106 protein-coding genes and 6 pseudogenes (1 of these 112 only partly in view) are annotated in these 114615 nt (G+C 56.7%); 50 read left to right on the top strand and 62 right to left on the bottom strand.

Going from position 1 to position 114615, the window contains the following annotated elements:
• The 5 genes from VI25_RS07990 to VI25_RS07970 all read left to right on the top strand — a co-directional run.
• Nucleotides 1–2170: the 3' portion of a valine--tRNA ligase gene (locus VI25_RS07990; RefSeq protein ID WP_045687518.1), read on the top strand. 464 nt of this gene lie to the left of the window's left edge; only the last 2170 of its 2634 coding nucleotides appear in the window; its start codon lies beyond the left edge, outside the window; the stop codon is at nt 2168–2170.
• A 211-nt stretch (nt 2171–2381) separates the two neighbouring features.
• Nucleotides 2382–4511 (top strand): S9 family peptidase, encoded by a 2130-nt coding sequence (locus tag VI25_RS07985; protein ID WP_045687517.1) that lies wholly within the window; start codon nt 2382–2384, stop codon nt 4509–4511.
• A 317-nt stretch (nt 4512–4828) separates the two neighbouring features.
• Nucleotides 4829–7519, top strand: coding sequence for a TonB-dependent receptor domain-containing protein (locus tag VI25_RS07980; protein ID WP_082455447.1), 2691 nt, complete (start codon nt 4829–4831; stop codon nt 7517–7519).
• Nucleotides 7503–8093, top strand: coding sequence for a nitroreductase family protein (locus VI25_RS07975; protein WP_236704969.1), 591 nt, complete (start codon nt 7503–7505; stop codon nt 8091–8093). The genes VI25_RS07980 and VI25_RS07975 overlap by 17 nt, the downstream gene beginning before the upstream one ends.
• A 99-nt stretch (nt 8094–8192) precedes the next feature.
• On the top strand, nt 8193–8600 hold the full coding sequence (locus tag VI25_RS07970) for a DoxX family protein (protein ID WP_045687560.1): 408 nt from the start codon (nt 8193–8195) through the stop codon (nt 8598–8600).
• 101 nt (nt 8601–8701) lie between these two features.
• Here the strand turns inward: VI25_RS07970 and VI25_RS07965 are convergent, their stop codons facing one another.
• From VI25_RS07965 to VI25_RS28395, 4 genes and pseudogenes are all read right to left on the bottom strand, one after another.
• Nucleotides 8702–8908: a hypothetical protein gene (locus VI25_RS07965; RefSeq protein WP_045687516.1), complete on the bottom strand. Its 207-nt coding sequence runs from the start codon at nt 8906–8908 to the stop codon at nt 8702–8704.
• Nucleotides 8909–9000: 92 nt separating this feature from the next.
• Nucleotides 9001–10428 carry a dihydrolipoamide acetyltransferase family protein gene (locus VI25_RS07960; RefSeq protein ID WP_045687559.1) on the bottom strand — a complete coding sequence of 476 codons (1428 nt, stop codon included), beginning with the start codon at nt 10426–10428 and terminating at the stop codon, nt 9001–9003.
• A gap of 191 nt (nt 10429–10619) precedes the next feature.
• On the bottom strand, nt 10620–11153 hold the full coding sequence (locus VI25_RS28400) for a CinA family protein (protein WP_316934289.1): 534 nt from the start codon (nt 11151–11153) through the stop codon (nt 10620–10622).
• Nucleotides 11154–11159: 6 nt separating this feature from the next.
• A pseudogene (locus tag VI25_RS28395) lies at nt 11160–11842 on the bottom strand (competence/damage-inducible protein A); the annotation flags it as partial.
• 126 nt (nt 11843–11968) lie between these two features.
• Between VI25_RS28395 and VI25_RS07950 the strand changes: the two are divergent.
• A pseudogene (locus VI25_RS07950) lies at nt 11969–12804 on the top strand (DUF4197 domain-containing protein).
• A 252-nt stretch (nt 12805–13056) separates the two neighbouring features.
• A complete protein-coding gene (locus VI25_RS07945; protein ID WP_052695017.1) occupies nt 13057–13812 on the top strand; it encodes a DUF4197 domain-containing protein in 756 nt (251 codons plus the stop codon).
• 110 nt (nt 13813–13922) lie between these two features.
• Here VI25_RS07945 and VI25_RS07940 read toward each other — a convergent pair whose 3' ends face one another.
• From VI25_RS07940 to VI25_RS07915, 6 genes are all read right to left on the bottom strand, one after another.
• Nucleotides 13923–14288 (bottom strand): hypothetical protein, encoded by a 366-nt coding sequence (locus tag VI25_RS07940; protein WP_045688103.1) that lies wholly within the window; start codon nt 14286–14288, stop codon nt 13923–13925.
• A 302-nt stretch (nt 14289–14590) separates the two neighbouring features.
• Nucleotides 14591–15223: an ABC transporter ATP-binding protein gene (locus tag VI25_RS07935; protein ID WP_045688102.1), complete on the bottom strand. Its 633-nt coding sequence runs from the start codon at nt 15221–15223 to the stop codon at nt 14591–14593.
• Nucleotides 15224–15333: 110 nt separating this feature from the next.
• A complete protein-coding gene (lpxA, locus tag VI25_RS07930; RefSeq protein WP_045688101.1) occupies nt 15334–16134 on the bottom strand; it encodes an acyl-ACP--UDP-N-acetylglucosamine O-acyltransferase in 801 nt (266 codons plus the stop codon).
• A 97-nt stretch (nt 16135–16231) separates the two neighbouring features.
• Entirely contained in the window at nt 16232–17626 is a 1395-nt protein-coding gene (locus VI25_RS07925; protein WP_045688100.1) for a bifunctional UDP-3-O-[3-hydroxymyristoyl] N-acetylglucosamine deacetylase/3-hydroxyacyl-ACP dehydratase, read from the bottom strand.
• A 137-nt stretch (nt 17627–17763) separates the two neighbouring features.
• Entirely contained in the window at nt 17764–18804 is a 1041-nt protein-coding gene (gene lpxD / locus VI25_RS07920; RefSeq protein ID WP_045688099.1) for a UDP-3-O-(3-hydroxymyristoyl)glucosamine N-acyltransferase, read from the bottom strand.
• Between the two features lie 112 nt (nt 18805–18916).
• A complete protein-coding gene (locus tag VI25_RS07915; RefSeq protein ID WP_045688098.1) occupies nt 18917–20146 on the bottom strand; it encodes an HD domain-containing protein in 1230 nt (409 codons plus the stop codon).
• A 336-nt stretch (nt 20147–20482) separates the two neighbouring features.
• Here VI25_RS07915 and VI25_RS07910 point away from each other — a divergent pair, with 336 nt between their 5' ends.
• On the top strand, nt 20483–22048 hold the full coding sequence (locus VI25_RS07910; RefSeq protein ID WP_055562424.1) for a PglZ domain-containing protein: 1566 nt from the start codon (nt 20483–20485) through the stop codon (nt 22046–22048).
• Between the two features lie 173 nt (nt 22049–22221).
• Here VI25_RS07910 and VI25_RS07905 read toward each other — a convergent pair whose 3' ends face one another.
• The 7 genes from VI25_RS07905 to VI25_RS07880 all read right to left on the bottom strand — a co-directional run bounded on the left by VI25_RS07905 (nt 22222) and on the right by VI25_RS07880 (nt 31647).
• Complete coding sequence (locus tag VI25_RS07905; RefSeq protein WP_236704968.1) at nt 22222–23238, bottom strand: YeiH family protein; 1017 nt, start codon at nt 23236–23238, stop codon at nt 22222–22224.
• 178 nt (nt 23239–23416) lie between these two features.
• On the bottom strand, nt 23417–24316 hold the full coding sequence (locus VI25_RS07900; protein WP_045688097.1) for a LysR substrate-binding domain-containing protein: 900 nt from the start codon (nt 24314–24316) through the stop codon (nt 23417–23419).
• Nucleotides 24317–24463: 147 nt separating this feature from the next.
• Nucleotides 24464–26911 (bottom strand): outer membrane beta-barrel protein, encoded by a 2448-nt coding sequence (locus VI25_RS07895; protein WP_236704967.1) that lies wholly within the window; start codon nt 26909–26911, stop codon nt 24464–24466.
• 180 nt (nt 26912–27091) lie between these two features.
• A complete protein-coding gene (locus VI25_RS26665) occupies nt 27092–27331 on the bottom strand; it encodes a hypothetical protein (RefSeq protein ID WP_236704960.1) in 240 nt (79 codons plus the stop codon).
• Nucleotides 27319–27522, bottom strand: coding sequence for a MarR family transcriptional regulator (locus VI25_RS26660; protein WP_236704959.1), 204 nt, complete (start codon nt 27520–27522; stop codon nt 27319–27321). The genes VI25_RS26665 and VI25_RS26660 overlap by 13 nt, the downstream gene beginning before the upstream one ends.
• Before the next feature lie 176 nt (nt 27523–27698).
• Nucleotides 27699–30149, bottom strand: coding sequence for an outer membrane beta-barrel protein (locus VI25_RS07885; protein WP_045688096.1), 2451 nt, complete (start codon nt 30147–30149; stop codon nt 27699–27701).
• Nucleotides 30150–30390: 241 nt separating this feature from the next.
• Nucleotides 30391–31647: a pyridoxal phosphate-dependent aminotransferase gene (locus tag VI25_RS07880; protein WP_045688095.1), complete on the bottom strand. Its 1257-nt coding sequence runs from the start codon at nt 31645–31647 to the stop codon at nt 30391–30393.
• Between the two features lie 276 nt (nt 31648–31923).
• Here VI25_RS07880 and tsaE point away from each other — a divergent pair, with 276 nt between their 5' ends.
• Nucleotides 31924–32349 carry a tRNA (adenosine(37)-N6)-threonylcarbamoyltransferase complex ATPase subunit type 1 TsaE gene (gene tsaE / locus VI25_RS07875; RefSeq protein ID WP_045688094.1) on the top strand — a complete coding sequence of 142 codons (426 nt, stop codon included), beginning with the start codon at nt 31924–31926 and terminating at the stop codon, nt 32347–32349.
• Between the two features lie 91 nt (nt 32350–32440).
• Nucleotides 32441–33670, top strand: a complete 1230-nt coding sequence (locus VI25_RS07870; RefSeq protein ID WP_045688093.1) for an alanine dehydrogenase — start codon at nt 32441–32443, stop codon at nt 33668–33670.
• A gap of 170 nt (nt 33671–33840) precedes the next feature.
• Here the strand turns inward: VI25_RS07870 and VI25_RS07865 are convergent, their stop codons facing one another.
• Together VI25_RS07865 and VI25_RS28390 are read right to left on the bottom strand one after the other, a co-directional pair.
• Nucleotides 33841–34581: a flavin reductase family protein gene (locus tag VI25_RS07865; RefSeq protein WP_316934288.1), complete on the bottom strand. Its 741-nt coding sequence runs from the start codon at nt 34579–34581 to the stop codon at nt 33841–33843.
• 47 nt (nt 34582–34628) lie between these two features.
• Nucleotides 34629–34763, bottom strand: coding sequence for a hypothetical protein (locus VI25_RS28390; protein WP_316934285.1), 135 nt, complete (start codon nt 34761–34763; stop codon nt 34629–34631).
• 97 nt (nt 34764–34860) lie between these two features.
• On the opposite strand from VI25_RS28390, the gene VI25_RS07860 reads away from it, so the two are divergent.
• The 10 genes from VI25_RS07860 (at nt 34861) to acs (ending at nt 46239) form a co-directional block, all read left to right on the top strand.
• A complete protein-coding gene (locus tag VI25_RS07860) occupies nt 34861–35769 on the top strand; it encodes a M28 family peptidase (RefSeq protein WP_045688091.1) in 909 nt (302 codons plus the stop codon).
• 79 nt (nt 35770–35848) lie between these two features.
• Nucleotides 35849–36631, top strand: a complete 783-nt coding sequence (locus VI25_RS07855) for a DUF2490 domain-containing protein (RefSeq protein WP_045688090.1) — start codon at nt 35849–35851, stop codon at nt 36629–36631.
• 308 nt (nt 36632–36939) lie between these two features.
• Nucleotides 36940–37362 carry a transposase gene (locus VI25_RS07850; protein WP_045688089.1) on the top strand — a complete coding sequence of 141 codons (423 nt, stop codon included), beginning with the start codon at nt 36940–36942 and terminating at the stop codon, nt 37360–37362.
• Between the two features lie 137 nt (nt 37363–37499).
• Entirely contained in the window at nt 37500–38972 is a 1473-nt protein-coding gene (locus VI25_RS07845; RefSeq protein ID WP_236704958.1) for a hypothetical protein, read from the top strand.
• Nucleotides 38973–39168: 196 nt separating this feature from the next.
• Nucleotides 39169–40623, top strand: coding sequence for an MFS transporter (locus VI25_RS07840; protein ID WP_045688104.1), 1455 nt, complete (start codon nt 39169–39171; stop codon nt 40621–40623).
• 137 nt (nt 40624–40760) lie between these two features.
• Nucleotides 40761–40985, top strand: a complete 225-nt coding sequence (locus VI25_RS07835; RefSeq protein ID WP_045688087.1) for a hypothetical protein — start codon at nt 40761–40763, stop codon at nt 40983–40985.
• 165 nt (nt 40986–41150) lie between these two features.
• A complete protein-coding gene (locus tag VI25_RS26655; protein WP_236704956.1) occupies nt 41151–42305 on the top strand; it encodes a hypothetical protein in 1155 nt (384 codons plus the stop codon).
• Nucleotides 42242–43810: a sensor histidine kinase gene (locus VI25_RS26650; RefSeq protein ID WP_236704955.1), complete on the top strand. Its 1569-nt coding sequence runs from the start codon at nt 42242–42244 to the stop codon at nt 43808–43810. The genes VI25_RS26655 and VI25_RS26650 overlap by 64 nt, the downstream gene beginning before the upstream one ends.
• Before the next feature lie 82 nt (nt 43811–43892).
• Entirely contained in the window at nt 43893–44273 is a 381-nt protein-coding gene (locus VI25_RS07825; protein ID WP_045688086.1) for a response regulator transcription factor, read from the top strand.
• A 52-nt stretch (nt 44274–44325) separates the two neighbouring features.
• Nucleotides 44326–46239: an acetate--CoA ligase gene (gene acs, locus VI25_RS07820; protein ID WP_055562414.1), complete on the top strand. Its 1914-nt coding sequence runs from the start codon at nt 44326–44328 to the stop codon at nt 46237–46239.
• A 117-nt stretch (nt 46240–46356) separates the two neighbouring features.
• Here acs and VI25_RS07815 read toward each other — a convergent pair whose 3' ends face one another.
• Entirely contained in the window at nt 46357–46887 is a 531-nt protein-coding gene (locus tag VI25_RS07815) for a hypothetical protein (protein ID WP_045688085.1), read from the bottom strand.
• 12 nt (nt 46888–46899) lie between these two features.
• Nucleotides 46900–48054 carry a zinc-dependent alcohol dehydrogenase gene (locus VI25_RS07810; protein WP_045688084.1) on the bottom strand — a complete coding sequence of 385 codons (1155 nt, stop codon included), beginning with the start codon at nt 48052–48054 and terminating at the stop codon, nt 46900–46902.
• Between the two features lie 361 nt (nt 48055–48415).
• On the opposite strand from VI25_RS07810, the gene cobC reads away from it, so the two are divergent.
• Nucleotides 48416–48994 carry an alpha-ribazole phosphatase family protein gene (cobC, locus tag VI25_RS07805; protein ID WP_045688083.1) on the top strand — a complete coding sequence of 193 codons (579 nt, stop codon included), beginning with the start codon at nt 48416–48418 and terminating at the stop codon, nt 48992–48994.
• 122 nt (nt 48995–49116) lie between these two features.
• Here cobC and fahA read toward each other — a convergent pair.
• From fahA to VI25_RS07775, 7 genes and pseudogenes are all read right to left on the bottom strand, one after another.
• Nucleotides 49117–50399, bottom strand: a pseudogene (gene fahA / locus VI25_RS07800) (fumarylacetoacetase).
• 758 nt (nt 50400–51157) lie between these two features.
• Nucleotides 51158–51493: a NifU family protein gene (locus VI25_RS07795; protein WP_045689291.1), complete on the bottom strand. Its 336-nt coding sequence runs from the start codon at nt 51491–51493 to the stop codon at nt 51158–51160.
• Nucleotides 51494–51671: 178 nt separating this feature from the next.
• Nucleotides 51672–52771, bottom strand: a pseudogene (locus tag VI25_RS07790) (Mrp/NBP35 family ATP-binding protein).
• Nucleotides 52772–52932: 161 nt separating this feature from the next.
• Entirely contained in the window at nt 52933–53634 is a 702-nt protein-coding gene (locus tag VI25_RS07785; RefSeq protein WP_052695339.1) for a LytR/AlgR family response regulator transcription factor, read from the bottom strand.
• Entirely contained in the window at nt 53631–53804 is a 174-nt protein-coding gene (locus tag VI25_RS25085) for a hypothetical protein (RefSeq protein WP_161806896.1), read from the bottom strand. Before VI25_RS25085 ends, VI25_RS07785 begins: the two co-directional genes overlap by 4 nt.
• Nucleotides 53805–53935: 131 nt before the next feature.
• Entirely contained in the window at nt 53936–54796 is an 861-nt protein-coding gene (locus VI25_RS07780; protein ID WP_055562413.1) for a sensor histidine kinase, read from the bottom strand.
• 9 nt (nt 54797–54805) lie between these two features.
• Entirely contained in the window at nt 54806–55909 is a 1104-nt protein-coding gene (locus tag VI25_RS07775; protein WP_052695342.1) for a sensor histidine kinase, read from the bottom strand.
• A 130-nt stretch (nt 55910–56039) separates the two neighbouring features.
• Here VI25_RS07775 and VI25_RS07770 point away from each other — a divergent pair, with 130 nt between their 5' ends.
• The 10 genes from VI25_RS07770 to VI25_RS07725 all read left to right on the top strand — a co-directional run bounded on the left by VI25_RS07770 (nt 56040) and on the right by VI25_RS07725 (nt 66985).
• On the top strand, nt 56040–57320 hold the full coding sequence (locus VI25_RS07770; protein ID WP_045689292.1) for a hypothetical protein: 1281 nt from the start codon (nt 56040–56042) through the stop codon (nt 57318–57320).
• A gap of 206 nt (nt 57321–57526) precedes the next feature.
• Complete coding sequence (gene dnaG / locus VI25_RS07765; protein ID WP_045689293.1) at nt 57527–59584, top strand: DNA primase; 2058 nt, start codon at nt 57527–57529, stop codon at nt 59582–59584.
• 133 nt (nt 59585–59717) lie between these two features.
• The gene (locus VI25_RS07760; protein WP_052695343.1) at nt 59718–60830 is read left to right on the top strand and encodes a potassium channel family protein; all 1113 of its coding nucleotides are present in this window, start codon (nt 59718–59720) and stop codon (nt 60828–60830) included.
• Nucleotides 60831–60970: 140 nt separating this feature from the next.
• Nucleotides 60971–62185, top strand: a complete 1215-nt coding sequence (locus tag VI25_RS07755; RefSeq protein WP_072144777.1) for a glycosyltransferase family 4 protein — start codon at nt 60971–60973, stop codon at nt 62183–62185.
• Nucleotides 62182–62697: a glycosyltransferase gene (locus VI25_RS07750; protein WP_052695344.1), complete on the top strand. Its 516-nt coding sequence runs from the start codon at nt 62182–62184 to the stop codon at nt 62695–62697. Before VI25_RS07755 ends, VI25_RS07750 begins: the two co-directional genes overlap by 4 nt.
• Nucleotides 62698–62794: 97 nt before the next feature.
• The gene (locus VI25_RS07745) at nt 62795–63457 is read left to right on the top strand and encodes a glycosyltransferase family 2 protein (RefSeq protein ID WP_055562412.1); all 663 of its coding nucleotides are present in this window, start codon (nt 62795–62797) and stop codon (nt 63455–63457) included.
• 140 nt (nt 63458–63597) lie between these two features.
• On the top strand, nt 63598–64401 hold the full coding sequence (proC, locus tag VI25_RS07740) for a pyrroline-5-carboxylate reductase (RefSeq protein WP_045689311.1): 804 nt from the start codon (nt 63598–63600) through the stop codon (nt 64399–64401).
• A 178-nt stretch (nt 64402–64579) separates the two neighbouring features.
• A complete protein-coding gene (locus VI25_RS07735; protein ID WP_045689295.1) occupies nt 64580–65827 on the top strand; it encodes a bifunctional 3,4-dihydroxy-2-butanone-4-phosphate synthase/GTP cyclohydrolase II in 1248 nt (415 codons plus the stop codon).
• Between the two features lie 224 nt (nt 65828–66051).
• Nucleotides 66052–66246, top strand: coding sequence for a hypothetical protein (locus VI25_RS07730; RefSeq protein ID WP_236704954.1), 195 nt, complete (start codon nt 66052–66054; stop codon nt 66244–66246).
• Between the two features lie 37 nt (nt 66247–66283).
• Nucleotides 66284–66985, top strand: a complete 702-nt coding sequence (locus VI25_RS07725; RefSeq protein WP_045689297.1) for a hypothetical protein — start codon at nt 66284–66286, stop codon at nt 66983–66985.
• A 95-nt stretch (nt 66986–67080) separates the two neighbouring features.
• On the opposite strand, the gene VI25_RS07720 is transcribed toward VI25_RS07725, so the two are convergent.
• The 4 genes from VI25_RS07720 to VI25_RS07710 form a co-directional block, all read right to left on the bottom strand.
• On the bottom strand, nt 67081–68841 hold the full coding sequence (locus VI25_RS07720; protein WP_045689298.1) for a M14 family zinc carboxypeptidase: 1761 nt from the start codon (nt 68839–68841) through the stop codon (nt 67081–67083).
• Nucleotides 68842–68962: 121 nt separating this feature from the next.
• Complete coding sequence (locus VI25_RS07715) at nt 68963–69397, bottom strand: DoxX family protein (RefSeq protein ID WP_045689299.1); 435 nt, start codon at nt 69395–69397, stop codon at nt 68963–68965.
• Nucleotides 69398–69512: 115 nt separating this feature from the next.
• Entirely contained in the window at nt 69513–69671 is a 159-nt protein-coding gene (locus VI25_RS25080; RefSeq protein ID WP_161806895.1) for a hypothetical protein, read from the bottom strand.
• 44 nt (nt 69672–69715) lie between these two features.
• Nucleotides 69716–70216 carry a hypothetical protein gene (locus VI25_RS07710; protein WP_161806894.1) on the bottom strand — a complete coding sequence of 167 codons (501 nt, stop codon included), beginning with the start codon at nt 70214–70216 and terminating at the stop codon, nt 69716–69718.
• A 129-nt stretch (nt 70217–70345) separates the two neighbouring features.
• On the opposite strand from VI25_RS07710, the gene surE reads away from it, so the two are divergent.
• Entirely contained in the window at nt 70346–71227 is an 882-nt protein-coding gene (gene surE, locus VI25_RS07705) for a 5'/3'-nucleotidase SurE (protein WP_045689301.1), read from the top strand.
• 70 nt (nt 71228–71297) lie between these two features.
• Here the strand turns inward: surE and VI25_RS07700 are convergent, their stop codons facing one another.
• The 4 genes from VI25_RS07700 to VI25_RS07685 form a co-directional block, all read right to left on the bottom strand.
• A complete protein-coding gene (locus VI25_RS07700) occupies nt 71298–71504 on the bottom strand; it encodes a hypothetical protein (RefSeq protein WP_045689302.1) in 207 nt (68 codons plus the stop codon).
• Nucleotides 71505–71568: 64 nt separating this feature from the next.
• Nucleotides 71569–71832, bottom strand: a complete 264-nt coding sequence (locus VI25_RS07695) for a hypothetical protein (RefSeq protein WP_045689303.1) — start codon at nt 71830–71832, stop codon at nt 71569–71571.
• 80 nt (nt 71833–71912) lie between these two features.
• Nucleotides 71913–73232: a sensor histidine kinase gene (locus VI25_RS07690; RefSeq protein WP_045689304.1), complete on the bottom strand. Its 1320-nt coding sequence runs from the start codon at nt 73230–73232 to the stop codon at nt 71913–71915.
• 5 nt (nt 73233–73237) lie between these two features.
• Nucleotides 73238–73924 carry a response regulator transcription factor gene (locus VI25_RS07685; RefSeq protein ID WP_045689305.1) on the bottom strand — a complete coding sequence of 229 codons (687 nt, stop codon included), beginning with the start codon at nt 73922–73924 and terminating at the stop codon, nt 73238–73240.
• 56 nt (nt 73925–73980) lie between these two features.
• On the opposite strand from VI25_RS07685, the gene VI25_RS07680 reads away from it, so the two are divergent.
• On the top strand, nt 73981–74838 hold the full coding sequence (locus tag VI25_RS07680; RefSeq protein ID WP_236704952.1) for a TIGR04283 family arsenosugar biosynthesis glycosyltransferase: 858 nt from the start codon (nt 73981–73983) through the stop codon (nt 74836–74838).
• A 1-nt stretch (nt 74839) separates the two neighbouring features.
• On the opposite strand, the gene VI25_RS26645 is transcribed toward VI25_RS07680, so the two are convergent.
• Genes VI25_RS26645 through VI25_RS23980 form a run of 4 tightly spaced genes read right to left on the bottom strand, consistent with a single transcriptional unit; the run spans nt 74840 to nt 77440 of the window.
• The gene (locus VI25_RS26645; protein ID WP_236704950.1) at nt 74840–75601 is read right to left on the bottom strand and encodes a glycine betaine ABC transporter substrate-binding protein; all 762 of its coding nucleotides are present in this window, start codon (nt 75599–75601) and stop codon (nt 74840–74842) included.
• Nucleotides 75550–75738, bottom strand: coding sequence for a hypothetical protein (locus VI25_RS26640; RefSeq protein ID WP_236704948.1), 189 nt, complete (start codon nt 75736–75738; stop codon nt 75550–75552). The genes VI25_RS26645 and VI25_RS26640 overlap by 52 nt, the downstream gene beginning before the upstream one ends.
• The gene (locus VI25_RS26635) at nt 75738–76394 is read right to left on the bottom strand and encodes an ABC transporter permease (protein WP_236704947.1); all 657 of its coding nucleotides are present in this window, start codon (nt 76392–76394) and stop codon (nt 75738–75740) included. Before VI25_RS26635 ends, VI25_RS26640 begins: the two co-directional genes overlap by 1 nt.
• Nucleotides 76395–76441: 47 nt before the next feature.
• Complete coding sequence (locus tag VI25_RS23980) at nt 76442–77440, bottom strand: ABC transporter ATP-binding protein (RefSeq protein WP_082455444.1); 999 nt, start codon at nt 77438–77440, stop codon at nt 76442–76444.
• Nucleotides 77441–77574: 134 nt separating this feature from the next.
• Between VI25_RS23980 and VI25_RS07665 the strand changes: the two genes are divergently transcribed.
• The 4 genes from VI25_RS07665 to VI25_RS28380 all read left to right on the top strand — a co-directional run bounded on the left by VI25_RS07665 (nt 77575) and on the right by VI25_RS28380 (nt 80636).
• Complete coding sequence (locus VI25_RS07665; protein WP_316934284.1) at nt 77575–78579, top strand: DUF1028 domain-containing protein; 1005 nt, start codon at nt 77575–77577, stop codon at nt 78577–78579.
• A gap of 70 nt (nt 78580–78649) precedes the next feature.
• Nucleotides 78650–79213 carry a histidine phosphatase family protein gene (locus VI25_RS07660; RefSeq protein WP_082455443.1) on the top strand — a complete coding sequence of 188 codons (564 nt, stop codon included), beginning with the start codon at nt 78650–78652 and terminating at the stop codon, nt 79211–79213.
• Nucleotides 79214–79317: 104 nt separating this feature from the next.
• Nucleotides 79318–79986, top strand: a complete 669-nt coding sequence (locus VI25_RS28385) for a hypothetical protein (protein WP_316934283.1) — start codon at nt 79318–79320, stop codon at nt 79984–79986.
• Nucleotides 79965–80636: a M20/M25/M40 family metallo-hydrolase gene (locus VI25_RS28380; RefSeq protein ID WP_316934282.1), complete on the top strand. Its 672-nt coding sequence runs from the start codon at nt 79965–79967 to the stop codon at nt 80634–80636. Before VI25_RS28385 ends, VI25_RS28380 begins: the two co-directional genes overlap by 22 nt.
• A gap of 149 nt (nt 80637–80785) precedes the next feature.
• Here the strand turns inward: VI25_RS28380 and VI25_RS07650 are convergent, their stop codons facing one another.
• Nucleotides 80786–81019, bottom strand: coding sequence for a hypothetical protein (locus VI25_RS07650; protein ID WP_055562410.1), 234 nt, complete (start codon nt 81017–81019; stop codon nt 80786–80788).
• Nucleotides 81020–82283: 1264 nt separating this feature from the next.
• Between VI25_RS07650 and VI25_RS07645 the strand changes: the two genes are divergently transcribed.
• The 3 genes from VI25_RS07645 to VI25_RS07635 all read left to right on the top strand — a co-directional run bounded on the left by VI25_RS07645 (nt 82284) and on the right by VI25_RS07635 (nt 85685).
• Nucleotides 82284–84026, top strand: coding sequence for a S8 family serine peptidase (locus tag VI25_RS07645; protein ID WP_045688014.1), 1743 nt, complete (start codon nt 82284–82286; stop codon nt 84024–84026).
• A gap of 2 nt (nt 84027–84028) precedes the next feature.
• On the top strand, nt 84029–84754 hold the full coding sequence (locus VI25_RS07640) for a hypothetical protein (protein ID WP_045688013.1): 726 nt from the start codon (nt 84029–84031) through the stop codon (nt 84752–84754).
• Nucleotides 84755–85082: 328 nt separating this feature from the next.
• Nucleotides 85083–85685, top strand: coding sequence for a hypothetical protein (locus VI25_RS07635; protein ID WP_045688012.1), 603 nt, complete (start codon nt 85083–85085; stop codon nt 85683–85685).
• Nucleotides 85686–86010: 325 nt separating this feature from the next.
• On the opposite strand, the gene VI25_RS07630 is transcribed toward VI25_RS07635, so the two are convergent.
• Nucleotides 86011–87327 (bottom strand): M23 family metallopeptidase, encoded by a 1317-nt coding sequence (locus VI25_RS07630; protein ID WP_045688011.1) that lies wholly within the window; start codon nt 87325–87327, stop codon nt 86011–86013.
• Between the two features lie 240 nt (nt 87328–87567).
• On the opposite strand from VI25_RS07630, the gene VI25_RS07625 reads away from it, so the two are divergent.
• Entirely contained in the window at nt 87568–88404 is an 837-nt protein-coding gene (locus VI25_RS07625; protein ID WP_045688010.1) for a hydroxymethylglutaryl-CoA lyase, read from the top strand.
• Between the two features lie 102 nt (nt 88405–88506).
• Nucleotides 88507–89238, top strand: coding sequence for a (Fe-S)-binding protein (locus VI25_RS07620; RefSeq protein WP_055562409.1), 732 nt, complete (start codon nt 88507–88509; stop codon nt 89236–89238).
• On the opposite strand, the gene VI25_RS25075 is transcribed toward VI25_RS07620, so the two are convergent.
• Both VI25_RS25075 and dapA read right to left on the bottom strand, forming a co-directional pair.
• On the bottom strand, nt 89239–89376 hold the full coding sequence (locus tag VI25_RS25075) for a hypothetical protein (protein WP_161806893.1): 138 nt from the start codon (nt 89374–89376) through the stop codon (nt 89239–89241).
• Between the two features lie 511 nt (nt 89377–89887).
• On the bottom strand, nt 89888–90757 hold the full coding sequence (gene dapA, locus VI25_RS07610; RefSeq protein ID WP_045688009.1) for a 4-hydroxy-tetrahydrodipicolinate synthase: 870 nt from the start codon (nt 90755–90757) through the stop codon (nt 89888–89890).
• A 125-nt stretch (nt 90758–90882) separates the two neighbouring features.
• On the opposite strand from dapA, the gene VI25_RS07605 reads away from it, so the two are divergent.
• The gene (locus tag VI25_RS07605) at nt 90883–91812 is read left to right on the top strand and encodes a polysaccharide deacetylase family protein (protein WP_045688008.1); all 930 of its coding nucleotides are present in this window, start codon (nt 90883–90885) and stop codon (nt 91810–91812) included.
• 111 nt (nt 91813–91923) lie between these two features.
• Here the strand turns inward: VI25_RS07605 and VI25_RS07600 are convergent, their stop codons facing one another.
• From VI25_RS07600 to VI25_RS07580, 5 genes and pseudogenes are all read right to left on the bottom strand, one after another.
• On the bottom strand, nt 91924–92355 hold the full coding sequence (locus tag VI25_RS07600) for a rhodanese-like domain-containing protein (RefSeq protein ID WP_089331451.1): 432 nt from the start codon (nt 92353–92355) through the stop codon (nt 91924–91926).
• Nucleotides 92356–92407: 52 nt separating this feature from the next.
• A pseudogene (gene ligA / locus VI25_RS23975) lies at nt 92408–94544 on the bottom strand (NAD-dependent DNA ligase LigA).
• 186 nt (nt 94545–94730) lie between these two features.
• Nucleotides 94731–95237, bottom strand: coding sequence for a DUF4920 domain-containing protein (locus tag VI25_RS07590; protein ID WP_055562407.1), 507 nt, complete (start codon nt 95235–95237; stop codon nt 94731–94733).
• 24 nt (nt 95238–95261) lie between these two features.
• Nucleotides 95262–95609: a hypothetical protein gene (locus tag VI25_RS07585; RefSeq protein WP_055562406.1), complete on the bottom strand. Its 348-nt coding sequence runs from the start codon at nt 95607–95609 to the stop codon at nt 95262–95264.
• On the bottom strand, nt 95600–96076 hold the full coding sequence (locus VI25_RS07580) for a hypothetical protein (protein WP_045688004.1): 477 nt from the start codon (nt 96074–96076) through the stop codon (nt 95600–95602). The genes VI25_RS07585 and VI25_RS07580 overlap by 10 nt, the downstream gene beginning before the upstream one ends.
• Nucleotides 96077–96303: 227 nt before the next feature.
• Between VI25_RS07580 and VI25_RS07575 the strand changes: the two genes are divergently transcribed.
• From VI25_RS07575 to VI25_RS07565, 3 genes are all read left to right on the top strand, one after another.
• Nucleotides 96304–96543, top strand: a complete 240-nt coding sequence (locus tag VI25_RS07575) for a hypothetical protein (RefSeq protein ID WP_045688003.1) — start codon at nt 96304–96306, stop codon at nt 96541–96543.
• Complete coding sequence (locus VI25_RS07570) at nt 96536–96883, top strand: hypothetical protein (protein WP_045688002.1); 348 nt, start codon at nt 96536–96538, stop codon at nt 96881–96883. The genes VI25_RS07575 and VI25_RS07570 overlap by 8 nt, the downstream gene beginning before the upstream one ends.
• 172 nt (nt 96884–97055) lie before the next feature.
• A complete protein-coding gene (locus tag VI25_RS07565) occupies nt 97056–97700 on the top strand; it encodes a heme-copper oxidase subunit III (protein WP_045688001.1) in 645 nt (214 codons plus the stop codon).
• 93 nt (nt 97701–97793) lie between these two features.
• Here the strand turns inward: VI25_RS07565 and VI25_RS07560 are convergent, their stop codons facing one another.
• Together VI25_RS07560 and VI25_RS07555 are read right to left on the bottom strand one after the other, a co-directional pair.
• A complete protein-coding gene (locus VI25_RS07560) occupies nt 97794–98090 on the bottom strand; it encodes an energy transducer TonB (protein ID WP_179225425.1) in 297 nt (98 codons plus the stop codon).
• Between the two features lie 274 nt (nt 98091–98364).
• Nucleotides 98365–100611, bottom strand: a complete 2247-nt coding sequence (locus tag VI25_RS07555) for a gliding motility-associated C-terminal domain-containing protein (protein WP_082455441.1) — start codon at nt 100609–100611, stop codon at nt 98365–98367.
• Nucleotides 100612–100769: 158 nt separating this feature from the next.
• Between VI25_RS07555 and VI25_RS07550 the strand changes: the two genes are divergently transcribed.
• Nucleotides 100770–102827, top strand: coding sequence for a M1 family metallopeptidase (locus VI25_RS07550; RefSeq protein ID WP_082455440.1), 2058 nt, complete (start codon nt 100770–100772; stop codon nt 102825–102827).
• A 93-nt stretch (nt 102828–102920) separates the two neighbouring features.
• Here the strand turns inward: VI25_RS07550 and VI25_RS07545 are convergent, their stop codons facing one another.
• The 3 genes from VI25_RS07545 to VI25_RS07535 form a co-directional block, all read right to left on the bottom strand.
• Nucleotides 102921–103556: a hypothetical protein gene (locus tag VI25_RS07545; RefSeq protein WP_152981538.1), complete on the bottom strand. Its 636-nt coding sequence runs from the start codon at nt 103554–103556 to the stop codon at nt 102921–102923.
• Nucleotides 103557–103755: 199 nt separating this feature from the next.
• The gene (locus tag VI25_RS07540) at nt 103756–104196 is read right to left on the bottom strand and encodes a DUF2147 domain-containing protein (RefSeq protein ID WP_045687997.1); all 441 of its coding nucleotides are present in this window, start codon (nt 104194–104196) and stop codon (nt 103756–103758) included.
• 655 nt (nt 104197–104851) lie between these two features.
• Nucleotides 104852–105370, bottom strand: a complete 519-nt coding sequence (locus VI25_RS07535) for a C40 family peptidase (protein ID WP_055562404.1) — start codon at nt 105368–105370, stop codon at nt 104852–104854.
• 258 nt (nt 105371–105628) lie between these two features.
• Between VI25_RS07535 and VI25_RS07530 the strand changes: the two genes are divergently transcribed.
• Both VI25_RS07530 and VI25_RS26630 read left to right on the top strand, forming a co-directional pair.
• The gene (locus VI25_RS07530) at nt 105629–107155 is read left to right on the top strand and encodes a M61 family metallopeptidase (RefSeq protein WP_236704944.1); all 1527 of its coding nucleotides are present in this window, start codon (nt 105629–105631) and stop codon (nt 107153–107155) included.
• A 1-nt stretch (nt 107156) separates the two neighbouring features.
• Nucleotides 107157–107435: a PDZ domain-containing protein gene (locus VI25_RS26630; RefSeq protein ID WP_236704943.1), complete on the top strand. Its 279-nt coding sequence runs from the start codon at nt 107157–107159 to the stop codon at nt 107433–107435.
• An 80-nt stretch (nt 107436–107515) separates the two neighbouring features.
• Here VI25_RS26630 and VI25_RS07525 read toward each other — a convergent pair whose 3' ends face one another.
• The 6 genes and pseudogenes from VI25_RS07525 to VI25_RS07505 form a co-directional block, all read right to left on the bottom strand.
• The gene (locus VI25_RS07525; protein WP_055562403.1) at nt 107516–109450 is read right to left on the bottom strand and encodes a KUP/HAK/KT family potassium transporter; all 1935 of its coding nucleotides are present in this window, start codon (nt 109448–109450) and stop codon (nt 107516–107518) included.
• A 113-nt stretch (nt 109451–109563) separates the two neighbouring features.
• Nucleotides 109564–110337 (bottom strand): hypothetical protein, encoded by a 774-nt coding sequence (locus tag VI25_RS07520; protein ID WP_152981537.1) that lies wholly within the window; start codon nt 110335–110337, stop codon nt 109564–109566.
• Nucleotides 110338–110373: 36 nt separating this feature from the next.
• Nucleotides 110374–110580 (bottom strand): FKBP-type peptidyl-prolyl cis-trans isomerase, encoded by a 207-nt coding sequence (locus VI25_RS26625; RefSeq protein WP_236704974.1) that lies wholly within the window; start codon nt 110578–110580, stop codon nt 110374–110376.
• Between the two features lie 129 nt (nt 110581–110709).
• Nucleotides 110710–110927 (bottom strand): annotated as a pseudogene (locus tag VI25_RS26620) (FKBP-type peptidyl-prolyl cis-trans isomerase N-terminal domain-containing protein); the annotation flags it as partial.
• A 306-nt stretch (nt 110928–111233) separates the two neighbouring features.
• Nucleotides 111234–111371 (bottom strand): hypothetical protein, encoded by a 138-nt coding sequence (locus VI25_RS25070; RefSeq protein ID WP_161806891.1) that lies wholly within the window; start codon nt 111369–111371, stop codon nt 111234–111236.
• Nucleotides 111372–111563: 192 nt separating this feature from the next.
• On the bottom strand, nt 111564–112562 hold the full coding sequence (locus tag VI25_RS07505; protein WP_052695731.1) for an alpha/beta hydrolase: 999 nt from the start codon (nt 112560–112562) through the stop codon (nt 111564–111566).
• A 204-nt stretch (nt 112563–112766) separates the two neighbouring features.
• On the opposite strand from VI25_RS07505, the gene VI25_RS07500 reads away from it, so the two are divergent.
• Nucleotides 112767–113069: a hypothetical protein gene (locus VI25_RS07500; protein WP_045690543.1), complete on the top strand. Its 303-nt coding sequence runs from the start codon at nt 112767–112769 to the stop codon at nt 113067–113069.
• 119 nt (nt 113070–113188) lie between these two features.
• Here the strand turns inward: VI25_RS07500 and VI25_RS07495 are convergent, their stop codons facing one another.
• Complete coding sequence (locus tag VI25_RS07495; RefSeq protein WP_045690542.1) at nt 113189–114013, bottom strand: polysaccharide deacetylase family protein; 825 nt, start codon at nt 114011–114013, stop codon at nt 113189–113191.
• Between the two features lie 172 nt (nt 114014–114185).
• The coding region (locus VI25_RS07490) for an OmpA family protein (protein ID WP_152981535.1) at nt 114186–114615 on the bottom strand (430 nt) is incomplete at its 5' end.

Below are 114615 nucleotides of genomic sequence, written 5' to 3'. Positions count from 1 at the left end.
GCGCGTATTCGTGGACCTGTACCAGAAAGGGCTAATCTATCGGGGCATCCGCATGGTAAACTGGGACCCCAAGGGTGGCACGGCACTGTCCGACGAGGAGGTAATCCCGAAGGATACCATGGCCAAAATGTACCACCTCACTTATGAGGTAGTAGGGCAGGAGGGCCAGTTCCTGACGGTAGCCACCTCGCGCCCCGAAACCATCATGGCCGACGTGGCCGTGGCCGTGAACCCCAACGACCCGCGCTACACCCACCTGCACAACGGAGCCCGCGTACGCATTCCGCTACTGGGCCGCGACATTCCAGTAATTCTGGATGAGTACGTGAGCATCGACTTTGGTACGGGTGCGCTCAAGGTTACACCCGCCCACGACCTGAATGACTACGAGCTAGGCCTCAAGCACAACCTGCCCGTTATCGACATCCTTAATAACGATGGCACGCTCAATGAAAAAGCGCAGCTGTACGTGGGCCAGGATCGATTTGCGGCACGCCGTAACATTGTGAAGGACTTGGAGGAAGCCGGTTTGCTGGCCAAGATTGAGGAGTACGCCAGCGTGCTGCAAACCTCAGAGCGTACGGGCGCTGTTATTGAGCCACGCCTGAGCCTGCAATGGTTCCTGAAAATGGAGCACTTGGCTAAGCCAGCACTGGCCGTAGTAGAAAACGACGAGATTAAGCTGCACCCGCCCAAATTCAAGAACATGTACCGGGTGTGGATGGAGAACGTACGCGACTGGTGCATTTCGCGGCAGCTGTGGTGGGGGCAGCGCATTCCGGCCTACTACCTGCCCGACGGCACGTTTGTAGTAGCCCTCAATGTGGAGGAGGCCCTGAAACTGGCCCGCGAGCAAAGCGGCGACTACAACCTCCAAGCCACCGATTTGCGCCAAGACGAAGACGTGCTGGATACGTGGTTTTCGTCGTGGCTGTGGCCGATTTCAGTGTTCGACGGGTTTAAGGACCCCGACAACGCAGATGTTAACTATTTCTACCCAACCGATGACCTCGTAACGGCTCCCGAAATCCTGTTTTTCTGGGTGGCCCGCATGATTATGGCTGGGTTGGAGTACCGCAAGGAAGTGCCCTTCCGCAATGTGTACCTCACCGGCATCGTGCGCGACGACCAGGGTAGGAAGATGAGCAAGCAGCTCGGCAACTCGCCCGATCCGCTGGACCTCATTGCGCAATACGGTGCCGACGGCGTGCGTACTGGCATGCTGTTCTCATCCCCGGCGGGCAACGACTTGCTCTTCGATATCAAGCTAGTAGAGCAGGGCCGCAACTTCACTAACAAGCTCTGGAATGCCTTCCGTCTCATCAAAGGATGGGAGGTGAATGCCGAACTACCCTTTGTGAACGAGAAGGCCGTGGAGTGGTTCTCCGCTAAACTGCACACAACACTGGCAGAGCTGGACGAGCACTTCGATAAGTTTCGGATGAGTGACGCCCTGATGACGGTGTACAAGTTGGTGTGGGACGATTTCTGCTCAGTGTATCTGGAAATGATCAAACCAGCCTACCAGGCACCTATCGACCCGGAAACCCTGCGCCACACCACGGGCTTCCTGGAAACGCTGCTGAAGCTGCTACACCCCTTCATGCCCTTCATCACCGAAGAAATTTGGCATGAACTGGCTGAGCGCAGCCCCAAGGACTACGTGTGCGTAGCCGCCTGGCCCAAGAAGCAAATCATAGCCGGAGCTCCGGAGCTGATTGCCCGCATGGAAAAGGCCCTCGACATTGTAGCCGGGGTACGCAACATCCGCAACCAAAAAGGCCTGGGCCCTAACAAGCCTCTGACGCTGGCCGCCAAAACGGACGACGCGGCGCTGCTCCAAGACTACGATGGCATTATCCGGAAACTGGCTTCGCTCACCGAAATCAGTGCGGTAGATGCTGCGCCAGCGGCCGCCATTGGATTCGTGTCGGGTGGTGCGGAGTTCTTCGTGCCTTTGGAAGGTCAGATTGACTTGGGCGCTGAAAAGGAACGCCTGAGTAAGGAGCTGGAGTACGCCCAAGGCTTCCGCGACTCGGTGCTGAAGAAGTTGAGCAACGAGAAATTCGTGCAGAACGCCAAGCCCGACCTCGTGGAGCGTGAGCGCCAAAAGCTTGCCGATGCCGAGTCGAAGATTACGGCCCTGGAACAGAGCTTAGCTGCCTTATAAGCTGCCGAGCCAACCTATAATCTGCCAAAAAGGCCGCCGCGCTAGCGTGGCGGCCTTTTTGTTGGTACGCTAGTAACCAGGCAACCCTGTCGTACGCATTGCCGCCCGCCGAAGTGCCTCACCTTGATGGTATTGGCGGCCCCATACGGCTGTGCGTGTTACATGATATTCCTTTTCTTTAGAGCAGACAATCACCTTGACTACCTGCTCTATGAATCACTTATACACTTTGCTGACGGGCGTGGGCGTGCTGCTAAGCAGCGCGGTCGTCGCCCAATCTCCAGCGTCACGCACCATGAGCAAGCCTCCCGTAGCGGCTATTAAGCCCAAGCAACTTACTTCGCCATTCGGTACCCGCACCGACAACTACTACTGGCTCAACGAGCCCGAAAATCCTGAGGTGATTAGCTACCTCAACGCTGAGAATGCCTACGTAGATCAGCAGATGGCTCCGGTGAAAGGGTTGCAGGAAACGTTATTTAAGGAAATCAAGGGCCGCATTAAAGAGCAGGATGAGTCGGTGCCCTACCGCGAAAATGGCTACTACTACTACACCCGCTACGAAGCGGGAGGGGAGTACCCCATTTATTGCCGTAAGAAGGACAGCCTGAGCGCCCCGGAGGAAGTGCTGCTCGACGCCAACGAAATGGGTAAGGGCAAGGCGTACTTCCAAATTGGCGGTTTTGAGGTCAGCGACAACAACCACGTGCTGGCGTATTCGACCGACACGGTAAGCCGCCGCCTGTACACGCTACGCTTCCGCGACCTGAAGACCGGTAAGCTTTACCCCGAAAAAATTATCAACACCAGCGGAAACGCCGTGTGGGCAACCGATAACCAGACCGTCTTCTACACCAAGAAAGACGTGAAAACCTTGCTGCCCTGCCAGGTATACCGCCATACCCTGGGCACCGACCCCAAGCAGGATGTGCTGGTGTACGAAGAGAAGGATAATACCTTTTACACAGGGGTGGGCCGCTCCAAGTCGCGCAAGTACATCTTCCTGCAAATGGGCAGCACAATGTCGTCGGAGATGCGCTTTTTGGAGGCTGCCAAGCCCACGCAAGAGCCCAAGGTGTTTTTGCCCCGTGAGGCAGAGCACCTCTACGAAATTGAGCACTTCGGCGACCAGTTCTATGTGCTTTCCAATGCCGGCGCCCCCAACTTTCATTTGCTGAAAACGCCGGTGACGAACACCGCCAAATCGGCGTGGCAGGAGGTGATTCCGCACCGTAAGGACGTGTTTTTGGAAAACATGGAGCTATTCAAGGAGTACTTGGTGCTGGGGGAGCGAAAGGAGGGGCTACTACAGCTGCGTGTGATTCGCTGGAAGGATAAGCAGGAACACTACCTCAACTTTGGTGAGCCTACATACACTGCCGCCATCAGCATCAATCCCGAGTTTGATACCCCCATCCTGCGCTACGGCTACTCCTCGCTCACGACGCCCAACTCCACGTACGACTATGACATGAACAGCCACACCAAAAAGCTCTTGAAGGAGCAAGCGGTGCTGGGCGGCTTCAATAAGGAGGACTACGTGACGGAGCGGGTGTACGCGCCAGCCACCGACGGGACCAAAATTCCCATGTCCATTGTGTACAAGAAGGGCTTTAAGAAGGACGGCAGTGCACCCCTACTCCAGTATGCCTACGGCTCCTATGGCCTCTCCATGGATGCCACCTTTAGTGCCGGTCGTTTGAGCTTACTCAATCGGGGCTTTGCCTACGTCATTTGCCACATCCGGGGTGGGCAGGAAATGGGGCGGCAGTGGTACGAAGACGGCAAGAAACTCAAGAAGAAAAACACCTTCACCGACTTTACCGATTGCTCCAAATTCCTGATTGACCAGCAGTATACCTCGGCTCAGAAGCTGTTTGCCATGGGCGGCTCGGCAGGCGGGTTGCTAATGGGTGCTATTGTGAATATGCATCCTGAGTACTACAAGGGGGTAGTAGCCGCCGTGCCGTTTGTAGATGTGGTAACCACCATGCTCGACGAAAGCATTCCCCTGACCACCGGCGAGTACGATGAGTGGGGCAACCCCAGCCAGAAGGAGTACTACGACTACATGCTGTCGTATTCGCCCTATGATCAGGTAAGGGCTCAGGCCTACCCCAATATGCTCGTTACTACCGGCTTGCACGACTCGCAGGTGCAGTACTTCGAGCCGGCTAAGTGGGTAGCCAAACTGCGGACCGTAAAGACCGACAACAATCTGCTGCTGCTGCACACCGATATGGAGGCGGGCCACGGAGGGGCCTCGGGCCGCTTCAAGTCCATTCAGGACACAGCCCGGCAGTTTGCTTTCATGCTGCTGTTGCTGGGTATGAAGGCCTAGGCCCACGCGGGGGGCATTTTCCTGCCGCCTTAAGACCCTAGTTGAAGGCTGCTCCGGCTAACTGGAGCAGCCTTTTTTGGGTTGTAGAGGCAGCATTTCTATAAATAATAGGCGGTGCGTGCCACCTCAGGAGTAAAGTTGTGTCAGTAGCCGGTCAACAGTGGTTCGGCCGGACATTCCGTGGTCTTCGGGGCTGAAACAGCGGCGTTAGTCGGGTTATTTTCCGGCAGGCTCTGACGCGACGGTACCTTTGACCACTAGTAAACTACAGCTAACGGCTCGTCTGCCTCGTTCTGGCGACTTCCCTTCCCGCCCTCATGAAAAAACTTTTCCTTCTTCTCGCCATTACTAGCAGCGGCCACGTGGTGTTTGGCCAGGCGCCTACCGGGGAGCGGCCTGCCGGTGCAGCCCGGCCAGCGGGTGCCATGCCTGGCGGAGTGCCCGCTCCCCAGGAAGGCATTGGCCGCGTTACGGGCACTATTGTGGATGCCGATACCAAGCAGCCCGTGCCCTACGCCACCGTGGCACTGCTGAATCCCGCTACTGGCAAGCCCGTGGATGGCACTGCCGCCGACGACAACGGCAAATTCACTATCCCGCGGGTAGCGGCTGGTACGTATACCGTGCAAATCAGCTTTATTGGCTACAAAACCGTGGAAAAGCCTGGTATTGTTATCACCGATGCCGGCAATACGGTGGCGCTGGGCAATGTGGTACTAGGTTCTTCGGCCCAGAAGCTGGGCGAGGTAGTAGTGGAAGGCCAGCGCAGCCTAGTGGAGGAGAAGGTAGACCGTACCGTTTACAATGCCGAGAAAGACGAGACAACGCGCGGCGGCGATGCTACCGATGTGCTCAAGCGCGTGCCCATGCTTTCCGTGGACCTCGACGGCAACGTGAGCCTGCGGGGTAGCTCAAACATTCGGGTCCTGATCAACAACCGCCCTTCCACCATTTCGGCCAACAGCATTGCGGATGCGCTCAAGCAGATTCCGGCCGATCAGATTAAAACGGTGGAAGTAATTACCTCGCCCTCGGCTAAGTACGATGCCGAAGGTTCCGGTGGTATTATTAACATCGTTACCAAGCAAAACAACTTGCAGGGCTTTACCCTGGATTTGCGCTCTAGCGCCGGCCTACGCGGCTCCGACTTGGGCCTTAATGCCTCGTACCGGGTAGGGAAGATGGGCTTCTCGCTAGGTGGCGGTGGCCGGGCTCAGTACAACACGCCTGGCAGCTTCACGAACGACCAGCGCTCTTACTCCGTGCAGGGTAGCGACCTAAGTACCCGCTCGTTGCTGAGCCAGACGACCCAAACCGCCGATACGCGCAACCAGAACCTATTTGGTCGTTATTCCTTTGGGTGGGACTACGACATCAACAAGTATAATTTCTTGTCGGCCTCGGTGCAGCTGGGTGTGCGCAATGGCACCAACTACCAAGACGATTTGGCTACCAACACCATCTTCTACGATGGGCGGCTGAACCCAACTAACAGCAGCCTGCGCGATGTGAAAGTGCTTGACAACTCGCACACGCTGGACGCGACCATCAACTACACCCACACGTATGAAACGCCCCAGCGCGAATTTAGCTTGCTGGGCCAGTACAGCCGTAACACGCGCAATAACAACTTCACCAACTACATTTTAGAAGGCGAGGGCGCTGGCGACAACATCCGTAACCAAAACGACAGCTACAATCAGGAAATTACCCTGCAGGCTGACTACCAGACGCCTCTAAGCAAAACTCAGCTGTTGGAGTTTGGCGCCAAGGACATTATGCGCCGGGTAAACAGCGACTATACTACGTTGCTAAACGGGGAAGTACGGCCTGGTGCCAACTTGTCGAACGTGTTCGACTACAACCAGAACGTTGCCTCGGCCTATGCTTCGTACACGCTGAGTTTCCTGAAAAGCTACACCCTGAAAGCTGGTACCCGCTACGAATACACTAACATCGACGCGGATTTTCGCACGGAAAATGCGCCCTCCATTCCATCGTATGGGGTGCTGGTGCCGAGCGTAAACGTATCCCGCAAGCTGACGAACGGCAACGTATTGAAAGCCGCTTATAACCGCCGGATTCAGCGGCCTTCTTTGCAGTTCTTGAACCCGAACCGCCAAGCGGCCAACCCTCTCAACGTAACTGTGGGTAACCCCCAACTGCGGCCAGAGTACACGAACAACTTTGAAATCGGCTACAATACTTTTATCAAGCAGACTTCGCTGAACTTCTCGGCCTTTGTACGCAACACCGACGGCTCTATTCAACCGGTACGCACCGCCAACTTCGATACTATTCGTACTTCCTACGACAACATAGGTACGGAAAACGCCTACGGAGGCAGCGTGAATGCCAACGTCAATATCAACAACAAGCTGACGCTGGGAGGCGGGGTAGATGTGTACTACGCTACTCTCGACAACAACCTTTCGGATCCGCTGTACGCGGCTAGCAACCAAGGCTGGGTAGCCAGCGGCCGCCTCATGGGAGGTTACAATTTCACCAAAGGCTGGGGGCTGCAAGCGTTTAGCTTCTACCGCGGCCGGCAGGTACAGCTGCAAGGCTACCAGGGTGGCTTTGGCGTATACAGCCTGAGCGTGAAGAAGGACTTCGATGAGAAGAAAGGCACGATTGGTTTCGGTGCCGATAACTTCTTCACACCCACGAACCGCATTCGTAATGAAATCAGCACGGCTACGCTCGACCAGAATAGTGTGAACATATTTCACCGCACTAGCCTGCGCGTGAATCTGAGCTACCGCATTGGTAAGATGAGCATGGCCCAGCCAAAACGCCGCCGTTCCGTCAGCAACGATGACTTGAAGGACGGTAGCGACGGGGGCAATGGTGCCGGCGCTACCCCCGCGCAGGTACTAGCGGAGGCCGTCCCTAACGCCGCCGAACAAAACCAAAAGCCAGCCTTAGAGCTGGCTTTTGGTTTTTATGCATGCAGGCAAACATTCAACTACTCTTCTGCTTTTTATGCCTATGATAACTCACGTTGAAACCCAAGCTAGCGTAGACCCAGCCGCGGTAACGCAGCTTATCCGGGGGCGCCGGAGTATGCAGCCCGTACAGTTTGAGCCTGGCCGCGTGGTACCTGCGGCCTTATTGCGGGAGCTACTCGAAAATGCTACTTGGGCCCCTACCCATAAGCGCACGGAGCCCTGGCATTTCGTAGTATTCGGGGGTGAGGGCCGGCAAAAGCTGGCCACGTTTCAGTCGGAACTATACCGGGAGAAAGCAGGGGAGAAGTTTCAGCAGAACAAGTTTGAGAAGCTAGCGGCCAGCCCTTTGCTGAGCTCCCACGTCATCGCCATTGGTTTGAAGCGCAACCTTGAGGTGCCCGTAGTAGAAGAAGTAGCGGCCGTAGCATGCGCCGTACAAAATCTGCACCTTTCGGCCGTAGCTTATGGGCTGGCGGGGTTCTGGAGCAGTGGTGGCGTTACATACCTAGAAGAGGCCAAGCCATTTTTTGGCTTGGGGCCCAGGACCAGCTGTTGGGATTTTTCTTTCTGGGCTACCCTAAGCCGGACGCTACTGCCCGCAGCATTCGTAAGCCGCTGGATGAAAAAGTAACCTGGGTATTGGAATAGGCGGGCAAAGCAGGCCTTGGTGCATCCTGCCCAAGGAGTTTTGCGTTTGCAAACCCACACCATCACTTTCTACCATTTCACCATGGCTACTTTCTTCCTTTCTCCTTGGTCTGCCCGCCTGCTGAGCGTGCTCCGCATTGTGGTTGGGCTGCTGTTTACCTTTCACGGTTCGCAAAAGCTTTTTGGCTGGCCTCCTTCCGACCATGCCGGTAGTGCCACGGGCCTTATGCTGGTGGCAGGTATTCTAGAGTTTGGAGGAGGCTTGCTAATTCTTATTGGCTTGTTCACGCGGCCCGTAGCCTTTATCCTCTCGGGCCTGATGGCGGTGGCTTACTTTATGGCACATGCTCCCCAGCACGCCTTGCCCATCGTCAACCAAGGAGAACTGGCAGTGCTATACTGTTTCGTGTTTCTCTACCTAGCCGCGGCTGGCCCTGGCCCCTGGAGCGTAGATGCCGCCCGCACCCGCACACTAAACCGTACTGTGTAAGCTAACTCCCTTACTACCTCAGAAACAAGCAAGCCTCTACTACGACGCCAAGTGGCGCCGTAGTAGAGGCTTGCTCTCTTTAGTGTTGTTGACGCCGCCGACTAGTCTACTATTTTCAGGCTGTCGGGGACTGGACCTCGAGTAGCTTGTACCAGCTGATTTTGAAGCTGGAAGTTGACCTGCTCGCAGTCATTGAAGCGCTTCTGCGCCATCTCCAGCTCTGATTCGGCTGTGCGCAGGCGCTGGTACAGAAATAAAATGAGGCCCAACGCAATGATGAGCGCTACAAGTGGTACAAGCTTATTCATGAAGAAAAGTGAAGCTAGCAAAAGTGGGAGGTTGATTATTGAAGGGAAGTGCCGCCTCAACAATCAACCTCCAACAAGTGAGTAGCGCCCAATTAAATGGTGGTATTCGGGTCGAATTGCTCGAGGTAGTCGGCTACGCGGCGTACGAACATGCCCCCCAAGGAGCCGTCCACCACGCGGTGGTCATAGCTGTGCGAGAGGAACATGAAGTGACGCACTCCAATTAGGTCGCCTTGCGGTGTTTCAATAACAGCGGGCTTCTTCTTGATGGCACCCACGGCCATAATAGCTACCTGGGGCTGCATGATGATGGGGGTGCCCATCACGTTGCCAAAGGAGCCTACGTTGGATACCGTGTACGTGCCGCCTTCCAAGTCCTCAGGCTTAAGCTTATTGGCTCGGGCCCGATTGGCCAGGTCGTTTACGCGCTTGCTCAGGCCATTGAGGTTAAGCTGGTCGGCATTATGGATTACCGGAACAATCAGGTTGCCGGAGGGCAGGGCCACGGCAACTCCCACATTGATGTCGCGCTTCTTGATGATGTAATCACCTTCTACCGACACGTTGATGTTGGGGAAATCCTGAATGGCCCGGGCAATAGCCTGAATAAAAATGGGCGTGAAGGTTAGGTTTTCGCCCTCCCGCTTCTTGTAAGCATCCTTGTGTTTGTTGCGCCAGAGCACCAACTCGGTCACGTCGGCCTCCACAAAGCTGGTCACGTGGGGCGAAATGCGCTTGGAGTCTACCATGCGCTGGGCAATCATCTTGCGCATGCGGTCCATCTCCAGCAGCTCCTGGTTGCCACTGATGGAAGGAACAGCTTTGGTAGCAGCGGCCGGAGCGGCCGGCTGCGGTGCGGTGGGAGCAGGCTGGGCCGTGGCCGCCGGAGTAGCAGCTGGTGCTATAGGAGCAGGCGTAGGCTCAGCAGCGGCGGCAGGGGCCGGAGTAGCCTGCGGTGCGGGTGTTGACGCAGGTGCGGGTGCTGCTTGTGCCAAGGGCTGCTTACCAGCAGCTACGTAGTCTAGGATGTCTTTCTTCGTCACGCGGCCCTCACTACCTGTGCCGGGCAAGTGCTCTAGGTCACTCATGCTAATGCCTTCCTCCCGGGCAATGCTAAGCACTAAGGGGGAGTAGAAGCGGCCAGGCTGGGGCTGTGCAAGGCTAGTTGCGGCCTGTGGGTCGTGTGGCTCGGGCAGGTAAGGAACAGCAGGCTTCTCGGCGCCGTTTTCTGAAGGTGGTGCCAGTTGGGTGGTAGGTGCTGGGGCAGCGGCACTGGCCACGTCCGTTTCGATGATGGCAATAGGAGCACCCACGGCTACTACTTGGCCTTCCTGCACTAGTATTTCCTGTAATACACCGGCGTGGAGGGCGGGCACCTCCGTATCTACTTTGTCAGTTGCCACTTCCAGCACCGATTCGTCCTGCTCAATCGTCTCACCGACTTGTTTGAGCCATTTTAGAACGGTGCCTTCCATAATGGATTCGCCCATTTTGGGCATCGTCATTTCCACTCGTGCCATGCGGTTGGGATAGTTTGGGGAAAAGGGGTGGGGTGGGAGTTTCGCGGTTTGTGGCGCAAAGGTAGTAGAAAGCATCACGCCTGCACTGTGCTGGCAAGCTAGGATATTACCCAACTATACCGGCCAGGTGATTTCGCTCTTGGGCAGTGATAGAGCTCGGCGGTAGAATAAGGCCGCCGGCCCGGTATGGGTTACTGTGGCAAGCTCAGGCGCAGTAGATTTAGGGCGAGAGTAGTGGTGTACTCCACATTGAGCTGCCGGCCCCGGTCAAAGCTAAACTGCCGGCTAACGGTCTGGAACGCATCGGCGTAGGCAATGCAGATGGTACCCACAGGCTTTTCTGGCGTGCCGCCATCGGGCCCGGCAATGCCGCTGGTAGCCAGGGCCACGTCTACCCCCAAGTGATGACGCAAGCCTTCCGCCATTTCGCGCACGGTAGCTTCACTCACGGCCCCATAGGCTTCCAAGGTAGAAGCCTGCACGCCAAGCTCCCGCATCTTTATGTCGTTGCTGTAGGCTATGATGCTGCCCTGAAAGTAGCGGGAGCTGCCGGGTACTGACGTGAGGCGATGTGCCAGCAAGCCGCCGGTGCAGCTTTCGGCAGTACCTACCGTCAGTCCGCGCGCCGTCAACAACCGGCCCACGGCATCTTCCAGCTTCACCTCGCCCTCGGCAAAAATATGGTCGCCGAGCAAGGTGTACAGCTCTGGTAGCAGGGCTTGCATGCGGGCGCGCAGGTTCGGCTGCCCATCATCGTGGCCCGTAAGGCGCAGGCGTACCCCTCCCAAATAGGGTAAGTAAGCCAGCTTTACCGTGGCGGGCAGCGCACTTTCCCAGGCTGCTATTCGCTCGGCTAAGAAGGACTCGCCCAGGCCTACCGTTTGCACAACTACGTGCTCAATGGCAGGCGTCTGGAAGTGGTGCTGAAGCTTGGGCAGCACTTCATCAGTCATCAGTCCTTTCATCTCGAAAGGTACCCCCGGCATGCTCACGAATACGGTTCCTTTGTCCTCGAACCACATGCCGGGGGCCGTACCCAGGGCATTGTGCAGCACAGTGCAGTTGGCTGGTACCAGGGCCTGCTGGCGGTTTACCTCAAGCATGGGCCGGTTGTAGCGGGCGAAAATGCCCTCCACGTGGTGCAAAGTGGGTTCATGCAGCACCAGCTCGGTGCCGAAGTAGCGGGCCAACACGTGCTTGGTAAGGTCGTCCTTGGTTGGACCAGGCCACCAGTCATCAGTACTACGTCGGCGCGCTGCCGCGCCAGGTCCAGGGCAGTTACAATTTCATCGGCCCGGTCTGACACGCTGGTAATTTGGCGCACGCGTAAGCCTAGCTTCGCCAGCTCCTGACCCAGGAAGGCAGAGTTGGTGTCCACGACCTGCCCATAGAGCAGCTCATCGCCAATGGTCATGATTTCAACGACGGGAAGAGTGGGCATGCAAGCAAGGGTTAGGATGGGTGGTGGAATTGGCGCAATATTGGCACCTCGTGCCGTAACAACGCCACAACGGCTTTCTGGTTTACCCTATTTTTTGTCATGACTCCCCTCCGCACCGTTGCCCTCGGTTTCTCACTCCTGCTAGCCGCCACCCAAGTAAGCCTAGCTCAGACTAAAACGACGACCAAGAAGACCACCACGACCACTAAAAAGACGACCACCGCCAAGAAAACCACAGCGGCTAAAAAGACGACTACGCCCGTCAAGAAGACGACCACTACTACCAAAGCTACTACCCCCGTAGTGCCCGCCGCCCCCGTGAAAGCGCCCCTCACCGCCGACGAGGCTACCACGGGCTTGCGCGAGGCCCTCACCCAGGGCGTGACGCGGGCCGTAGCACAAGCTGGCCAAACGGATGGTTTCAATGCCAATGCCGATATCCGCATACCCTTTCCCCCGGAGGCTCAACTAATAGCTGCCACGCTACGCAAGGTGCGCGCCGGTGCCTTGGTCGATAACTTCGAGGTAGCGCTAAACCATGCCGCGGAAACGGCAGCGGCTCAGGCCAAGCCTATTTTCTTGAACGCAGTACAAAACCTGAGCCTGCAAGATGCGCTGACACTGGCCACTAGTAAGGAAGAAGATGCAGCTACCACACTGCTCTACGAAAAAACAGCGGCCGACTTGCGGACGTCTTTCCAACCAACGGTGCAGCAGTCTTTGGAGCAAACCGGTGCTACCAGGCTCTACGCTGAAATGGTGGCCCGCTACAATAAGATTCCGCTGGTGACGCCACTTAATCCTCAGCTGGTGCCTTATGCCACCGAGAAAACAGTGGATGGCTTGTTCGCCTCATCTCAGCCGAGGAAGGCCGCATCCGGGCCAACCCGGCGGCTCAGGGTAGTGCGTTGCTGAAGCGAGTATTCGGCAAGTAGCCGCTGCCTTCTCTATGGTCTACGGAGTGTCCACTACGTGCTGGGCACTCCGTAGTCATTTTAGGGGTTGACTGGGCTGCCTGCTAGCCCGATCAGAATGCCAGAGCGGTCGACCTTTCTAGGGGATCCATCGATAATGATGTAGCTGGCGCACGTCTGCCCGAAACAGGAGCTGATTTGGTCCGGTTTGTGCATTTAGCAGTCCTCGTAGGCACTAGCTACTGTTATTCTTTGCTGCTTTTGCCTGCTTCCATGAACAAACGCCTCCTCCTTCTGCTCCCGATGGCCGTGCTGGGCCTGCACCTTCAGGCTGCCGCCCAATTTAGCCTCCCCAAGATTGGCAACATCAAGCTGCCCATGCCTACCAAGACTACTACCACCGGCGTAAGCTCGGGCAGTGTGTCGAACACAGAAGCGGCCAACGGCTTGAAGGAGGCTTTGGTGCAGGGCATCAGCAAAGGAGCCGATCAAGCGTCGAAAACAGATGGGTTTTACTTGAATAAGTTTATCCGTATTCCTTTCCCGGCTGATGCTCAGCGCGTAGCTACTACCATGCGCTCCATTGGGCTAGGTAGCCAAGTAGATAAGTTTGAGCTTACGCTGAACCGCGGCGCCGAGGATGCCGCCAAAAGCGCCAAGCCCATCTTCCTGGCGGCCATCAAAAGCCTCACCTTTAAAGATGTGTGGGGTATTCTGACGGGTGAGAAAGACGCGGCTACCAATTACCTCAAACGAACCACCACCGAACAGCTCACGGTTGCCTTCAAGCCCATTATCCAGCAGAGCCTCGACAAAGTAGGGGCCACGCGCTACTACACCGACCTCACCACGCGCTACAACCGCATTCCAATGGTAAAGCCCGTGCAAACCGACCTAAACCAGTATGCTACTGGCAAAGCTATTGATGGCTTGTTCACGCTCATTGCTCAGGAAGAAGCCAACATTCGCGAAAATCCCGTAGCGCGCACCACGGATTTGCTCAAGAAAGTATTCGGCCGCAAGAGCTAGGCTGTCAATTATTCGAACGTGGACCTACTCATCTAACAAGAGAAAGGCCCCTGGTTGGAGAACCAGGGGCCTTTCTCTTGTATAGCTACCCTAAAAGGCAGCTAGAAATCTTACAAATCATCGTCGTCGAAGCTGGAACCACGGCGGCCGCTGCCGGTGCGGTGGCTGCCAAAGTCGTCGTCATCGTCATCATCCGCGAAGTCGTCGTCCTCATCATCGAGGCTGCCGTAGCCACGGCTGCCATCAGGATCTTCGGCGGCTTCAGCGGTAGTGAATTCTTCTTCGGTCATGCTGGCGAGGTCCAGCGCTTCGTCGTGGGAAGAACCCGTATCGCGCCACATCAGGTAGTCGGCGTACTTGGCGGAGAGCTGGTCTTCGGAATTGCCGCGGGTTTTGCTGCCGCCGGTCTTGGCGAAGTTGTCCAGCTCGTCGTCATCGTCGAGGAAGTCGTCGTCGAGGTCGTCGTATTGTCTCATGGCCTTGCTAGGGGCGGTAAGGGTGAATAAATTCGGAGGAAAAAAGCCGCACTTCGGCTGCGAAGATACGTGCCGCAGCCTTCAGAAGGTTACGCTGCTGCTTCGCAATAGGGCGAAAAAAGTGCTTCTGCTGCGAAATCAGGCAGTTCCGGTGCGTAGTAATTTTAAGAAACCGGATTCTATTTCTCTACTCTTCGGCCTGGCTACACCACTCTGCTGTTTGGATAGGCAAGGTGCGCCTACCCCTTGCACCGTGCTATTTCACAGGTGCCACTTCGCTGTGCTACCCTTCCCTAAACACGCTACCGTGCGGCCTTAGCGCCGAAGTCAGTGATTAACAACTGCTCCTGGCAAAAGTCGTACTCCTCGGGCACATTGCTTGACACCAGCACCGTGCGGCCAGCTAAGGTAGCCCGCACGTGCTCTAAATACCAGTCTACACCCGTGCGGTCGAGGTTGGTAGTTGGTTCGTCGAGCAGGAGTAAGGGAGCCTCGGCATAGAGAGCCAGAGCAAGCTTAAGGCGCTGCTTCATACCCGATGAAAAATCGCGCACTAGCTTATGGCGGGACTTTTCCAGGTACATCAGTTCAATTAGAGCCGCTGGGGTAAGACCGGGCCGGAGGGGCTTGAATCGAGTATGAAACTGAATCAATTCTGTCAAGGTCAGCTCTTCGATAAGCTCCAGATACGGCGCAGCGTAGGCCAAATACGTCGGCACTTCTTCCACCGCCACGGGCTTTCCCTGGTACGCATACGTCAGCGTGCCTTCGCTGGGCAGCAACTGCCCCGATAAGGTATTGAGCAGTGTGCTCTTGCCCGAGCCGTTTGGCCCCAAGATGGCCGTAGCCGTGCCCGCATGAAATGCGTGCGTGAGGTTGCGGAAAATCCATTCGCGGGCAAAGCGTTTGCTAAGTCCGGTTGCGGTTAGCAGCATAGGGTGCGCGTAAAAGAAAGAAAAGCAAAGGGTGAGCAGCAGAACCTGGTCCGGACGACTACGGTCCTACCCCAATCCTGCTGCTCACCCCCGGGTACGTACTCCCCGGTTTACTCGGCGCCGCCGTTGCCGTTGCGGGAGTAGCCCTTGATAACGCCCCGGCCTGAGTTGCGAATAAAATTCACTACTTCGTCACGCTCTGGAGAGGGGGAAAGCTCTAACTCAATTTGGTCGAGCGCAGCGGCGTTGTTCAGGCCACTGAGGAATAGGAGGCGGTAGAGCTGTTGGATTTCGGCAATTTTCTGGTCCGAGAAACCCCGGCGGCGTAGTCCAATGCTATTTATGCCCGAGTAAGTCAGCGGCTCACGGCCGGCCTTCACGAAGGGCGGCACGTCTTTACGAATCAGGGAGCCACCCGAAATCATGGCGTGCGGCCCGATGCGTACAAACTGGTGCACGGCCGATGAGCCCCCGACAATAGCAAAATCACCAATTTCTACATGACCTGCTACTTGCACGGTGTTAGCCAGAATGCAATTATTGCCAATTACGCAGTCGTGGGCAATGTGCACGTAAGCCATGAGCAGGCAGTTATTGCCTACTACCGTTTTTAGCTTATCTACGGTGCCCCGGTTCACCGTCACGCACTCGCGAATCACGGTGTTGTCGCCAATGTGCACAGTAGTTTTCTCGCCGGCGAACTTGAGGTCCTGGGGTTGAGCCGCAATAACGGCCCCCGGGAAGATTTTACAGTTCTTGCCAATCCGGGCCCCGGCCATGATAGTGACGTTGGGTCCAATCCAGGTGCCTTCCCCGATTTCCACGTCCTTATCAATAGTCGTGAAGGGCTCTACTACTACGTTTTGCGCAATTTTAGCCTCGGGGTGGATGTAGGCGAGTGGTTGGTTCATTCCTTTCAATTGAAAATGGGGAATCAAAAACTAAAAAGTGAAGCAGATGGCTCCGTAAAAACGGCGTAAGCCATCCGGAAGTCTTCAGCCTTAATTTTTAATTATCCTTTCGAACAATGCTAGCGGACATTTCGGCCTCCATTACCACTTTGCCGTTGACATAGGCTTTGCCGCCCATTTTGGCAATGCCACGCTTAATAGGAGCCAGCAGTTCGCACTTGAAGATGATCGTGTCGCCGGGTTTTACCATGCGACGGAAGCGGCAGTTTTCAATTCCCATGAAGTACGTCCAGTAGTTCTCGGGATCGGGCACGGTGTTCAGTACAAGAATGCCGCCAGTTTGCGCCATGGCTTCAATTTGCAGCACGCCCGGCATCACGGGGTTGCCGGGGAAGTGGCCCTGAAAAAACGGCTCGTTCATCGTTACGTTCTTCACCCCCGACACCGTATTGGCATCTAAGTGAATAATTTTGTCGATGAGCAGGAAGGGGTAGCGGTGAGGCAGCGTGGCCGCAATCTGGTTGATGTCCATTACCGGCGGCCGCGAGGGGTCGTAGGTAGGAATGGGGCTGCTATCGGCCTCCTGCATCTTTTTCTTGATGCGCTTGGCAAAGGCAACGTTGGCGGCGTGGCCCGGCCGGGCGGCCAGAATCTGCCCTTTCAAGGGGCGGCCTACCAGCGCCAAATCACCCACCAGGTCTAGGAGTTTGTGGCGCGCGGGCTCGTTCTTGTGGCGTAGGTCCACGTTGTTGAGGATGCCCTCTTTCTTAACCGCCACTTTCGGCTTGCCCAGCATTTCGGCCAGGTCGCTTAGCTCTTCCTCGCTTACCACACGGTCTACTACCACAATGGCATTGCTAAGGTCGCCACCTTTGATGAGGTTTTGTTTGTAGAGCGCTTCGAGTTCGTGCAAAAAGCAAAACGTGCGCGACGAGGCAATTTCGCTTTCAAACTGAGAAATATCGGTGAGTGAAGCGTGCTGGGAGCCCAGAACGGGGGAATTATAGTCCACCATGACCGTGAGGCGGTAGTTATTCAGCGGCAGGCCGGCAATTTCTACCGCCCGGGCGTTGTCCACGTACCGAATTTCGTCGGGAATCTCGAAGTAGTTGCGCAGGGCATTCTGCTCCTCAAGGCCTACCTCGTGCAGGGGTTTGATGAACTCGTAGCTGCTGCCATCCATAATGGGCGGCTCGGGGCCATCCAACTGAATCAGCACGTTATCGATCTGCAAGCCTACTAAAGCAGCCAGCGTGTGCTCCACCGTGTTGACACGGGCTCCGTTCTGCTCAATGGTGGTGCCACGGGATAGGTCTACCACATTATCCACGTCGGCATCCACAATGGGCTGGCCGGGCAAATCCACGCGCTGGAACTTGTAGCCGTGGTTGATGGGGGCCGGGCAGAACGTCATGGTAGCCTGTGCGCCCGTGTGAAGACCAATGCCACTCACGGTGACGGGGGCCTTGATGGTGTGTTGCTTATCGTTCATCTAAAGAAGCTAGAAGCCAGAAGCTAGGAGCTAGAAGTTGCGGCGAAGAGAAGTAAAAAAGCAGAAGCTGGAAGCCAGAAGTTATACGGTTGCCTTCTAGCTTCCAGCTTCTGCCTTCAAACGTCTTGGTCACAAAGCTAGGACTTTTCTGGCGTCTGCGAGGTGCGTTCTAGTTGAGTTAGGCGGCGCTCCAGGTCGGGAAGGTGACGAAAAATGGCGTTGGACCGTAAACTGTCGCGCAGGTTGAAGGCGGGCGAGCCTTGCAGCAGTACGCCTTCGTGCTTAATGGACTTGCCCACGCCCGACTGGGCCGTGACTGTGGTGCGGTTGGCCAGGTTTAAGTGGCCCGCAATACCGGTTTGACCAGCCAGCACGCAGAAATCACCAATTTTGGTGGAGCCAGAAATGCCGCTCTGGGACGCTACTACGGTGTGTCGGCCAATCTCCACATTATGAGCTATCTGCACGAGGTTATCCACCTTGGCACCCTCCCGAATAATAGTGGAGCCCATGGTAGCGCAGTCGATGGTCGCGTTGGCCCCGACGCTCACATTATCTTCCAGCACCACGTTGCCAATTTGCGGAATAGTGCGGTAAGAGCCATCGGGCTGGGGCGCAAAACCAAAGCCATCGGAACCAATTACGGCCCCGGCGTGAATAGTGCAGCGGCTCCCAATAACGGTCTCGGCATAGATTTTTGCGCCGGCGTATAAAATGGTGCCATCCCCAATCTTCACTCGGTCGCCGATGAACACGTGGGGAAAAATGACGACGTCTTGCCCTATTTCGCAGTTCTCGCCAATGTAGGAAAAGGCCCCGCGGTAGTGGTTTTCGCCAATGCGGGAGGTAGTGCCCATATAAGCGGGTTCCTCTACGCCGCGCTTGCCGGTACGCGTGGCCTGCTGGTAGAATTCCAGTAGCGTGGTGAAGCTGGAGTAGGGGTCATCGACCCGGATGAGAGCCGTGGCAACGGGCTGCTTCAGCTCTAGCGTGCGGCTTACAATGACGGCCGAGGCGCCCGTACTGTACAAATGGTGTTCGTATTTCAGGTTTGCCAAAAAGGAGAGGGAGCCTGCTTGGGCCTCTTCAATTTTCGCCAGCCGGTCGATGCGCTGGGTGGCGTCTCCTTCTACTGCTCCGTGCAGTACTTCTGCTATCTGGCCTACGGTAAATTCCATCGGGCAAAAGTAGAGAAAATTAGGGGTTGGTACTTGGTGCTGGGTAGGCGGCATGCAGCGCCCTGAGTAGAAAAATCAGGCTAGTGTCTAGCTGTCAGCTATTAACAACGGTTTAGAGGATCTCCTTTGGGTAGCAGATGTAATGCTTTTCAACGCGTTGGCTTAGGGCTTTTATGTTGGGCAGGTCGGATGCCTCAGCCACATTTACCACCCGGCCCCGCTTGGTCAGCACATCAATAGAGTCTTGCCCGCCCGCGTCGTAGGCGTTGTTGCTGATGCGGCCGGTGAGCATGAGCTGAGCCGCATCTTCTGACGACAAACGAAAATGGTCGGCAATCAGCTCCACAATGCCCAGCTTAAACTCTTCATCGAAAGGCTCCGTTTGCAACGTGATTTTGAACAGGTGGCGGTCTAATAGGCTTTGTGCTAGGTAGTTTAGTACCTTGTCGGGGTGGTCGGCCCAGAGCTTCACGGCGCTCCACACATCCGTATCGTCGAGGCGAGTGAAGCGGCGCAGGATTTGGTCGTCCTGCTCAAACTCTTTCTGCGTGACGGTGCGGGAAAGAAAGAAGTGCAGGGCCGGGGAAGCTGGTACGTGGTGCCCCGCCCGCACCAAGTCGCGGGCCCGCTGCATTATCCGGATAACCATCTGCTCGGCGCTAGTTACGGTTTTGTGCAGGTACACCTGCCAGTACATCAGGCGGCGGCTTACCAGGAAATTCTCGATGCTGTATACGGCCTTTTCCTCTAGCACCAGCCTCTCGTCCACTACCGTCAGCATCTTAATAAGGCGGTCGGCGCCGGGGCGGCCTTCCTGCACGCCGGTGTAAAACGAGTCGCGGTTGAGGTAGTCGAGGCGGTCCATGTCCAGCTGGCTGCTGACCAGTTGGTGGAAAAAAGGCCGCGTATAGGTTCCCTCAAAAATCTGAATGGCCAGATCAAGGGCGCCATGGTGCTCGGCATTGAGCTTGCGCATCAGGTGCAAACTTAGTTCTTCGTGGTGCACCTCGTGGAAGATGCTGCGCTCTAGGGCGTGGGAGAGGGGGCCATGGCCAATATCGTGCAGGAGAATGGCGGCCATAGCGGCCTCGCCTTCCTTTGCCGAAATTTTGATGCCCTTGTCTTTGAGCGTGCGCAGGGCCAGGGTCATCAGGTGCATGGCGCCCAGGGCGTGGTGGAAGCGCGTATGCAGGGCCCCAGGGTACACAAATAAGGTGAGTCCAAGCTGCTGAATACGGCGTAGGCGCTGAAAATAGGAGTGCTCAATCAGGTCGAACAACAGCTCGGTGGGAATCGTGACGAAGCCGTACACCGGGTCGTTGAAGATTTTCTTTTTGTTCATAGGAGGGTAGCGCCGAGCTTACGCTCTGCGCATCGGTGAACGTATTCGGAGGAGCGTGGTTTATCTTCTTGCGTAGGAGCCCAAAACCTGCGCTCCACGCAACACTCAACAATTTTCGGCTACTTTACCGCCGAGTTGCTGCCCCGAGTATAGGGGAACAAGAATTTTTAAACCAAAAACCTGGGATTGGGAGTAAAGCTACTTACGAAACTTTAGTTGCAACCTGTTTAAGCTGTTTGGGCTCTCTGGAGTCTATCAGCGGCGGGCACAACTGATAAAGCTCGTTTCATGACGCCCAGCGCCCATGTGCCGGGTACCATCTCACATTCCCCATCCATGCAACAATACAGCATCCTCTGGGCCGACGACGAAATCGACCTCCTGAAACCACACATTCTCTTCCTCAAAGACAAAGGCTACGACGTGACGGGCGTTAACTCCGGCGCCGATGCTATTGAGCAGATTCAGGAGCAGACGTACGACATCGTGTTTCTGGATGAAAATATGCCCGGCCTTACGGGCCTCGAAACCCTCACCGAAATCAAAACCATCCGGCCTACCGTGCCTGTGGTCATGATTACCAAGAGCGAGGAAGAGCACATCATGGAGGAAGCCATCGGCTCTAAAATTGCCGACTACCTCATCAAGCCCGTTAACCCCAACCAGATTTTGTTGGCGGTGAAGAAGGTGCTGGACAACAAGCGCCTCGTGTCCGAAAAAACCAATTCCGGCTACCAGCGCGACTTCCGCCAACTGGGCATGCAACTCTCCGACCGCCTTACGGCTTCGGAGTGGGCTGAAGTGTATAAAAAGCTGGTGTACTGGGAGCTGGAAATCAACGAGACGGAAGGCAAGAGCATGGCCGACGTCTTCAACATGCAGAAAGACGAAGCCAATACCTACTTCGGCCGCTTCATTACGGAAAACTACGAGGACTGGGTAAACGGCGACGAAGAGGCCCCGCTAATGTCGCACCAGCTGTTTAAGGAGCGAGTGTTTCCGATGCTGAAAGACACCGGCGACACGCCCGTTTACTTCGTGCTCATCGACAACCTGCGCTACGACCAGTGGAAGGTACTGGAGCCTATCATTGCTGAGTTGTTTACTGTAGACTCCGAGGAGACTTACTACAGTATTCTGCCGACTACTACTGCCTACGCCCGCAACGCCATCTTCTCGGGTATGATGCCCGGCGACATTCAGAAAAAGTACCCCAACCTGTGGGTATGGGATGACGACGATGAAGGCAAAAACCTGCACGAGGCCGAGTTCATGGAAATCATGTTCCAGAAAGCCGGGCAGAAAGCCAAGTACAGCTACAATAAGGTAACCAACCTGCAAGCGGGTAAAGACCTGCTGGGCAAAATGGCCAACTTGCACAATAACTTCAAGTTGAACGTCATTGTCTACAACTTTGTGGACATGCTCTCCCACGCCCGCACCGACATGGCCATGATTCGGGAACTGGCCGCCGATGAGTCGGCGTACCGTAGCATCACCCGTTCCTGGTTCCTGCACTCCCCGCTGTATGAAATGTTGCAGCAGATTGCCGAGCGCAAGGGCAAGCTTATCATCACCACCGACCACGGCACAATTCGGGTGAAGCGCCCGTACAAAATTGTGGGCGACCGGAATACGAACACGAACCTGCGCTATAAGCACGGCAAAAACTTGGGCTTCGACGATTCGCGCGACGTGTTTACGGTGCGTAAGCCGGAGCGGGTATTCTTACCCCGCGAGAACGTGAGCACCGCTTACGTCTTTACTGTGGGCGACTACTTCTTCGCCTACCCCAACAATTACAACTACTACGTGAACTACTACAAGGACACGTTCCAGCACGGCGGCATTTCGCTGGAGGAATGCATTATTCCTTACGTAGTGCTGAGCCCGAAAGGGTAGTAGCCAAAACCTAGCTTCGCACGAAAAAGGCTGGTCAACTGACCAGCCTTTTTTGTTGTGGTTGACGTAAAGAACCGCGCACGCAACTCATGGATACCTATTCTGTTAGAGGCCGAGTGAATGCCCTCAAGGGCCCAGGAAACACACAAACTTGGCTGTTAGAAAGACAAACGTCATACAACGTGCCGAATCATATACAGTGAGGCCGCAGCAACGGCCGCCCAGAGCAGCATACCTAGTAGGTAGGGGCGGATTCCCACCGCTTTTATCACTGTGGCTGATAAGCCTGTTCCTATGCAGAAAAGCGTTACGGTAAGCCCTTCCTTGGCTAGAGCAACGAGTAGGGGCCCGAACGAGTGAACTTCCCGTACAAACGTATTGAGTAGCATAGCTCCCACGAATCCAACGATGAAGTAGGGAACCTGTATCTTCACTCCCCGTTGCCGAAAAAGTACGGCGGTACCCAGCGCTACTGGTACAATCCAGAGGGCGCGGGCTAGCTTCACGGTGGTGGCTACTTCGAGGGCCTGGTGGCCGTAGGCCGTAGCGGCACCCACCACCGAGGAGGTATCATGAATGGCAATGGCGCACCACAAGCCAAATTGTGTTTGTGTTAGTTGCAGGGCGTAGCCAATAGGCGGGAAAATGAACAAGGCAATGGCATTGAGCACGAACACCGTGCCTAGCGCCGCCGACATTTCCGTGTCCTGGGCGCGCAAAACTGGCCCCACGGCCGCAATAGCCGAACCGCCGCAGATGGCAGTGCCGCAGGAAATTAAGTGCACGACAGTGCGTCCCAGACCCAGCCACTTACCTACACCATAGCCCAGCACCAGCGTGCCGAATATGGAGGCAAGCGTGAAGAGCAGCCCTTCTTTACCGGCCGCTACCGCCGAATGCGCGTTCATACCGAAGCCCAGTCCCACCACTGAAAACTGCAACAGCCGCTGCGTAAGACGGCGGGTGTAGTTGCTGAACGGGTTGCCTACCGTTTGAGCCAATACCAACCCAAGGGCCAGGGCCAGGGGCGGCGAAACCCACGGGGTAAGGCAGAAGCCCAGCAAGATAAAGAACACAGCCTGCCGGAGCGTAATGTGGTAACCAAATACAGAATGAGCAGTGTAAAAACACTGTAGAAAACCGTTAGCAGGCAGTTTTTCCTGAGAAGCTTGAAGCTTGGTAGAACTCACGATGGGCGAATGAAATAGGGTGCCCAAAAGTACACCTGCGTCCATTGCCCAGATAACCAATAATTGTTATCTGCTATTACCAGAAGTTATGCGGTTAGGGTGATTACCCGGCCTGTCAGTTCGTTGGGCCAGGATTTTTGACTCATCTATTCAATAGCACCTAGACCAGCCAGCAGTTTTACCTAAGTGTGCGGTATTGATGCTTGGCGTACTGTAAGAAACGGTCGGCCGCTCCCGATAAAGGCTCGCCTTGCAGCCAAACTGCCTCAAACTGCCGAGTCAGAATTAGCTCCGGAACGGGCACGATTTCCAGCAGACCCGCCGCTACTTCTTTTTGCAAGGCTTGCCGCGACACAAATCCTACGGCTTCGGGTGCTACCTCCAGGTAGGTTTTAATAGCCTCCGTACTGTTAAAGTAAAACGATACCTCTAGGTCGCTTAGTTTGAGCTGGTGGGCGCGCAGAGCATGCTCAAGAACTTCTAGCGTGCCCGAGCCTCGCTCGCGCAACACCAGTGGTTGGCGCAGCACGTCAGCTAGTGGCATGGGCGCGGGGGTACCTGTCCGGGCTTGGCGCACTACTACTAGCTCATCCTCTAGTAGTAACTCGTAGTGTAAGTCGCGGCTTTTGCTGCGCCCTTCCACAAAACCCAGGTCCAACTGTCCGCGCAGCAGCGCTTCTGCCACCTGTTCGGAGTTGCCGTTGAGTAAGGTCAACGTAACGTGGGAGTAGCGGGCCTGAAAGCCAGGAAGCAGCCGCGGAATGATGTACTGGGCTAGGGTCGTGCTGGCTCCCAGGCGTAGGCGTCCACCACCATCGTTGCGTAAGCCGTGCAGGGTTTCGCTTAATTGCTGGTCTAGAGTTGCTACTGCGTCGGCGTGGGTGAGAAGAGCTTGGCCGGCGGGGGTAAGGCTGATGCGGTTACCACGGCGCTCAAACAGGCGTTGCTCATAGGTGCGCTCCAACTCCCGGACGTGTTTGGTAACGGCAGGCTGCGTGATAAAAAGCTCCTGGGCCGCCTTGGTAAAGCTCGAGTGCCGGGCTACAGACTGAAACACGCGTAAACGATAATCGGGCATGGGTGCAAGGTACACTACCGCCCGAATAAGAAGTTGGTGGCGCGAAGGATGCTTTGGGTGGTAACCGCAGCAAGCTATGCCTGTGCTTAACTATGCAGCCGGGTTGATAGTGGTACAGTTGCCCGCAGGGTTTTAGTAGCGGGTAGGCTAATTTGCGCGGCGTTTCTCTTCCTCGGCGCCCCCGGTTCGGCGGGCAGGAGCTACTTTGTCGTTGCCGAAGCGGTAGGAAAACGCCAGCGTAACAATGCGTACGTCGCCGCGCTGATAGAAGCGTTCCACATAGTTATTGTACGAGGAAATTGCCCGAACCTTGTTGGTATACAGAATATCGGTAGCGTTGAGCTTGAGCGTGCCCTTTTGATTCCACACCAGTTTCTGAATTCCTAAGGCAAGCTGTCCGTTGGGCCGCACATCCAAGAAGCCGTATTGCTCCCGCGACTGATAACTGCCGTTTAGCTCGGCGCTCCAGCCTTTCCCAAATGTGAAAGTGCTGTTACTAGTCAGTGTGAAGGCCAAGCGCCCCCGGTTCAGGGCCGTACCGGCTAGGTTGCCGGTGAAGCGGTTGTAGTAAAATACGCCATTGTTGTACACCGTCCACCACTTTGCAAGCTCCACGGGAGCTGTCAGCGTAAGGGCGTAGTAGTGCTGCTGGCCTAGGTTTACGGTGGTGGCCACAACAGTGCTATCTGTTTCGGGCTGCACCACACCAATGAGTGGGTTGCGAGTAATGCTATAGCTTACGCCAGTGGAAAACTTCTGCTTGAAAGTGTGGGTCAGCTCTACGTTGTAGCTGGTTTGTGGGCGTAAACCGGGGTTGCCCGCTTCAAACGTGGTAGGATCTACGATGATGCGAAAAGGGTTTAGCTGCTGATACGAAGGCCGGTCGATGCGCCGACTCAACGATACTGCTACCTCGTGCTGATCATTGAAGGTTTGCTTTAGGGCGGCGCTGGGGAATAGCTGGGCGTAACGACGGATAAAGCGTGCATCGCCTACTACCTGATGGCCCGTAGCACGGGTTTGTTCACCTCGCAGGCCAGCTTGCAGGTTTAGCTTGCCTAGAGTCTGGTTGAAATTCACGTAAGCCGCCGTAATCCGCTCGTCGTACATAAATCGGTTCGACTGGTTGACATCTACAGTGCGCACGCCGTTTTCGGTGTTCTCAAACTGCACATCGTTGTCGGAATTCACACGGCTGGCCTTGGCCCCAACTTCCAGGCGCGCCTGTCTTGCCAGTGGCTGCACGTAGTCCGCCTTCACCGATTGAATGGCAAGGTCGCCGTTCTGGTTGCTGTAAAGCAACGTAGTAGGCCGTCCCGATAATAGGTACGTAGTCGTGAGGTCCTGGAGGCGCTGCGTGCCGTAATGGGCGTAGTCGACGTCGGCCGTTAGCTCGCGGGTGCCGTTGGAGTCGGGGGCAAATGTATGACGCAGGTTGAGGTTAGCAGTGGCGTTGGGCGAGCGGAAACTGCGGTTTACCTGGGCCGTGTACTGGTCATCCAATGCTCCGGTCGTGTCGTACAGGGTAGTCCTATTCGTGCCAGGTAGCCGAGGGTTTCGCGCCGCCAAACCGCTCACTACGGCTCCTACCACCGTGTGGTCGGTAAGAGTATAATCCACTCCGGCCTTCCAACCGTGCGAGCGAGTAGTGGGATAGAGGCGGTTCACTTGGTCGCTGCTACCCACAAATACTCGCTCAGTACCCTCTGTTCGGTAAAAGTCCCGGTGGATATCCAGCTTGCCTAAGCCACCGCGGTTGGCATAGGAATAGCTGCCAAATAAGTTAAGCTTGTCGTGGCGATGATTCATCGACAGGCTTCCATTGAACTTGTTGTAATAGCCGCGGCCGTAGCTGGCATTGACGGTGCCGTTGGTGCCCTGGCGCTGGTCCTTCTTAAGGTTGATGGCAATGATGCCAGCCCCGCCCTGGGCGTCGTACTTGGCAGGCGGGTTAGTGATCAGCTCAATGTTCTTAACCTGATCGGCAGGTAGGGCGCGCAGATAGTCGGCTAGTTCGGTACCCGTCATGGGCTGGCGCTTACCATCAATCAGTACCAACAGGCCCTGTTTACCACGGAGAGCTACGTTATCGTTGCCATCTACCGTTACCCCAGGGGCGCGGCTGAGCACGTCTAGCGTGGTGTTGCCAGCCGCTAGCGTGCTATTTTCCACGTTCACTATGGTGCGGTCAGCTTCACGTTGGTAAATGGGCTTCTGCCCCATTACTGTCACTTCTTTCAGGGCCGTAGCACCGCTAGGAGCTAGCTTTAGAGCGGGGAGCGACGTGCTGCTGCTAATTTCCAGTGGCCCGGCCCAAGTCCGCGCAAATCCCAGTTGAGAGGCTGAAACCAGGTAGCGCCCGGCGGGTAGCGCCTCAAACCTAAAGGCGCCAGTTGCGTCGCTAAACTCAGTTTTAACTACTGCAGAATCGGCGGCCCGGTGCACGATGATGGTAGCGAATTCAATGGGTTTGCCAGTGCTTTCCTGCACGGCTCCGGTTAGGCTAGCAGTGCTTTGGGCCCAGGCAGGAGCTATAAAAAGCAGGCATAAGAACATAGCGGGCCACCGGAATAGCCCATTGATGAGGGTTTCCATACGCAAGAGCAAGTAAGAAGTGGGGAATACGATGCCGTCGGAGGCGGGTGGCCAGCCCGCTCCCAATAGAGAGAGTAAGTACGAATATGTTCGTAGACGAACATACGAAGAGTTTCGTATATTCAAAATCTACTACGTAGAAACTTTACTAACTCTAGTTTTCTCGTGCTCCTGCGTAATTCAGGCAGGTGGGAGGCAGTTCTGGTAAATGCGTTCAAGCAGGTCGCGTACCAAGCGTATATCCGCCTCCGAGAGGCCTTCCAAGGCAATGCTGCGGTTTTGAAGTACGACGGGTTGCACGGCATCCAGCGTCTGCTGCCCCAGCAACGACACCCGCAGGCGGGTGCGCCGCCCATCGTGGGGTAGAGGCTCTGCCGTTAGCAGCCTTTGATCCAGCAGCAACCGGATTATGCGGGCCACCGAGCTTGATCCTTAAAGACACGGTCGCCAATGTCGCTTTGGGTTAGGTCATCGTTTTCCTGAATTACCCGCAGCACCAGCCACTGGTCAATGGTAATGGCAATACCCGCCCGGTCAATGTTGGCCTGCGCCAGCTTGCGGTACTGGCGAATGGCCTTGTCCAGAGAATAGAAGATAATGCTGGAAAGCATGAAAGATGATATAGCACAGAGGTGTATGATGTATCATTGAAGTTGCCGGGGCAGTAAAAGAGCGGTTACTTCAAGAATACTCTACTATTACCTTCCATAGTGGAAGACACTCTTCAAAGCGTTTTTAGGCAAAACGCATCTGCTGACTTGCCTACCAGCAGGGCAGTACTATGGCACTACTGCACTGAGGAAGCCCGGCGTTTCTCGTCCTCGGCAGCACCAGAGCGTTTGCGAGCCGCCGCAACTTTGTCGTTGCCGAAGCGGTAGGTGTACGCCACCGTAGCAAAGCGTGAATCCTGTGCAGTGCGGAAGGTTTCCCGCAGAGATGCGTAGGTAGACGTTGCCCGCAGCGGAGTGGTATAGAAGATATCTGCTACGTTGAGGCGAAGCGTAGCATGGGAGCCCACTGCTTTCTGTACGCCCGCACTAGCCTGCCCAAACGACCGAACCCGCTGGAAGGCATACAACTCGGGGGTGTGGTAGTTGCCGTTCAGGTCGGCGCTCCAGCCCTTACCCAGCGTAAAGCTGGCGTTGGAGGTAAAGATGGCGCCGGGGCGTCCTTGCGGCGGAGTGCTACCATCAGCTAAAGTGCCCTCGAAGTAGATGTAAAATACCTCGGCATTGGTGTACAGCTTGCACCACTTGGCGAGTTCAAACGGGGCCGTGAGGGTAGCCGCGTAGTAATGCTGCGTGCGAAGATTGACGTCCGTAGCTGCTACAATACCCTCCATGTCCAGCAGAGATACGTTCAGAATAGGCCGGTTGGTGCGGGTGTAGCTCACGCCAGTCACGAACTTCTGCTTTAAGGTATGCGTCAGCTCCGCTACGTAGCTGGTTTGGGGGTATAAGGTAGGGTTGCCGGTGCGGTAGGAGGTAGCGTCTATGTAGGAGCGGAAGGGGTTCAGCTGGTTATACGTGGGGCGGTCGAGGCGGCGGCTGAACGAGAAGGCCAATGCCTGCTGCTCGCTTAAGGTCCGGGTGAGGCTTATGTTCGGGAAAAGCTGGAAATACTGCCGTTTGAAGCGCTGGTTGCCTACTTGCTGCTGCCCGGTAGTAGTGGTATTTTCTCCCCGTAGACCCGCTGTGATAGTAAGGTTCGGGCGGGTGCGCGTTAGGCTGAAATAGCCGGCCGCAATAGTTTCCTTGTAATGAAACTGGTTGGTTTTGTTGACGTCGATAGTGGTTTCCCCGTCCACCGTATTCTCAAATAGCACGTCATTATCCGACGTCACCTGGCTCGCCTTAAGGCCAGCATCCAATCGCAAACTGTGGGGGAGGGGGCGCACAAAGTCTGCGCGCGCCGACCCAATAGTCAAGCGGCCGTCCTGGTCTCCCGTCAGCAAGATGGGCGTGCGCGCCGGCAGCTCGAAAATGCTTAGCAACTGTAGGGTCCGGGTGGTGGGGTAGCGGGCATAGTCAACATCGGCCGATAGCTCGGGCGTGCCGCTAGAGTCGGCCCGGAGCGAATGGCGCACCGATATGCTGGCGGTCTGGTTGGGAGTGCGCAGCACCCGGTAGTTTTGAGACGCAAAACGAGTGCTAAGAATGCCTTGGGCATCAAATACCTGTGTGGTACTTGGGCCATTAAACGGGTAGCGGCTATCTAACCCGCTAACGACTAGACCTACCTGCGTGCGCGCCGATACGTTATAATCCAGGCCGGCCCGCCAGGTGTGGGACTGCAAGTGGGTGCGGCTGTCGTTGTTTTGGATGCTGGTTCTCGCTACCGCATTGTCTTGGTAGAATGTGCGGTAAAAATCAAGCTCCTGAAAGCCTTGCCGGTCGGCGTAGGCATAGGTTCCAAACACGTTGAGGCCCTTGTGGCGATGGTTGAGGCTTAGGCCCGAGGTAAACTTGCCATATCGTCCGCGGCCGTAGCTGGCATTGACGGTGCCGTTGGTGCCCTGGCGCTGGTCCTTCTTAAGGTTGATGGCAATGATGCCGGCCCCGCCCTGGGCGTCGTACTTGGCAGGCGGGTTAGTGATCAGCTCGATATTGTGGACTTGCTCGGCGGGTAAGGAACGTAGGTAGTTGACCAATTCGGTACCCGTCATGGGCTGGCGCTTGCCATCAATCAGCACCAGCAGGCCCGACTTTCCCCGCAGGCTCAGGTTATCGTTGGCGTCTATAGTGAGCCCAGGGGCCCGGTTCAAAACATCCAAAGTGGTGTTGCCCGCACTAAGCGGGGTATCTTCCACATTCACCACGGTGCGGTCGGCGAGGCGCTCGAACTGGGCTTTTGTCCCGGTTACTGTTACGCCGCCCAGAGCGGTAGCGGCGCTGGGCATTAGTTGAAGAACGGGGAGTACTAGTCCTGCCGCCGATAAATCAAAGGGCCCTGACCACGCCCGGCCATATCCCAACTGCGCGCCTGATAACAGGTAGCGGCCTGGCGCTGCCATGATCTGGTACGCGCCCGAGGCATCACTAAATTCCGTTTTGACCGCCACCGAATCGGTGGCCCGGTGTAGCGTAATGGTGACGTATTCCAAGGCCGGGCCCGTCCCTGCGCGCACACTTCCCTGTACAGCCGCGGGCTGGGTTTGAGCATAAACCACGAAGGAAATCAGCGTGGCACTAACTGTTAGTAAAAACCGACTTGCAGGGCCGGGCACTGGTAAAGACATATTCACGATGAGTTAGAAGACAGCAACATCGTGCAGTAGGCGGTTGTGGAGCAAACGGCCTCGTAGAGCGCGTCAGTGAGCAGTTCGGTAGCCCGAAAGATAAAAAGATTAGCGTAGGGCCTAATATATTTTCTGAAATGATTGGGGGGTACTATTACAGCAAAGGCCCTGAGCTCGAAACAGAACCAATATTTCTGCTTCGAGCCCAGGGCCTTTGTTAAACCCCGACGGTAAGAAGGGACTATACTAGTGCGCTTAGTGCAGCACGTAGGCGTGGTAGAGCAGCCTCAATAGACTCCAGCGACGCCCCGCCTACCGACATGCGGAACCACGGTGCGGTACCGTCTGTGCCGAATGCGCTGAACGGAACCAGCGCCAAACGGGCCTCGCTAATGAGGTAGGAGGTCAGCTCTTTGGTGGTGCTCAGGACCTGACCCGCTGGAGTGGTTTTGCCCAGCACATCCAGTTTGGCCGTGAGGTAGATGGCGCCCATTGGAATCATAGAATCCACAGGGAGGCCATCGGCTCTCATGGTTTGCAGGCCTTCATGCAAGGTTTGCAGGCTGGCTTGTACCTTCTCCTTGAACGCCCCTAGAAAACTGTCAACCTCAGTCGTCTCGGGCAGGTACTTGGCCGTGGCCACTTGCTCGGCCTTGGGTGCCCAGGCACCTACGTGGCCCAAAATGGCCTTCATCTTGTCGATGACGGTAGCCGGCCCGAACGCATAGCCTACCCGGACGCCGGTAGCGGCCAAGCACTTGGAAATGCCATCAATGTAAATGGTGTACTCGCGTAGCTCGGGCCGTAGGTTCACCGGGTCGTAGTGCTCGGTAGCGCCGAAGGTGAGCAGCCAGTAAATCTGGTCGTATAGGAGGTAGAGGGGCTTTTCGCCCGGCTGCCGACGCCTGTTCTCCGCCAGTACCAAGTCGCAGATGGCCTCTAGGCCTTCTTTGCTGAAAACAGTGCCTGTAGGATTGAGCGGGGAGCACAAAGCCAGCAGCGTAGCGCCCGCCAAGTGGGGAGCTACCTCCTCAGCAGTAGGCATGAAGTTGTTTTCCGGCCGCGTTTCCACCATCACAGCCTCGGCCGAGGAAAGGTGGCAGTAGTGGTTGTTGTTCCAGCTTGGCACCGGAAATACCACTTTGTCGCCGGGGTCTACCAGCGCGAGGTAGGTAGCGTAGATGAGCGGGCGCGAGCCACCAGCTACCAAGTAGTCGTTGGCCGAATACTCCAGGCCCAGCCGTTCTTTGGTAAAAGCCGCCGCAGCATCGCGCAACGCAGCCATACCGTTAGCGGGTGGGTAGTTGGTATGCCCGGCCTCGTAGGCCCGGGTGATTTCCGTTTGCAACCCGGCGGGAATGGGGAAAATAGACGGGTCAAAGTCGCCAATGGTGAGGTTGCAGATCTGCTCCCCCTTGCGAATCATATCGTTGACTTCGTTGCCGATTTTGATGATTTCGGAGCCAATGAGGCTACCGGCCATTCGGGAAACTTGCATGGTTGGTGTTGATTAGCGTCGGTCAAAGATAGAGGACTCGCGCAAGTGTGAGTTCAGGCCTACGTTAGAACTCGCCAAAACAGCTAACCGGCTGGTAGGTGGTTTGTGCGCCGGAACTTGGCTAGAAGTGGGATAGTAGACGCAGCAGGCGTTGCGTTACAGTAGGGAACCAAGGCTATTTGCGCTTGAAAGCAGGCAACTCGCGTATATCTGGCGCAGAATAGCCAAATTTGTAGTTCTGGAGCCAACCAGTGAAGTCCGGCTCTGGGTTATCACATGGCTGTTCAAACTGTTCTCATACCTGCGCTGGCGGCCTTGCCAGAAGCCGCTGTCCAAGTTCGCGCCGCTATTCAGGGGCACTCCATCATTTGCTTTGAAGGCGAAATGGGGGCTGGCAAAACCACGTTCATCAAAGCGCTATGCCAGAGCCTGGGTGTCGCGGATGAGGTGAGCAGCCCCACCTTTAGCCTCGTCAACGAATACCGCGACGCCCAGAACCAGCCAATCTACCATTTCGACTTCTACCGCCTCAATGACCCGCGTGAAGCAGAAGGCATTGGCGCGTTGGAGTACTTCGATTCTGGCTATCTTTGCCTAATAGAGTGGCCCAGCCGCATTGAAACCCTGCTCCCGCCAGAGCGGCTGCTCATCACTCTCCACGCCACCGGACCCTCATCGAGGGAGCTAACAATTAGTAATTAATGCTGAACAATTTGACGGCCAGAAGCTTACCAATGCAGCCGGCCGTGGTTCATGCTTGATTCCGACGTGTTACGTAATAATTGACAATAGAATGCCCGAAGCAGTACCCCCCGGATTCGAGTCGCTGGCTACGAGCCGCGCCTACTTCACCCAGGAATCCATGCTGGCCGTGGAAACGCGCAAGCGCAAGCTGTACATCGGGCTGCCCCGCGAAACTTCCTTGCAGGAAAACCGGCTCTGCCTAACACCGGAGGCCGTAAAGCACCTAGTAGAAGGCGGGCACGAAATTCTTATGGAAAGCGGCGCCGGTGAGCCCAGCAAGTACTCCGACCACAATTACTCGGAGGCTGGCGCTACCATTGCCTACTCGCAGAAGGAGGTGTACCAAGCCGATATCATCCTGAAAGTAGCGCCGCCTACCTACGATGAGATTGAGTTTATGCGGGCCGGGCAGACCCTGATTTCGGCCCTGCAGTTTGGCTCCCTCACGAGTGAGTACATCACGGCGCTAACACGCAAAAAAATCAATGCCATCAGCTTTGAGCTGATTAAAGACCCGTCGGGTGCGCGGCCGGTGGTGCGGGCCATGTCGGAAATTGCTGGCTCTACCGTTATGCTGATTGCGGCCGAGTATTTAGCCCGCTCTAACGAGGGTAAAGGCATTATCCTGGGAGGAATTACGGGCGTGCCGCCGTCGCAAGTGGTTATTTTGGGTGCGGGCACCGTGGCCGAGTATGCTGCCCGCGCCGCTACGGGCCTCGGGGCCGAAGTAAAGGTGTTTGACAACCACCTCTACAAGCTGCGCCGTCTCAAGATGAACCTGTGCACCCCGCAACTCTATACCAGCACCCTCGATACCTATGCGCTCAGCCAGCAAATTCGACGCGCAGACGTGGTAATTGGGGCCCTGAATGCCGAGGAAGGCCGGATTCCCTTTATGGTTTCGGAGGAGGTGGTGTCGCAGATGGCGCCTGGCTCCGTAATTATCGACGTCAGTATTGACCAGGGTGGCTGCTTTGAAACCAGCGAAATGACCAGCCATAGCAAGCCGGTATTCCGCAAGTACGACGTGATTCACTACTGCGTGCCCAATATTGCGTCGCGGGTGCCCCGTACTGCCACCAATGCGCTGAGCAACATTTTTACACCCATTTTGCAGGAAATCAGCCAGCACGGCGGTATCAATGAAGTGCTGTTTACTAATGAGCATTTCCGCTCGGGCGTGTACGTATACAAAGGGTCTCTCACTAACGCCAGCATTGCCAAGAAATTCAACATGCGCTACAAAGAACTAGCGCTGATGATTGCCGTGCGGAATTAGTCGTGGTTTCCCGACAAACAGGTTGCCCTGCCGAATCTCTACCGATAGACAGCTCTCCGGTGAGATATGGCAGGGCAATTGTGTGATGTAGCCGTTAGAGCTACGAGCAGATTCAAGAACAGGAAAAAGGTAGCGCAGGTGGCTATAGCTGCTTGCGCACTTAGTAGGGGCTATAGCGCATCGGCCAGCAGTAGCACCTTCCAAGAATCTAGCAGCCGGCCTTCCTCCAGCAACTGCTTGCCCAGCCACATTAGCGCCCGGTGCTGCTCCGGAGTGCCAGCGGTTTTGTTGAGCGTGTAGGCTATCAAGGGCTCCTTCCTGAAAGCTTGCGCTTCTTCGGGAGTGGGTATAGCGTGCTGCTCAATATTGGCTAGCCGGCCCAGGTTGTTACCCGTCAGAATATCAGAGGTGCGGATATGTTCGGGCAGCTGGTCAATACCAATACCCAGGTTGCGGTTGGGCTTGGGTACCTCAAACAGGCTGGCGCCCGAGGCCCGGGTGTACCAGTCGCCGCCGAGGCGCGCAATGGCATCAAGCTGCTGCGGGTCGATGCCCACGCCCGAGGGAAGGATGATGTCTTCGCGGAAGTGAGCCAGCACTACCCGGCAAATCACTAGGTTGCCGGCCCCGTTGTTGGTGCCCAACTCAAGTACTTGCTCCACCACGCACTCAAAGGCAGCCGGGGCTTCCAGCACGCGCGGCGGGCGTACTTGCTCACTAGCCACCGCCGTGAAGCCCGCCTTCGTAAACTCGTTGATGCCCTTGGCGTACTCCGTGCTGGCCAGTGACATCTGCTCTACCATGGCGTAGTCGCAGATATGGATAACACATTCTGCCACCTCGCGCACGTTGTCCAGGGTATGCTTGCGGGAGTTGTCGCGCACGCGGTTGGCGGGCGAGAACACCAGTATGGGTGGGTTGGACCCAAAGCAGTTAAAGAAGCTGAAGGGGCTGAGGTTTACGCTGCCTTCGGCATCCTGGTACTTACAAAAGCCACGGGCCGGGGAGCCACGGCCCCCACCATGAAGGCGTGCCAGTCACTGGCTTTCAAGTCGGAAGGAACGACGCGGCGGAATGGGGTAGGGACGGACATGCAGGGGTGGGATAGGCGAAGAGAAAGAAAGTGGATGCCGAGGCAACCAAAAGTAGTGCTCTACTATCTTGGGACCATATATCCCTATTGTTTTCCGATGGTGCGTCTCCTCTTCCTAGCGCTACTACTACCTTTATTCAGTTCAGCACAAACGGCCGATACCGTCCGCTTACGTCGCGACCTGCTAGCTCTTACTACCACCCCCGAGCCGCGCAATTACCTTCACGAAGCTAGCCTTAACCAGGCAGCTGCCTATATCAAGGCGCAGTTAGGGGCTGCCGGCGCCCAACCTACAGAGCAGCCTTATACAGTCAATGGCCGCACGTACCGCAATATCCTTGGTAGCTTCGGTCCCGCAGGTGGCCCGCGCGTTGTTGTGGGAGCGCACTACGATGTATGCGGGGAGCAGCCTGGCGCCGATGATAATGGTAGCGGAGTGGCGGCCCTGCTGGAGCTGGCGCGCCTGCTGGGCCAGCAAAAACAATTGCCTTGTCGTATTGATGTAGTAGCCTACACCCTGGAGGAACCGCCCTTTTTTCGCACTCAGCAGATGGGCAGCTACGTGCACGCCCAGTCCCTGCACGCGGCCGCAGTGCCCGTGCGCGGTATGATAGCCTTGGAAATGCTGGGCTACTACGATGACCGAAAGGGCACCCAAGACTACCCCTTGGGGCCGTTGAAATTGCTGTTCGGCAGCCGCGGCAACTACGTGACGGTAGCGCAGAAATTGGGCAATGGCCGCTTTGGGCGCCAGTTTGCCCGGCGCTACCAAGCCGCGGCTACCCTGCCCGTAAAGCGGTTTAAAGCGCCGGCTTGGCTGCCAGGCATCGACTTCTCGGATCATCTCAACTACTGGCATTTTGGCTACCCCGCCCTGCTGCTCACCGATACGGCTTTCTACCGCAATAAAAGCTACCACGAGCCTACTGACACCCTAGCCCGGTTGGATATGCGCCGGTTGGGGCTGGCGGTTGATGCCGTTCTGACTACTCTCTGCGCCCTGTAATTGCCGCGCTTTGCCAACTCAACGGGCTGAGGGGCGTACATTCAGGGGAGTGCCTTTGCATGCATTCAAGGCATTCCTGATGAAGAAAAAACTCCTGCTACTCTGTTGCTGCGCGCTGACGTCTAGCGCGTACAGTCAAACCCCTCGCCTCACTGACCGCAATACTCTTGGCTGGTTTGTGTATTCCGGAGACCACCGAGTAACGGAAAAATGGGCCGTGCACACAGAGTACCAGTGGCGGCGCATGAACTGGGTGCGGGCTCCCCAGCAGCAGTTGGCCCGCCTAGGCGTAGTGCACACCCTGTCGCAACGGGTGGAGGCTTCAGGTGGCTACACGTACTTCCAAACCCACCGCTACGGCGAATACCCCACCGTACCCAACCGGCCCGAGCCTGAGCACCGCCTGTACGAAGACATTTCCTTGGCCGATAAACTTGGCCGGGTAAGTCTTACCCACCGCATTCGGCTGGAGCAGCGCTGGCTAGGTACCCGGGCGCGAGAAGGGCAGGGCCGCGTGCAAGAGTGGGCCTACCAGAACCGCATCCGCTACCAGTTGTCGGGGCAGTATCCATTGAAGGGCGCGGCAGTTGATGATGGGGAGTGGTATGTAAATGCCTTCGATGAGCTATTTATGGGGTTTGGCCGCAATGTGGGCAACAATGTCTTTAACCAGAACCGCCTATCGGGAGGGCTCGGCTACCAGTTCACCAGCAACGCAAAAGTGGAGTTGAACTACCTCTTCCAAATCAGCCAGCACGCTACCCCCGAACCGGCTTCCCAGCGGCCCGTGTTTGAAATCAACAATGGATTTCGGCTGAACGTACTCTACGATCTAGACCTTACCCATGGCAAAGCTCTGTAGCGTACTTGCGCAGTAAGCAAGCGTGCAAGGGGAGAGCATGACGCTCAGATGACGGGGCTTTTCGGCAGGGTAGGCGCTGGGTATTGGGTGCAAACTATAGCCTTAGCAACATAACTGTCCGTAGGTGCAATCCAAGGCAGTGGGGTAGTCGTATATACAGGCTTAAGCAAAAAGCGCGAGGTGAAGATGTTGCTTTGGCAGCCAGTGCAAAGTCCGTAGCGGAATCCAAATTGGGAGTAATACTTGCTAAAATAATATATCTTTACTAAATAGCTATAGCTTCATAAGTAACCACTCACTCACATACTATGTCTCAACTTCACTGCCCCAAATGCGAATCGACAGAAGCTACCAAAAGCGGCATTGTGGGCGGTAGGCAGCGGTACAAGTGCAAGAACTGTGGGTACCACTTCTCCGTTGCTAAGGCTGGGAAGGAAATTAACTCCTACTACGTGATAAAAGCTCTGCAACTATTTGTGGAGGGAGTAAGCTACCGTGAGATTGAGCGCCTACTCGGTGTCAGCCATGTCTCAGTGATGAACTGGGTAAAGAAATATGGCGTGAAGGCGCCCCGGCAGACGGAATATCATCCTACGTATAAAATACTGAACCAGAAGGAGCTTACTGATTTTTTTCTAAAGCCGGAAAATCTAAAAGAAGCTGGTCTCATCGTCACGGAGTTGGGCGACAAGTACATGATGATACGCTGGGAACGGTTCCGGCAAGGGTAAAACTATAGTAGTTAGCGAAACTATAGCGTTTGTGCGGCTTCTGCGTTGGGATTTTCCTACTTGGGATCAGCAGTTCGGTACTCTTCAGTACCAACTAGCAGACCCGACCCACCCCAACCCAACCCTCACCAAACTCTATGCGAACAACTCGCTATGCATTGGCAATGAGCGCGCTGCTGACAGCAGCCGGTGCTACGGCCCAGGTGCAACCTCCACCCGCTGGCCAACAGCCTGCTCCGCCGCCTGCCGCACCTGCTCCGCCACCCGCTCCACCTGCGCCCGCCAAGTCGGCGCCCTACGGTGCGGGGATGAAGGTGAACCTCTCGCCCGATGGCTCCAAGTATCTGCGTTTCATGACCTGGCACCAGGTATATACGCGCTACACTGAAAACAATACGGGGACGCTACGGGCCCCCAATAAACCGCAGAAAGGACAGATTGACTTTGGGTTGCGCCGCTCGCGCATGGTTTTGCTGGCCCAACTAAATCCGCGCTTTCTGATTTATACCCACTTAGGTATCAACAACCAGAATGCTGTGAGTGGGGGGGTAGCGCCCACCACGGACGGCAAGAAGCCACAGTTCTTCATTCACGAGGCTGTGACGGAGTATAAAGTAAACAAGTACCTGAGCTTAGGCGGGGGCTTGCACTATTTCAATGGCATTTCGCGCCTCACTAGTGCTAGTACGACCAGCATCCTAACCATGGACTTGCCGCTGACCAACTTCCCTACCATTGAGCAGAGCGACCAGTTTGCGCGCTGGCTGGGGGTGTATGCGAAGGGCCGTGTAGGTAAGTTGGATTACCGCTTTTCCGTGAGCGACGCATTCCTGACCAACCAGACCAGCACGCCGCTCAGCCTGGGCGTAAATAGCGGCGCAGGTAGTAGCACCATCAACACGGGCACTGGTATAGCAGCGTATAATCCGCAGAACACTAGCCACGTGTACCAAGGTTATGTGAGCTACAACTTCTTGGAGCCCGAAGCCAACCTGCTACCGTACTATACGGGTACCTACTTGGGTACCAAGCGGGTATTTGCAGTAGGCGCCGGCTTCCTTTACAACAAGGACGCTATGTATTCGCGGCCTACGTCTAGCGTGGTGTCGGTTAGTGCGTTTCCCACTACCGCCGACCAGTTTGCGGGTATTGCTACCCAGAAGCACAGCATGAAGATGTTTGGCGTAGACGCGTTCTACGACGTGCCACTCGATACGGCTTCTCGCACGGCCCTAACGCTGTACGGAGTATACTACAACTACAATATGGGCCCGAATCATGTGCGCTTCGTGGGCCCCGAAAACCCTGGCTACGGCACCTCAGCCACCCGCGGCAATGCCGTACCGCAGTCGGGCACGGGAGGCTCTTTCTACGGGCAGGCCGGTTTCCTGCTGCCACAAAAGATTTTCGGACCTAAGGCTCGCCTGCAGCCCTATGTGGCCTACCTGCACAGCAGCTATGAGGGCCTGCATACCAGCGGGGGCGAAACAAAAGGGGTAAACGTGTATGACGCCGGGGTCAACGTGCTCATTGACGGCCACAATGCAAAAGTAACCCTGAACTACCGTGCCCGCCCCGACTACTCTGCTTCAATGCCACCACCGGAGTAGTAAATAGCGTGGACTACAAGCCCGAAATCACGCTGCAAACGCAGATTTTCTTGTAAGCTTCAGAGGGAGCTACCGCTACTGCCAGCCTGCTAACCCGATAGCTCCCTTTCGTTCCCCTTTATTCCACTACACCAAAATCCCACCACGCATGCACCAGAACCTACCCCAGCGCGACGCCTACGCCGGTGCCGCGCCCATGGGCGGCGCCCCGTCGGTCGACGACGCCGTGTCCCACGACAACAACACCGTTTCGACCAGCAAGATTTGGCAGGTGATTACCGCCTCCTCGGTGGGCACCGTAATTGAGTGGTACGACTTTTACATCTTTGGCTCCCTGGCTACCATTATTGGTCCTGTGCTATTTGGGCATCAGGGTAAGCTGGAAGATTCCCTTTTGGGTGCGCTGGCTGTGTTTGGGGCCGGGTTTGTGGTGCGGCCGTTTGGCGCGCTGTTCTTTGGCCGCCTCGGCGACATGATTGGCCGCAAGTACACCTTCCTCGTGACGCTGCTCATCATGGGCGGTGCTACCTTCGTAACGGGCCTCATTCCCGGCTACGATAGTATTGGCATTGCGGCGCCGCTCATTGTAGTAGTGCTTCGCCTGCTGCAAGGATTGGCGCTGGGGGGGGAGTATGGCGGAGCCGCTACCTACGTGGCCGAACACGCCCCCGATAGCAAACGCGGCTACTTCACCAGCTACATCCAAATTACGGCTACTGGCGGGTTGATCCTGAGTATTTCCGTGATTGTCCTGACCCGCAAGATCATGGGCGAGGAAGCCTTCAAGGAGTGGGGCTGGCGCATTCCGTTCCTGCTCTCGGGTCTGTTGGTAATTGCTTCGTACTACATCCGCCGCAAGCTGCATGAGTCGCCTCTGTTTGCTAAGGCCAAGGCAACGGGCACTACCAGCACCAACCCCCTGCGCGACTCGTTCATGAACCCCGTAAACCGCCGCCTGGTGCTTATTGCCCTGTTCGGTGCTACCATGGGGCAGGGTGTAATCTTCTACACCAGCCAGTTTCAAGCTTATTCATTCATGAATAATACCTTGAAGATGGACCTAGTTGACTCCAGCACTATTCTGGTGGTTGCCATGCTGCTGGCTACGCCCCTGTTCGTTTACTTTGGTGGCCTCTCCGACCGCATTGGCCGTAAGCGCATCATCATGACGGGTATGATTTGCGGTGCCTTGTTTACCATCCCGTTGTTCCACGGTCTGAAAGCATTTGCTGGACCCCTCACGGAAATCACGCCCGCTACGGTAGATGCTGCTGGTAAAGCCGTTCCTGCCGTAATGAAGGCCCTGACGCCTAACATCCCCGCCATGATTGGCCTCACGTTTTGCTTAGTGCTCTTCGTGACTATGGTGTACGGTCCTATTGCTGCTTACTTGGTAGAAATGTTCCCAACCAAAGTTCGCTACACGTCTCTATCCGTTCCCTATCACATCGGCAACGGGGTATTTGGGGGCTTTGTGCCGCTGGTAGCCACTTGGATTGGGGTATGGGCCACAACCCAGCCCGAAGGCACGTTTGCCAAAGAGTACAGCAGCCTCATCGGCCTGGCATACCCAACCATTGTGGCGCTGATTTGCTTCTTTATTGGCATTGCCTACATGCGTGACGTGCGCAATGTGCGCATCATGGACTGAGGCACTACCCGACGCGTTCTGTAACTGCAAAATCCGTCGGGCCCTTGGTTCGGCGGATTTTGTGCGAACAGTGCCTCGCTTTTCACGGATCCGGCTAACCCGTTAGAAGTTTATTCATCTGCTTTTACCGCCTTCTTATGCCTCCCATCTCCCCTCAGGAGCGGCCAGAGCAACGACGTGGCCAGCAACTGCTGTTTGTGGCGGTGCTGTTTGCGGTGCTGCTCAACTTTCCCCTGCTGGCTGTCTTTGACCACCACGGCCGGGTAGGCGGAATCCCGGTGCTGTACTTGTACGTGCTGCTCACGTGGGGGCTGCTGGTGTTGCTCACGGGCTGGCTGGTCCGGCGGGGCGATGATAAATAGCCAAAAAGCAACGGAGCTGCCTTCGCCCAGTTAATCTATAACCCACTTCATTCCTGTTTACGCGTTGAACACCCTGCTTGTCATTGGCTTTTCCTTCGGCTACCTCGCGCTTCTGTTCGCGGTGGCTTACGCTGCGGAGCGACGCTCCGCAGCGCGGCGGAGCTAGTGAGCAATCCGTACGTGTACGCGCTGAGCATGGCAGTATACTGCACCGCTTGGACGTACTACGGCTCGGTAGGACGGGCAGCCCACTTTGGTTTGGAGTTCATTGGTATCTACCTGGGGCCTACGCTTATGGCCCCGGCTGCCTGGCTGGTACTGCGTAAGATTATTCGTGTCTGCCGGTTGCAGCGCCTCACGTCCATTGCCGATTTTATTTCCGCTCGCTACGGCAAAAGCGCTTGGCTTGGCGCCCTCGTAACGGTCGTGTGCGTGCTAGGCGTGGTTCCCTACATCTCCCTGCAAATCAAGGCCATTGCCGCCTCCTTCGACATCCTCACGGGGGGCGGCGAAACCTTGTTGGCCAGCGGTGGCGTGGCCGTGTCGTCGGCCTTCGTGACGACAGTAGCCCTGGCGTTTTTTACCATCATCTTTGGGGTCCGCTCCATTGAAGCTACTGAGCGCCATGAGGGTATGGTGCTGGCCGTGGCCCTGGAAAGCCTGGTGAAGCTGGTGGCCTTTCTGGCGGCCGGCTTGTTTGTGACCTATGGCTTATTTGATGGCTTCGCCGACGTGTTTGAGCGTGCCGCTGCGGTGCCCCAGTTAAGCCAACTGTTTACGCTACAGGGGGCCGGCACCAGCGGGGGGCAATGGTTTACTCTGCTGATCCTCAGTATGGCCGCAATTCTGCTGTTGCCGCGGCAGTTTCAGGTGTCGGTAGTAGAAAACGTGAACGAGGACCACTTGCGCAAGGCCATGTGGCTGTTCCCGCTCTATCTCATCATCATCAACCTGTTTGTGCTGCCCCTGGCTTTTGGGGGGCGCTTGCTTGATGGGGATGCGCACTTTGATGCTGATACGTTTGTGCTGGCCTTGCCCTTGCAGGCCGGGCAGCCGTGGCTGGCCCTGCTGATCTACCTCGGCGGACTGTCGGCTGCTTCGTCCATGATTATCGTCGAAACCATTGCCCTCAGCGTGATGATGAGCAACCATTTGCTCATGCCCTTGCTGGTGCGCGTGCCGGCTGCCCGGGGCGAGGGGCCCAACTGGTTTGCATATCTAGGCCAAGTAGCCCTGCATAGTCGGCGCTTAGCGTGGTGCTGGTGCTGCTACTGGCCTATGGCTATTACGCCGAGGTTGGTCACCTGCTACCCCTGGTAAATATTGGGCTGGTGTCGTTTGCGGCGGTAGCTCAATTTGTGCCAGTGGTAGTGGGAGGGCTTTACTGGAAGGGCGGCACCCAGCGCGGCGCCACGGCGGGCATCTTGGCGGGCTTTGTGGTGTGGTTTTTTACTTTGGTGCTGCCCACTATGGTAGGGCCCGAGTTGCTGCCAAGCTCCGTCCTTACCGATGGCTTATTTGGGCGAAGCGAACTGCGGCCCTTCGCGCTGTTCGGACTAGAAGGCCTCGACTACCTCTCGCACGGCCTGTTTTGGAGCTGGTTTTTCAACGTGGGGCTGTACGTGGGCGTGTCGTTGCTGCGGGCACCCTCTGCCTTGGAGGAACACCAGGCCGATGTGTTTGTAGACGTATTTCGGTCGGGTAGTTTGTTTGAGGGGCCTGCCAGTTGGCAGGGCGCCGCGCCGCTGCCAGATTTACGAGCCTTGCTCACCGGCTTCTTAGGCAAAAAGCGCGCAAACCAGGCCCTGCATGCTTTTCAAGAGCGGTTTCCCGATGCCCACATCACGGAAGGTGTTACGCCTATCCAGGCCGACCCGCGCCTGCTAGCCTACGCCGAAAAGCTGCTGGCGGGTTCTATCGGCCCAGCCTCGGCGCGGCTGCTCCTTCGCTCGTCGGTAGGAGTGGAGGACATCAGCTTCGACAACGTGGTAGGCATCCTAAAAGAAAGCCAACAACTGTTGGAAGCCAACCGCCAGCTACAGAAGCAGCAGCGCCAACTGCAGCGCCTCACGGGCGAATTGCAAGCCGCTTACGACCAGCTACAGGAGCTCGATCAGCACAAAGACGAATTTCTGTATACGGTTACCCACGAATTGCGCACTCCCCTCACCAGTATCCGTGCTCTTTCCGAAATCCTAACCGACAACCCCGACATGGAGGAGGAAGAGCGCCACCGGTTTCTCGTTACCATCACCAAGGAGTCGGAACGGCTTAGCCGACTGATTACGCTGGTGCTGGACTTGGAAAAGTACGAATCGGGTAAGGCCACCCTAGAAAAGGCCCCCGTAGACGTGGCCGACGTCATTACCGATGCCCTCGACGCCGTGGGGCAACTCCTGCGCGACAAGCACATCTACCTGGATGTGGCGGTGCCGCCCGGCTTGCCGCCCTTATCCGGCGACCGGGACCGACTGATGCAGGTGCTGGTAAACCTCCTGAGTAACGCCATCAAGTCGTGCCGCCCCGATGGGTTGGGCCGCATTGCGGTGGTAGTGGGGGCTGCCACCGATACGCTGCGCATCACGGTGCAGGACAATGGCAAAGGCATTGACCCGGAATTTCACCAGCTCATCTTCGACAAATTTTTTCAGGCCCGCAACCAAACTATGCGCAAGCCGGAAGGCTCCGGCCTTGGCCTAGCCATTACCAAGAAAATCGTGGAGCTGCATGCCGGCCGCATTTGGGTGGAAAGCGCGCCGGAGCAAGGAGCGCGGTTTTCATTTGAGTTGCCGGTAGGCGCTGCTACCTCTACAACCTCCCCATAGTCACTTGTAGTATTTTCTTCCGCTCTGTTTCTTCCGCCATACACTCCCCACCTTTCCGAAAACTGCTTAGCTCTTTACCGTCATGCCGACGACACCCCACATTCTCATTGTCGATGACGAGCCCAACATAGTTATGTCGCTCGAATTTCTGATGCGCAAAAACGGCTACCAGGTTAGCATTGCCCGTAACGGTACCGAGGCCCTGGAGGCCGTAGACCGCACCGCTTTCGACGTAGTGCTTCTGGATGTAATGATGCCCGATGTGGATGGCTACCAGGTGTGCCGCCATCTGCGCCAGCGTCCCGACCGCGCCAGCGCCCGCGTTATCTTCCTCTCGGCCAAAAGCAAGGAGGCCGACATTCAGAAGGGCTATGAGGTAGGGGCCGACGTGTACATGCCCAAGCCCTTCAGTACCCGCCAGCTGATGCTAACGGTGAAAGAGCTACTGGCTACCCCCGCTTAATTTTTCCAAGCCTCCCGAACTCAACCTACAACCCTTAACCGACTAACCACCCATGCCTGAACATGCCCGCATCCGCAGCCTGGAAGAGTACCATGAGGCGTACCGCCGCAGCACCGAAACCCCCGAGCAATTTTGGGCGGAAGTAGCGGAGCCCTTTACGTGGCGCCGCAAATGGGACTCGGTGATGAACTCCGATATGGCTGCTGGCCATAATGATTGGTTTCAGGGCGCCCGCCTCAACATCACGGAGAACTGCCTGGACCGCCACCTCAGCACTCGGGGTAATAAGCTCGCCATTGTGTACGAGCCCAACGACCCGCATACCCGCCACCTGCGCCTGACCTACCGCGAACTGCACCAGGAAGTGTGCCGCTTTGCGAATGTGCTGCACAACAACGGAGTAGAGAAGGGCGACCGGGTGTGCATCTATATGCCCATGATTCCGCAGTTGGCTATTGCCGTGCTGGCCTGCGCCCGCATTGGCGCCATTCATTCCGTTATTTTCGCGGGCTTCTCGGCCAATGCTATTGCCGACCGCGTCAATGATGCCCAAGCAACCGTGGTGCTCACGTCCGATGGCTTAAACCGCGGGGCCAAGCAAATTCCAGTAAAGCGCGTGGTAGACGAGGCTTTGGAAAGCTGCCCCAGCGTGCGCCGCGTGATTGTAACCGAACACCTAGGCTGGCCCGTGCACATGCAGGAGGGCCGCGACGTGTGGTACCACGAAGAAGCCGAGGGCGTGGCCAAAACCTGCCCGGCCGAAGAAATGGGCGCCGAGGATCCGCTCTTCATTTTGTATACCTCTGGCAGCACCGGCAAGCCCAAAGGGGTAGTGCACACCACTGCTGGCTACATGGTGTGGGCCGATTACACCTTCCGCAATGTGTTCCAAATCGAGGAAAACGACATTTATTGGTGTACGGCCGATATTGGGTGGGTGACGGGCCATACCTACCTGCTCTATGGGCCGTTGCTGGCGGGCGCTACTTCGCTTATGTTTGAGGGCGTGCCCACCTACCCCAGCCCCGGCCGGTTTTGGGAGGTGATTGATAAGCACTCAGTTACGGTGTTCTACACCGCCCCCACGGCTATTCGCAGCCTCATGGCCCACGATATTAACCACGTGCTGGCCTACTCCCTCGACTCTTTGCGGGTGCTGGGGTCGGTGGGAGAGCCCATCAATGAGGAAGCGTGGCACTGGTACTACACGCACATCGGCAAGGAGCGCTGCCCCATTGTCGATACGTGGTGGCAGACGGAAACCGGTGGGGTCATGATTTCGGCGCTGGCGGGTATTACCCCCTCGGTGCCCGCTCGTGCTGGCTTGCCACTGCCAGGGGTACTACCCGTCCTGCTCAATCAAGATGGCTCCGAAATCGAAGGCAACGACCAGGAAGGGTATCTGGCCATTAAGCAGAGCTGGCCGGGCATTATTCGCACAACTTACGGCGACCATGAGCGCGCCCGCCAAACGTACTTTGCGCCCTACCCCGGCTACTACTTCACCGGCGACGGTGCCCGCCGCGACGAAAACGGGCTCTACCGCATTATTGGGCGCGTTGATGATGTGATTAACGTATCGGGCCACCGCTTCGGCACGGCGGAAATTGAAAACGCCATCAACCAGAACAGCCACGTGGTAGAATCAGCCGTGGTGGGGTTCCCGCACGATGTGAAGGGCCAGGGCATCTATGCCTACGTGATTTGCCCTGAAGGCGTGCCCGAGGCGGAAGTGGAGCGCCAGCGGATAGAGGCCAGCATTATCGAAACCATTGTGGCTGAAATAGGGCGTATTGCCAAGCCCGATAAGATTCAATTGGTATCGGGCCTCCCCAAAACACGTTCTGGCAAAATCATGCGCCGCATCCTGCGCAAAGTAGCGGAGGGAGACACTACCAACCTGGGCGACACGACGACGCTACTCGACCCATTGGTGGTAGATGAAATTATTAGTGGCCGTAAATAGCGCAGCCTCCAAAAAGACAACGCCCAGCTAGTAGCTGGGGGCCGTTGTGCTTTTTGGAGGGAAGATGAGGCGATGCTTACCTTCTTCTCTGCTTACGCGCAGTTAAGAAAACTCGAACTAGAACCGGCTCAGGTAATCTTTCTTTACGTGCTTCTTCTTTTTCTTACCACCCGAGCTGAGCAGGGCTACAACGCCCGCAGTTGCCAACCCAATTACGGCCATCTTGGTGATGAAGGCTGTGCGGTTATACTTCCACTCTACGTCATACCCTTTTTCGGCCCAGATATTGGGCAATTTGCCGTGGGCTAAGTCATCTACTATGCCTTCTACCACACTTACGCGGTCGGCTAGTACTAGGGGCAGCCAGTGGCGGTAGCGGTTCTCGCTGTACTTAAACGCCGCCCGGCGAATCAGTCCGCTTACTCCGCGGGGGGGAGCTGGCGTGCCGAACACGGCAGATACGTTGGGCCGCTCAATGGAGCGCAGTACTTCCGTATCAACGGGCTGCAAGGAATCGGGGCGGTGCTTGTTATCGGGGTCTTCCCCTACGTTCATCCGGTCCCGCATGGGGTAGGTCGGGTCGTTCTTGGGGTCAGCATCTATACCCCAACCTTTAATCTGCGTGGGGTCGATTGTTGTGTTTTCCATGGTTGGGCGGTGTTACTGGTTAGCGGTGGGAGGAAGCAACACGGTTTTAATGCAGTTGTCCAGCTTGGCGGAGAACATACGGTAGCCATCGGCTACTTCCTCTAGGGGCAGGCGGTGGGTAATCAAGCCTTTGGGGTTGAGTACGCCGTTCTGCACGTGGTCAATCAGGCGCGGGAGCAAGCGCTTCACCGAAGACTGGTTGGCCCGGATGGTAAGGCCCTTGTTCAGCACGTTGCCAATGGGTACAAGGTTGTCGGTAGGACCATATACGCCTACAATCGACACAACGCCACCTTTCTTTACGGAGTTAATAGCCCAGTGCAGTGCCGTAGCCGAACCTGCCTGTAGCAGTAGTTTGCGCCCCGTAATGGTCTGCATGGTATTACCAGCGGCTTCCGCTCCAACGGCGTCAATTACGCAGTCAGCACCAATCCAGTCCGTTATCTTCTTGATGAACACCACCGGGTCGTTCATCTCCTTAAAGTTGTATGCCTCGCAGTACGAGTAGTTGCGCGCAAACTCCAAGCGGTAATCTTCCTGGTCGATGATGATAACACGGCCAGCGCCAAACAGCCAGGCACAACGAGCAGCCATAATCCCAATGGGGCCGGCCCCAAATACTACTACGGTGTCACCCTTCTGAATACCAGCCATTTCGGCGGCTTGATACCCAGTGGGTACCACGTCGGTCAGCAGCACTGCATCATCCAAGTCCATGTCGGCTGGAATAATGGTAGGGCCCACGTTGGCATACGGCACGCGAGCATATTCGGCCTGCCCACCATCGAACCCGCCAGCGGTGTGTGAGTAGCCGAAAATAGCTCCTACGGCCGTGGCCTCCGTGTTCGACTCGTGGCAGTTGCCAAACATGCCCTGACGGCAGAAGTGACACTCGCCGCAGGCAATATTAAACGGTACCAGCACTCGGTCGCCAGTTTTTACCTTTGTTACCTCCGAGCCAACTTCAACAACTTCACCCACAAACTCATGGCCGAAAGTGGAGCCCACGCGGGTATCGGGCACATTGCCATTGTACAGGTGCAGGTCGGAACCGCAAATGCAGGTGCGCAACACCCGAACAATGGCATCTTGTGGATGCTTGATTTCGGGCATTGGTTTTTGAACGGCTCGGACCCGCTTGGGGCCTCGGTAATCCATTGCTAGCATAGTACCTAGTATTAAAGTTCGGGTGGATGTGTGAGCAGGATGTATTCCTGCCAGGGCAGGATGCGCTTCATGGAAATGCAATACATCAGCATAAAATAGTACCGACCCTTCTTAGTCAAGGTTGCTAAAACCAGATTTTTGCACCGGAAATACGTATTTGCACTGGGTTGCTAGTAGTAAATACGTAGTAAGCATGCGCAAAAGGAAGGACCATTCTTGCAAACACGTGGAACCCGCCGAAACAAGGGTAGAAGCCTGATTACGCAAATGCCCCGGAATCAGCCCTACCTTTGTTGGGCAACTGCCCACCGCCTAGCATTCGGCTACGCCAAAGTGCTACGCTTCTTTTACCATTACTCGCATGGATATTTATCTGATTCGGCATACCCCCGTAGCCACCGCGCCCGGTATCTGCTATGGCCGTTCGGATGTGGCAGTGGCGGCTACTTACCCGGAGGACGCCGCCTCGGTGCGGGCTCGGTTGGCGTCGGTGCTAGATGCAGGCCCGGTGGCCGTGCACGCCAGCCCATTGCGCCGGTGTCAGCAACTCGCCGAAGCTTTGGCGCCGCAGTCTGTACGCCTAGACAGCCGGTTGATGGAGTACAACTTTGGCCGCTGGGAGTTGCTGCCTTGGGCCGCAGTGCCCGCCCCCGAGCGGGAGCAATGGAAGGCTGACTTTGTGAACCTACCCGCTCCCGATGGCGAAACCTTCCAGGGCCTCCAAGACCGCGCCACCGAGTTTCTGACGGACGTGCTGGCCTCGGCTGCGCCCCAGGTGCCCTTATTAATCGTGAGCCATTCCGCTGTTATTCGCAGCCTTATTTGCTACTGCCTCGGCCTGCCTCTGTCCCAAGCCTTCCGCTTCGACGTTGACTATGGCTCCATCACCAAGGTCCGGTATCAGCAAGGCCAACTGCAAGTAGCCTATATCAACGGATAAACAGGCGCCTGCTACTTGTTGAGAAAAAGTAAGGCCGAGCAGGGCAATTTAGCTAGAGAGGCTGCTACGCCCTACTAGTCGAATTGCCCTGCTCGGCCTAAGCCGTTTATTGGTCGTAGCTGCTAGAGCTGAGTTGCGGGTAGTACTTTACCGGTTACTTCCCCAAACCCGATGCGTATTCCGTCCTTCTCGCAGAAGCCGCGCATGGTTACAGTATCGCCATCCAGTAGGAAAGTGCGTTCGGTGCCGTCCTCCAGCGGGAGTGGGCGGGTACCGCGCCAAGCCAGCTCCAGCATAGAGCCTAATGAATCGGGAGTGGCGCCAGAGATGGTACCAGAGGCGTACAGGTCGCCTACCTCCAAGTTGCAGCCGTTGGAAGCTTGGTGAGCCAATTGCTGAGCCATGCTCCAGTACATCAACCCAAAGTTGGAGCGCGACACGGTAGTTTCCGCGCCCGCTTCGGGCTGAATGGCTACCTCCAAGGTAATATCAAAGTTGTGCTTATCGAGCTGGCGGAGGTAGAGTAGGGGCTCCGGCTCCTGTACTGGTCCTGCCACCCGGAAGGCTCCAAGGCATCTAGCGTTACCACCCACGGCGATACGCTGCTGCCAAAGCTCTTGCCCAAAAACGGACCCAGCGGTACATACTCCCAGCTCTGAATGTCGCGGGCACTCCAGTCATTGAATAAGACTAGTCCGAAGATGTAGTCCTCGGCATTTTGCACTGGCACTGTGTCGCCTAGCTGGGTACCGCGTCCTACCACAAAAGCCATTTCCAGCTCAAAGTCGAGCTGTTGAGAAGGACCGAAGGTGGGTGCAGCAGCATCGGGTGCTTTGCGCTGCCCATTGGGCCGCTGAACAGGGGTGCCACTGACCACGATGCTGCTTGCGCGGCCGTGGTACCCGATGGGAATATGCCGCCAGTTGGGTAGCAGCGCGTTGGCAGGGTCCCGGAACATCATGCCTACGTTGGTAGCATGCTCAATGCTGCTGTAGAAATCGGTGTAGTTGTGCGGCTTCACGGGGCGTAGCATTCGCACCTCGCTTTGGCGGAGGAGGCACTCGCGCATTACCTCATCGGAGCGCAAAGCGCCGTTATCGTGGCGCAGCAGTTCCGATACGCGCTGGCGCACGGCACGCCAGGCTGGGCGCCCCAAGGCAATAAATTGGTTGAGGGAGCGGCGCCGAAAAATTTTGGGCATCTTCGGCCCCAGCTCCAAATCCTCGAAAAAGCCGAACTGAGCTACGGCGTACAAATCCAGCACGTAGTCGCCAATGGCTACTCCCAAGCGAGGCCCGCGCAGTTCCGTCTCGAAGACCCCGAAGGGGAGATTCTGAATCGGGAAGTCGCTGGTAGGAGCAATGTCAATCCAAGAATGCAGGCTCGGGTCGTTCGGGTTAGCCATAAGGAGTAGGGTGGTGGAAGAAGAGGCAAAGGTAGGCCAGTCTGCTACATGTTACGGCTCGACGATGATTCCGCTACAGATCAGGTAGAATCTGAGTAAGCTAGTAGCTTGAGCTAGGCCCTTTCACACGGAGTACAACTAGCAATGTGCTACCTATATTGGAAGCACCAGATAAGTATAAATTGATATGCTAAGAAATTCGATTATTTCTTTTACTGTATTTATTCTTTCAAGCTGCAGCAGCAAAGAATAAATAAATACTAGTCCAGAAATAATTCGTGGTATTTATGATTCTGGTACTTCTAGTTGTTATTTAGCATTCAAGCAGGATGGTACGTTTGAATGGTTTAGCGAAAGTAGTATTGGTGCTTCAACCGCATACCAAGGGAAGTACTCGCTTCAGAATGGTGTTTTCTACCTAGATAGAAGTGATTTTTCTAGCGTCATCAAATCAAATAGGCTTCTACTAACATCTAAGCACCCATTATCTGGAGGTACTAATGATGAATATATTAATTCAAGTAGATAGCTTAACTAGGTTAGTTGATAGTGTTTTTATTTTTATGGTTATTCATGACAAGCGCGGCGCTTTGTAAAAGAATCTTACTAATGGTTTGATAAAATAAATAGAGGGCAAGTAGTTAACTACTCATTCATTAATGAGGTATTTGACGCGCCTCACAGCCCATTAAACACCATGCCCCGCTCTCGTCGGTTTACCAACGAGAGCGGGGCATGGTGTTTATACCCTCTACCTACTAAAACTGCGGGGTCGGTACGGGGTTGGGCTGCACGGGGCGGCCAGTCTGGCCAGCGGGCTGCTCATCCATGGGAGTAGAGTTGATGGCCTCCACGGCGCGAATTTCAGGCACGGCTTTTTTCACCGATTCTTCTACCCCCGCTTTTAGGGTCATTGGCGACATGGGGCAGGTGCCACAAGCGCCCAATAGCTCCAGTTGCAACACCATGTCGGTGGTGATGTCGAGCACGCGCACGTTGCCACCGTCGGCGGCTAGATAAGGCCGGATGGTGTCCAGGGCCTGCTCAATGCGGGGCAGGAGCGGATGGTGTTCTACGGCGGCGGAATGCGTCATGAATCTGAGATTGAGCTGCCTTGCCAATGGGAACTACAGCAAGCAGCAGCGGAGTACTTCTTCAAAGGTAACGCTTTTGAGGCGTATGCAGGCAACACGAAATGTGCCGGTAAAGTTGCTGACCAGGTACGGAGGAGCTTGGTGCCCGGTGGCCGTAGCCCTAGCTCACCTCCCGGCATTATTGCATTTCCACCACTTGGGTGCGGGGTGCTACCGCGTTGCGGATGCTTACCTGGCGTGCCAGCTCCTCCGCTAGTTGCTCAAATACAGCCGCTGCGGGCGTGCCTCCCTGCAAGATAGCGGGCGTGCCCTTGTCGCCGTTTTCGCGGATGCTCTGCACCAGCGGAATGTGGCCCAGCAGGGGCACCCCGTGCTTTTCGGCTAGCTGCTGGCCGCCGCCTTCCCCGAAGATGAAGTACTTGTTCTCAGGCAACTCGGCCGGTGTAAACCACGCCATGTTTTCTACCACACCCAGCACGGGTACGTTAATTTGGGGCAGGCGGAACATCTGCAAGCCCTTTTCGGCATCGGCCAGCGCTACTTTCTGGGGCGTCGTCACGATGAGGGAGCCGGTTACGGGCACCGTCTGCACCATAGTCAGGTGAATGTCGGAGGTTCCGGGAGGCATGTCAAGAAGCAGGTAGTCTAGCTCTCCCCAGTCTACCTCCGTGATGAACTGCTTCAAAGCTGATGATGCCATGGGGCCCGCCACACAATGGCTGATTCGGCCGGTGCCAGGAAGCCAATGCTCATAATCTTGACGCCGTGAGCTTCAATGGGCTGGATGAGGTTCCGCCCATCGGGGCCCTGGTACACGTGCGGACGAGCATCTTCCACCCCAAACATGAGGGGCATGCTGGGGCCGCTGATGTCGGCATCTACTAGGCCTACCTTGGCGCCGGAGCGGGCCAGGGCAATAGCTAGGTTGGCCGTGACGGTGCTCTTGCCCACGCCGCCTTTGCCCGAGGCAATGGCAATGATGTTTTTCACGCCGGGCAGCAGGTCGCGGTTTTGGCGCATGGTAGTCACGCGCGAGGTCATGTTGATGCTCACCTCCGCGTCCTTATCAACCATGGTGTGGATGGCCCGCACGCATGCATCGTGGATGAGTTGCTTTAGGGGGCAAGCCGGGGTAGTGAGTACTACCGTGAACGAAACCTTTTGGCCGTCAATGGCCACGTCCTCAATCATGTTGAGGGTTACGAGGTCTTTGCCCAGGTCGGGCTCCTCCACGTAGCTCAGGGCCTTGAGGACGTCTTCTTTAGTTATGGTCGCCATTATAGTCAGTCAGGAAATGCAGGATGCAAAGCACAAAGATAACCCGGAAACGGGGCGGAAGTTGTACAGGGTGGATATCCTCTTCGTCTGCCGGGCCGAACCTGGCTGCATCGGGTGGGCTACCGATGGTGGGGCCTGCAGACCTTGCGGTTGTGGGGAGCTTAGTTCAGTCCGAAGCGGGCGAGCAGGGCTTCCTTGTGTTGCTTGCCGATGGGCAGCTTTTCGCGCAGGTCGTAGAGTTCGGCTTCGTTGCCGCTGATGGCTTTAATGGCGTCCATCTTCACAATGTAGGACTTCTGGATGCGCGTAAAACGGTCGGCGGGGAGCTGGTCCTCAATGCGGTTCATGCGCAGATACGTGACGATGATGCGGTCCTTGAGGATAATTTTGATGTAGTCTTTCATGCCTTCGATGTAGTAGATTTCATCGAAGAGCACCCGCTGTAAGGAGTTGCCTTCCTTCACAAACAGGTATTCGGGCGCGGGCGGTGCCTGAACCGCGGGGCGGCCATTGATAATGGTGAGGGACTTGTTGACGGCCTTCAAAAAACGCGGAAACGACACGGGTTTCACGATATAATCTAAGGCATCCAGCTCAAAGCCTTCCAGGGCATAATTGGGGTAGGCCGTCACGAATATCACGTAGGGCGGGTTATGCAGGGAGCGGATAAACTCTATGCCGTTGACTTGGGGCATGTTGATATCCGAGAAGATGAGGTCAACTTGCTGTTGCTGGAGCACCTCCAGGGCATCAAATACATGTTCGCAGCTGGCCAGCAAGTGCAAGGACGGAATGCGGGCTATGTACCCCTCCAGTAGTTCGCGGGCGAAGGGCTCGTCGTCAATTATTACACAGTTAATCATGGGGTAGAAGCAAGGGTGGCGAAAGAAGGCGCGGGGCGGGTGGTAGGAGTAAGGGCCAGCGGAGCCAACCGAATAGTAAGGGCCACGCGATGGATATAGGTTTCTGGGTCGTGGATGATGGTGAGGCGGTACTCGTGGGGAGCATAGTGGAGCGCTAGCCGCTTTTGCACATTGGCAATGCCTACGCCGCCAAACTCGCGCCGGGGTGCCGTGGGGCTATAGCTGTTGCTAACTTCAAACTGTAACTGGCCCTCGGCTACCGTCAGGGCAATACTTACCCAGGAGGCATCTAGGCTACTATCTACCCGTGCTTGAAGGCATTCTCCACGAAGGGAAAAAATAGCAGCGGCGTAATGCGGTACTTCTGCAAGGGCCCGGCCTTGTGGTAGGTGATGGTAACTTTCTGCCCGTAGCGCAGGCGTTCCAGCTCTAAATACGCTTCTAGAAAGCCAATTTCCTTGGTCAGGGGCACCAGCGCGGCATCCGACTCATACACCGTGTAGTGCATCAGGTGGGAGAGGTGCTCCACCATGTCGGGGGCGCGCTCATCCTGCTTCACCACCATGGTGTAGATGTTGTTGAGCGTATTGAAGAGAAAGTGCGGGTTTACCTGGGCTTTGAGAAAGTTGACTTCCAGGTTCAGGTTTTCGCGCTGCAAGCGTAGGCTTTGGTTGCCGCTACTCAGCAGAAACCGGATGAAGCGGAGCAAAATGGGCGGAATAACCGTGACGGAAAAATCGTTCAGGCCCATGCTCACGCTACGCCACGAGAAGATGCCCTCCCACAGGTTGCCATCCAGAAAGCGGTGCATGTAGCTGTGGGCATTCTCCGAAACCAGTCCGTAGTGGTCGAACACCGAGAAGCACAGGTAGCAGAGCGTTGCCCAGAAGTAATAAATAGCCACAATGCCTACGGCCGTGAGCAGCCAGCGGCGGCGCAGCAGAAAGCGCGGGAGCAGCACTAAGGAAAAGAAATAGTAGCTGCTGATGGTGGCTATTGTGTCTTTGAGCACAAAGCCCCAAGTGACAACAGGCTTCTCCTGCCAGTTGCTGAATACGGAATACGCAAAGCCGATAAAAAGCGCCCACCAGAACAGATGCTTAATTACCCGCCCCGGTAGCGTGGAAAAGTAGCCTTGAATACGAGAGCCTAACACTGCCATAAGCCAAGATTAGAGGCGGATCTGAAGCTTGACCAGAACTCGATGTTCGGTCTCCGTCAGGTCCGCGGTATGTAGACTGGGGTATTGCAAGGCGAGGCGGCGCAGCGCGGCCCCAATGGCTGCGTCGGAGCGGTAGGTGAGGGGTAGGGGCTCCTGCGCAGTGCGTTCCAACACGAGGGTAACTGCATCGGCCCCTACTAGTACCTGGCTACGAACATCGGCCACGGCATGCGGGGCGGCATCGAGGCCGGCAAAGAGGCGCTCCAAAAACGGATGTAGTAGCAAAGGCGCCACGTACTGCTCGGCCACGGTGCCCACCACGGTGTGGGCAATGCTGACGGTTTGAGGGCGGCGCAGGCGTTCCAGGGCCAGGTAGTCTTCCAGAAACTCCAGTTCCCGGCTCAAGAGCACGCGCTCCGTATCAGTCTCGTAGAGGGTGTAGCGCATGAGGTCAGCCAGGTGTAGTACCACATCGCCGGCGCGGTCGTCGCGGGTGCGGGTCATGGTTTGGAGGCTGCCGAGGGTATTAAACAAAAATTGCGGATTGATCTGCGACTTCAGGTAGCCCAGTTCTAGGTGTAGATGGTCGCGCTCCAGGGCCAGGCGGCGGCGGTCAATGACCAGTGCGTAAGTCAGGAAACTAATGAGCACTGGGAACAGCACAATGGCCAGCATCCCGAAAAAGGTGCTGATCTGCTCGGCGGGGCTAAGTAAGCCCGACCAAAAATCTGCCACGTAAAACTGCTGCAAGGTGCGGTGCATCACGGCAGAAAGCGGCAGGTAAGTTTGGGCCAGACGGGAACCTACATACATCCAAACCTCAAAGGCATACAGCACGGCCACGCCCGCGGCCAGGGCCCGCCACGTGCGCCCTTGCAGCAGCCACCGCGGAATGATCAGGTAAACCAACCCGTTGAAGAGTAACACCGAAAAGCCCATTTGCAGGGCCACCAGCGGCCACATGGGCCCCTCGAAGGAGAAGTTGGGGCGCTTATTCCAGGCGATGTAAAAGACTCCCAGCACTACCCATAATAGTAGCTGTAGCAGCACCGTGGTGGTGCGCGGGCTCAGGCTTTTCCAGCCAAAAGTGGCCGATGACGCAGGTTCGGGCATACGAAGAAACGGCAGACCAGCTCCGGCTTTGGTGGTGTGGGGCGGCGCTTTGGTCGAATAAACTTCCAGTCCCTAAAGCTCTGCAATTTCTTCGTGCCAGATCTTCTCCACTCCCAAAAAGAACTGCCCGATGAAACCGCCTTTTCGCGCCGCCACCATTGCTCCCCGTTCTACCTTCAGCCGGCTGTGGCAGGTAGCATTGGCAACAGTAGCCAGCGTGCTTGCTAGCCAGGTCCAGGCCCAAACGCCTACCGATACGGCCTTCGCGCGGCTGCTGCGCCAAAATCAGTTCACTCTTACCCAAACCGGCACCCAGTGCAGTGGCCCCGGTTGGGACAAGTTGCAACAGGACATCCGGAAAAGCACCCTGGTGCTGCTGGGCGAAGACCACGGCATGGCCCAAATTCCGCCTTTCGCGCAGGCGGTGGCGCAGGTGTTGAAGCCCAAAGTGTACGTAGCTGAAATAGATAAGTACCAAGCCCAGGACCTAACCCGCTTGGCGGCCCAGCCGGGTTTGCCCACGGCCTATTTGCAGCAGTTTCCCATGAGCTTGTCATTTTATAGCTGGGCCGAGGAGTTCGAGTTGGCGCGGGCCTTACGGGCCCAGAATACGAAGCTGGTGGGCGTAGAGCAGTTAGGCTTTGCCGCCACGGGCCGCTCTCTAATGCTGATGGCTGACCAAGTGAAACGCCCCACGACGCGCACGTTTCTGCGCAAGCAAGCCGCCGCCATCCAAGCCCACGACCGGGCGGCCCTGGTGGCCGGCAACTACGGCAGCATCACCATCAACGGTATGCGCCCTACCCTGCTCGACAGTTTGCGAAAAATGACCAGTACGGAGCCAGCAGGGGTACGCCAACTGCTACAAGACTTGGAAGCTAGCGTAAACATCTTCCGCATTAATGCTTCCGGCAAGTCCGGCGGCCACCAACTGCGCATCAACCTGATGAAACGCAACCTGCTGGCCGAGTTGCAGCCCTACCAGCAGGCTGGGCAAGCCTTGCCGCCCATGCTCTTCAAGTTCGGGGCCAACCACCTGGGCCGGGGCCGCAGCATCTGGGGCGACATCTACGACGTGGGCAACCTGGCCGTAAACCTGGCCGACGCCCACGACCAGAAAACGCTGCACATCTTGGTGATGGGTAAGCAGGGCAAGAAGGTGACAGGTCAGAACCCGGTAGACTTCAGCAAGAACGCCACCGCCTATTCTGCTGCCGACGACGCCATGCTCAAGCCGTTTATGGCCGCTACTCCCGCTGGTGCCGCTTGGCAAGTGTTTGATCTGCGGCCAATGCGCCGCGCCCTGCTCTACAAAGGGCTGCCCGTTGCAGACCAGGAGTTGCAAGCCGCCATTCTGGGCTACGACTATGTGGTCATCATTCCCGAAACCACCGCCAGCCATAACTACTAAGCCTGCTCGGGTAAGTCCTAAATGGGTTGTGAAACTTGCCCAGCCATTGGCGCACGGGGTATTTTAGCTGCCTACATGAGCCCGTCATCCTGAGCTTACCAAACGACGCTAGTACTAGCCTACCGCAAATTGCCATAGCAAACCCGTGCTGACTTTAGAAGTGACACCGGGAAGACAGGCGCACTTCTCCCTACCTTTGTGGCTGTATGGCCCGCATCCCGAAGGAAACCGTTGATCAGATTATCCACCACGCCGATATTGTGGAGGTAGTTGGTGACTTTGTGCAGCTGAAGCGCAAGGGACAAAACATGTGGGCCTGCTGCCCTTTTCATCACGAAAAGTCGCCGAGCTTCTCGGTAGCGCCTTCTAAAGGCCTTTATAAGTGCTTTGGCTGCGGCAAGGCCGGCGGGGTAGTCCAGTTCATTATGGATATTGAGGGTACCAGCTACGTGGAAGCCCTGAAGTACCTGGCCAAAAAATACGGCATTGATGTTCAGGAGGAAGAAAAGACACCTGAGCAGCAGTTAGCCCAAAACGAAAAGGACTCCCAGTTTATCGTTTCCAACTGGGCCAAGGACCACTACCACCGCCTGCTGCTCAACACCGACGAAGGGCAAAGCATTGGCCTGAGCTACCTGCGTCAGCGGGGGCTGAACCAGGCAACCATCAAAACCTTCGAGCTGGGCTACTCCCTCGACCAGTGGGACGACTTGCTAAAGGCGGGGGAAAAGCAGGGGTACGAACGGAAATACCTGGAAAAAACCGGCCTTGTTGTTGCCCGCGAGGATGACCAAGGCCACGACACCGGCCGTCGGTACGACCGTTTCCGGGGCCGCGTGATGTTTCCCATCCACAACGTATCAGGCCGCGTTATTGGCTTCGGGGCGCGTACGCTCAAGCCTAACGACAAAACGGCGAAATACCTCAACTCGCCAGAGTCGGAGATTTACCATAAGTCCGATGTGCTGTATGGTCTTTACCAGGGGCGGCAGGCTATTCGGGCCGAGGAGCTGTGCTACCTAGTAGAAGGCTACCTGGACGTGCTCAGTCTGCACCAGGGCGGCATCAAGAACGTAGTGGCTTCGTCCGGTACATCACTGACGGACGGGCAAATCCGCCTCATCAAGCGCTACACCGACAACGTAACGGTGCTCTACGATGGCGATGCGGCGGGTATTCGGGCCTCTCTCCGCGGGATTGATATGCTGCTGGAAGGGGGGCTGAACGTGCGCGTCGTCCTGTTTCCCGACGGCGACGACCCAGACAGCTACATCCGCAAAGTAGGCGACCAACGCTTCAAGGAACACCTCGACAATGCCAGCCAGGACTTCATTCAGTTTAAAACTGACCTGGTAAGCCGCGAAGCAGCCCAAGACCCAGTGAAGAAGGCGGAGGCCATCCGCGACGTGCTGCAAAGCATTGGCAAGGTGCCCGACCCAATTAAGCGGCAGGTGTTTTTGCAGCAAACCTCCCAGGCGTTCGGCATTGATGAGCAGGTCCTGATTTCGGAGTACAACAAGATTGTTCGGACGTCTACGGGCAAAGCTTCCGGTAGCAACGCCAGCGGTGGCGGTAGTAGTGCCGCTACTGGCACGTCCGCCAGCGGCAACGCACGCCCGGCCCCGCGGCCCATGAGCCCGGAGGAAGAAGCTGAGGCCCTCATGTACGGGGCCATGCCGGAGGATTTGGCTGGGGGCGACGTCCTCACGGCCCCGAAGGAAGACCTGGAGCCGGTACCCGATGTGCTGGAACAGTGCGAGCGGGAAGTAGTGCGGCTGCTACTGCTCTACTCGCCCCAACCCCTGGCTCCCGATGTAAGCGTAGCGCAGTACCTCCTGCAACAACTGGACGATACGCCCTTCAAAACCGGCCTCTATGCTGATTTGCTGCACCTGTGCCAGGAAGAACTGGAGCAGGGGCGCTGGCCGGAAGTGCGCACCCTCATTCAGCACGGCCGCTCCGATATTCGGGCCCTAGTGGCGGAGCTGGCGACGGAAAAGTACGAGCTGAGCCCCAACTGGACCACCCACCAGATTTACGTGCCCCGGGAGCTTGACCTGCTGCAAACCGCCTGCGACAACGCTATCCTGCGCCTCAACAAAATCAACGTGGAGCGGGAGTTAGCTACGCGCCTGGATGCCCTGCGCCACCCCCTCGACGATGCAACGATGATGGAGCACCTGCAAACCATTCGGTTGCTCAAACAAATGGACAACCAATTGGCCAGCATGCTTGGGACCGTTATTCCGCGGGCTAGTATGTAATCTGATTTTCGGGTAAGAGGGTGCGGGTAGGAGAGTAGGGGGACTGCCTCAGGAAGTGGCAGTCTTCTATTTTAGGCGTGCGCCCTTTGCTGTACCTTGTTGCGACTCGGCCCACATCAGGCCCGATTACCCTATGATCTCCCCTCGCCGGCCCCAACCAGCCGCCCTGCGCTACCTGCGCGACATCTGGCTCCGCTTCAACCTGAGCCGCTTCGTGGGCGCCTTAGCCCTGACTACGGTGAGCTTTGCCGTGGGCATTGTTGGCTTCATGTGGATTGAAAAATTCACGTTAGTAGATGCCTTCTATATGACCATGATAACCGTTTCTACGGTCGGCTTTGGGGAACTGCACCCCATGTCGCCGGCGGGGCGGTTGTTTGTGTCGTTGTATATCTTCTTCAACCTCTTGATGCTGGCTTACCTGCTGTCGGTGCTCACCACCTACATCTTCGACGGGGGCCTGCGCAATATGTTCGCCATGCTCAGAAACGACCAGGAAATTCGCCGCTTCGAGAACCACGTGATTGTGTGCGGCTTTGGGCGCAACGGGCGCAAAGCCTACCACGAGCTGCGCGCCAGCGGAGCCGACGTGGTGGTAGTGGAGCAGAACGAAGCTTTAGTACGCGCCGATGGCGAAGACACCGGGGCCACAATTCCGGCCGTGTTCGGAGATGCTACCCTTGACGACACCTTACGGGCCGCGGGTGTAAGCCGGGCCCGGGCCATCATCACGGCCCTTCCGAAGGATGCCGACAACGTGTTCGTGGCCCTTACGGCCCGTGAGCTGAGCCCTTCCATCACTATTATTGCGCGGGCTAGCCTCAAAACCTCAGAAACCAAGCTGCTCCGCGCCGGTGCCGATTCTGTAGTGATGCCCGATGAAATAGGCGGCTCGCACATGGCTAATCTCATTATGCGCCCAGAGGTAATCCGTTTTCTGGATATGATTTCGGGTTTGGGTCCGAACAAGCTGCGCCTGGAGGAATTGAGCACCACAGAGCTGCGGGCCGAATGGCAGGGGCGTAGCATCCGGGAACTGAACATCCGCAGCCGCACCGGCGCCACCGTTATTGGCCTGAAGCACCAGAGCGGTGAGTTCACCGTGAGCCCCGCGGCCGATCTGGTTCCCAGCCCCGGCGACGTACTCCTGTTCCTCGGTACCGACGCTCAGATTGTTACCCTGCTCGACCAATTTCGGATGGTGGAAACGGGGCCTAGCCGCCTTGGGGGCACCCCGCGCACGTAACCACTGGCGTTAGCTGGCGAACTGCTAGGCTTCGTTGGAAAGTACTCTTCCTACTACTTTGAATACTATGGGCTACCCGGTTTCCGGGCCGGATGCGTAGCTTTGCTCACTTTCCGCTCCGATTTTTCTCGCTTCCTACCGTGCACCTCCTCCAGCTTTGTCCGCGTGTTCCGTATCCGCCAACCGATGGGGGAGCCATTGCCGTGTACGACGTGACGGCCGGGCTGGCGCGGGCGGGGCACCAGGTAACAGTGCTGGCCCTAAACACGCCCAAGCACTACCAGCCCGCTACCGTGCTCGACCACCTGGGCCCGAACGTACGCCTAATTACGGTAGATGTAGATACCCGCCTTTCGCCGGTAAAAGCCCTGCGCAACCTGCTCGCTAGCAAGCTGCCGTATAATATTGAGCGTTTTGTGAGCCCCGCCGTGGAAGCGCAACTAGCCACGCTGCTACGCGAAAACCAGTTCGATGCTGCGCAGATTGAAGGTAGCCTGGCTTCTTGGTACGTAAGCACGCTCAAGCGCTTGGCCCCGCAGTTGCCCGTTGTGCTGCGGGCTCATAATGTGGAGTACACTATCTGGCAGATGCTGGCGGAGCGCGAAACCAACGTGCTAAAGCGCTTCTATCTGCGGCACCTGGCCCGCCGCTTGCAGCGCTTTGAGGAGCAAACCCTACCGCAATTTGATGCCGTAGCCGCTATTACCGAGCCCGACCAGCGCCGCTTGCGGGCACTGGGCTGCAAAGAGCCTGTGGTATTTGTGCCGGCTGGCGTTGACCTAAGCCGCTTTCAACCTGATTCGGCCATTCGGCCCAAGCCGCGTACGCTCTACATGATTGGCTCGCTCGACTGGCTCCCGAACCAGGAGGGGCTAGACTGGTTTCTGGCTGAAGTGTGGCCCCAGGTAACCGAAAAGTATCCCGACTTGGAGTTGCACATTGCGGGCAAGGAAATGCCCACCCGCTTCCGTAACCTCAAGCTGCGCAACGTGTGCATCCACGGCTTTGTGGAGTCGGCGGCGGTGTTTATGCAGCAGTATGAGGTGATGGTAGTACCCCTGCTAAGCGGCGGAGGCATGCGCATCAAAATCATTGAAGGCATGGCCATGGGTACCTGCATCATCAGTACCGGGTTGGGGTCGGAGGGCATTCATGTGCGCGACAACTTTGATATTATCCTTTGCGATGAGCCCCTGGAATGGGTAGACCGCATTGGGCGCTACTATCGTGGCGAACTGAACCAGGAAGCCGTGGGGCAGGAAGCGGCCCGCACTATTGCGCGCCTCTACGACAACCGCCGCATTGTAGAGAGCTTTTTGGAACTGTATAACACTCTCACGCTCGGGCGCGCATGATGGTAGTGGAGGCAGTAGCAACGGGTGTGTTGTGGGGTAGCTTGGGGCTGGTGGCTCATACCTACGTGCTGTTTCCGGCGCTACTATCCCGTCTGGCCCGTGCGCGCCGCCAAAACCAGCACGTGTACGCCCGGCACGGCCCCGACCTGCCCCCCGTTGATGTGCTACTGGCTGTGTACAATGAGGAGCAAGTCATTGAAGAGAAGATCCGCTCTACGTTCAACACTACGTACCCCCTGGAGAAGCTCACCTTCTACATTGGCTCTGATAACTCCCAGGACCAAACTAACACGCTGGTAGAGCGCCTGGCGGCTGACTATCCGGGCTTGCGGTTTCGGCCGTTTGGGGAGCGCACGGGCAAACCCGGCATTATGGAGGCGTTGGCCCGCGAGGCAACTGCGCCCGTACTTGTTCTCACCGATGCCAACGTGTTTTTCGCCTCGGATACATTGTTTCAGCTTGTCAAGCACTTTCGTAACCCTGCCATTGGCAGGTGGGCGGTAACATTCTAAACCCGGAGCACCGCCAGGAGGGCATATCCAGTCAGGAAAAAGCTACCTAGAGCGCGAGAACCTCATTAAATACCAGGAGGGTGTTGTGTGGGGGGCCATGATTGGAGCGTTTGGCGGGTGCTTTGCCGTGCGCCGGGCCTGCTACCATCCGGCTCCGGCCGCTTTCTTGGTCGATGACTTTTTCATTTCCATGGCGGTGCTGCAAGATGGCTACCAAGCTATTAATGAACTCGAAGCCGTCTGCTACGAGGACGTGTCAGACCGGCTACCGGAAGAATTTCGGCGCAAAGCCCGCATTTCCGCCGGCAACTTCCAGAACCTGCTTGCTTTCCGGCGCCTCCTGTGGCCGCCCTGGCGCGGGGTAAGCTTTGCGTATTGGTCGCATAAGGTGCTGCGCTGGATGACGCCCCTGCTGCTGATTCTGATGGTAGTGGCCAATGTGGTGCTGGTGGCCCTCGGAGCAGGGTGGTTTTACCAGCTGATGTTGGCCGGCCAGCTCGGAGTACCGCTGCTGCTCTTGCTCGATGCTGCCCTGCGCCGCCGCGACACGCACTCGCGCCTGCTGCGCTTTATCACCCATTTCTACAGCATGAATGCGGCCTTGCTACTAGGACTATGGCGTTACCTGCGCGGGGTGCGCACTACGGTGTGGGAGCTACCCAGCGGTTTCAGCAAAGTAAATAGACCCGGCCCGCCCGCCTGCGGAGCAGTGGCTGCATCGGTGCTGCGGAGCCGGCCAGTGGCCCGTGAAGTGCAGTAGGTACGCTGACTTTCACAGTCTCCTGACAAGAGTTGGGAAACTACCATGGCTGCGCTTTGCAAATTCTGCTGCATATTAACCAGCCGATGCTTCTCATGGGCTTACTTCTACTCCCCTAATTCCCCGCCATGACCTCTAACCTGCGTATTGCCATTTTGGGCTGCGGCAACATGGGCCAGGCCTTTGCAAAAGCCTTTCTGAACTACGACTTAGTAGCCCGCGCCGACTTGCTACTGCTGGGCCGCGACGACGTGCATTGCCAGCGCCTCACTACCCTAATGCCCGGCCTGCCCACCGGCACGCTTACGGTGGCCGTAGGCGAGTACGACATGGTGCTGCTGGCCGTGAAGCCCCAGGATTTTTGGCGGGCCGCCGAAGGCCTGCGCAGTGTGTTGCGTCCCCGGCAAATTGTGTTGTCTATTATGGCGGGTATTCCCATTGCGCGCTTGCAGCGGGAGCTAAATCACCGCCAGGTGCTGCGCGCCATGCCCAATACGCCGGCCCTGCTGGGCATGGGTATCACTGGTTTCTCGGCCTCGCCGGAGGTAGAGCGGAGCCGCTTGCACCAAGTAGAAAACCTAATTAACGCCACGGGTAGGTCAATTTTCTTGGAGGATGAAACCATGCTCGACGCCGTAACGGCCGTAAGTGGCAGTGGCCCCGCCTACTTCTACTACATCGTGCAAGCCATGATGCAGGCCGGTAAGGAGCTAGGATTCACCGAGTCGGTAGCGGGGCTGCTGGTGAAACAAACCATGCTCGGGGCCTTCCACCTGCTCAACAACTCCGATAAGACAATCGACGAGCTAATTGGGGCCGTGGCTTCCAAGGGCGGTACCACCGAAGCGGCGCTGGGAGCTTTTCGCGCCGGTGGGCTCAGCGAAACCATTATTTCGGGCATGAAAGCAGCCCAGCAGCGCGCCACAGAGCTAGCCAAGGAGTAAGAGGGCGCAGAAGATGGCGGAAATAGCGAGGCGGGGTAAGCAAATTAATCCAATCCCTTAGTGTCAACGGCAGTGTTCGTAACTTCGCGGCACCGTTGCTGGTTGTAGCAACAGCTTCGCATTCGTTCCCGCCGGAACACCCCCGCGAAATCCTTTTACTCCGTTACATCCGCTATTCATGCTGGATTCCATTGAAGACGCCATTGCCGACATTCGCGCCGGCAAGGTGGTAGTAGTCGTTGACGACGAAGACCGCGAAAACGAAGGCGACTTTATCTGCGCGGCCCGCTGCGCCACGCCTGAGGTAATCAATTTCATGGCTACTCACGGCCGTGGCCTGGTGTGCGCACCGCTTATTGAGCAGCGCTGCGAAGAGCTGGGGCTGGAGCTGATGGTAGGCCGCAACACGGCTCTGCACTCTACGCCCTTCACCGTTAGCATCGACCTGCTAAAGAATGGCGTGACAACCGGTATTTCTGCCTCCGACCGTTCTAAAACCATCCTGGCCCTCATCGACCCCGAAACCAAGCCGGACGAGCTGGGCAAACCGGGCCATATCTTCCCCCTCAAAGCCCGCAAAGAAGGGGTGCTTCGTCGGGCGGGCCATACCGAAGCCGCCATCGACCTCGCTCGTTTGGCGGGGTTTGAACCGGCTGGGGTGCTCGTAGAAATTCTGCGCGAGGATGGGGAAATGGCCCGCTTACCCGAGCTGCGGGAGGTAGCCACCAAGTGGAACCTTAAGCTGATTTCGGTACAGGACCTGATTAAGTACCGCCTCGAAAAGGAAAGCCTCATCACCCGCGAAATTTCCGTGAAGCTGCCCACCGACTACGGCGACTTCGACCTGATTGCTTACACCCAGCGCAGCACCAACGCCCAGCACTTAGCTCTGGTGAAAGGCGATATTTCGGGCCCCGAGCCCGTGCTGGTGCGCGTGCATAGCTCCTGCGTTACGGGCGACATCTTCGGCTCCTGCCGCTGCGACTGTGGCCCTCAGCTCCACCGCGCCATGCAGCAGATTGAGCGCGAAGGACGCGGCGTGATTGTGTACATGAACCAGGAGGGCCGGGGCATTGGCCTGCTCAACAAGCTGCGCGCCTACAAGCTCCAAGAGCAGGGCCGCGACACGGTAGAAGCCAACTTGGAGCTGGGCTTTGGTATGGATGAGCGCGACTACGGGGTAGGCGCCCAAATCATCCGAGACCTGGGTATCTCGAAGATGCGCTTGCTTTCCAACAACCCCCGCAAGCGCACGGGCCTAATAGGCTACGGCTTAGAGATTGTGGAGTCGGTAGCAATTGAAGTAGAGCCCAACGAGCACAATGAGCGCTACCTCACCACTAAGCGCGACAAGCTGGGCCACACCATCCTCCACAAAGACCGCACCCCGCACCCCGACGTAAAGGCTGCTACCTCGGAGTTGTAGGCGGAGAGTAGCACAACAGAAGCCCCGGCCGGAAATTTTCCAGCTGGGGCTTCCTGTTTTATTATAAATAGATGCGGCTGATTACCTGAAGCTATATATCCGCTTAGCGCGCCGGGGCGCACTATGTATCTGCTGCTCGGCAATGAGAGAGGCAGCAGTATTTGCGTGGGCTACACGGCGTACGTGTTGGAACTGAAGGGCAACTACCTGATTTTGATAATCAGGTGTTCAGCGTCAAGGACCATAGCAACAAAAATGAGCTGACTATCGGCAACGTGACCATGACGTTTGATCCGGCACGGCATGTGTTGTCGTTGAACGATGCAGGCGGCCCGGAAAAAGCGGATGCATACGCCAATAAACCATTTAGGCCGTTCAAGCTGGTATTCCGGCAGGGGCAGTTTGTGCCGCTGCCGTAGCTGCTACCGAAATCCGCTGGTCTTCGTATCCTGTGGTATGAAACAGCTTCTCGGCCCATTCTTCTTGCTCCTGCTGTCCTTGGCTGCTCACGCCCAACGGACGGGCACGGGCTTCACCCAGCAGTTCAACCAAGCATCCGTGTTGCTGTCTACCGGCGACACTCTCAGTGGCCCGCTGGCCCTGCACCGCTCCGAAGACATGCTCACTATGACTATGGCCGACAATACCGTGCGCACTTTGCCGGCCGTGAATGTGCAGAGCTTTGCTGTGCAAGGCGAGCGATACGACCGGCGCCGAGAACAGTACTACTACGATGACTTCTACTCCATGCGGCAGGGGTACTATTACGGGAGTCCTTTCTTTAACAGCATGCCCGTGCCACGCCGCCGCGAGCGGCCCGATACGGCCCTGGTGCGCGTGTTCCGGACCTACCGCTGGAACCGCGACAACGACTACAGTGACTTCCGTACCCCTGGCTTCTTTGAGCAGCTCAGCGGTGGGCCCATCATCTTGCTTCGGCGTGAAGGCCTGATTGAGCGACCCGTAAATTACAACGGGCCCATTGGTTACGGCGGCTATGGGTATGGGTCTCCCTACGGTGCCGGCCGCACCATGGGCTACTACACCGACGTGAAAGACAATTTCTACCTGGGTATGCCCAACGGGAACGTGCTCCCTCTGCGCAATCCTAAGAAGGACTTGCTATCCTATTTTCGCAACCATAACCGGCAGATTTAGCAGTACGTCAAGCAGAACAAGCTCAACTACACTGACCCCCGCGAGCTGGCCTACATTGTGAACTACGCCAACTCGCTGCAAAAATAGGCGGCACTTTACTTGTCTGCCGCATCGGGCAACTTGCCCCCACTCCAACGCATGATGGGGTAGCGCAGGTGGGACTTTTCATAGTACTCCGACTGGCGGTACACCCAATCGAGCTGGGCTGCCCCACTTGCGGCGAAGGCGGCGTTTTGCTGTTTCAGCTTTTCCAGACGCGCCCGCAGGGTGGGGTCTTTCCGCAGCAGATCGGCAGCTACGTCCTCAAACACGTAGTCAGAGAAGTACTCTTTCTGCTGCAAAATGCTGTCAAAGAAGCCCCAGGAGAAAAACGAGTCGGTGGCTTGGGGTTCTAGAGTTTCTACAAGGTAGCGCGCGGTAGGCTGGTTTAGCCAGGCTACGTAGTCGCCAGTATGGAAGGCAGTGGGTTGCTGCACCGTGCGTAGTTCCACTTGGGAGTGCAGGTAATGCCCCTCGTACGGGCGCGGCCCGGTTTTGTAGTCCTGAACATAATATACCTCGCCCGTCAGGGTCGTGTCGCGGGTGAGGCGGCGCAGGCTGGTACCGGCGCGGCGCAGGCGGTCTACTACTTCCGTCCAAGCCTGGGGGATGAGGTAGGCCTGGGGGCGCTGCACCGCCAGGGTAGGCCGGAAGGTGTTGTAGTATGGAATCTGGCGCGAGTAGGGAGCCTGGCGGTCGTAGGAGAGGCGGGGCTTATTGCTGATTTCACTGGGCGTAAGGCGGCCCTCATACCCCAGAAACGTGACTGTTTCGGCCGCTGTGGTGTCTAGCTTCCAGGCCAGCGGAAACGTAGTTTGGGCAGCTAGCTGGCTATCGGCTTCGGCACGGGCCTGGCCGATAGCGACTTTGTCGTGCACTACGGCGTGAATCAGTAAGTCGAGGAAGTCATACTGAGCCTTTACCCGCGGAGTGTAGGCTTTCAGCATGTGGGTTTCGGTGATGAAGCCGATAGTATTGAACAGCGCCGTATAGCCGGAGGAATAGCGGGGCGTCTCCAGAAAACCTACGAGGCCCCGGGCGTCGGGCGTGCGGCCCTCAAAGTCCACGTAGGGCGTCATAGGGGTGGCACGCTGCTGCATGCCACCGTAGAGCTGGGGAAGCAGCGTTTGGGTCATGTACTGACTCAGGGCCGGATGCAGCTTATCTTTCTGCGTAGCAATAAGAGTCATGGCGTACTGGTAGTCGGCCCCATCGGAGGTGTGCGTATCCACAAACACATCAGGACGCCAGCGGGTGAGCAGCTCGGCAAACGTGCGGGCATTGCGCGAGTCCTGCTTCACGTAGTCCCGGTTCAGGTCGAGGTGGCGGGCGTTGCCGCGGAAACCGTACGACTCCGGCCCGTTCTGGTTGGCGCGCGTGGTGCTGTTGCGGTTCAGGGAGCCATCCACATTGTAAATGGGAATAATAACCAGCGTAATATCCCGCAGCTGCTGCCGCAGTTCGGGTTTCTGCACGTAGTCGCGCGCCAGGGCCATGGCAGCGTCAATGCCTTCCGGTTCGCCCGGGTGGATGCCGTTCTGAATCAGAATTATGCGGCGGTTCTTGCTCCGCACCTTGGCCGGCTCAAAGGTTTTGTCTAGCCCTACTACCACCTCGTGCAGGGGTAGGCCGGCATCCGTGCCGCCTATTTCCCGCATGCGTATTTCTGGGTAAGCTTTGTCTAGCCGCTGGTAGTAGGCAATGCACTCGGCATAGGTAGTGGTGGTATTGCCGTTGCCTTTCTCGAAGGGGGTGCGCCAGTCAGGAGAGGAGGCGGGAGCTGCAAGCAGCAGGGTAGAAAGCAGGAAGGAGAGCATACGCAGGAGCCGCAATAAAAAATCATCCCCCGCAAAGCGAAGGATGACAAAGAAAAGGCAGAAAAGGGGAAGCGTCCTACTAACTATCCAGTCAGGACCGCCGCAAGCCATGAATAGTGGGCTAATACAGCCGGCGACGCGGCGGGAAGATCAACTGGTCGACGCTATACTTACCAGGACCCGTAAAAAGCAACCCTAAAAATAAAAAGGCCGATTCCAGGGCGTGAGAGTAAGCCGCAAAGCCGTCTCCGGTACTCAGGTGCTGAAGAGTGGCTAGGAGCATGGTGGCCAGGAGCAGCGCACAGGTAAGGCGGAAAAACAAGCCAATGGCGAGCAGTTGCCCGCCCACGGCTTCGGCTGCGGCCGCCAAAAAACCCCAGAAAGCTGGGGCTACGCTCACGCCTATCACTTTCATGGCACCTCCAACCTGGGTCCAGGTTTCCATTCCGCCGATGAGCTTGGGGTAGCCATGCAAGGTGAACATAAACCCAATGCCCACGCGTAGCAGGAGCAAGCCAAGATCATGCGTGCGGTAGCGGTTTTCAAACAAAGCCATAGGCAAAGCAGGGAAAGGCCGGGCAGAACAAGAAAGGAATACAGGGCTGTAGTGTGCAGCTTGCGTTGGCAAAGTACCAGAAATATGCGGTTGCCCAACAAGTCGGGGCGAAACCTTACTGGTAAAGCAACACGCCGGTAATGCGAGCCGCGGGCGGAATATCAGCTGAGTTCATTTCCTCGGGGTGCTTGGCTGGCAGAGAGTTAGGGTCAATTACCCAGGCCATCTTGACCTCCCCTGATACGGCGGCGAAACCGGCCGGGGTGGGGCGCACCCGCGTGAGGCCAAGGTTCTGACGAGCCGCACCAAACGGCGAACCTACCCAATGCCCTCGGCCGTGCGGTACTGCGAATCGTAGATACGAATGCGGCGCAGGCGAAACCCAGCGCTAGAGTCGCCAATGAGGTGAAGAATGGTGGGCGGCGCGGTTGGTTGCTGGGCGTCGCGCATCTCGTAGGCGGGCAGCTGCTTGCCATTATCGGTGTAGGTAGTGGCGCGTAGCAAGCTGGCGGGCACTACCTTTTTAATCTGCTCTTCCCGCATGCCCAGGCGCAAACGGCCGGCTTGGCCAGGGCTGAGCAGATGAAGAGAGTCGGGAAGGGGGGCGCCCGCCAAGGGAGATGGAACGCCGGGCACCTTGGCTACGGCCGCAGCACCTGGCTCGACGGCGGCGGGGTCCGTGGCCCCATTCTCCGGCACAAAGGGTGGCGAGCCGGTATCGGTGGCGCTGCGGGAGTCGCAGGCGCTGAAGGCAGCACTTAGCACGGTGGCAGCCAGGGCCGGCAAAAAGGGCAAGAAACGGTTCAGCATCCTCTCCATACGCAGCCACAAGACAGGTTGTTAAGGTAGGCGCTCGGAAGAGGCGCCCACGCGTAATCGAATCGTAATTGACCGTCGGCACGTAGGTTGCGTACCTTTACCATCCTTTCCTGTTCACCTCTAGCCTAGTTGCCCGTGTCTGCCGAAGCCCGCAAACCGCTCATTCTTATCTCCAACGACGACGGCATTACTGCCCCCGGCATTGCTACCCTCGTCCGCGTCATGGCCCGTATCGGCGAGGTAGTCGTGGTAGCGCCCAATTCCCCGCAGTCGGGTATGGGCCACGCCATCACCATTGGCCATCCCCTGCGCCTCGATGCCAGCACCATCTTTCCCGGTATCGAAGCCTACGAATGCAGCGGCACCCCCGCCGATTGCGTGAAGCTGGCCAAACACTACGTACTGAAGGACCGCAACCCCGATTTGGTAGTGTCAGGCATCAACCACGGCTCCAACTCTTCCGTGAATGTGTTGTACTCCGGCACTATGTCGGCGGCCATTGAGGCGGCCATCGAAGGACTGCCAGCCATTGGCTTTTCCTTGTGCGAGTACGGCCACGACGCGGATTTCTCCCACACCGAGGGCTGGATTGAGCACCTCACGCGTCAGGCCCTGGAGCACGGTATCCCGGCCGGTACGGCTCTGAACGTCAACATTCCCAAGAATTCCGAAACGCCCATTGTGGGGGCTAAGATCTGTCGGCAGGCCCGCGCGAAATGGCAGGAGGAGTTTGACCTGCGCCACGACCCTCACCGTCGCCCGTACTACTGGTTGATTGGGGAATTTGTGAACCTGGATAATGGTACCGATACCGATGAGTGGGCCCTAGCGAACAACTACATTTCCATTGTGCCCTGCCAGTTTGACCTCACAGCTCATCATGCCCTGCGCGACATGAACACTTCCTGGCAGCTACGGAGTACTCCCGTGGCAGAGCCTGCTGCTAAGCCAGCGCCCCACGTGGGCAGCGCCACGCCCGAGCCCGGTGAGTCGGCGGAGGGCCTCGGATAAGTAGCTCCACCTCACCACAACAAACAGCCCCGGCTACTACTAGTCGGGGCTGTTTGTTGTGGTGAGGTATTTAGTAACGGGGAGAATGATGGGAGTGAAGCGGCTGGTGTTCGGGAAAACCGGGCACCTCCGAAACATGCTTGTGAGGCTCCGGAACATGCTTTCGGATGATGGGCACCGATGCCAAAGGGTGGGGTAGCGTAGAAGGCTGGTGCCCGCGCCACAGCAACACCACCAAGGCGGCCAACACGAGTGCCGCAAGCAACAGCTTTTTCATTGCGAGGAGTAGAAAGGGTAGTTATCAAATCTACTTTGCCTCGCATGAAGGCCGGGTGAATCTACTACTGGCTGACGCGCCGGGTAGCAGTAGTGCGGCGAGTGGCCGTTTTTTTGGTAGCGGGGGCCGGCGTCGTTTTGGTTTGCGTGCGGGTTGAAGAGTGGTAGTTGCCACTGGGGGTAGCCACGTTGTGGGTGCGCGCGGTGGTCCGGGTAGTGCCTGCCGCCGAGGACTGCGTGCTGGTAGTGGTTGTCTTTTGTTGAACAGCCTGGGCCTGGGCGCCCATCGTGGCAAGGGAGAAGCTTAGCAGAACGAGCAGCTTTTTCATACTACAAGGAAAAAAGAGGTGGGAGATATGGACCATATACGTAAACTTTTCCCGTATAGTCGTGCTTACTCGCTGCATTGCTAGGGAAACCGTAGCGCAAACGTAGTGCCCTTGCCTACCTCCGATTCTACCGTCAAATCAGCCTTGTGAAACTCGGCAATGGTTTTGGCAATGGGTAGCCCCAGGCCGTAGCCTTCCGGGGCCGCTGCCCCCGCCTGAAAACGCCGAAACCGGTCGAACAGGTGGGGGAGGTGCTCAGGCGCAATACCCGGGCCCGTATCCGTTACGGCCAGGCGGTAGCCGCTCCCCTCCGGCCGGCCGGTAATGGTTATGCTGCCGCCCCATTTGTTGTACTTGATAGCGTTGCTGACCAAGTTGAACAGTAGCGTGAACAGCAGCGTGCGGTTAGCCTGGGGTAGTACGTAGTCGGGGCGCAAGTCTTCCAGCAGCTTCAGTTCCCGCTGGGCCAGGCGGTCTTCCAACTCGTTGGTTACTTCGGCCAGCACCGTAGCCACCGATACGGCCTCGTCGCGCAGGTACTGTTCGTTTTCAATGTTAGCAATTAAAAGTAGTGTTTTTACCGTGTTGCGCAGGCGGTACAGCGTCTTCTGCGACTCTACAATTTTGAGCGAGTGAGCGTGGCTAAGCTCCGGGTCTTGCAACATATTCTCGAACCTCGACTGCAGAATGCTCACCGGAGTTAGCAACTCGTGCGACACATTGGACATAAATTCCCGCTCTTTCTCAAAGGCCGACTGAATCTTGCGCATCATCGTGTTCAGGTCGTTATCGAGGCGGCGAAAATCGGTCGTAGCCGTATCAAGCGGCGTGTAGGAAAAGGCGGAAGGGTGGTGAACCCCTTTTAGCTTGCGGGTAATGAGCTGGCGCAGAGGCCGCAGTAGGTAGTGGGCAAAGGCGGCGTCGGTGAAAATGGTGATGGCGGCGCCAATGACGAGCACCCACAAGGCCATGCGGCGCAACGTATCCGTCAGTAGCTCCACCGTGGCCAAGGACGAGCCGATTTCCAGACGGTAGGGGCGGCCCTTGATGGTGAAGTGGTAGCTCAGAATGCGGAAGTCTTCAATATCATTGTCTACCTGCCGGGGCTCGTCGAAGATGCGCGGACTGGCCTCCGAACGGGCCGCCGCCGACAGCGGACCCAAGCTGATATATTCCTGCTTGAGAATGTTATAATCGGCGTAGGCCTCGCCTTGCACGAATGCCGATATGCCGTTGCGCCGGATGAGCTGCATGACCTCGGCCTGCTTTTCGTGCAGGCGCTCGTCGGTATGCGCTACGGCCACCCGGCTAACTACCGGTGGAATCACGACGGCCCCCAGCAGCACGAGCAGCAGCTTCGACAAGGCATTAAACAGGGCGAGCTTGGCTTCTAAGCGCATGGCCGTTAGCCCGCTTCAGTTACCCGGTACCCTATACCGCGCACCGTTTCCAGAAAATCGGTGGGTGCGAATTGCCCCAGTTTCTTGCGGATATTCTTAATGTGTACGTCAATGTAGTTAGAGTCGGAGTCGTCTTCCAGCACGTTGCCCCATAGGTGCTCCCCCAGTTGCAAGCGCGTGAGTACCCGGTTTTTGTGCAGGAGGAGGTAGTGGAGTAAGTCGAACTCCTTCTTGGTTAGGGACACGTCCTGGCCTTGGTAACGCAGGGTGCGTCCGGTCGCATCAAGCTGAAAGCCGTTGCCGAAGTCCAGCTCTTGGCGCTTCAGCCCAAACTTGCGCCGCATGATGGCCTGCATGCGGCTTTGAAGTTCAAGTAAGGAAAATGGTTTGGGCAAGTAGTCGTCGGCTCCCAAGTCCAGGCCCCGAATTCGGTCGTCGAGGGCACCGCGGGCCGTCAGGATGATAAAGGAGGCTTCCTGGGCATCGTTCTGGCGGGCTTCGCGCAGCAGGTCCAGGCCGTCGCCATCGGGCAAGCCCAGGTCTAGCAGCACGAAATCATAGCTATTCACGAAGATCTTCTCGGAAGCCTCGGCGTAGGTATACGCCGAGTCGACAAGGTATTGGGACTGCAGCAGGAACTGACGTACCTCCTGGTGGAGGCTTTTTTCGTCTTCGACAATGAGCACGTGCATAAGAGAAACCGTAACGAATGATGCCCCAACATACGCACCACAGGCGTGAAGAGTGAATGAAGAGTGCGTACCAGGGTGCCAAACCAGTCAGTTCTCTCGGTGAAGCCGGGGTAGGCGGGGCGAATCGGAAGCCTTGCTGCATCCTTGAGCGCCTGGCTTCGTTACTCTGCTTACAGTTCAATCCTCAGTTCAACCCCACGCCCTGCACCCGGATGCCGCCGGAACTAGTCAGTATTATTATTCCCACCTACAAGGAGGCCGCTGGTATTGGGGCTTTGCTCCGCTATTTGAGTGCCAGTGCGGGCCCAGCTGGAGGGGTAGAACTGCTGGTAGTTGATGCGAACAGCCCTGATGCAACCGCCGAGGTAGCCCGGCAGGCCGGGGGCCGCGTGCTGGTGCTGAACCAGAAGGGGCGTGCCGCGCAGTTAAACGCTGGCGCCGCTGCCGCCCAGGGGCACATTCTGTACTTCCTGCACGCCGATACCTACCCCCCGGCCAACTTTCTACCCGCCATCCGGCAAGCCCTAGCCACTGGGGCCGGTAGCGGCTGCTTCCGCTTGCGCTTCGATCATCCCCACTGGTTTCTGCGGGCCAATGCTTGGTTTACGCGCTTCGATGTGGATGCCTTCCGGTTCGGCGACCAAAGCTTGTTTACCCGCCGGGAGGTGTTTTTGCAAGCGGGTGGCTTCCGGGAAGAGTTGCTGCTGCTGGAAGATCAGGAAATTGTGACCCGACTGCGACGGCACGGCGCCTTTCGGGTGCTGCCGCAGACAGTGGTTACCTCCGCCCGCAAATACCTGGAAAATGGGGTGTTCCGGCTGCAAAGCATTTTTGCTTTCCTCTGCCTGCTCTACCGCCTGCGGGTACCCCAGCCCTGGCTAGTGCGCGTGTACAACCGCCTGATCAGGTGGTAGGTTAGTGCCGCAGAAAGGCGCCCAGTTCGGTAATAGAAGCAATACCAAGCTGCTGGGCCTGTTGGCGGCGCATCAGGAGGGCGTAAGTATTGTTGAAGCCAATAGGAGCCAGCCACTCCAAGCCGTAGCGCCTGCGAAACTCCTGACGCACGTAGCCCAGCACGGCCGGCGAGGCGCTGCCTACCGAATCGAGGGTAGCGGCTGGGGGCTGCAGAATCACCAGCAACCCCGTGCCTGTGTATTCTGGATACAAGTCGATGTCGCCATTACGCAGCGCCTCGAAGCAAATGCTGGTGCCGCCCAGGCCAGTTTTGGTAGCTACATCCAAATCGGTATAGCCACGAATAAGGGCCGCGTACATCTCAATGAGAATGTATTGCTCGGCAAAGATTTTGGAACCCAGCCGGATAGTAGCGCCCCGTACCGGTTGGGGCTCGTGCCAGAGTCCCCGCTGACGCAGAAAATCCTGGGCTACGGCGCGCGGCGTTTCGTGTCGGTAATCGACGCGGTAGTTTAATTCAGTCATTACCGAGTCGGAAATCTGCCCGTTGAGGCGAGCTAGCACGGCGGTTAGTTCGGGGTGCTGGCGTAGTACTTGCTGGCGCACTACGGGTACGGCCTGGTAGGGCGGGAAGGCGCGCTGGTCGTCGTGTAGTACTTGCAAGTCGTAAGCACGGATGCGGCCGTCGGTAGAATACCCGTCGATAACGTCTACGTCGCCGTGGCGGGCTGCTTCGTACACCAGCGCCGGGGCCAGCACCACGGAGGCGGCTTGAGGCCATACTTCTGGCGTAGGCCCGGCAGGCCATCGGCCCGGCCCACAAACTCAGGACTAAACCCCGCCAGCAGTCGGCTGGTAGCCCGAGGAACGAGCAGCAATCCTGCTAGGAGCGGGAGCATCAGTAGCAACACTTGGCCCGTACGCATAAGCTGGCGGGTAGCTTGTGGGCGAGCCAGCCCAGGGCCCCATCAAACAGCAAAGCCAACACAGCCGCCGGAATGGCTCCGGCTAAAATCATGGCGGGCTTGTTCAACGCAATGCCACCAAAAATGAACTCGCCGAGGCCGCCCGCAGCAATGTAGGCGGCCAGGGTGGCCACCCCTACATTGATAACGGCCGCGGTGCGAATACCGGCCAGCAGCACCGGCAAGGCCAGCGGCAGCTCCACCTGAGTCAGCACCTGCGTATCCGTAAAACCTAGTCCCCGAGCCGCGTCCACCACAGCCGCATCTACGCCCTGCACGCCCGCCACCGTGTTGCGAATAATGGGCAGCAGGGAGTACAGAAACAGTGCAAGAATGGCGGGCTTCCACCCAATGCCGATGACTGGAATCAGAAAGCCAAGCAAGGCAATACTAGGAATGGTTTGGAAGACGCCCGCGGTGCCTAGTACCCACGGTGCCAGCCGCGGCCGCCGCGTGAGCAGCAGCCCCAAGGGCACACCAATCACTACGCCCAGCAGCAGAGAAGCCGCCGTGAGACCAATGTGCTGAAGGGTTTGCTCACCCAATTTGCCGGCCTGTGCTTGCCAGAAAGTAAAGAGTTCGGTAAGCATAGTTTAGGAGGTGCGCAGGCGTTGAATGGTCCGCCCAAAGGCCGTCATCAGGTTGGTAAAGAGAAAGGAACAGGACCAGTCTCAGGCTGCTCGGGCAGGGGTGCTACCCATACCAAGGCAGGCGCCGTACTACCCGAAACGGTAGCGTCAGCTGTGCTCAATAGCGCAATTGCATCTTGAATGCTTGCAATAGGTGATATGGTGTTACTGTCTGATTTATAGTTTGGTATGGATAGTGATTCATGATTAAAAACCGCGTCTGCCATTACGTCACATACCTGCAGGGTGCGGAGCTGTAAGGCAAGTTGCTCGGCTTCAAAGAACTGTCGTACGAAGTCGTTGGCAGGTTGGAAGAGCAACTCCCGGGGCGTGCCCAACTGCTGCACCTTGCCTGCATCAAGCAGCATGATTCGGTCGGCTAGTTCGAAGGCTTCAGTTACGTCGTGCGTAACGAGCACCACAGTTTTGCGACGCAGTTCCTCTAACTCCCGGAAGTCGCGCCGCACGCTGGCGCGCGTGATGGGGTCCAGGGCACCAAAGGGTTCGTCGAGCAGGATGATGGGTGGGTCGGCGGCCAGGGCACGGGCCAAACCCACCCGTTGCTGTTGCCCCCCAGAAAGCTGGTGTGGGTACTGCGCGGCGTAGCGCTCCGGAGGCAGGTGTAGGCGGGCAAGTAGAGCCTCGGTGCGGGCTGCCACCTGGGCCGCGGGATGGCCCAGGAGACGCGGCACTACGGCAATGTTATCGCCTACCGTGTAGTGGGGCAGGAGGCCTACTTGCTGGATGACGTAGCCAATGCCCCTGCGCAGCGCCGGGGCCGCTTGGCTGCGCACGTCTTGGCCCTGTATGTACACCGCCCCAGTGTCTGGCTCCACTAGGCGATTAAGCATGCGCAGCAGCGTCGTTTTGCCGCAGCCACTAGGGCCCAGCAATACCAGCGTTTCGCCCGCCGCTAGCGTAAAGGATACGTCTTGCACCACCGTATGACGGCCGTAGTGCTTGGTGAGGCCGCGGGCTTCAATGGCGGGCGGAACAGGAGAAGGCATAGGTGCAGAGGCTGACAGACTGGTAAGGTAGGCAGATACCCATCATCTGCGGCAGCCTCACCTACCAGGAGAAATAAAGCAGCGTCTATTTCGGGTTGAGCACACTGCGTATCTTGGCTGCTCTGAACCTTGCTATGATGTTACCACAACTTCTTCGCCGCGCCCTGCTACCTCTTGCTTTGCTGGGCTTCGTCCGTACCTCTACGGCCCAGGTATACACCCAAACTGATCCACTGGCCCACACCTTTTCCATTGTGGCCCGTGACCCCCAAACTGGTGATATGGCCGTGGCTGTGCAAAGTCATTGGTTTTCGGTGGGCACGTCCGTAAGCTGGGCCGAGGCTGGGGTAGGGGCCGTTGCTACCCAATCCTTCACCAACAAGTCGTTTGGTCCTCGTGGCTTAGCCCTACTGAAGAGTGGCAAGTCGGCCCAAGAAACGCTGGATGAATTGCTCCGCACCGACGAAAGCCGCGAGGTGCGCCAAGTAGCCGTCATCGACAACCAGGGCCGGGTGGCTACCCACACCGGTGCCAAGTGCATTGATATGGCCGGCCATCAGCAAGGGCCGCAGTTCTCGGTACAAGCCAATATGATGCTCACCAACAAGGTACCGGCAGCCATGGCCCGCGCCTACGAGCAAAATGCCAAGCTGCCTTTCGCCGAGCGTGTCGTGTCGGCGTTGGATGCGGCCCAGGCTGCTGGCGGCGACGTTCGGGGCCGACAATCGGCGGCGCTACTGGTTGTGCGGGGCAAGCCTGGGGCCGGCATTTGGGAAGACCGTGCAATTGACCTGCGGGTAGACGATGCCGCCGACCCATTGAAGGAGCTAAGTCGCCTTCTGCGTCTGCACCGCGCCTACGAGCACATGAACGCTGGCGACCTAGCCGTGGAGAAAAATGACGTGCCCGGTGCTATTCGCGAGTATGAAGCAGCCGAGAAGCTTTTTCCTCAGAACCTGGAAATGAAGTACTGGCACGCCATCAGCCTTGCCAACAAGCAGCAGGTGCCCCAGGCCATGAAGCTTTTGCAGCCTATCTTCAAGCAAGACCCCAACTGGCGTACCCTTACGGAGCGCCTACCCAAGGTAGGGCTGCTTACCGTAAGCGCCGCGGAGCTGAAACAAATCCTGAGCTTGTAAGGCGGAGAAGCCTCGTCGCTAAGGAGCCTTTCCCATTGTATCATTACACGCCTACCTGGTACTTTTTTTCATGAACAAACTTTCGCGCCCTGTGCTGTGGATGCTCCCGCTGCTCACCGTGCTTATTCTGGGTACTGCTTTCGGCCCGAAGGCAGGGCAGCGCTACACCAGTGCCCCCGACACGGTTGTATATATTGTGCGCCATGCTGAGAAGGATCTGACCCCTAATTTACCTGACCCCGCCCTCACGCCGGTTGGGCAGGCGCGGGCCTTGGCATTGCGTAAGCGTCTGGCATCCCGCCCCAGAATTAGGGGTGTTTTCAGTACAAATACTGGCCGCACGCGAGCTACGGCGCAACCCCTGGCTGAGCGTTACGGGCTACCTATTGAAAATTATGATGCCAAGCAGCTCCCAGTGCTGGCGGAACGCATCAAGCGCGACTTTCGCGGCCAAGCGGTGCTCATTGTTGGGCATTCCAATACCATTCTCGAAACTGTAGAAGCTTTTGGCGCCGCTCGTCCCGTAGCCAGCATTGGCGACGACACGTATGATTATCTGTTGAAAGTCACTATTCCAGGGAGTGCAGCAGGGCCCGCTACGGCCGTGGCGGAGCATTACGGTGCTAAGCACTAACTGAGCCCGCCTGCAACCTAGCTCACATTTCCTGCTACTTTTAGCCGTCCATCTTCCTTTGCAGGCCGATGGGCGGCTTTCTTTTGTCATTTCTCTCCTGCCATATGCGTACATCTCTCCGCCGCCTAACCGTAGGTGCTCTGGTTCTGCTCGGTGCTGCCGGAACTGCCACCGCCCAAACGGGCGCAACCAAAATCGACTCCTTAGCCATCCGCAAAATCTACGATGAGGCGCTGGCTCGCGGGCAGAGCTACGAAAACCTGCGGGAACTCACGGGCACCATTGGGGGCCGGCTAAGTGGCTCACCCGAGGCCGAGAAAGCTGTGCAGTGGGGCAAAATCACCCTGGAAAAAATGGGGGTAGACCGGGTGTACTTGCAAGAAGTGATGGTACCGCACTGGGTACGTGGGGCCAAGGAAAAAGCTACCGTGAAGGGCAACAAGGGCAAAGGGCTAACTCTAAATGTTTGCGCTCTGGGCGGCTCAGTAGGCACCAATGGCAAGCTGAGAGCACAGGTGGTAGAAGTGCGTAGCATGCAGGAGCTAGCAGCCCTGCCCGATGAGAAGGTAAAGGGTAAGTTTGTGTTCTTCAACCGGCCAATGAACCCGTTGTACGTAGAAACCGGCCGGGCCTACGGCGAGGCCGGCGACCAGCGCCGCAGCGGTGCCATTGAGGCGGCCAAGCGTGGGGCCGTAGGAGCTTGGTGCGCAGCCTCACCCTGGCCCACGACGATTTTCCCCACACGGGTACCATGGCCTACGATAACCAGGTAACCAAAGTGCCGGGCGCCGCGCTCAGCACCAATAGTGCCGATGAGCTTAGCCAACTGCTCAAAGCTGACGCTGGCCTAACGGTGGAGCTGGAAATGGCCTGTCAGACCTTGCCCGAGGTGAAAAGCTACAACGTGGTGGGCGAAATAAAGGGCTCTAAGTACCCCGATGAAATCATCACCGTTGGTGGTCATCTTGATTCTTGGGACCTAGCCCAGGGGGCTCACGACGACGGTACTGGTTGCGTACAAAGCATTGAGGTGCTTCGCCTGCTGAAAGCCACGGGACTCCGGCCAGAGCGTACGGTGCGGGCCGTGCTGTTTATGAACGAAGAAAACGGCACCCGCGGTGGCAACAAATATGCGGAGCTAGCCAAAGCAGCCAACGAGAAGCACATAGCCGCTATGGAGTCGGACGGTGGTGGCTTCACGCCCCGGGGGTTCAACGTGGAGGCCCCCGAAGCCACGGTACGGCGTCTGCAGCAGTGGCAGCCCCTGTTTCACAGCTACGGCAGCGCTGATTTTTCGGCGGGTCATGCCGGCACCGATATTGGGCCTCTAAAAGGGCAGGCCAAAGCCTCATTGGCTACGAATGCGACTCTCAGCGTTACTTCGATATTCACCACACGGCCGCCGACACATTCGATAAAGTAAACCGCCGCGAATTAGAGCTTGGTGGAGCGAGCATGGCTTCCCTTGTGTATTTAATCAGCAAATACGGTCTGTAATCCGGCTAAGGATACAAAAGAAAGCCCCGCTACTAATTAGTAGCGGGGCTTTCTTTTGTACATAACAAGGCTGAATTATTCAGCGCTGGCGTTTTTCTTCGGGCGGCCAGGGCGCTTACCGGTGCTGCTAGTAGCACGTGGCTTACGCTCCTTTTTTTCGATGCGATAGCCGGGCTCCAGCATGGTATTGATTTCGGAAAGCAACTCGTTTACTTTGGCGAAGCTTTTACGAATTTGGGTGATAACGGCTTCGTTATCTTCGGCGCTGGCTAGAATTTGCTGTAGTTTGTTAAGGTCAGGAGCTGCCATGAGTATTCTTATTGTGAGAATTTTGTAGTGCGAACCAAAATTGATGTATTTTTTTATTTGCTGCAAATATATTTATCCATGCCCTGCGTTTTTTGGAGTAGCCTAACAAGAACATTAACGTTCCTGGTAGGAAAAATAAGAATGCAGCATGAAGATAAATACAATCAAGTTTACGCAACCGCGTGAGGTAAGTTAGTGCTCTGCATAAAATAATTGTGGGCTCTTAGCAGCTAATAAGGAATTTTTCTTTAACTACTCATGCGTTTGAATGCTCAGTACAACAATCTGGTAGTGGATAAATATAGCAAGTAAACGATATTTGTTAGAATATTATAAGCAATCAATTCTGCGCGTGTGCCAAGCTGTAGCAAGGTCTGAGGCGAATAGATGTGGTTGAACTAACTAATAAACTAGCTTGGCCACCTGTGAAAATAAGCTCGCGCAATTGTTAGGGCTTATGCATACGGTAATGCATCGGATACTGGAGGTAATGGATATGGGCGGAATATATGATCTAGTCGGTAAAATCAGCTTAAAAAGCAGGTTGTTGTTTCTATGTATTTACCACACTTGTAGCGCCCGGTTCCTATAGGCTTCTTCCTAGCATCATCTTGCTGCTTTCTATTTCTTTTAGTGGGTAGCTCGCCGAAGCTTATCAGGTTTATAAGTTGTTTGTGCAATGATTGGTCAGAAGTGTATTAATCACTGTGATGCGCCCGGTTGCTTAGCACGCAATGAGTGGGCGCGCTTTCTATGCTTGGTTATTGCAGCTGTAAATTACTGATTCCTTTGCATAATTTTATTGCTGCATCCTGCTGATCTATAATGTACTGCATATGTATCTCTAGCTGTTAAATTATGCATAAGTAAGAAAGCTGATAGTATATTGACAGGGCTCGGAAGGTTTCAAGCATACTTTCGGTGTATAAACATTGTATAGGAAAAATCTATTAGTAGTGCAGCACTTATCAATAAGTAAATTCTATAATGCAGCAAGTTCTTCCAACGAAGTTAAGATTGATGAAATCGATTGCATAATTAGAATTGATATGAGTGACATGAAATTTTAAGAATGTTATACCATATAAGTAGGTAGTAAAAAGCGTAGCATGTATTATAATAGGCCCGCAGTTTGTGGGTAGGAAGTGTGGCTTAGCAAAAACCAGCGCAGGGTATGGGGTACCGCTGGGTTTGTTGTACCTTGGTAGCTGCTAGAGAATAATTCCGAATTACAGTTTTTCGCTTGCGTTTCTATTCTTACGTTTTGAAGGCAGTAGCCCTGTTGGCGCTATGGGGAGGTAGTGGAATAGGCGCCACTGCGGGGCCCACGCCAGTTCGCTACTGGGTAACCTTTCGGGATAAAGCCGGCCAACGCTTTTCCCCCAGCCACTACTTTACCCCGGAAGCTCAGGCCCGCCGCCGCCGCCAGCACCTGCCCGCCGCTGACAGTACCGACTACCCTGTTCGTCCCGACTACGTGGCGCAGGTACGAGCCTCTGCGGACAGTATATTCTATGTGAGTCGCTGGCTTAACGGGGTGGCTTGCCGAGCTTCTTCGGCCCAGGCCGCTGCGCTGCGTCGGCTGCCGGGCGTGCTGGCTGTGGAAGAACTAAGCACTCCTGCTTTGCTACCTGCTAGCAAAGCTGCCTCCGCCGTAGCCGAAGGCTCAATGTACTTGTCAGCAGCTGACCGACAGTTGGCGCGCCGTCAGACGACTAGTCTCGGGAGCAACGATTTCCAGCGCAACCATTTGGATGGGCAAGGAGTGCGGATTGCTATCTTCGACGTGGGCTTCAACTCCGCCGATCATCATCGTGCGTTTGCCCATATTCGCCGCCGGAAGGGCATTGTGCAAACGTATGACTTCCTACGGCACACGCCTAACGTATACCAGGGAGGCTCGCACGGAACCGAGGTACTGTCGTGTATTGCAGGGCGCTTGCCCGATAGCACCTACCTAGGGCTGGCCCCGCAAGCCGAATTTCTACTGGCCCGCACGGAGCAGATGTACCGGGAACGGTACGCAGAGGAATTTGCTTGGCTAGCCGCCGCCGAGTGGGCAGACCAAAATGGGGCCGATATCATCAACTCCTCCTTGGGCTATACTACCCGGCGCTACTTCCCCGAGCAAATGAACGGCCGCACTAGCCTAATTGCACGGGCTGCCGAACTAGCGGTGCGCAAAGGTATCTTGGTGGTAAACGCGGCCGGTAATGATGGCGATGACAGGCATTGGCGCACGGTGGGGACCCCCGCCGATGGCGACTCCGTACTAGCCGTAGGAGGCATTGACCCCGATACTTTCCTGCACATCGATTTCAGTAGCTATGGGCCCACTGCTGATAAGCGCCTCAAGCCCAACGTGGTGGCCTTCGGAACGGTGGTAGCAGCTGCTCCTGGTGGTTACGTGCACACCCAGGGAACTTCGTTTGCCAGTCCGTTGGTAGCCGGTTTTGCTGCCTGTGTGCTGCAACAGAATCGGAACTTGCCCGTGATGGAGCTGTTCCGCCGTTTGCAAAGCGGAGCTAGCTTGTATCCTTATTTTGACTATGCCCACGGGTACGGCATTCCTCGGGCAGCAGCCTTTACCCAGCCAGTTCCAGCGCCGGCCGCCACGTTTGATTTTGTGGCGCAAAAGGATTCCATGCTGGCCGTTATCATCCGGCCCGAAGCGGCCCGCGTGCCCGCTCGCCTGCTACCGCTCTACGCCGATTCTGCCGCGGCCGTAACGCCACCCGCCGACCCTGGTAAGCTTGGGCGGGAAGAAGGCCTTCCTACTACGCCTACTGAAGAAGACCCGGCTGATCCTACTCCCATTGCCACGGCGGCAGCTCCGCCAGAATACCTGTACTGGCATATCGTAAACAAGCGGGGCGTACTGCGCCGCTACGAAGTAGTAGAAGTAAGCCAGCGGGTAATTCTGCGCTTGTCCTTGGAACGCCTACAGCCCGGTGACGTGCTACGCGTACACTACCGCGGCTACACCCAATCATACCCTGCTCCATGAGGATGAAGTCTTTCGCGCGCATCCTGTTGGCAGCGGTGCTTTTGAGTAGCTTGACGGCCTCAGTTGCCCAGGCCCAGCGTGTGCTGCTCCGCTCCGTAACGCGTTTTGATACGGTAGAAACGCGCACGGGCCCTAACCGAGCTTTTTTTCAGCATGCCTATGTAGGGTATGCTCCCGTGGTAGGGCGCTCTAAGAATTCGGGAGCCGAGTTGCGTAGTTTTAGCTCCGCGGAGCTATTTGCCGGAATGCGGTATAAATTCCGCCTTTCACAGCAGGCTGCCGTGGGGTTTGATGTACGTTACGTGCGTCTAAACTATGCCTTGGTGCAAAACGCCCAGAAAGTGCTGCCTAACGCTACCACTCATCACTCCGAAAATCTGGTGATTCAGCAGGCAGTACTGGAGCCATATATGCGCCTAAACTTCGGGCGCCGGGGCAACGTAGTTGGGCGCTATCTGGATCTTACGGCTGGAGCTGGTTGGGTTTTTGGTACCTTGCACACCTACCAGGACAGAGGCGGCAGCAATAGGGCGAAGCGGACTATAGTAAATGAGCGGGGATTGGACTATTTGGAGCGGTGGCCCCTGACAGTGGGTGCGCGCTTAGGCTCGGGTCGTTTGGTGGCAGTAGGCCGCTACCGGCTCACGCACACTTTCACGCCCAGCGCCCGCACATTCTATCCTGAGCTACCCCGCGTGGTAATAGGATTAGAGCTTGATATAATATAAAGCTGAGGAGGTAAGGCGAAAAAACAGTATTGGAAGCCGCATAATACCGTGAAACCACGGCAGTTTTAAGAACAGTAAATGCATTTGACGCGTAAATAATCGTAAAAAAAGCGGGTGTTGTGGTGGCTGGTTTTTACATAGCGTCAGCACAGAAACCACTACACCAGCCCACATAGATTCTCACATAACCTCCAGTTGTTTTTTACGGTACAGGGCTCTTGCCCGCTGTTCTGGTATAAAAATGGCTAGGCCGACCTCTTCATCCGAAAAGGCTATCGGAGGTTTTGTAATTTGCCGAACTGATTAGAAGATGGTCGACTGTCCAACAATGAAAAAGCTTGTCCTCCCCACCACCTGCGCTCTGTTACTGCTGTACACCAGTTCCTGCATCAATACGGAGCGGGAAGTGGGGAACTCCAAGAACTCCCAGCAGATATTTTCTCCCTCCCCAGAAGGTAGCCGCAATCGGGTTTCGGAACGCACGGTGCTGCGCACAGTGAATACCACCCATTACTTCTCCAACGCCAAGACGAAGGACAATTTTATTCTGCAGTTGCGCGGGCCAAAGATTGCCACGGCGCAGGCGTACTTCATCATCGTGCGTAGTACCGGCGACACCTTGCGCAAGGAAGTGATGCCCGCTACTGCGCTTATAAACGAGCGTGACCTAGCCGACCCACGAGCCGCTACTGTCCGCGACAAGGAAATTGCCATTCTGCAGGGCATGAATTCCTTTTTTGCTACCGACCGGTTTGTGCAGCCTGCCATACCACGCACTTCCGCGCAGCCTGAGAATGTAGATGTACAATCGTGGAGCTCCGTGAAAGAAGATACCCGCTCTATCGGGTTTGACTACACCGCATCGGAAGGACGGGAGCGTCGGCTTGCTTTCTCGAAGAAGTTAGGTCGTGCGGTGATAGTTGCTGAATAAACTTGTCACTACTGCCAAACAAAAAAGGCCTCACCATCTGGCGAGGCCTTTTTTGTTACTTTCTAGTCAACTAGATAGCAGTAGATGCACTCGGCCCTTAGGTAGTAGGTTCTAGAAGATATGGCCTTGGGTTGCTGGCTAAACATAAACGCGGTGTACCTCTCCGTTGAGAAGTACACCGCGCTTTACTCCAATCACCGGGGCAAACCTACCAACCCGTACATGAACAAAACATGAAGCTAGCCTGGGGCATCAAAAAAGACCCTGATGAATAGCTAGAGCTAGGCCCTCCGGGCTGGCTATGATGCTACGGGAGCAAGCCACCCTACGCGCCGTTGGGTTTGCGCACGAGACGGTAGCCCCCAAATTCGCCGATGACGGCGACACTCGTACGGGCTGCCAGCGTGTCTAGCGCGGGGGCATTAGGGCTAGGCAGGGCATACAAGTCGGCGGAATTTGGTAGTGCTTCCCGGCGCAGGGGAGCTGCCGTAAGCACGGCCTTCGCCGCTACAAAGCCGGTGCCGCCAGCTGGCAACTGCACCCGCAGCCAATCAGCGGTAGCTCCTAGTACCAACAGGGGGGTCGAGCGGGTAGCGGTGGTAAACGAAGTAGCCTTAGTGGCTGGGCTGTGGCGCAATCCTACCCGGGGTTCCCGAGCGCGCACCCACTGGCCCAGGCGGCTGGGCATGGTGCGAGGTGCCGGGGGCAGCACGTCGGCGTGGCGCACGAACGGGAAGGGGTCAACAGCGCCCTGGCCCGAACGATACACGCCGAAGTGCAAGTGGGGTGGGGTAGTGCGGGCATTGCCCGTGTTGCCAACTAGGCCGAGTGTGTCGCCTGTGCGCACTTGCTGGCCGGGCTGTACTAGCTGCTTATCGAGGTGGGCGTAGTAAATGTGCTGGCCATGCTCCGCATCAGCCAGCCACACCACGCGGCCCCCCAACTTGGTTTCATTGACGCGGGTGATATAGCCATTAGTGACGGCTACAGCCGGAGTGCCACGCTTGGCAAAAATATCAATGCCCTCGTGCCGGCGCGCGCCACCGTCGCGGGCCACCCCCCAGAAGCTACCCACAGCTACGTCGTTCTTCCCTTTCACAGGAAATCCCAAACTTGGCTCCCGCTGAATACGGACCGTGTAGCGCCCGGCGCGCAGCAGTTCTGGCTGCACCCGCAGCACATGCTGGCGGCTATCTTCGGCCACGTACCGGAAGGAAAGAGCAGCCGTATCAGCGGAGGCTAGCAGGCGCGGAGCGGCTTGCTGATCGGGGCGCAACTCAAAGGCATCCAGAAAAACACGCGGGGCTTCCGTGCCGGGTGCTAGCGTGAGGCTCACGTGAATAGCCTCGCCAGTGCGAACAAGGTAGCGGTAGCCCACTGCCACGGCGCGGTCGGCGGGGAAAAAACCGCTTTCCTGGAAAGGCAGGCTAACCGTCAGCGAATCGCGCAGTGCTTGGTCGGCTGCCCGCAGCCAGTCGCGGCCCAGCGCGGTTTCGTCGAGGCGGGCTTGGCGCAAACGACGTTCGTATTCTTCGTGGGGGTTGGCCTTCTGAAAAATGCCCTGCAGGGTTTGTGACTGGCTGCAGGCGGTTAGAAATAAGATAATTAGGAAAGCAGGTAAGGCGCGCAGGCGAGGCAACATTGAACGGGAGTAAGTAGCAAAAGAGGTACCTAGTTAAACCCGAAGCCGGTGGGAGTAGTTCGGTATGCATACTATCTGTTGGGAGTAGGGCTACCTGCCTTGTACCAGGCATATAGTGGAGGCCAGCGGACTGCGGGTCCGAAGAGCTGTAATAGTTGGTACGCGCCCTAGGGCCAGGTTATCCTACCTTTGCGAAGCTCCATTTTCTACCCACCCGTTTGTTATGCTCCACCTCACCGAATGCCGCGCGATGCCATGCAGGGCTGGTCGACCTTCATTCCCACCGCCGATAAAATAGCCTACCTCAATGCCTTGCTGCGAGTGGGCTTCGATACGCTTGATTTCGGTTCGTTTGTCTCGCCCAAAGCCATACCCCAACTCGCCGACACCACCGAGGTGCTAGCTGGCTTAGAGCTGAGCAAATCGACAACGCAGCTGTTGGCTATTGTGGCCAACCTGCGCGGTGCTGAAACGGCGGCTCAGTACTCCCAAATCCACTACATCGGTTTTCCCCTGTCCGTGTCGGAAACGTTCCAGCAGCGTAATACCAACAAAAGCATTGCCCAAGCCCTCGACGACGTGACCCGAATGCAGGAGCTGTGCGCCCGCAGTGGGCAGGAGCAGGTGGTGTACCTGAGCATGGGTTTCGGCAACCCCTATGGCGATGCCTGGAGCCCCGCCGTGCTGGGGGAGTTCACCCAGAAGCTTGCGGACTTGCGCGTGCGCAATGTGGCCTTGTCGGACACTATTGGCGTGTCTACGCCTGCCACGATTGGTCCGGCATTTCGGGAGCTTACGGCCGCCTTCCCCACCATCCGGTTTGGCGCCCACCTGCATACTACCCCTGGCAGCTGGCACGAGAAGGTGCAGGCCGCGTATGCAGCAGGCTGCCGCCACTTCGATGGGGCCTTGGGTGGCTACGGTGGCTGCCCCATGGCTGCCGACCAGCTCACGGGCAATATGCCCACCGAACGCCTCTTGGACTTCGCGCAGGAGGTAGGGCAGGCGCCTGGTTTAAACCTAGTAGCGCTAGCCGAGGCCCAAGAATGGAATCAGCGTATTTTCGCAGCGCATTAAGCTTACTTTGTTTTTGAATGGGGGAGTGCGCCGAAAAGGAGCCCTTTGCAACGTACGAACGGCTGCCCTCTACTTAGGTCAATCCTCTGAATTTCTTTCCTCATGCCAGCCGTCGACCTGTTTATTCCCTGCTTTGTAGATCAACTATTCCCCCAAACGGCCCTAAACATGGTGAAGGTGCTAGAGGCTGTGGGCTGCGAAGTGCACTACAACGCTAACCAAACCTGCTGCGGACAGCCAGCTTATAATGCGGGCTATAAGGAGCAGAGCTGCGAGGTAGCCCGCAAGTTTCTCTCCGACTTTCCAACCCAGGAGGAACGCTACATTGTGAGCCCCTCGGCTTCCTGCATTGGCATGGTGCGCAACACCTACGCCGATTTATTTGAAGGTACCGCCGATGCCGCCCGCTACCACGGAGTGCAGCGTCGCGCCTTTGAATTGACCGAGTTTCTGGTAGATGTGCTGGGCGTAACGTCCATTCCCAAGGCGCGCCTCACCGGCAAGTACACCTACCACGACTCATGTTCGGCCCTGCGCGAGTGTGGTATCCGCGAAGCACCCCGCCAGCTTCTCGATGCTATTCCTAGCCTAGAGCGCCTGGAAATGGCCGAAACGGAAACGTGCTGCGGCTTTGGTGGCACCTTTGCCGTGAAGTTTGAGGCCATATCCGTAGCCATGGCTGAGCAGAAGGTGGAGCATGCCCTTGCCACCGGTGCCGACTACCTCATTAGTACTGATACAAGCTGCCTCATGCACCTTGATGCTTACATCCGCCGGGAGAAAAAGCCCATCAAAACCCTGCACGTGGCAGATGTGCTAGCCAGCGGCTGGTAGTTAGTGAGGAAAAGTTAGCTTCTGTTTACCGGTAGGGCTAGTTATCATCACGGAAAGCGTATCAGACGAAAAGGCAGGAATAATAGTCACATCGGTTACAGCGGTGGGCTCATCCAGGGCCACTTCGTCCCGGTTCACGGTGCCGTGATGTTTCTCCAGTGCTAGTCCTACCGGGGTTATCAGCGCTACTTGAGGAGGCGCTAAAAAACCTTTGGCGGCTGCGCGGAGGGAGCAATCAGCACTGGAGTAAAATTCGGTGCTGGGCAGAAAGACCAGAATAGGCAGGGAAACAAGTGAAAAGCATATTCGGTCCAGGAAGTAAGATCCGGCTAATAAACCAGGGTATAAAAACCAGCCCCCAAAGTATAGCCTGCTACTTGTCCGGAGGTGTCGGCGGCGGATGGTAAAATAGCTGCCGCCAGCAAGCCAAGCTAACCCGAAGGGAATAGCATCTGCCATTGGCTCCGCAGGGAAACATTAAACAGTTCGAAAGCTGCCAGCTGCAGCACAGAGAAGCCCCAGCCACCCAAATGAATCCACTTGAGTAGCTGGGGCTTTTGCTGAATGGGCCGATATCTGCTACTAGCAAGCATCGGCGCGTAAAAGCCAAGCAGGCAAACAGGTAGCAGGTAAGAGCTGAAAAGCTCGCTCACACCAGCTGCCCTATCCGTTGCTTCAGGCTCTCGGAGCCTTCTACCAGGGGTAGGCGCACGGCGTCGGCGCAGAGGCCCTGGGCGGCCAGGGCAGTTTTCACGCCCACGGGGTTGCTTTCCTCGTACATTAGGGGGTTCAACTCCACGAAACCGAAAAGAAGCTGGCTAGCTGCTTGAAAGTCGCCGGCCAGGGCATAGCGAGTCATGTCGGAGAAGCGGCGCGGGAAGGCGTTGGCCAGCACCGAAATGATGCCCACGGCGCCAAAGCTAATGAGTGAGGTTGTCATCATATCATCCCCCGAAATCAGCAGGAAGTCGTCGGGTTTGCCGGCGGCAATGGCGATGCACTGCTCCAGGTTGCCGCTAGCTTCTTTGGTACCAATGATGTTGGGATGCTTTGCTAACTCCAGGGTAGTAGTCGCCGTAATGTTTGAGGCTGTGCGGCCCGGTACGTTATACAGCAACAAGGGCACGGGCGAGGCGTCGGCGAGGCGCTGGTAGTGGGCAATAATGCCCGCCTGGCTAGGCTTATTGTAGTAGGGACTAGCCGATAGGATAGCCGTAATACCTTCCAGATTAGTTGCGCGAATGGTAGCTTCTACCCCAGCCGTATCGTTGCCTCCGATGCCGTATACCAGGGGGACGCGGCCCGCTACGTGCTCTTTCGTTACCCGTAGAATTTCAGCTTTTTCTTCCGGGCTGATGGTCGGCGATTCGGCAGTAGTACCGTTGATGACGAGGTACTCCACGCCGCCTTCCAAGGTGAAATCAATCAGGCGGCGCAGGGCCGGGTAATCTATAGCGTGGTCGGGGGTGGGAGTGAAGGGAGTAACGAGAGCTACACCAGTGCCACGGAGTTTGTCCATGCGGGAAATTAGCGGTTGATTTGTAAGGGGAAACCCGCCGCAAAGGTACACTACCAACGGCGAAGGTTGATCCGCTTCCTTTCAAAAGTACGGTGCGGTTTGCGCCAAGCCGCCTTATCTCCCGCATGAACTTTACGCATTACTCTTTGCTGGCCGCTACTGCGCTGGCAACCCTCAGCATCCTGCCTGCCTGCAATGATGCTAAAACCGCAGCCGCCTCCGAAAACAAGGCAGTAACCCTGGGCACCGCCACCGACTCTGCCGAAACGGCCACCATCACGACGGCTGGTACAGCCACGGCCGCTACGACCAACAATGCTGGTAGCCCCGCTACTATTCCGGCTGCCGAGCGGGCCGATGCCGCCACTATTACGGCGCGGCCTCAGGTGCCCATTCTATGCTACCACCAGATCCGGGATTGGCGCCCGCGCGACTCGAAGGGCGCGAAGGACTACATCGTGCCGGTGGAGCAGTTTAAGGCCCAAATTAAAATGCTGGCCGACTCGGGCTACCACACCATTCTGCCCGATCAGCTATACGCCTACCTGACCACGGGTGCGGCCCTGCCCAGCAAGCCGGTGATGCTAACGTTCGACGATACCGACCTCGACCAGTTCACCATTGCCAAGCCCACCTTGGATAAATATGGCTACAAGGCCGTATACTTCATTATGACGGTAAGCCTGGGCCGCCCCAACTACATGAGCAAGGCGCAGGTGAAGCAGCTTTCCGACGAAGGCAACATCATTGGCTCGCACACCTGGGACCACCACAACGTGAAGAAGTACCAGGGCCAAGACTGGGTGACGCAGATTGAGAAGCCTACCAAGCAACTAGAAGAAATCACGGGCAAGAAAATCAACTACTTCGCCTATCCCTTTGGCCTTTGGAACCCCGAGGCTATTCCAGAGCTGAAAAAGCGTGGCATGGACGCCGCCTTTATCCTCGCCGAAAAGCGCGACCAGCAGGACCCCTTGTATACTATTCGTCGCATCATTGCCAGCGGCTATTGGAGCCCCCGCACCCTGCACAATAGCATGGTGAACAGCTTCTAGGTTTACCGACCAGACCGTACTGTCAAAAAGAAAAAGGTCTGTTTCTGGTGCCATGAGGGCATCGGAAACAGACCTTTTTGGTAGGGGCGAGGCTAACTTGGCAAAAGGTGCCTACTTTTTTACCCCACCTTTTAGCAGCGTGGTGTAGGCTCCCGCGTTGATAAGCTGCTCGAACCCTTTATCCTGCATCAGTAGGATGGTTTTGCTGCTGCGGTTGCCGGAGGCGCAGTAGATAATGTAGGATACTTTCGGGTCGAGCTGGGCTACCAGGGTAGAAAAATCGGCGGCGCGGAAGTTAAGATTTTGCGCCCCAGGCAAGTGACCCGCGGCATACTCTTCAGGGGTGCGCACGTCTAGCAAAACTGCACCGGGCTGCAGTAGCGCTTTTTTTACTTCCTCTACTGCCACAATAGGAACCGTCGGCGGCGTACTAGTAGCAGTGGGAACTGCCGGAGCAGTAGTTTGAGCTAACGTAGACAGCGGCGCCAGCAAAATACCAGCACCAAAAAGCAAACGAAATACCATACGAAACGAAGTGAGCACGACAGGCTTGTGCCAGGAGCTGTACAGATCCTATACCTGCGTTAGTGTACGATTAGAACAAAGACCCTTGCTGCCCAGGGTTAGTTTCCGGCGCTGTGGTAGGGGCGGACGGAGTTGGTGTATCAATGCCAGGTAGAGCATCCTCCGAAGCGCCGCCAATGGCCTCAGTTGCTTTGGGTAGCATTGCCAGCAGTTCAGCCTCCGTAATGATGGGCACCTTTAAATCCGTGGCTTTCTCGCGCTTGGCGGGGCCCATTTTGTCGCCGGCTACTAGGTAGCTGAGTTTCTTGCTGATGCTACCCGTTACTTTGCCGCCGTGCTGCTGAATCAGGTGTTGCAGTTCCTCGCGGCTGTGTTCCTCAAACACTCCCGACAGTACAAACGTGAGGCCCGCTAGCCGGTCGCTGGCTGCCTGGGGTGCTTCGCCCGTGAGGGCTAGTTGCACGCCCGCTGCGCGCAGTCGTTCAATCATGGCTCGGTTTTCGGTTTCCTGAAACCACGCCGCTACGGATTCTGCAATAACACCGCCTACCTCGGGAGTAGCAGCAAGCTCCGTCACAGACGCATTTTCCAGCGCCTCAATGGTGCGATAGTGAGTTGTCAGCTTTTCGGCCACAGTTTCTCCCACGTAGCGGATGCCCAGTCCAAACAGTACCCGCTCGAAGGGACCTGCTTGCTCTGCTCTAGGCCGGTCATCAAGCGCTGCACTGACTTTTCGCCCATGCGCTCAAGCTGAGCCAGCTCAGCGGCTTTGGCGGGTAGGTCGTACAAGCTAGCAGCGTCGGATACCAGGCCTAAATCAAAGAAACGACCCACCGTTTCGGCACCCAGCCCATCAATGTTCAGTGCCTTGCGCGACACATAGTGTTCCAGCTTGGCCTTTCGCTGAGGCGGGCAGCCCCGGTCGTTGGGGCAGCGGAAGTGCGCTTCGCCCTCGGGCCGGATAAGAGGCGTGCCGCAAGCCGGGCACTCGGTAGGATATACAATCGGCTGGCTCTCGGCCGGACGGGCAGCCAAGTCAACACCCGTAATCTTGGGAATGATTTCGCCACCCTTTTCCACAAATACCATGTCGCCAAGGCGCAAGTCGAGGGCGGCAATTTGGTTGGCATTGTGTACGGAGGCACGCTTTACGATGGTACCCGCCAGGGGTACGGGGTCTAGGAGGGCTACCGGGGTGACGGCGCCCGTGCGGCCTACCTGGTACTGAATGGTATGCAGCCGGGTGCGGGCAGCCTCGGCGGGATATTTGTACGCAATAGCCCAGCGCGGACTCTTAGACGTGAAGCCCAACAGCTCTTGCTGCCGAAAATCGTCTACTTTAATTACAATCCCATCGGTAGCCACGGGCAGCGTAAAGCGCTGCTTGTCCCACTGATGCACGAAATCCAGCACTTCTTCAATGGAATGACACTGGCGCCACGTATCGGACACTGGGAGCCCCCAGGTGCTCAAGGCCTGGAGGGAAGCACTGTGAGTGGGAAAGATGTTTCGGCCCGGCATCAGAAAGGAGTAGGCGAAGAAGCGCAGCTTGCGGGCCGCAACCAAAGCCGAGTCCTGGAGCTTGAGGGCCCCGCTAGCGGCATTCCGGGGGTTGGCTAATAAGGCCTCGCTATTGGCTTCACGTTCAGCGTTCAGCTCCGCAAACACCGGCAGGGGCATGAATATTTCGCCGCGCACTTCAAACTCGGCGGGTTGGGTAGGACCTCCGTACGTAGGTGGAGGGGAAGGTTTTTGATGGTGCGCACGTTGCTGGTTACCACGTCGCCGCGGGTGCCGTCGCCGCGGGTAACGCCCTGCGTGAGTTGGCCATCCTGGTAGGTCAAGCTCATGGCTACACCATCAAACTTCAGCTCGCAGACGTAGGCGTAGTCGGCACCTTCTAAGCCCCGGCGTACCCGCTCATCAAACTCGCGGAGGTCAGCTTCGGAGTAGGTATTGCCTAGGCTGAGCATGGGGTAGCGGTGCTCGGCCGTGGGAAATTGTTTGGTGATAGTGCCACCCACCCGCTGCGTGGGCGAGTTGGGAAGGGCAAACTCGGGGTATTGTTTTTCCAGCGCCTGCAACTCGGCCAACAGGCGGTCAAACTCCTGGTCGGGTATTTCGGAGATGTCGCGCTGGTAGTACTGGTAGTTGAGGTGGTGAAGGCGCTCGGTGAGGGCGGTGATATGCTGCTGAACGTCGGACATGACAAGCGTGGGGGTTGGGGCTGCAAGCTACAAACTACGCGCCTTTCCAAGCAGGGCGTAGTCAAGGCTTAAACGGCGTCAGCCGTATTGGCGCTGCCTAGTTGGTTGCGAGAAGGTAAAATACAAGAGCCCCGACAACCTGCCGGGGCTCCACATACCTAGTCTAGGTGCTAGGCGGTGCTGCTTTTATTCAGTTACTAGTACGCCGTCGGCTTCAAAGTTCAATTGGTGCTCCGGCTGGGTAATGGCTGCCACCTCCTGCCTTGATTTGCCGGCGTCTTTGGCGTAGTGCTGTAAGTCTTCTACGGGCACTGTTTCGCGGTGGGCCCAGCCATTTATAATCACAGTTTTGCCGGCAATGTCTTTGGGAACAAAGAAGGCATAGTCCTTAAAACGCACCCGCATATCCTGGCCTTCCGGAGTTTTCAGCGTGAGCCAGCAGCCTTTGGCCTGACACACGGCATCGGCAGTACCCACTAGCTTTACCTGCGCCGAATCCTTATTGCCGAGTAACTGGTTGAGAGCCGATAGAGGCTGCGCGCCTTCTGCGGTAATGGTAGCGCCGTACGTTTTGCCACCCGTAGCAGCGGGAGTGGTAGCGGCTGTTTCAGTGGGCTGGGTAGTCGGCGACGACTGGCAGGCCGCACCACCAGCCAGCAAGGTGCCCGCGAGTAAGCAGTTGAAGAGCTTCATATTGCATGCAATTAGAAACTCAACTTACGACTTTTTGCTCTTGTACTTCTCTTTTACTTTGAGTTGCTGCTCGGGTTGGGCCGCCGTTTTGTTGATGGTGGTGAGCAAACGAACCTGCTCTAGCTTGCCATTTTTCCCATACACCTCCGTCTTGACCAGCCCTACGGCGGGGGAGTAGTAATCTACGGTGCGGTTTACGGTGCGCATGACCATATCAGCCCGGGCAGCAGTGGCGCTTTCCCGTTCCGACTCCACTTTGTAACACTCAAATGTACCAGCCGGCGTGGTTACGGATTCGGTGCCCGTAATGCGCCGCTTTTGCACGCGGGTATACACCTGAGCAATATCTACGGCCGTGCTGCTTACTTGCACAGTAACGCCGCCCCCGGGCAGGGTGCTACCCACAGTGGCTGATTTGGCCACGCCAGTGGAACAGGTGCGTACGCAAACCGCCGGTCGCGGAAGGAGCGGAGGCTCTCGGGGTTTAGCTCACTGGTACCATCCGTGAAACTCGTGTCTTGGCGGCACAGGTACGTGACGTCTTGCAAGCGCAATAGCCTGTTCTTGGTATCGTAGAGGCCACTTTTTAGTAGCACCGTGTTCGTTGTAATGGTTTGCTTCTTGTTCTGCTCCGAGCCGAGCAGCACCACCCGATTGCGAATAGTACCCGCCGCTTTCCCATTAGCATCTTGAAGTTGGTACACCACTTCCATATTGTCGTAGAGCCCAAAGGGATGAGTGCAGTCATAGGCGGTAGGCGCCTGGGCGTGAGCAGCAGCAGGGGGTAAAAGAGGCAGCAGCGCACATACGCTGGCAGCAAAAAGCGGGGAACGGGTCATGAGAAAGAGGGCAGAAAAAGATGGGCAAATTGCCGCACGCACATACGAAATCCGCAGCGCCTAAGGTTCTGCTTACTGCTTAGCTTACACCAGCAAAAGCACGGTGTCAGCTCTTGCAAAGGTCTTGCCAGGGCCGCGGGGGTAGGGCGGAGGCATTCGTTCGCGTAACTTGCGCCGCGCTCCAACGTTGTCTAGAGTGCCTAGTTTGTCCCTTAATTCTCCCTCTTATGCCTGACGCTAACCAACCAACTTCTTGGGCCGACACGGCCGCTTCTTTGCTTTCCAAGCTTTCCGGTGGCGTTGAGCTGTCGTTGAACTTCGACCAAATGGAGCTGCAAATGCCCAATGCTCAAAATCCGGCGGCTCCTACTACGTTTCGGCTAAACGGGGCCCTGCGTATTCGCACCCGCGGCGAAAACCCCGCAGCAGGGGCGTCGGCAACTCCAGCTCCCAAGCCCCTTGGCTAGTGGCATAGAGCTGGAAGCGCGGCTGGTTATTACGTTTGATGGGGATGATATTCAGGTAGCGGCATCTGGTGGCTATCTGATTATCAACCTGCCCAGCCAGCGCGTACTCGATAAGCTTACCAGTGGCCCACCCAAAGACCCAAACGCCCCGCCTAAGCCTAAAACTGGCCCCCGTATTGACCCGTTGCAGCAGCTAAACGACTTGGCCTTGCAGCTTGGGCTTGTTCTGGATTTGCGGGTAGCTGGCAAAACGCACGTAACGTTCGGCGCGGGTCGCTCGGCCAAGATTACCATCAACGCAGTGTTAGGAAAAATAGGGTCGTTTTTTCGCGCCGATTAAGGCTGGAAAAGCCCCGAATCTTACGGATAACTCAGGCGAAAAAGCGTAGTCGGTGGCTGGTATTTTGCGTATCTTGCTGAAAGGCCCAGGATACTGGTAGTGCCTGACGGGCTGGAACTAATGGGCTTCGGAATGGTTTGCTTATACGCACGCAGCCCTTTTTTTCCACTCAATGAATTCTGATAAAGAACGCAAAGATAAGGTCGGTGCCGGCCGTCCTGCTTCCACCTTCCAGCGCATTGAGCGCATGCCTTCCTTGCTCATGATGCTGTACCTAGGGCTCGGCGGCATTACGGTGCTGTTTGTAGCACTGGTAGCGGCGTATGCCAAGATGCGCTACGATAGTAACTCCCCCACGGAGTTATACCCCTTGCCACGTACGTTTTCCTTGAGCACGATTGTTTTGCTAATCAGTAGCTACGTAATCAGCCAAGCCAAGCGGCTCTATCAGCAAGACGACCTCGCAAATCTTGCGCGTTGCTTGGGCGCTACGCTACTACTTAGCTGCGTATTTGCAGGGTTACAGCTACTTGGTTGGCGCGAGCTACTACAGCACGGCGTAGCCATGGACGAATTAGCTAGCGGTACGTTTCTGTACCTGATATCAGGGCTGCACGTAGCGCATTTGCTAGGTGGTATGCTGTTCCTGCTGGCTCTGCTCTTGCGCACCATACACGCCTCCCGAGACGGGGTACGTACGCTAGTGTTTATCCGAAACCCCTACCGCCGCCTGCAGCTACACATGATTACCATATATTGGCATTTCATTGATGTGCTGTGGGTCGTCTTGTTCGCAACCTTCCTTTTTCTGTACTAAAGCTTAAAGAAGCTACAAATCTCAAAGCCAAGGCCCCGCTACCAAATAGGTAGCGGGGCCTTGGGCTATAAATCACCTGGGCTGGGTGCCAGCCTAATTAGGTTGGGCGCTGAAGCTAATCGGAACAGTCAGGTACACGGGTACCGGCCGGCCATTTTGCTTACCTGCCCTGAAAGCGGGTAGGGCCTGTATCGCCCGCAAAGCCTCTTCGTCGCAACCTGAGCCAATACCTTTTTCGATTTTTGCATTGCGCACAGCCCCGTCTTCTCCTACTATAAACTTCACGAACACCTTGCCTTCTACTCCATCTCGCAAGGCGGCAGCAGGGTAGCGCACCTGGCGTGTGATGTGCGCTAGTAGGGCTTGCATACCGCCCGGAAATTCAGGCATTTGTTCTACAAACGTGTAGGCTTTCTCTTCTGCAACTTCAGCTGCTGCCTTCGGCTGCTCAGCAGGTTCTGCAAGGGGCACTAGGTCGGAACTGCTCTGCGGTGGTAGATCAGGGGACGCTTCTGGTGGGGTTGGCGCCTGCGTGCTAGCCACTTCGTCCCGAAAGATAGAATGGGAGCCGGATTCGCGACAGCTACTAACCAGCACGCAGGTTGTTAGTAAAAAGGAAAGTATGCGGGTATGCTTTATCATACTGGGTAGTGTCCGCTCAGGATTAAGGAGCAATGGTGATAGTGCCTTTGTAGCGCTTTTTGTTGGTGTATTCTACTAGATAATAGTACACGCCGGGTGGCAGGCCGCTGCCGTCCCAGCGAAAACTACGGCTGCCCGACTGATACACCTGGTTGCCCCAGCGGGTGAATATTTTCACTCCGGCAAAGCGTGCGTCGCAGAAGTCGGGCGGCAAGTGCACCTGCACGTTATCTAGCTCGAAGAAGTCGTTTTTTCCGTCTCGAGTAGTGGGCGTGATAATATTGGGCGGCAGAAAGCGCATGGTATCCGGGCTAGTGAGCACAAACCGGACTGTGCGCGTTTGAGGCTGCGGGCGGCAGGTAGTTTCCTGAAGCTGAAACGTGACGGTTAACCCATCTTGCCGCGCAGCCTCACAGTCGGCAACCCAGCGGAAGGTAGCGGCTGCCTGCCCAGCCCCGTTGCGCGGGGTGAAGGTCATGCCCGCGGCTGCCAAATCGAACCCCTGGCCCGCGGCCGACAGCGCAAGCAGGTCTTGGTCGGCATCAAGGCCCTCAAAAGTCGCTTCATACACGCCGTTCAGCGGAACCTGAATGACCACTGGCGGCGCCGTGGGGCCGGTAGCAACTGGCAACGAGGAGGTGAGGGTAGGAGCAGCGTTCTGGTACTCTACCTGAATAGGTACTACTACCGACGTGGTTTTTCGCTCACCGCAGAGCATACTTACGGCGGTAAACTCAAACTCATACAAGGGCTTATCGACGGCGGCACAGTCTACGCGCCAAGTAAAGCGGCCGGTGTGCTGGTTGCCGTTGCTGGCTTGCGTGAGTTGGGCGCCCAGACTAGTTGCCGAAAAGCCCTTACCGATCATTTCTAGGGTTAGCGGATCGTTTTCCGGGTCGGTGGCTGTCAGGTCAAACGTCACTAGGTCGCCGGGCCGGACGCGCAAGGGGCTAGCCGCCGTAGTTCGCAGCACGGGCGGGCCATTGGGGTCTGGTATTGCCGTGAAGGCTACCCGCACCGTGTCGCGCTTGGGTAAGCTACAGCCATTGTCGGCCACTATCACGTCCAGCAAGTACACCTTGCCTTTCGTGTCCAGGCACGAGGGAAAACATAGCTGCGACACAATGGTATCGGGTACGCCAGCTGTGTTTACCGTGCCTTGCAGTACGCTTAGCGTGGGGAGGGGCGCGCTGAAGTTGATGGGATTAAGCGAAAGCGTAAGCGCCGACGTTGGGTCGGAATCGGTAAAGCTCAGGCGGAAGCAGCGGGGCGAACTAGGCGTCAGGCGGAGGGTGTCGCGGCCAACCACGTAGGGTAGGGAGCGGCCAGGCATCTGCACAAGCACCTTGGGCCGGGAGTTGGTGGCGCAGGGGATGACTTTGAGCTGAAAGTCGCGCCGCACCTCTCCAAGCTTTACCCCATCCCGATACTCTGAGCACTTAATGCCGAATACAAACAACCCTAGTTGGGTAGGACGCACTTCCAAGCGCCCGGTTTGTCGTCCAATGGTTAGCGTGGGGTTGCCAGGAATCTGGTTGGTAGTTGAAAGCCCCGAATTCCAAACCACGTTGGTATAGGGAGCCGAGCTGGCCACAGTTGGCTTCGGGTCGAAGGTGCTGGAACGACCATTGAGGGGCGTTACCAACTCATATACCAGGGAGTCTTTGTCGGCATCCTGCCCGCCGAAGTTATAGTAGAATAGTTCTCCCCGGCAGGCATAGTCGCTTAGGGCCGGGAATATGCGCGGCGTAGAATTGATAAAAGGCCGCCCATTGCGCACTACGGCCGGAAACTCTAAGTAGAAGGTTTGCGCGGCGTTGCCAGGAACCTGAATATTGCTGATGCCATTATTGCGGCAGCACCTCTCTACGGCCACGTAGTAGCCGGCGGGGTCATCATAGGTAGCATCGGGGAGGGAAACCCGCTGCGCGTATACCAGCCGTCGCGTAATCAAGGAGGGAGACGTGCAAGCTGGGTTGGTGTAAGATACCAGCGTGTTGGTGGTGAGCGGTAGCGTCACGTTCTGCATACGCCGGTTGGTGCTCTTGGAAAAGATGCTGGCCACCAAGTCGTCATCTAGAGCGCCCGCATTGCCGTTTACGGCGTCGAAGTACAGGTTTAGAGTCAGCAGGTAGGTATTGCCGTTCTGGTACTGCAGGTCTAGCTCGCCGCCCACAATGTGGGTAGCGCGGGCGGCTGGGCCCAGTAAACACAACAGCAGCACCAGCAGCAAACCTGCTCGGAGTCGCTGAGGAGTAGAAATAGACATTCTATAGACGGGCGGTTTAGGTAGTGGGAAAGTGGAAAGATACGAACTGCCTAGTCGTATCCCTCAGGTTTGGCAACCCAAATTCCGAGCTGTCTGCGTACCTTTCGTATACCTTCTGCCACCTGGCTTCAAGATGGGTTTTACTGTTGTTACTTTCTATGCGACAAGTGTTTATGTTTGCTGCTGGCCTGTTGCTGGCCCTCGTCTATAAACAGGCTCCGGCCCAGATTCCGGCTTACCGGGCCCGACCGGCCGACGTGAATGGCTCAGTGGCAGAACTGTGCGCACGCGTGCGTACGGCCGGCGCCGAGCGCCCCGGTTTTGCTACCGTGAGCCACCGCCAGAAAATGGCCCGCTACGACGTGAGCTACTACAAGCTCAACATCAGCCTCGAAAACAACTCTCGCAGTGTGAGTGGGGTAGTTACCATCCGTAGTCGGGCCCTGGTCAGTAACCTCGACTCGGTGGCCTTCGAGTTGTATCCTGCCCTGGTCATCGACTCGGTGGTAGTAGATGGGCAGCGCAGCCCAGGCTGGCGCCGACAAGAAGGCGACGTGACGGTTGGTTTGCGTCGGGCAGTAGCCGCCAATACGTTGTTTAGTACCCTAGTATACTACCACGGTACGGCTCCTAACGGCAGCGCGGCTGCCATCGGCAACGCGCTAGATACGGGGGTAGACCCCAACTTTGGGGTGAGCTGCACGTGGAGCTTATCTGAGCCCTACCATGCCTACGAGTGGTGGCCCTGCAAGCAAGTTTTGACTGACAAGGCTGATTCCTCCGATGTGTGGGTGACGACTACGGCGCTTAATAAAGTAGGCTCCAATGGAATACTTGCCCGCACTGTAGCCCTCCCCAACGGTAAGGTGCGCTACGAATGGAAATCTCGCAAACCCATTGACTACTACTTGATTTCGGTGGCTGTGGCTCCCTACACGGAGTATGTGAACTACGCCAACCCCGCTGGCGGTCCTCGCATTCCCATTGTCAATTACGTGTACAACCAAGATGCACTTGCTTTCTACCGGACAGAAATTGACCGGACACCGGGCTTTATTGACTATTACTCCAGCTTGGTAGGCCTATATCCCTTTGCCACCGAGAAATACGGCCACGCTATGGCACCTATCGGAGGCGGTATGGAGCACCAAACCATGACCACGCAAAGTGAATTTAATTTCACCCTTACGGCTCACGAGCTGTTTCACCAGTGGTTTGGCGACAACGTAACTTGCGGAGCCTGGGAGGATATCTGGCTGAATGAGGGCTTTGCATCCTACGGCGAGTACTTGGCGCTGAATCGTTTTTCGGGTGCCAGCGCGGCCCAGCAGTGGATGGACAACGCTCATTTCGTATCCATGAACATCCGTAATGCAAGCACGGGCGTCTGGGAAACGGCCCCGGGAGGTAGCATCCGCGTGTCGGACACAACCAGCGTAGGCCGTATCTTCAGCTCTCGGCTGAGCTACAAGAAAGGCGCCGCTGTCGTTCACATGCTGCGCTACTTGCTCAATGACGACACGAAGTTCTTCCGCGCGCTGACTACCTACCAGAACACCTATGCTGGGCGCACAGCCCGCACCGCCGACCTACAGCGCATTTTTGAAGCTGAGGCGGGCCGCTCTCTACAGTATTTCTTTGACCAGTGGTATCGGGGTGAAGGCTTCCCCACGTTTGCCGTGCGTTGGAACCAAGTTGGCAGCAGCATCTACCTGCAAACCACCGAAACTTCCTCCATGCCAAGCGTTACGCCCTTGTTCGACACAGAGCTGGACTACCGCTTCACGTTCACGGATGGCACCACACGTACTGTGCGCCAACGGCAAAGTCAACTTGTCGCCTCCTTCGGCCTAACGGACGCGCGCACCGTCAGCAGCATTACTATCGACCCCGATCAGTGGGTGCTGAACGGAACCGCTGGCACCGTGGAGCGCGATAATGCTCTGGTACTTGCCACGCGCCAAGCTGCGGCCTCTGTACCCATTGCAGTATTCCCAAACCCGTGCCGCAACCAACTCCGCCTGGCCGACTTCACCGCGGCTCGGGCCCATGCGGAAGTGCGTGATGCCCTGGGCCGGATAGTGCTGCGTCAGGCAGTGACCAGTACGGAACCCCTACTAGATACGCGCCACCTAGCTCCCGGCTGGTATCACTTGCGCCTCATAACTCCCGATGGCAATGTATCGCAGGCCCGCTTTATTCGCGCAGCCGAGTAGGCAGTCATCTCTATTGGCCCTCACACAAAACGACCCTTCCTGCGCTAGTGCGAGAAGGGTCATGCTGTACATGGGGTAAGCTTAAGGCCTACTTCACGGCTTGGTGTACTTTGTAATGAGCTTTTGCACTTCTGGCGGCGCATCGGGTAGCTTAAACAAAGCTTCCATTAGTTCATCGAAGCTATGCGGCGGCGTGAAAATATCGTTGTCATACGGGTTGCTGAATATGCGTATGAAGCCCGGCTGGTTGTTGATACTCATCAAATCTACCATGATGGTACCAAACCGTTGGTTGCAACGCCCAGTAGCCGTACAGTCGCGCGGTTGAGGTTTAAGAAAGTGCTTGGCTACCGTTTCCGTATACGAGTCGTGGCGCCGGCTACGCTGATCCGAAGTAGCTAGGTTGTAACCCAGGGCTATAACTCGGTCGCGGAGGAAATCGAACAAGTGGCGGAAGTTGCCCGGTCCAATACTCGGATGGTAAAAGAAGAGTGCTCCTTGCCGGCCCTCTTCCTGGAGCAGCTCTACTCGCCACTGCGGGTTAGGCAGGCCCGCCTTAGCATAATGATACGCCTTAAAAAACGGCCCCATCCAGTTCAGATATACCTGGTCTTGCACCCATTGCTGGTGCGCATGCTCCTGCGAAGCGCTACGTTGCAGAGGCTGCCAGCTACCTGATGGGGCTGGGGGAGGCGCCGTGGAAAGAAGTCGTTTTAGGAAAGTAAACAAGGTAGGTGGTGTTTCAGGGGGAACACCGGGGGCCGCAAATAGTTTCGCGGAATGTAGCGCTTCGGTTTGCTTTTGAGCGTGAAATACCGCCGTCAGCAAGCTCGTTCTACTTCAGAAGTCTAATCTGTCCGCACACCAAAAAAGCGACGCCTCCCGGTCAGGAAGGCGTCGCCACAAAAAGGAGTATCAGATCCAAGGACTACTTCACGCGAGTCCAGGTTTGTGACCTGCCAATGAGCGAGAAGCCGATGTAGCCTTTCACTTCCATCGTATTGGCGTTCATCATCTTCATGTAGCACGAGTAGGTCTTGCCGCTTTCGGGGTCATAGATTTTGCCATCGTCCCACTTATCATCACTATCGTACTCAAACCCCTGCATAAATACCATACCCAGGCGGGTACGGCTGCGCAGCTTGGGGTCGGGGTTCATGGTATCGGTTTTGGGCTTGCCAGTTTTGGGGTCGTTAGGAACAGTTAGGCTCACAATCTTTCCGCACAGCTTATTGCCGCACTGGTAAATTTCAAACGTCGCTTTCTTTTCGGCGTTGGTCCACACACCGAGGGGGGAGAGCTTTTGGGCCGAGGCCATACCTACTAAGCCCAACAGTAAGGTAAAGCAGATAAATACGGTTTTTTTCATGGTAATAGGAGAATGAGAGTGGGTTTTGTGGGAAAAAGATAGGACAAATACTGTGGAGTGCCAGTGCCCGACCCAAGATTTACCTTGGAGCAGTAAGGCAACTTTAGGGCCAGAGAAAAAATGAGAAGGCGCGTAAATTTTTACAGCGGTTTTTAGTGCCTGATGCTCAGATGCATGGAATAAAAGTTAGGCCAGGGGCCTAAATAAAGGGGTTTTTATTTTGAACCATCCTGCCGGCTTTTAACTTTACCTACCGTAGCGAGTGCTACAGCCCCCGCCAAGCCGCCCTAAGGTGCTGGGAAGCGCGGCCGGGGTTATGTCGGATCTAAAGAAAGGAGGTACAAAATGTCTAGTAGTCCCAAACAAATCCTGCCAAGCCTGTCGAATGTAGTCCGCTTCACCGCCGGACGCGCTTAACAACAGCTTTCGCGCGGAACTCGCTTCTATTCTAGCAGTTCCCGCATTCTGGCAAGGTCTTACTTGATAAGTAGATGATGGGGCTGTACCCCAGACTCATCGCTTGGTAAGATTTGAAGGATTAGATGCCCGGTTCGCCCAGCAGCCTTACCATAAGGTCTGCATAGGCGGCCGGGCATCGCTCTTTTATACCTAGGGCATCGTGGCTACTAAAGACAGCACAAGTAGCAAACTACCGCTACAGTACCCGTCGGATCTGCATGAATCGGCGCTCATAATCGGTGCCTTCCACTTGGCTGATCTTCACCCCTGACTCGCGGCGAGCAGAAGAGGAATGCACAAATCGGATGGGCTGGCCCACCGAAGAAATAACGATGCCGGCGTGCCCAGGAGTAGTAGAAGTGCTGGCAGTACCCGTGAATACCACAATGTCGCCGGGGCGGGCTTCTGCGCGAGCCACGGCCCGACCCGTGGAGATAAGCAGCGCTGTGGAATGGGGCACCGGTATTTTGTAGTGCGCAAACACGTAATTGACAAAGCCGGAGCAGTCGAAGCCCGTTTCGGGAGTGCTACCGGCGTAAAAATAGGGGGTTCCGATCTGGCGAAGCGCAAAAGCTACTATACTGTCGGCGCGCGGGGTGAGCCGCGTGGAAGTGACGTACGCTACCCGCTGCACTGGCGTGGGGGGTATGCTAGCAACTGCTGGTGAGGGCGAAGGCGGCGTATGAAAATGATTCCAAGCCAAACGGCCGAGCATGCCGGATGCTAAGAGTAGAAAAACAAGCCAAACGTAGCGCATAACAGACCAAAAGCAACAAGCCCGGAAATTGCTCTCGTAACGGCGGAGCTAGGGCACGGGTTCCGGCCGAGCGCACCAGATTAGTTGAGTAGGCTACTGGTTTTTCGGGCGCTGGTTTGCAGCCTCGGTGGGTTTTCCCCGTTCTTTGGCTCCTGGGGCACACCTGGGCCCCACTCCGAATCTTCGTTTCTCATCACCTCACTCTTTCATTACCTCATGCTTCAATCTCGTACCCGCCTGTGGGTGGCGGCCGGGTTGGCACTAGCGGCCGGCTCCGTTGGGTCGGCTGCGGCGGCCACACCTACCTTGCGCTACACGCTTTCCATGCCCGCTCCTCAAACGCACTACTTTGAAGTAGAGATGACGCTGGGAGGTTTCAACAAGGCATATACCGACGTGAAAATGCCTGTGTGGGCGCCTGGTTCCTATCTGGTTCGGGAGTTTGCCAAAAACGTGGAAGGCTTTGAAGCCGCGGCTGGTAGTGAGAAGCTACGTACCGAAAAGGTAACCAAAAACACGTGGCGCGTTTACCATCCCAAAAGCAAAGCCTTCACGGTGCGCTACCGGGTGTACGCCTACGAACTGAGCGTGCGCACCAGCTTTATTGACGCGGCTCACGGCTACCTCAATGGCACCAGCGTGTTTATGTACCCCGCCGATGGCAAGCAGTTGCCTAGCACGTTGGAGGTGCGGCCGGCCCAAGGCTGGACGCAGGTAAGCACCAGCCTAAAGCCAGCCGGAGGCTCGTTTACTTTCCGCTCTTCTAATTACGATGAGCTGGCGGATTCGCCCATTGAAATCGGCAATCAAAAGATCTACACCTTCACTGCGAATGGCACGCCTCACACGGTGGCAATGTTCGGCGACCCCAAGGTAGATGAGACCCGCCTGACGCGCGACATGCAGCGGGTATGCGAGGAGGCCCAGCGGGTAGTAGGGCAAAACCCCCTGGACCGCTACGTATTCATTGTGCACAACATCGACCGGGGTACGGGTGGCTTGGAGCACCTATTTTCTACCACGCTGTCAGTGTCGCGCAACGCCTACTCTTCGGAGGCAGGTTGGAAGGGCTTTCTCGGATTGGTAGCCCACGAATACTTCCACTTGTGGAACGTGAAGCGCATCCGCCCTATAGCCCTGGGCCCATTCGATTACGACAACGAAAACTACACCCGCATGCTGTGGGTGAGCGAAGGTGGTACGGAGTATTTCTCTAACCTAATTACGCAACGCGCCGGCTTCCTGAGCCCCGACGAGTACCTCGGCGACCTAAGCAATGGTATCAACCGGGTGGAGAATACTCCGGGCAACAAGCAGCAGTCGGCAGCCGAATCGAGCTTTGATGCTTGGATTAAGTACTACCGCCCCAACGAAAACTCGGTGAATACGGGCATCAGCTACTACGATAAAGGGGAAGTGATTGGCGCCGTGCTTGATCTGATGATCATCAACGAGACCAAGGGCCAGAAGCACCTCGACGACGTGATGCGCTACCTCTACGACCGGTATTACAAGCAGCTAGGCCGCGGCTTCACCGATGAGGAGTACCAAGATGCAGTAGCTAAAGTTGCGGGTCGCCGCTTCGACGACTTCTTCCGCCGCTATGTGTACGGAACCGAAACGCTACCCTACGAAACCGCGCTGAGCTATGCCGGCCTAAACCTGAGCGTAACGCCTGCCCCTACACCGATGTGGCCTTGGGCGCGGGCATCAGCCTGCTGGTGGCAAGCAAACGGTAACTAGCGTGTTGCGCAACGGTAGCGCCTGGCAGGGTGGCCTGAGCGTAGGCGACGAGATTCTGGCCGTTGATGGAGTTCGGGTGACTGACGACCCGAACAAGCTCCTGACCAGCCGGGCCGTAGGCTCTACCGTGAAGTTCTTGGTGAACCGCGACGGCCAGGTGAAAGAAGTAAGCTTCCCTCTGCTGGCTGCTACAGCTCGGCGTTACCGCATCGAGCGGCAGGCCAACCCATCGGCGGAGCAGCAAACAGTGCTAGCTAAGTGGCTGCCCGTACGCCGCTAATTCAGCTCAGCTAGACGTCACCAAAAACCGCCCGGACATTCCGGGCGGGGCTTTTTGGTGACGTCTAGCTGAGCTGAGTCTTATTGTACGCGCTTCAAAGCTACGTCGCGCACGGGCGTAATGACGAGCGGCACCTTCTCTACTTTCACAGAGCTGGTATCAAGGCCGAAGTACTTGTCTTCAGAAGCAATAAACTGCTTGATGTAGAAGTACGCCTGCATTACAAGCTTCTCTACCAGCGGGAATTCATTTTCTACCGATAGGAACTTCTCTAGTACCACAAAGCGGAAGTCGCCAGTAACATGCTGCTTGCTCAGGGACTCGTAACGCGAGGTAATATCCACCTCTTTATTGCGCACTAGGTCTTCTACCACCTTACGGAAGTAGAGGTTAATGCGCTGCTCTACCCGGAAGCCCAGGCGGAATGTAATACGGAATGCGTCGTCGTGAGCTAGTTCTACCACTTTATATTCCATGGTATACGGCTCATCGGTGGTGTCTACGTGCACAAACCAGTAGATGTCGGCTCGCTTCGGGCGCTTCTGGAAGATGGAATAGATGATTTTCGACTCGATTTCCGTGGCCCGCTCTGCCGAGGTCATGAACACCAGGTGCGTGGAGTACTTCGGCACCGATTCGTCGTTGGAGAGTTGCTTCAGCGCATCCATGTACGGATCAATCTTGACGAATTCTGTCAAGCGGCGCTTGATGAAGTAGGCTCGCAGCCACACGTACATTACCGTAATCAGGCACAAGCTAATAGCCACCGACACCCAGCCGCCGTGGGGAAATTTGATGAGATTGGCTACTAGGAACGAGCCTTCAATCAGACCATAAACTACCAAGAACAAAACCACCAAGGGCAGGGGTACACGCTTGGTACGCAGCCACATGGAGAGCAGTAGCGTAGTCATGAGCATGGTGATGGTGATGGCCAAGCCGTAGGCCGCTTCCATGTGCTCAGAGCGCCGGAAATATAAGACAACCCCAATGCAGCCCAACAGGAGCAGGCGGTTCATGCTAGGTACGTACAGCTGACCCTTTACGTCGGTAGGGTAGTTCAGGCGTACTTTGGGCCACATATTGAGGCGAATAGCTTCTGCTACCAACGTAAACGAGCCCGTGATGAGAGCTTGTGAGGCAATGATGGCTGCAATAGTAGCTATACCGATGCCGATGAGCAGAAACCAATCGGGCATCAACTCATAGAAGGGGTTGCGTTTGTTTAGCTCTTGACCTTGGTGGGCAATCAGCCAGCCGCCCTGGCCGAAGTAGTTAAGCAGCAGGCAGAGCTTCACGAAAACCCAGCTGATGCGGATGTTGCCCTTGCCGCAGTGGCCCAGGTCGGAGTACAGCGCCTCGGCTCCGGTAGTACACAGGAACACCGAGCCCAGCAGCCAGAAACCGCCGGGCCGATTGGCTAGCATGTTGTAGGCGTAGTAAGGGTTTAGCGCTTTCAGAATCTCAGGGTGCTGCAAAATGCCGTACACGCCCAAGGCCGCCAGCATGGAAAACCACAGAAACATAATGGGGCCGAAGGCCTTGCCCACGATTTGCGTGCCGAAGCTTTGCAGTAAAAACAGCAGCACTAGGATAGCAATTACGATGGGTACCGTCTGGATGTGAGGGTACACTGCTTCCAGTCCCTCTACTGCTGAGGATACGGATACTGGCGGCGTAATAACGCCGTCGGCCAGCAGGGCCGCGCCCCCAACAATGGCAACTGCCGAGAGCCAGGCGCCGCGGCGACGCACTAGGGCGTACAAAGAAAAAATGCCACCTTCCCCGTTGTTATCGGCATTGAGCGTCAGCAGCACGTACTTGATTGTCGTCTGCAACGTCAAGGTCCAGAACACACACGAAATGCCCCCATACACGAGGTCAGCTTCGATGAGTCCTGGTACAATGGCTTTCATCACGTAGAGCGGAGAGGTTCCAATGTCGCCGTAGATGATGCCCAGGGCAATGAGCAAGCCAGCCGTAGATATGGCGGTGTGCTGATGTTTGGCTTCCATGAGAGGAGTAAAAAAGGAAGAATAGGCAGTTAGAATCGGGCCAAAGGTAGGCGATGGGCGCGAATAGGCTTGGGCGGGCTTACGCAGCCTGCCCGGAAAAGTGTCGGCCTAGGCTAATGAGTGAGAGCAGAATCTTGCCCGGAAGGGGAGGTAGGCGGCGCAGCTACCGGGGCGTTGGTAGCTAACCAGTAGGCGGCATCAGCGGCCGCCTCATCGTGGCGCTGGCGAATACGGCGGTTTGCTTCCGTGGCTAGTTGCTGCCAGCTTTGGGCCGCACCGGAAAACGCAAAGTACGCAGCCTCGCGGCCCGGCCGATGCAAACGCCAGCGGTTGGTGCCGCGCATCCCCCAGGCCAGCAACAGAGCGCCCGAGGCGATACCCAAGGCAGCCGAACCCGTGTGCAGCCAGTTTTGCAGAAAGCCCAGCATGAAGCCAGCCAGTGTGAAGCCGCCCAGCAAAAACCACAGCAACCAACGGACGGGCTGCACGTCCACGCCTGCCAGCTCCCGCCACCCGAACGTCTGCCCTTGAATCTCCAAGGCGTCGTTGGTAAGACTCAGGCGCCCGTCCTCACTCCGTACTAGCGCGAATACTTCCGGTGGAGGTGGGAGCAACGGCCGAAACCCAAGCTCTGGTATCGGTTCATTAGCATAGCCCTCCGGTACTGATGCCGCTGGCATGGGAGTGCCAGTAACAGCTGAGGGGAGTGGCTTCGCAGGCGCAGCCTTTTGCTGCTCTGGGATGCCCGGCGTATCTGGTGCTGCCCCGGTAGGCGCTGGTGAGAAGGAGTGGGGTGCGTCTGACATAGCCAGAAAAGCCCCGCCGACGGTGGAAGTGCGCGTCCAGCGGGGCGGGACGATGGTTCCGGGCGTCAGCGGGGCTTTCACGGATAAAAGCGAATTAGTTGTTAACCTTCAGCAGCTCTACATCAAAAATGAGGCTGTGTCGGGTCCGATGTCGCGGCCTGCACCACGGCGGCCGTAGGCCAAGTCCGAAGGGATGTAGAGGCGCCACTTCGAGCCTTCGGGCATCAGCTGAAGTGCTTCAGTCCAGCCAGCAATTACTTGGTTCACACCGAAGGTAGCGGGTTGGCCGCGCTGGTAGCTGCTGTCGAATACCGTACCGTTGATGAGGGTGCCGTGGTAGTGCGTCGTTACCGACGAGCTGGGGCCAGCTTTCTTGCCCGTGCCTTCCGTCAGTACTTCGTACTGCAGGCCGCTGGGGAGGGTAGTTACGCCGGGTTTGTTGGCGTTTTCCTTCAGGAAGCTTCGCCTTCCGCTTTGTTGTTGCTCATAGTAGAGGGGTCTTGGTTGTCGTCGTCATCGGCGCCGCCTAGCTGCTCTTGCAGCTGCTGCATGGCGCTTTGCATTTGTTCCGGGCTCAGGCGGCTCGGCTCGCCACCTAGGGCTTCCTTCATGCTTTGGGCCAGTACATCTACGTCCAGGTCCAGGCCCTGTTGGGCGAAGTTGCGGGCCATGTCGCGGCCGATGATGTAGCTGATCTGCTCTTTCAGGCTGCTCAGATTCATAAATCACGGATTGTTGCTGGTAAACCGGCTCGGCTGACTTTCGTTTGCGGGCCTGTGCAACAGCATTTGAAAAGAAGAATAACGGTCCACCGCGGACCGCTGCTGTGAAGTACCGAAAACGGCCGCGAATGGATGTGTTTTTTTTCAGAGCCGAAGGCTAACCTATTGATTCAGAATCCCGGTTTCTTCCCACCCATAAACAAAACGGACTCCGCTAGGGGCGGAGTCCGTCGAAAAAAACAATGCATCAGCTGCTTAGCAGAAGTCTAGCTCTTCCTCGTCGCGCAGGTCGAAAAATAAATTCAGGTCTAGTACCTGAGCCGCTAGGTAACCCAGCGAACCAAGACCGCCAAGAAACAACAGCGAGGAAACAGCAGCAGTGCTCTTTTTCATAGTACAGTATGTAGGGTAGTACAAGTCAGATTGTTGCATGCAAATGTACAACATAAGTTGTATAAAAGTGTTATGCAAGCATCATATTTTTGTTGGGTTGCTGTTACTCCAGTAGTTTCAACGCTGCCCGTTTCATTAAAGGGTTGGGCCTAGTTTTGCGCGCTCAGTAGCATATGATTAGTAATGGGGCTGTCATCGGGCCCGGAGGGTCTTGTTCAGAAAATTGACGGTGTACTCCAAGGTGGGCTCAAACCACGGATTGAACAGCACAAACGGGTGGGGCGCTCCGGGAAAGCGCTGCACTTCCGTGTAGATGCCGAAAGTGGTAAGCTGCCGAATCATGTCGTCGCGGCCAGCATGCATGCGGTCTACGCCGCTGTTGATGAACAGAATGGGAGGAGTATGCGGGCCAACATGGGCAAGCGCCGATGCTTGTTCCCATAGCTCAGGATGCTCGGTTTTGGGGCTGCCAAACCAGTAGGTAGCTGCCGAAGTGCTTTTGTGGTCGTCGCCTTCCCCCGACTCATGATGCAAAAAAGCCAAGATGCCGTCGGCATCAACTATGGCTTGCACGCTGCTGGAATGGGTTGGGTAGCAGTCAGGGGTTTCGTACAGCGGGTTGTCGTTGGTAGTGCCGACCAAGGTAGCGAGTTGCCCCCCCGCCGAAAAGCCCCATATTCCAATGCGAGAGGTGTCGATGGTGTAGGTGCGCGCGTGGGCCCGCAGCCACCGTACGGCGGCTTTCAGATCCTGCACAGCTGCTGGGTAGGGTGCTTCCGTAGAAAGTCGGTATTCGACCGTGACGGCCACGTAGCCGCGGGCAGCTAGCTGCTGGGCAAATGGCACGTGCTGCGACCGGTCGCCGGAACGCCAGCCGCCGCCGTGCACCAACACTACCGCCGGAAACTGCTGGCGGCGCTTGGCCCGCCGTGGCGAGAAAACATCGAGCTGTAAGGTATGACTACCACGGGTGCAGTAGGTGAGGTTTGGGAGGGTGGTGATGGTAGCAGGCACCGGCGGCCGAGCAATGCTGATGGTAGGGTGCTGCTTGCGGGCTTTGCTGTAGGCGCTGTGTACCGTAAAAGACGTGTCGCGGGGGGAGGGATGTTGCTGGGCTGCCGCCGGACCCGCAACACCTAGCAGCCAGAATAACAGATGATAGAGCTGGTGGAAACGCTGGGTGAGAGGCATAGACGAGGGAAGCGGAAATACAGGAGAATAGTCGTCACGAATCTACTGCTCAAGGCAGGGCAAATCGACCTAAAAGTTGGGAAAGGTAGCGTAGGAAATCCAAGGCGAGCATGGAGGCCACAGGCTTGCAGGCTAACGCTATTCCTACCTGGTGCGTATAGAGAGCATCCTCTCCCGATCCACCTTTCCACCTTTTCTCTCGCTATGGCTACTCACGACAACCCCGCCGACGCTAATAACCGCCCCAAGTCTACCGACGACCAATCGACCCAGCGCCAGCCCGAAGGCCGCCAGAACCCCGGCAGCCACGACACCGGCCTCAATGCGGACGACAACTCTGGTAGCGGTGGCACCGAAGGCGGCAAAGAAATAACGGGTGCCCGCGTGCGCTCTGGGGCCCCTAATTACGATGCGCCTGGCAATGCCGAAGATGGCGACGTAGGCGGCAACAGCATTAGCAGCGGCACCGGCGTTTCGGGTGGCGAAATAGGAAAAGTAAACCTGTAAGCTGCCTACCTTAAAAGAAAGGCCCTGCTCCCGAATGGGGGCGGGGCCTTTCTTTTGAAAGAGTCTTTCTGACTAAGTGCTTTTAAGCGGCCGTAAGCAGTAGGATGCTGCTGGTACCGCTACCCTCGTGGTTTGGCATTGCCTTGTTGCGTAGCCTTCACTTTCGCGGCTACCTCCACCATAGGAGCTACCCAAATGTCTTGCTCGTGGGCTTTCAAATAGCGCAGTAACTGGCGGTGCGCCTTCAGGTCTACGTTTAGGCCGTGGCCGCCGCCTACCCCATGAAATAAAAACACCAAAAGTGTGTGCGACTGCTGCGCCTTCTTCACCAAATCCACCAAGTAGTCGCCTGACTGCCCGTTGATCATATAGCTGTCAATGTTGGCTAGGTCTACTTGCGCTGCCGTTTGCAAGCCCGCCGTGACGCCGCGCGCACCCACAAAATCCTGGCGTAGCTGCTCGTAAAAGTAGGTGCCTCCAATTTGTCGGTCGCCACAGGGGTAGGCGAAAGTGCGGTCGGTTTTGCCGTCGATGGCGGATAGCAGCACATTAGCCGCCCGAACTTCACTGACGGCCCTTGTTACGGTATACTTGCTCAGGTCGGTATCGGGCGTGACAAAACTGCGGCCGGGCAGGGACCCATCGCAGGGATGCATTAAGGCGTGGTTGCCGAGTTCATGTCCGCGCTGGGCGGCCCGGCGCCATTCCGGCAGCCGGCGCGCCACTACCGGCGAGGAGCCAATGAGGTAAAAGGTGCCTCGCAGCCCCACTGAGTCAAGGGCGGGGAGGGCATTGTCCAGGTCAACATCAATAGCATCATCGTAGGTCAGTACCACGGCGCACTGCTTGTTGTTCCAGGGGCGAGTAGTTTGGGCGTGACTCGCGAAGCTAGCGGCGAGTAGGAAGGCAGAAACACAGCTGAGAAGTCGGAGGGCAGGAGTCATACGGAATATAATCGGACAGCAACGGGGCCACTTCCATGTAGAAGCAGAGTGCCCGCAAGCTAAGCTGTACTTTTTAATTACCAGTTCCGCCTTCTTGATTTGCAATGTGGAATTACTAGTTGCTATCAAGTGGCCTTTGAAAACATAGGTACATAAGTGCCGTTTGCTTGTCTTATTCAGCAGCTTGTGAAACCTCTACCCGGCGGTTGCGCACATCCGGGGAAGGGTAGAGGGGACGGGAGTCGCCGTAGCCAATGGTGCTAATGCGCTCGGCTGCAATGCCGGCCTTCACCAGGTAGGCTTTCACGGCCTCTGCGCGCTGTTCCGATAACACCTGATTCTTTTCGGGCTCCCCAACCCGGTCGGTGTGGCCAGCAATACGCAGCTTGAGCGTGGGCCGGGCCATAAGCTCCGTCGCTAGCTGGTTGAGGGCGGGGCGGCTTTCAGGCAGCAGATCGGCCTTGCCTGGTGGAACAACACGGTTGGCAGTACTACCGGCGTGGGCACCACTAGGGGAGCTGGGTTGCGGCGCACAGTATCCAAGCGGGCTGTATCTGGCGGGGTGGGCAGTGGCACCTGGCGCGGCGGCACGGGCGCGGCTG

Origin of the sequence: Hymenobacter sp. AT01-02 (assembly GCF_000961955.2) — a bacterium.
In the GTDB taxonomy this organism is placed as follows: Bacteria; Bacteroidota; Bacteroidia; order Cytophagales; family Hymenobacteraceae; genus Hymenobacter; species Hymenobacter mucosus.
The sequence above is the reverse complement of the archived record's forward strand: the minus strand, read 5'-3'. Positions and strand labels throughout refer to the sequence as shown.

Excerpts from the sequence above, each read along its gene's own strand:
- VI25_RS07715 (WP_045689299.1), bottom strand. The coding sequence starts at position 69,397 with ATGGCTTTGTTTGAAAACCGCTACCGCACGCATGATCTTGGCTTGCTC.
- VI25_RS07525 (WP_055562403.1), bottom strand. The coding sequence starts at position 109,450 with ATGGAAGCCAAACATCAGCACACCGCCATATCTACGGCTGGCTTGCTC.
- VI25_RS25070 (WP_161806891.1), bottom strand. The coding sequence starts at position 111,371 with ATGAAAAAGAGCACTGCTGCTGTTTCCTCGCTGTTGTTTCTTGGCGGT.
- VI25_RS07505 (WP_052695731.1), bottom strand. The coding sequence starts at position 112,562 with ATGCCTCTCACCCAGCGTTTCCACCAGCTCTATCATCTGTTATTCTGG.
- VI25_RS07680 (WP_236704952.1), top strand. The coding sequence starts at position 73,981 with ATGAAGAGTGCGTACCAGGGTGCCAAACCAGTCAGTTCTCTCGGTGAA.
- VI25_RS07910 (WP_055562424.1), top strand. The coding sequence starts at position 20,483 with ATGCAACAATACAGCATCCTCTGGGCCGACGACGAAATCGACCTCCTG.
- VI25_RS07785 (WP_052695339.1), bottom strand. The coding sequence starts at position 53,634 with ATGATTAACTGTGTAATAATTGACGACGAGCCCTTCGCCCGCGAACTA.
- VI25_RS07770 (WP_045689292.1), top strand. The coding sequence starts at position 56,040 with ATGAAACCGCCTTTTCGCGCCGCCACCATTGCTCCCCGTTCTACCTTC.
- VI25_RS07970 (WP_045687560.1), top strand. The coding sequence starts at position 8,193 with ATGGCTACTTTCTTCCTTTCTCCTTGGTCTGCCCGCCTGCTGAGCGTG.
- dnaG (WP_045689293.1), top strand. The coding sequence starts at position 57,527 with ATGGCCCGCATCCCGAAGGAAACCGTTGATCAGATTATCCACCACGCC.
- VI25_RS07700 (WP_045689302.1), bottom strand. The coding sequence starts at position 71,504 with ATGAAAAAGCTGTTGCTTGCGGCACTCGTGTTGGCCGCCTTGGTGGTG.
- lpxD (WP_045688099.1), bottom strand. The coding sequence starts at position 18,804 with ATGGAATTTACCGTAGGCCAGATAGCAGAAGTACTGCACGGAGCAGTA.
- VI25_RS07915 (WP_045688098.1), bottom strand. The coding sequence starts at position 20,146 with ATGAACAAAAAGAAAATCTTCAACGACCCGGTGTACGGCTTCGTCACG.
- VI25_RS07720 (WP_045689298.1), bottom strand. The coding sequence starts at position 68,841 with ATGCTCTCCTTCCTGCTTTCTACCCTGCTGCTTGCAGCTCCCGCCTCC.
- VI25_RS07945 (WP_052695017.1), top strand. The coding sequence starts at position 13,057 with ATGAACAAACGCCTCCTCCTTCTGCTCCCGATGGCCGTGCTGGGCCTG.
- VI25_RS07980 (WP_082455447.1), top strand. The coding sequence starts at position 4,829 with ATGAAAAAACTTTTCCTTCTTCTCGCCATTACTAGCAGCGGCCACGTG.
- VI25_RS07965 (WP_045687516.1), bottom strand. The coding sequence starts at position 8,908 with ATGAATAAGCTTGTACCACTTGTAGCGCTCATCATTGCGTTGGGCCTC.
- VI25_RS07925 (WP_045688100.1), bottom strand. The coding sequence starts at position 17,626 with ATGAACGATAAGCAACACACCATCAAGGCCCCCGTCACCGTGAGTGGC.
- VI25_RS26640 (WP_236704948.1), bottom strand. The coding sequence starts at position 75,738 with ATGCTCCCGCTCCTAGCAGGATTGCTGCTCGTTCCTCGGGCTACCAGC.
- acs (WP_055562414.1), top strand. The coding sequence starts at position 44,326 with ATGCCTGAACATGCCCGCATCCGCAGCCTGGAAGAGTACCATGAGGCG.
- VI25_RS07690 (WP_045689304.1), bottom strand. The coding sequence starts at position 73,232 with ATGCGCTTAGAAGCCAAGCTCGCCCTGTTTAATGCCTTGTCGAAGCTG.
- VI25_RS23980 (WP_082455444.1), bottom strand. The coding sequence starts at position 77,440 with ATGCCTTCTCCTGTTCCGCCCGCCATTGAAGCCCGCGGCCTCACCAAG.
- VI25_RS07745 (WP_055562412.1), top strand. The coding sequence starts at position 62,795 with ATGATTGGAGCGTTTGGCGGGTGCTTTGCCGTGCGCCGGGCCTGCTAC.
- VI25_RS28400 (WP_316934289.1), bottom strand. The coding sequence starts at position 11,153 with ATGCAAGCCCTGCTACCAGAGCTGTACACCTTGCTCGGCGACCATATT.
- VI25_RS07540 (WP_045687997.1), bottom strand. The coding sequence starts at position 104,196 with ATGAAAAAAACCGTATTTATCTGCTTTACCTTACTGTTGGGCTTAGTA.
- VI25_RS28390 (WP_316934285.1), bottom strand. The coding sequence starts at position 34,763 with ATGTCCGTCCCTACCCCATTCCGCCGCGTCGTTCCTTCCGACTTGAAA.
- VI25_RS07975 (WP_236704969.1), top strand. The coding sequence starts at position 7,503 with ATGATAACTCACGTTGAAACCCAAGCTAGCGTAGACCCAGCCGCGGTA.
- VI25_RS07565 (WP_045688001.1), top strand. The coding sequence starts at position 97,056 with ATGAATTCTGATAAAGAACGCAAAGATAAGGTCGGTGCCGGCCGTCCT.
- VI25_RS07940 (WP_045688103.1), bottom strand. The coding sequence starts at position 14,288 with ATGAGACAATACGACGACCTCGACGACGACTTCCTCGACGATGACGAC.
- lpxA (WP_045688101.1), bottom strand. The coding sequence starts at position 16,134 with ATGAACCAACCACTCGCCTACATCCACCCCGAGGCTAAAATTGCGCAA.
- VI25_RS07935 (WP_045688102.1), bottom strand. The coding sequence starts at position 15,223 with ATGCTGCTAACCGCAACCGGACTTAGCAAACGCTTTGCCCGCGAATGG.
- VI25_RS07880 (WP_045688095.1), bottom strand. The coding sequence starts at position 31,647 with ATGCAAGTTTCCCGAATGGCCGGTAGCCTCATTGGCTCCGAAATCATC.
- VI25_RS07580 (WP_045688004.1), bottom strand. The coding sequence starts at position 96,076 with ATGACCCGTTCCCCGCTTTTTGCTGCCAGCGTATGTGCGCTGCTGCCT.
- VI25_RS07825 (WP_045688086.1), top strand. The coding sequence starts at position 43,893 with ATGCCGACGACACCCCACATTCTCATTGTCGATGACGAGCCCAACATA.
- VI25_RS07625 (WP_045688010.1), top strand. The coding sequence starts at position 87,568 with ATGCCGCGCGATGCCATGCAGGGCTGGTCGACCTTCATTCCCACCGCC.
- VI25_RS07750 (WP_052695344.1), top strand. The coding sequence starts at position 62,182 with ATGATGGTAGTGGAGGCAGTAGCAACGGGTGTGTTGTGGGGTAGCTTG.
- VI25_RS07835 (WP_045688087.1), top strand. The coding sequence starts at position 40,761 with ATGCCTCCCATCTCCCCTCAGGAGCGGCCAGAGCAACGACGTGGCCAG.
- cobC (WP_045688083.1), top strand. The coding sequence starts at position 48,416 with ATGGATATTTATCTGATTCGGCATACCCCCGTAGCCACCGCGCCCGGT.
- VI25_RS07630 (WP_045688011.1), bottom strand. The coding sequence starts at position 87,327 with ATGTTGCCTCGCCTGCGCGCCTTACCTGCTTTCCTAATTATCTTATTT.
- VI25_RS07530 (WP_236704944.1), top strand. The coding sequence starts at position 105,629 with ATGCTTCAATCTCGTACCCGCCTGTGGGTGGCGGCCGGGTTGGCACTA.
- dapA (WP_045688009.1), bottom strand. The coding sequence starts at position 90,757 with ATGGACAAACTCCGTGGCACTGGTGTAGCTCTCGTTACTCCCTTCACT.
- VI25_RS07795 (WP_045689291.1), bottom strand. The coding sequence starts at position 51,493 with ATGACGCATTCCGCCGCCGTAGAACACCATCCGCTCCTGCCCCGCATT.
- VI25_RS07855 (WP_045688090.1), top strand. The coding sequence starts at position 35,849 with ATGAAGAAAAAACTCCTGCTACTCTGTTGCTGCGCGCTGACGTCTAGC.
- VI25_RS07650 (WP_055562410.1), bottom strand. The coding sequence starts at position 81,019 with ATGGCAGCTCCTGACCTTAACAAACTACAGCAAATTCTAGCCAGCGCC.
- VI25_RS28385 (WP_316934283.1), top strand. The coding sequence starts at position 79,318 with ATGCGTACATCTCTCCGCCGCCTAACCGTAGGTGCTCTGGTTCTGCTC.
- VI25_RS28380 (WP_316934282.1), top strand. The coding sequence starts at position 79,965 with ATGGCCTACGATAACCAGGTAACCAAAGTGCCGGGCGCCGCGCTCAGC.
- VI25_RS07845 (WP_236704958.1), top strand. The coding sequence starts at position 37,500 with ATGCGAACAACTCGCTATGCATTGGCAATGAGCGCGCTGCTGACAGCA.
- VI25_RS07620 (WP_055562409.1), top strand. The coding sequence starts at position 88,507 with ATGCCAGCCGTCGACCTGTTTATTCCCTGCTTTGTAGATCAACTATTC.
- VI25_RS07810 (WP_045688084.1), bottom strand. The coding sequence starts at position 48,054 with ATGCTAGCAATGGATTACCGAGGCCCCAAGCGGGTCCGAGCCGTTCAA.
- VI25_RS07635 (WP_045688012.1), top strand. The coding sequence starts at position 85,083 with ATGAAAAAGCTTGTCCTCCCCACCACCTGCGCTCTGTTACTGCTGTAC.
- VI25_RS07725 (WP_045689297.1), top strand. The coding sequence starts at position 66,284 with ATGAAACAGCTTCTCGGCCCATTCTTCTTGCTCCTGCTGTCCTTGGCT.
- VI25_RS07555 (WP_082455441.1), bottom strand. The coding sequence starts at position 100,611 with ATGTCTATTTCTACTCCTCAGCGACTCCGAGCAGGTTTGCTGCTGGTG.
- VI25_RS07660 (WP_082455443.1), top strand. The coding sequence starts at position 78,650 with ATGAACAAACTTTCGCGCCCTGTGCTGTGGATGCTCCCGCTGCTCACC.
- VI25_RS07895 (WP_236704967.1), bottom strand. The coding sequence starts at position 26,911 with ATGGAAACCCTCATCAATGGGCTATTCCGGTGGCCCGCTATGTTCTTA.
- VI25_RS07665 (WP_316934284.1), top strand. The coding sequence starts at position 77,575 with ATGATGTTACCACAACTTCTTCGCCGCGCCCTGCTACCTCTTGCTTTG.
- VI25_RS07605 (WP_045688008.1), top strand. The coding sequence starts at position 90,883 with ATGAACTTTACGCATTACTCTTTGCTGGCCGCTACTGCGCTGGCAACC.
- VI25_RS07685 (WP_045689305.1), bottom strand. The coding sequence starts at position 73,924 with ATGCACGTGCTCATTGTCGAAGACGAAAAAAGCCTCCACCAGGAGGTA.
- VI25_RS07900 (WP_045688097.1), bottom strand. The coding sequence starts at position 24,316 with ATGCCCGATTATCGTTTACGCGTGTTTCAGTCTGTAGCCCGGCACTCG.
- VI25_RS07960 (WP_045687559.1), bottom strand. The coding sequence starts at position 10,428 with ATGGCACGAGTGGAAATGACGATGCCCAAAATGGGCGAATCCATTATG.
- VI25_RS07860 (WP_045688091.1), top strand. The coding sequence starts at position 34,861 with ATGGTGCGTCTCCTCTTCCTAGCGCTACTACTACCTTTATTCAGTTCA.
- VI25_RS07840 (WP_045688104.1), top strand. The coding sequence starts at position 39,169 with ATGGGCGGCGCCCCGTCGGTCGACGACGCCGTGTCCCACGACAACAAC.
- VI25_RS07495 (WP_045690542.1), bottom strand. The coding sequence starts at position 114,013 with ATGACTCCTGCCCTCCGACTTCTCAGCTGTGTTTCTGCCTTCCTACTC.
- VI25_RS07710 (WP_161806894.1), bottom strand. The coding sequence starts at position 70,216 with ATGGAGAGGATGCTGAACCGTTTCTTGCCCTTTTTGCCGGCCCTGGCT.
- VI25_RS07985 (WP_045687517.1), top strand. The coding sequence starts at position 2,382 with ATGAATCACTTATACACTTTGCTGACGGGCGTGGGCGTGCTGCTAAGC.
- VI25_RS26660 (WP_236704959.1), bottom strand. The coding sequence starts at position 27,522 with ATGCTTTCCAGCATTATCTTCTATTCTCTGGACAAGGCCATTCGCCAG.
- VI25_RS07870 (WP_045688093.1), top strand. The coding sequence starts at position 32,441 with ATGCCCGAAGCAGTACCCCCCGGATTCGAGTCGCTGGCTACGAGCCGC.
- VI25_RS07550 (WP_082455440.1), top strand. The coding sequence starts at position 100,770 with ATGCGACAAGTGTTTATGTTTGCTGCTGGCCTGTTGCTGGCCCTCGTC.
- VI25_RS07590 (WP_055562407.1), bottom strand. The coding sequence starts at position 95,237 with ATGAAGCTCTTCAACTGCTTACTCGCGGGCACCTTGCTGGCTGGTGGT.
- VI25_RS07760 (WP_052695343.1), top strand. The coding sequence starts at position 59,718 with ATGATCTCCCCTCGCCGGCCCCAACCAGCCGCCCTGCGCTACCTGCGC.
- VI25_RS26635 (WP_236704947.1), bottom strand. The coding sequence starts at position 76,394 with ATGCTTACCGAACTCTTTACTTTCTGGCAAGCACAGGCCGGCAAATTG.
- VI25_RS07640 (WP_045688013.1), top strand. The coding sequence starts at position 84,029 with ATGAAGTCTTTCGCGCGCATCCTGTTGGCAGCGGTGCTTTTGAGTAGC.
- VI25_RS07815 (WP_045688085.1), bottom strand. The coding sequence starts at position 46,887 with ATGGAAAACACAACAATCGACCCCACGCAGATTAAAGGTTGGGGTATA.
- VI25_RS07780 (WP_055562413.1), bottom strand. The coding sequence starts at position 54,796 with ATGGCAGTGTTAGGCTCTCGTATTCAAGGCTACTTTTCCACGCTACCG.
- VI25_RS07575 (WP_045688003.1), top strand. The coding sequence starts at position 96,304 with ATGCCTGACGCTAACCAACCAACTTCTTGGGCCGACACGGCCGCTTCT.
- tsaE (WP_045688094.1), top strand. The coding sequence starts at position 31,924 with ATGGCTGTTCAAACTGTTCTCATACCTGCGCTGGCGGCCTTGCCAGAA.
- VI25_RS07775 (WP_052695342.1), bottom strand. The coding sequence starts at position 55,909 with ATGCCCGAACCTGCGTCATCGGCCACTTTTGGCTGGAAAAGCCTGAGC.
- VI25_RS07535 (WP_055562404.1), bottom strand. The coding sequence starts at position 105,370 with ATGCTCGGCCGTTTGGCTTGGAATCATTTTCATACGCCGCCTTCGCCC.
- VI25_RS07885 (WP_045688096.1), bottom strand. The coding sequence starts at position 30,149 with ATGTCTTTACCAGTGCCCGGCCCTGCAAGTCGGTTTTTACTAACAGTT.
- VI25_RS07850 (WP_045688089.1), top strand. The coding sequence starts at position 36,940 with ATGTCTCAACTTCACTGCCCCAAATGCGAATCGACAGAAGCTACCAAA.
- VI25_RS07735 (WP_045689295.1), top strand. The coding sequence starts at position 64,580 with ATGCTGGATTCCATTGAAGACGCCATTGCCGACATTCGCGCCGGCAAG.
- VI25_RS07560 (WP_179225425.1), bottom strand. The coding sequence starts at position 98,090 with ATGCCTGAATTTCCGGGCGGTATGCAAGCCCTACTAGCGCACATCACA.
- VI25_RS07695 (WP_045689303.1), bottom strand. The coding sequence starts at position 71,832 with ATGAAAAAGCTGCTCGTTCTGCTAAGCTTCTCCCTTGCCACGATGGGC.
- VI25_RS07500 (WP_045690543.1), top strand. The coding sequence starts at position 112,767 with ATGGCTACTCACGACAACCCCGCCGACGCTAATAACCGCCCCAAGTCT.